107 protein-coding genes, 3 pseudogenes and 2 riboswitches (2 of these 112 running past the window's edge) are annotated in these 113,107 nt (G+C 67.7%); of the genes and pseudogenes, 55 read left to right on the plus strand and 55 right to left on the minus strand.

The window, feature by feature from the left end; translation table 11 throughout:
* The 5 genes from PA01_10520 to PA01_10540 form a co-directional block, all read left to right on the plus strand.
* Positions 1-565, plus strand: the 3' end of a protein-coding gene (locus PA01_10520; GenBank protein KON81967.1) for a pyridoxal phosphate-dependent aminotransferase. Its footprint begins 593 nt before the window's first position; the window shows 565 of its 1,158 coding nt (coding positions 594-1,158); the start codon falls outside the window, past its left edge; it ends in the stop codon at positions 563-565.
* Positions 566-615: 50 nt separating this feature from the next.
* Entirely contained in the window at positions 616-861 is a 246-nt protein-coding gene (locus tag PA01_10525; protein KON81968.1) for a PP0621 family protein, read from the plus strand.
* 15 nt (positions 862-876) lie between these two features.
* Positions 877-2,439, plus strand: a complete 1,563-nt coding sequence (locus PA01_10530) for a PAS domain-containing sensor histidine kinase (GenBank protein KON81969.1) — start codon at positions 877-879, stop codon at positions 2,437-2,439.
* Positions 2,436-3,803: a sigma-54 dependent transcriptional regulator gene (locus tag PA01_10535; protein KON81970.1), complete on the plus strand. Its 1,368-nt coding sequence runs from the start codon at positions 2,436-2,438 to the stop codon at positions 3,801-3,803. Before PA01_10530 ends, PA01_10535 begins: the two co-directional genes overlap by 4 nt.
* 78 nt (positions 3,804-3,881) lie before the next feature.
* Positions 3,882-4,691, plus strand: a complete 810-nt coding sequence (locus PA01_10540) for a DUF3014 domain-containing protein (GenBank protein ID KON81971.1) — start codon at positions 3,882-3,884, stop codon at positions 4,689-4,691.
* A 29-nt stretch (positions 4,692-4,720) separates the two neighbouring features.
* On the opposite strand, the gene PA01_10545 is transcribed toward PA01_10540, so the two are convergent.
* Entirely contained in the window at positions 4,721-5,107 is a 387-nt protein-coding gene (locus PA01_10545) for a type II toxin-antitoxin system VapC family toxin (GenBank protein ID KON81972.1), read from the minus strand.
* Positions 5,104-5,337, minus strand: coding sequence for a type II toxin-antitoxin system prevent-host-death family antitoxin (locus tag PA01_10550; GenBank protein ID KON81973.1), 234 nt, complete (start codon positions 5,335-5,337; stop codon positions 5,104-5,106). The genes PA01_10545 and PA01_10550 overlap by 4 nt, the downstream gene beginning before the upstream one ends.
* Before the next feature lie 131 nt (positions 5,338-5,468).
* On the opposite strand from PA01_10550, the pseudogene PA01_18815 reads away from it, so the two are divergent.
* Positions 5,469-5,639 (plus strand): annotated as a pseudogene (locus tag PA01_18815) (DUF3014 domain-containing protein).
* Positions 5,640-5,772: 133 nt separating this feature from the next.
* Here PA01_18815 and PA01_10555 read toward each other — a convergent pair.
* Positions 5,773-6,144: pseudogene (locus PA01_10555) on the minus strand (pilin).
* Positions 6,124-6,261: pseudogene (locus PA01_18820) on the minus strand (prepilin-type N-terminal cleavage/methylation domain-containing protein). Before PA01_18820 ends, PA01_10555 begins: the two co-directional pseudogenes overlap by 21 nt.
* 418 nt (positions 6,262-6,679) lie before the next feature.
* Here PA01_18820 and PA01_10560 point away from each other — a divergent pair.
* On the plus strand, positions 6,680-6,964 hold the full coding sequence (locus PA01_10560) for a nucleotidyltransferase family protein (GenBank protein ID KON81975.1): 285 nt from the start codon (positions 6,680-6,682) through the stop codon (positions 6,962-6,964).
* Positions 6,965-6,973: 9 nt separating this feature from the next.
* A complete protein-coding gene (locus PA01_10565; protein ID KON81976.2) occupies positions 6,974-7,318 on the plus strand; it encodes a DUF86 domain-containing protein in 345 nt (114 codons plus the stop codon).
* 10 nt (positions 7,319-7,328) lie between these two features.
* Here PA01_10565 and PA01_10570 read toward each other — a convergent pair whose 3' ends face one another.
* From PA01_10570 to PA01_10580, 3 genes are all read right to left on the minus strand, one after another.
* Positions 7,329-8,540, minus strand: coding sequence for an MFS transporter (locus PA01_10570; GenBank protein KON81977.1), 1,212 nt, complete (start codon positions 8,538-8,540; stop codon positions 7,329-7,331).
* A 16-nt stretch (positions 8,541-8,556) separates the two neighbouring features.
* Positions 8,557-8,964, minus strand: coding sequence for a MarR family transcriptional regulator (locus tag PA01_10575; GenBank protein ID KON81978.1), 408 nt, complete (start codon positions 8,962-8,964; stop codon positions 8,557-8,559).
* Positions 8,965-9,346: 382 nt separating this feature from the next.
* The gene (locus PA01_10580; protein KON81979.1) at positions 9,347-9,928 is read right to left on the minus strand and encodes a CHRD domain-containing protein; all 582 of its coding nucleotides are present in this window, start codon (positions 9,926-9,928) and stop codon (positions 9,347-9,349) included.
* A 297-nt stretch (positions 9,929-10,225) separates the two neighbouring features.
* Here PA01_10580 and ampD point away from each other — a divergent pair, with 297 nt between their 5' ends.
* Positions 10,226-10,822, plus strand: coding sequence for a 1,6-anhydro-N-acetylmuramyl-L-alanine amidase AmpD (gene ampD, locus PA01_10585; GenBank protein KON82445.1), 597 nt, complete (start codon positions 10,226-10,228; stop codon positions 10,820-10,822).
* A gap of 4 nt (positions 10,823-10,826) precedes the next feature.
* On the opposite strand, the gene PA01_10590 is transcribed toward ampD, so the two are convergent.
* The 4 genes from PA01_10590 to PA01_10605 all read right to left on the minus strand — a co-directional run bounded on the left by PA01_10590 (position 10,827) and on the right by PA01_10605 (position 14,155).
* A complete protein-coding gene (locus PA01_10590; GenBank protein KON81980.1) occupies positions 10,827-11,183 on the minus strand; it encodes a hypothetical protein in 357 nt (118 codons plus the stop codon).
* A gap of 124 nt (positions 11,184-11,307) precedes the next feature.
* Positions 11,308-11,964: an LUD domain-containing protein gene (locus tag PA01_10595; GenBank protein ID KON81981.1), complete on the minus strand. Its 657-nt coding sequence runs from the start codon at positions 11,962-11,964 to the stop codon at positions 11,308-11,310.
* Positions 11,961-13,367: a LutB/LldF family L-lactate oxidation iron-sulfur protein gene (locus tag PA01_10600; protein ID KON81982.1), complete on the minus strand. Its 1,407-nt coding sequence runs from the start codon at positions 13,365-13,367 to the stop codon at positions 11,961-11,963. Before PA01_10600 ends, PA01_10595 begins: the two co-directional genes overlap by 4 nt.
* Positions 13,367-14,155, minus strand: coding sequence for a (Fe-S)-binding protein (locus PA01_10605; GenBank protein ID KON81983.1), 789 nt, complete (start codon positions 14,153-14,155; stop codon positions 13,367-13,369). Before PA01_10605 ends, PA01_10600 begins: the two co-directional genes overlap by 1 nt.
* Before the next feature lie 282 nt (positions 14,156-14,437).
* Here PA01_10605 and PA01_10610 point away from each other — a divergent pair, with 282 nt between their 5' ends.
* The 6 genes from PA01_10610 to PA01_10635 all read left to right on the plus strand — a co-directional run bounded on the left by PA01_10610 (position 14,438) and on the right by PA01_10635 (position 22,262).
* Positions 14,438-15,466: an efflux RND transporter periplasmic adaptor subunit gene (locus PA01_10610; protein KON81984.1), complete on the plus strand. Its 1,029-nt coding sequence runs from the start codon at positions 14,438-14,440 to the stop codon at positions 15,464-15,466.
* Positions 15,463-18,615, plus strand: coding sequence for an efflux RND transporter permease subunit (locus PA01_10615; protein KON81985.1), 3,153 nt, complete (start codon positions 15,463-15,465; stop codon positions 18,613-18,615). The genes PA01_10610 and PA01_10615 overlap by 4 nt, the downstream gene beginning before the upstream one ends.
* Positions 18,616-18,646: 31 nt before the next feature.
* Positions 18,647-19,057, plus strand: a complete 411-nt coding sequence (locus tag PA01_10620; protein ID KON81986.1) for a DUF2784 domain-containing protein — start codon at positions 18,647-18,649, stop codon at positions 19,055-19,057.
* A 118-nt stretch (positions 19,058-19,175) separates the two neighbouring features.
* On the plus strand, positions 19,176-21,296 hold the full coding sequence (locus PA01_10625; GenBank protein KON81987.1) for a YgiQ family radical SAM protein: 2,121 nt from the start codon (positions 19,176-19,178) through the stop codon (positions 21,294-21,296).
* 149 nt (positions 21,297-21,445) lie between these two features.
* Positions 21,446-21,901, plus strand: coding sequence for a DUF411 domain-containing protein (locus tag PA01_10630; GenBank protein KON81988.1), 456 nt, complete (start codon positions 21,446-21,448; stop codon positions 21,899-21,901).
* A gap of 34 nt (positions 21,902-21,935) precedes the next feature.
* The gene (locus PA01_10635; protein KON82446.2) at positions 21,936-22,262 is read left to right on the plus strand and encodes a hypothetical protein; all 327 of its coding nucleotides are present in this window, start codon (positions 21,936-21,938) and stop codon (positions 22,260-22,262) included.
* Positions 22,263-22,289: 27 nt separating this feature from the next.
* On the opposite strand, the gene PA01_10640 is transcribed toward PA01_10635, so the two are convergent.
* The 5 genes from PA01_10640 to metK form a co-directional block, all read right to left on the minus strand.
* Positions 22,290-23,201 carry a hypothetical protein gene (locus PA01_10640; GenBank protein ID KON81989.1) on the minus strand — a complete coding sequence of 304 codons (912 nt, stop codon included), beginning with the start codon at positions 23,199-23,201 and terminating at the stop codon, positions 22,290-22,292.
* Between the two features lie 100 nt (positions 23,202-23,301).
* The gene (locus PA01_10645; GenBank protein ID KON81990.1) at positions 23,302-23,943 is read right to left on the minus strand and encodes a PepSY-associated TM helix domain-containing protein; all 642 of its coding nucleotides are present in this window, start codon (positions 23,941-23,943) and stop codon (positions 23,302-23,304) included.
* 37 nt (positions 23,944-23,980) lie between these two features.
* Positions 23,981-26,080: a TonB-dependent siderophore receptor gene (locus PA01_10650; GenBank protein ID KON81991.1), complete on the minus strand. Its 2,100-nt coding sequence runs from the start codon at positions 26,078-26,080 to the stop codon at positions 23,981-23,983.
* A 103-nt stretch (positions 26,081-26,183) separates the two neighbouring features.
* A complete protein-coding gene (locus PA01_10655) occupies positions 26,184-28,319 on the minus strand; it encodes a TonB-dependent siderophore receptor (protein KON81992.1) in 2,136 nt (711 codons plus the stop codon).
* A gap of 297 nt (positions 28,320-28,616) precedes the next feature.
* Complete coding sequence (gene metK / locus PA01_10660) at positions 28,617-29,783, minus strand: methionine adenosyltransferase (GenBank protein KON81993.1); 1,167 nt, start codon at positions 29,781-29,783, stop codon at positions 28,617-28,619.
* 289 nt (positions 29,784-30,072) lie between these two features.
* Here metK and PA01_10665 point away from each other — a divergent pair, with 289 nt between their 5' ends.
* From PA01_10665 to PA01_10690, 6 genes are all read left to right on the plus strand, one after another.
* Positions 30,073-30,945, plus strand: a complete 873-nt coding sequence (locus PA01_10665) for a lysophospholipid acyltransferase family protein (protein KON81994.1) — start codon at positions 30,073-30,075, stop codon at positions 30,943-30,945.
* Positions 30,939-31,826 (plus strand): lipid A biosynthesis acyltransferase, encoded by an 888-nt coding sequence (locus PA01_10670; protein KON81995.1) that lies wholly within the window; start codon positions 30,939-30,941, stop codon positions 31,824-31,826. The genes PA01_10665 and PA01_10670 overlap by 7 nt, the downstream gene beginning before the upstream one ends.
* Positions 31,827-31,925: 99 nt before the next feature.
* Positions 31,926-32,759, plus strand: coding sequence for a diaminopimelate epimerase (dapF, locus tag PA01_10675; protein ID KON81996.1), 834 nt, complete (start codon positions 31,926-31,928; stop codon positions 32,757-32,759).
* 79 nt (positions 32,760-32,838) lie between these two features.
* The gene (locus PA01_10680) at positions 32,839-33,489 is read left to right on the plus strand and encodes a DUF484 family protein (GenBank protein ID KON81997.1); all 651 of its coding nucleotides are present in this window, start codon (positions 32,839-32,841) and stop codon (positions 33,487-33,489) included.
* Positions 33,490-33,827: 338 nt separating this feature from the next.
* Positions 33,828-34,376 (plus strand): hypothetical protein, encoded by a 549-nt coding sequence (locus PA01_10685; protein KON82447.2) that lies wholly within the window; start codon positions 33,828-33,830, stop codon positions 34,374-34,376.
* 94 nt (positions 34,377-34,470) lie between these two features.
* Positions 34,471-35,661: a class I SAM-dependent methyltransferase gene (locus tag PA01_10690; protein KON81998.1), complete on the plus strand. Its 1,191-nt coding sequence runs from the start codon at positions 34,471-34,473 to the stop codon at positions 35,659-35,661.
* On the opposite strand, the gene PA01_10695 is transcribed toward PA01_10690, so the two are convergent.
* The 14 genes from PA01_10695 to PA01_10760 all read right to left on the minus strand — a co-directional run bounded on the left by PA01_10695 (position 35,649) and on the right by PA01_10760 (position 46,325).
* Complete coding sequence (locus PA01_10695; GenBank protein KON81999.1) at positions 35,649-36,005, minus strand: hypothetical protein; 357 nt, start codon at positions 36,003-36,005, stop codon at positions 35,649-35,651. The two genes, PA01_10690 and PA01_10695, sit on opposite strands and share 13 nt — an antisense overlap.
* A gap of 9 nt (positions 36,006-36,014) precedes the next feature.
* Positions 36,015-37,076, minus strand: a complete 1,062-nt coding sequence (gene ruvB, locus PA01_10700; protein ID KON82000.1) for a Holliday junction branch migration DNA helicase RuvB — start codon at positions 37,074-37,076, stop codon at positions 36,015-36,017.
* Between the two features lie 55 nt (positions 37,077-37,131).
* Positions 37,132-37,731: a Holliday junction branch migration protein RuvA gene (gene ruvA, locus PA01_10705; GenBank protein ID KON82001.1), complete on the minus strand. Its 600-nt coding sequence runs from the start codon at positions 37,729-37,731 to the stop codon at positions 37,132-37,134.
* Between the two features lie 35 nt (positions 37,732-37,766).
* Positions 37,767-38,726, minus strand: coding sequence for a prenyltransferase (locus PA01_10710; GenBank protein KON82002.1), 960 nt, complete (start codon positions 38,724-38,726; stop codon positions 37,767-37,769).
* A complete protein-coding gene (gene rng / locus PA01_10715; GenBank protein KON82003.1) occupies positions 38,723-40,177 on the minus strand; it encodes a ribonuclease G in 1,455 nt (484 codons plus the stop codon). The genes PA01_10710 and rng overlap by 4 nt, the downstream gene beginning before the upstream one ends.
* A gap of 92 nt (positions 40,178-40,269) precedes the next feature.
* Complete coding sequence (locus tag PA01_10720) at positions 40,270-40,890, minus strand: Maf family nucleotide pyrophosphatase (protein ID KON82004.1); 621 nt, start codon at positions 40,888-40,890, stop codon at positions 40,270-40,272.
* Positions 40,891-40,976: 86 nt separating this feature from the next.
* Positions 40,977-41,447 (minus strand): 23S rRNA (pseudouridine(1915)-N(3))-methyltransferase RlmH, encoded by a 471-nt coding sequence (gene rlmH, locus PA01_10725; protein KON82005.1) that lies wholly within the window; start codon positions 41,445-41,447, stop codon positions 40,977-40,979.
* A gap of 43 nt (positions 41,448-41,490) precedes the next feature.
* Positions 41,491-41,862, minus strand: coding sequence for a ribosome silencing factor (gene rsfS / locus PA01_10730; protein ID KON82006.1), 372 nt, complete (start codon positions 41,860-41,862; stop codon positions 41,491-41,493).
* Complete coding sequence (gene nadD / locus PA01_10735) at positions 41,862-42,545, minus strand: nicotinate-nucleotide adenylyltransferase (protein ID KON82007.1); 684 nt, start codon at positions 42,543-42,545, stop codon at positions 41,862-41,864. Before nadD ends, rsfS begins: the two co-directional genes overlap by 1 nt.
* Entirely contained in the window at positions 42,526-43,302 is a 777-nt protein-coding gene (locus PA01_10740; protein KON82008.1) for a hypothetical protein, read from the minus strand. Before PA01_10740 ends, nadD begins: the two co-directional genes overlap by 20 nt.
* Before the next feature lie 5 nt (positions 43,303-43,307).
* Positions 43,308-44,132, minus strand: a complete 825-nt coding sequence (locus tag PA01_10745; protein ID KON82448.1) for a hypothetical protein — start codon at positions 44,130-44,132, stop codon at positions 43,308-43,310.
* A gap of 3 nt (positions 44,133-44,135) precedes the next feature.
* Positions 44,136-45,077: a homoserine kinase gene (locus PA01_10750; protein KON82009.1), complete on the minus strand. Its 942-nt coding sequence runs from the start codon at positions 45,075-45,077 to the stop codon at positions 44,136-44,138.
* A 33-nt stretch (positions 45,078-45,110) separates the two neighbouring features.
* Positions 45,111-45,437 carry a DUF2782 domain-containing protein gene (locus PA01_10755; protein ID KON82010.1) on the minus strand — a complete coding sequence of 109 codons (327 nt, stop codon included), beginning with the start codon at positions 45,435-45,437 and terminating at the stop codon, positions 45,111-45,113.
* Between the two features lie 162 nt (positions 45,438-45,599).
* Positions 45,600-46,325: a TIGR00730 family Rossman fold protein gene (locus tag PA01_10760; GenBank protein ID KON82011.1), complete on the minus strand. Its 726-nt coding sequence runs from the start codon at positions 46,323-46,325 to the stop codon at positions 45,600-45,602.
* Between the two features lie 90 nt (positions 46,326-46,415).
* On the opposite strand from PA01_10760, the gene polA reads away from it, so the two are divergent.
* Complete coding sequence (gene polA / locus PA01_10765) at positions 46,416-49,139, plus strand: DNA polymerase I (protein KON82012.1); 2,724 nt, start codon at positions 46,416-46,418, stop codon at positions 49,137-49,139.
* A 30-nt stretch (positions 49,140-49,169) separates the two neighbouring features.
* Here polA and PA01_10770 read toward each other — a convergent pair whose 3' ends face one another.
* On the minus strand, positions 49,170-50,597 hold the full coding sequence (locus PA01_10770) for an alanine:cation symporter family protein (GenBank protein ID KON82013.1): 1,428 nt from the start codon (positions 50,595-50,597) through the stop codon (positions 49,170-49,172).
* 203 nt (positions 50,598-50,800) lie between these two features.
* Between PA01_10770 and PA01_10775 the strand changes: the two genes are divergently transcribed.
* Genes PA01_10775 through msbA form a run of 5 tightly spaced genes read left to right on the plus strand, consistent with a single transcriptional unit; the run spans position 50,801 to position 57,861 of the window.
* Entirely contained in the window at positions 50,801-52,558 is a 1,758-nt protein-coding gene (locus PA01_10775) for a carbamoyltransferase (GenBank protein ID KON82014.1), read from the plus strand.
* Positions 52,555-53,475 (plus strand): glycosyltransferase family 2 protein, encoded by a 921-nt coding sequence (locus PA01_10780; protein ID KON82015.1) that lies wholly within the window; start codon positions 52,555-52,557, stop codon positions 53,473-53,475. The genes PA01_10775 and PA01_10780 overlap by 4 nt, the downstream gene beginning before the upstream one ends.
* A 23-nt stretch (positions 53,476-53,498) precedes the next feature.
* Positions 53,499-54,722: a hypothetical protein gene (locus tag PA01_10785; protein KON82449.1), complete on the plus strand. Its 1,224-nt coding sequence runs from the start codon at positions 53,499-53,501 to the stop codon at positions 54,720-54,722.
* 56 nt (positions 54,723-54,778) lie between these two features.
* Complete coding sequence (locus PA01_10790) at positions 54,779-55,996, plus strand: O-antigen ligase family protein (protein ID KON82016.1); 1,218 nt, start codon at positions 54,779-54,781, stop codon at positions 55,994-55,996.
* A gap of 59 nt (positions 55,997-56,055) precedes the next feature.
* Positions 56,056-57,861, plus strand: a complete 1,806-nt coding sequence (gene msbA, locus PA01_10795; GenBank protein KON82017.1) for a lipid A export permease/ATP-binding protein MsbA — start codon at positions 56,056-56,058, stop codon at positions 57,859-57,861.
* Positions 57,862-57,907: 46 nt separating this feature from the next.
* Here msbA and PA01_10800 read toward each other — a convergent pair whose 3' ends face one another.
* The 12 genes from PA01_10800 to cobU form a co-directional block, all read right to left on the minus strand.
* Complete coding sequence (locus PA01_10800) at positions 57,908-59,377, minus strand: phosphotransferase (protein KON82018.1); 1,470 nt, start codon at positions 59,375-59,377, stop codon at positions 57,908-57,910.
* A gap of 16 nt (positions 59,378-59,393) precedes the next feature.
* Positions 59,394-60,221 (minus strand): lipopolysaccharide core heptose(I) kinase RfaP, encoded by an 828-nt coding sequence (gene rfaP / locus PA01_10805; protein ID KON82019.1) that lies wholly within the window; start codon positions 60,219-60,221, stop codon positions 59,394-59,396.
* Entirely contained in the window at positions 60,218-61,072 is an 855-nt protein-coding gene (locus tag PA01_10810; GenBank protein KON82020.2) for a glycosyltransferase family 4 protein, read from the minus strand. Before PA01_10810 ends, rfaP begins: the two co-directional genes overlap by 4 nt.
* Positions 60,957-62,507: a lipopolysaccharide heptosyltransferase I gene (gene waaC, locus PA01_10815; GenBank protein ID KAI5913099.1), complete on the minus strand. Its 1,551-nt coding sequence runs from the start codon at positions 62,505-62,507 to the stop codon at positions 60,957-60,959. The genes PA01_10810 and waaC overlap by 116 nt, the downstream gene beginning before the upstream one ends.
* Entirely contained in the window at positions 62,507-63,559 is a 1,053-nt protein-coding gene (waaF, locus tag PA01_10820; GenBank protein ID KON82021.2) for a lipopolysaccharide heptosyltransferase II, read from the minus strand. Before waaF ends, waaC begins: the two co-directional genes overlap by 1 nt.
* Positions 63,559-64,518 (minus strand): ADP-glyceromanno-heptose 6-epimerase, encoded by a 960-nt coding sequence (rfaD, locus tag PA01_10825; protein KON82022.1) that lies wholly within the window; start codon positions 64,516-64,518, stop codon positions 63,559-63,561. Before rfaD ends, waaF begins: the two co-directional genes overlap by 1 nt.
* 22 nt (positions 64,519-64,540) lie before the next feature.
* Positions 64,541-65,521 (minus strand): D-glycero-beta-D-manno-heptose-7-phosphate kinase, encoded by a 981-nt coding sequence (gene rfaE1 / locus PA01_10830; GenBank protein ID KAI5913100.1) that lies wholly within the window; start codon positions 65,519-65,521, stop codon positions 64,541-64,543.
* Positions 65,522-65,704: 183 nt separating this feature from the next.
* The gene (locus tag PA01_10835) at positions 65,705-66,256 is read right to left on the minus strand and encodes an alpha-ribazole phosphatase family protein (protein ID KON82023.1); all 552 of its coding nucleotides are present in this window, start codon (positions 66,254-66,256) and stop codon (positions 65,705-65,707) included.
* Positions 66,241-67,011 carry an adenosylcobinamide-GDP ribazoletransferase gene (locus PA01_10840; protein KON82024.1) on the minus strand — a complete coding sequence of 257 codons (771 nt, stop codon included), beginning with the start codon at positions 67,009-67,011 and terminating at the stop codon, positions 66,241-66,243. Before PA01_10840 ends, PA01_10835 begins: the two co-directional genes overlap by 16 nt.
* A gap of 15 nt (positions 67,012-67,026) precedes the next feature.
* Complete coding sequence (cobT, locus tag PA01_10845; GenBank protein KON82025.1) at positions 67,027-68,070, minus strand: nicotinate-nucleotide--dimethylbenzimidazole phosphoribosyltransferase; 1,044 nt, start codon at positions 68,068-68,070, stop codon at positions 67,027-67,029.
* 76 nt (positions 68,071-68,146) lie between these two features.
* Positions 68,147-68,980 (minus strand): GGDEF domain-containing protein, encoded by an 834-nt coding sequence (locus tag PA01_10850; protein ID KON82450.2) that lies wholly within the window; start codon positions 68,978-68,980, stop codon positions 68,147-68,149.
* Between the two features lie 246 nt (positions 68,981-69,226).
* On the minus strand, positions 69,227-69,772 hold the full coding sequence (gene cobU / locus PA01_10855; protein KON82026.1) for a bifunctional adenosylcobinamide kinase/adenosylcobinamide-phosphate guanylyltransferase: 546 nt from the start codon (positions 69,770-69,772) through the stop codon (positions 69,227-69,229).
* A gap of 70 nt (positions 69,773-69,842) precedes the next feature.
* A riboswitch (cobalamin riboswitch) is annotated at positions 69,843-70,089 on the plus strand.
* 127 nt (positions 70,090-70,216) lie between these two features.
* On the opposite strand from cobU, the gene btuB reads away from it, so the two are divergent.
* The 9 genes from btuB to PA01_10900 all read left to right on the plus strand — a co-directional run bounded on the left by btuB (position 70,217) and on the right by PA01_10900 (position 79,799).
* Positions 70,217-72,064, plus strand: coding sequence for a TonB-dependent vitamin B12 receptor (gene btuB / locus PA01_10860; GenBank protein KON82027.1), 1,848 nt, complete (start codon positions 70,217-70,219; stop codon positions 72,062-72,064).
* Positions 72,065-72,130: 66 nt separating this feature from the next.
* Positions 72,131-73,111 (plus strand): iron ABC transporter permease, encoded by a 981-nt coding sequence (locus PA01_10865; GenBank protein ID KON82028.1) that lies wholly within the window; start codon positions 72,131-72,133, stop codon positions 73,109-73,111.
* On the plus strand, positions 73,108-73,887 hold the full coding sequence (locus tag PA01_10870; GenBank protein KON82029.1) for an ABC transporter ATP-binding protein: 780 nt from the start codon (positions 73,108-73,110) through the stop codon (positions 73,885-73,887). The genes PA01_10865 and PA01_10870 overlap by 4 nt, the downstream gene beginning before the upstream one ends.
* Positions 73,888-73,890: 3 nt before the next feature.
* Positions 73,891-74,499 carry a cob(I)yrinic acid a,c-diamide adenosyltransferase gene (gene cobO, locus PA01_10875; GenBank protein ID KON82030.1) on the plus strand — a complete coding sequence of 203 codons (609 nt, stop codon included), beginning with the start codon at positions 73,891-73,893 and terminating at the stop codon, positions 74,497-74,499.
* A gap of 251 nt (positions 74,500-74,750) precedes the next feature.
* On the plus strand, positions 74,751-75,605 hold the full coding sequence (gene cobA / locus PA01_10880) for a uroporphyrinogen-III C-methyltransferase (GenBank protein ID KON82031.1): 855 nt from the start codon (positions 74,751-74,753) through the stop codon (positions 75,603-75,605).
* Positions 75,606-75,705: 100 nt separating this feature from the next.
* The gene (locus PA01_10885) at positions 75,706-77,037 is read left to right on the plus strand and encodes a cobyrinate a,c-diamide synthase (GenBank protein KON82032.1); all 1,332 of its coding nucleotides are present in this window, start codon (positions 75,706-75,708) and stop codon (positions 77,035-77,037) included.
* A gap of 25 nt (positions 77,038-77,062) precedes the next feature.
* A riboswitch (cobalamin riboswitch) is annotated at positions 77,063-77,252 on the plus strand.
* Between the two features lie 44 nt (positions 77,253-77,296).
* Positions 77,297-78,049 (plus strand): 5,6-dimethylbenzimidazole synthase, encoded by a 753-nt coding sequence (gene bluB / locus PA01_10890; GenBank protein ID KON82033.1) that lies wholly within the window; start codon positions 77,297-77,299, stop codon positions 78,047-78,049.
* A gap of 274 nt (positions 78,050-78,323) precedes the next feature.
* Positions 78,324-79,202: a LysR substrate-binding domain-containing protein gene (locus PA01_10895; protein KON82034.1), complete on the plus strand. Its 879-nt coding sequence runs from the start codon at positions 78,324-78,326 to the stop codon at positions 79,200-79,202.
* 12 nt (positions 79,203-79,214) lie between these two features.
* Positions 79,215-79,799, plus strand: coding sequence for an ACP phosphodiesterase (locus PA01_10900; GenBank protein KON82035.1), 585 nt, complete (start codon positions 79,215-79,217; stop codon positions 79,797-79,799).
* Positions 79,800-79,866: 67 nt separating this feature from the next.
* On the opposite strand, the gene PA01_10905 is transcribed toward PA01_10900, so the two are convergent.
* Together PA01_10905 and PA01_18825 are read right to left on the minus strand one after the other, a co-directional pair.
* Positions 79,867-81,027: a mechanosensitive ion channel family protein gene (locus PA01_10905; protein KON82036.1), complete on the minus strand. Its 1,161-nt coding sequence runs from the start codon at positions 81,025-81,027 to the stop codon at positions 79,867-79,869.
* The gene (locus tag PA01_18825; protein KAI5913101.1) at positions 81,012-81,410 is read right to left on the minus strand and encodes a hypothetical protein; all 399 of its coding nucleotides are present in this window, start codon (positions 81,408-81,410) and stop codon (positions 81,012-81,014) included. The genes PA01_10905 and PA01_18825 overlap by 16 nt, the downstream gene beginning before the upstream one ends.
* Before the next feature lie 586 nt (positions 81,411-81,996).
* Here PA01_18825 and PA01_10910 point away from each other — a divergent pair.
* Positions 81,997-82,719: a transglycosylase SLT domain-containing protein gene (locus PA01_10910; protein ID KON82037.1), complete on the plus strand. Its 723-nt coding sequence runs from the start codon at positions 81,997-81,999 to the stop codon at positions 82,717-82,719.
* A 139-nt stretch (positions 82,720-82,858) separates the two neighbouring features.
* Here PA01_10910 and PA01_10915 read toward each other — a convergent pair whose 3' ends face one another.
* Positions 82,859-84,703 (minus strand): phosphoenolpyruvate carboxykinase (GTP), encoded by a 1,845-nt coding sequence (locus PA01_10915; protein KON82038.1) that lies wholly within the window; start codon positions 84,701-84,703, stop codon positions 82,859-82,861.
* A gap of 324 nt (positions 84,704-85,027) precedes the next feature.
* Here PA01_10915 and PA01_10920 point away from each other — a divergent pair, with 324 nt between their 5' ends.
* The 3 genes from PA01_10920 (at position 85,028) to PA01_10930 (ending at position 89,792) form a co-directional block, all read left to right on the plus strand.
* Complete coding sequence (locus PA01_10920; protein ID KON82039.1) at positions 85,028-87,304, plus strand: NADP-dependent malic enzyme; 2,277 nt, start codon at positions 85,028-85,030, stop codon at positions 87,302-87,304.
* Positions 87,305-87,414: 110 nt separating this feature from the next.
* On the plus strand, positions 87,415-88,545 hold the full coding sequence (locus PA01_10925) for a patatin-like phospholipase family protein (protein ID KON82040.1): 1,131 nt from the start codon (positions 87,415-87,417) through the stop codon (positions 88,543-88,545).
* Positions 88,546-88,703: 158 nt separating this feature from the next.
* Positions 88,704-89,792 carry a serine hydrolase gene (locus PA01_10930; protein KON82041.1) on the plus strand — a complete coding sequence of 363 codons (1,089 nt, stop codon included), beginning with the start codon at positions 88,704-88,706 and terminating at the stop codon, positions 89,790-89,792.
* 17 nt (positions 89,793-89,809) lie between these two features.
* On the opposite strand, the gene PA01_10935 is transcribed toward PA01_10930, so the two are convergent.
* Entirely contained in the window at positions 89,810-90,544 is a 735-nt protein-coding gene (locus PA01_10935) for an IclR family transcriptional regulator (protein KON82042.2), read from the minus strand.
* A gap of 134 nt (positions 90,545-90,678) precedes the next feature.
* Here PA01_10935 and PA01_10940 point away from each other — a divergent pair, with 134 nt between their 5' ends.
* The 12 genes from PA01_10940 to PA01_18835 all read left to right on the plus strand — a co-directional run bounded on the left by PA01_10940 (position 90,679) and on the right by PA01_18835 (position 102,224).
* Positions 90,679-91,419, plus strand: a complete 741-nt coding sequence (locus tag PA01_10940) for a (Fe-S)-binding protein (protein ID KON82451.2) — start codon at positions 90,679-90,681, stop codon at positions 91,417-91,419.
* Entirely contained in the window at positions 91,419-92,861 is a 1,443-nt protein-coding gene (locus PA01_10945; GenBank protein ID KON82043.1) for a LutB/LldF family L-lactate oxidation iron-sulfur protein, read from the plus strand. Before PA01_10940 ends, PA01_10945 begins: the two co-directional genes overlap by 1 nt.
* Before the next feature lie 88 nt (positions 92,862-92,949).
* Complete coding sequence (locus PA01_10950) at positions 92,950-93,603, plus strand: lactate utilization protein C (GenBank protein KON82044.1); 654 nt, start codon at positions 92,950-92,952, stop codon at positions 93,601-93,603.
* A 78-nt stretch (positions 93,604-93,681) separates the two neighbouring features.
* Positions 93,682-94,938: a putative Na+/H+ antiporter gene (locus PA01_10955; GenBank protein ID KON82045.1), complete on the plus strand. Its 1,257-nt coding sequence runs from the start codon at positions 93,682-93,684 to the stop codon at positions 94,936-94,938.
* A gap of 145 nt (positions 94,939-95,083) precedes the next feature.
* Entirely contained in the window at positions 95,084-96,967 is a 1,884-nt protein-coding gene (locus tag PA01_10960; GenBank protein ID KAI5913102.1) for a hypothetical protein, read from the plus strand.
* Positions 96,928-97,923, plus strand: coding sequence for a DUF4040 domain-containing protein (locus PA01_18830; protein KAI5913103.1), 996 nt, complete (start codon positions 96,928-96,930; stop codon positions 97,921-97,923). The genes PA01_10960 and PA01_18830 overlap by 40 nt, the downstream gene beginning before the upstream one ends.
* A gap of 1 nt (position 97,924) precedes the next feature.
* A complete protein-coding gene (locus PA01_10965; GenBank protein KON82046.1) occupies positions 97,925-98,272 on the plus strand; it encodes a Na+/H+ antiporter subunit C in 348 nt (115 codons plus the stop codon).
* On the plus strand, positions 98,269-99,795 hold the full coding sequence (locus PA01_10970) for a monovalent cation/H+ antiporter subunit D (GenBank protein ID KON82452.2): 1,527 nt from the start codon (positions 98,269-98,271) through the stop codon (positions 99,793-99,795). Before PA01_10965 ends, PA01_10970 begins: the two co-directional genes overlap by 4 nt.
* Entirely contained in the window at positions 99,792-100,307 is a 516-nt protein-coding gene (locus tag PA01_10975) for a Na+/H+ antiporter subunit E (GenBank protein KON82047.1), read from the plus strand. Before PA01_10970 ends, PA01_10975 begins: the two co-directional genes overlap by 4 nt.
* Positions 100,304-100,573, plus strand: coding sequence for a K+/H+ antiporter subunit F (locus PA01_10980; protein KON82048.1), 270 nt, complete (start codon positions 100,304-100,306; stop codon positions 100,571-100,573). Before PA01_10975 ends, PA01_10980 begins: the two co-directional genes overlap by 4 nt.
* Positions 100,570-100,977, plus strand: a complete 408-nt coding sequence (locus PA01_10985) for a Na+/H+ antiporter subunit G (GenBank protein ID KON82049.1) — start codon at positions 100,570-100,572, stop codon at positions 100,975-100,977. The genes PA01_10980 and PA01_10985 overlap by 4 nt, the downstream gene beginning before the upstream one ends.
* Positions 100,978-101,024: 47 nt before the next feature.
* Positions 101,025-102,224: an rRNA pseudouridine synthase gene (locus PA01_18835; protein KON82453.2), complete on the plus strand. Its 1,200-nt coding sequence runs from the start codon at positions 101,025-101,027 to the stop codon at positions 102,222-102,224.
* Here PA01_18835 and PA01_10995 read toward each other — a convergent pair.
* The 6 genes from PA01_10995 to PA01_11020 form a co-directional block, all read right to left on the minus strand.
* Positions 102,201-102,470 carry a hypothetical protein gene (locus tag PA01_10995; protein ID KON82050.1) on the minus strand — a complete coding sequence of 90 codons (270 nt, stop codon included), beginning with the start codon at positions 102,468-102,470 and terminating at the stop codon, positions 102,201-102,203. The two genes, PA01_18835 and PA01_10995, sit on opposite strands and share 24 nt — an antisense overlap.
* A gap of 164 nt (positions 102,471-102,634) precedes the next feature.
* Entirely contained in the window at positions 102,635-103,834 is a 1,200-nt protein-coding gene (locus PA01_11000) for an ABC transporter permease (GenBank protein ID KON82051.1), read from the minus strand.
* Positions 103,831-105,039 (minus strand): ABC transporter permease, encoded by a 1,209-nt coding sequence (locus tag PA01_11005; GenBank protein ID KON82052.1) that lies wholly within the window; start codon positions 105,037-105,039, stop codon positions 103,831-103,833. Before PA01_11005 ends, PA01_11000 begins: the two co-directional genes overlap by 4 nt.
* Entirely contained in the window at positions 105,040-105,738 is a 699-nt protein-coding gene (locus PA01_11010; GenBank protein ID KON82053.1) for an ABC transporter ATP-binding protein, read from the minus strand. It lies immediately after the preceding gene.
* Positions 105,739-105,745: 7 nt separating this feature from the next.
* Entirely contained in the window at positions 105,746-106,918 is a 1,173-nt protein-coding gene (locus PA01_11015) for an efflux RND transporter periplasmic adaptor subunit (GenBank protein ID KON82054.1), read from the minus strand.
* Between the two features lie 121 nt (positions 106,919-107,039).
* Positions 107,040-108,773 (minus strand): glutamine--tRNA ligase/YqeY domain fusion protein, encoded by a 1,734-nt coding sequence (locus tag PA01_11020; protein KON82055.1) that lies wholly within the window; start codon positions 108,771-108,773, stop codon positions 107,040-107,042.
* 237 nt (positions 108,774-109,010) lie between these two features.
* On the opposite strand from PA01_11020, the gene crcB reads away from it, so the two are divergent.
* Entirely contained in the window at positions 109,011-109,406 is a 396-nt protein-coding gene (crcB, locus tag PA01_11025; protein ID KON82454.2) for a fluoride efflux transporter CrcB, read from the plus strand.
* Positions 109,407-109,428: 22 nt separating this feature from the next.
* Here the strand turns inward: crcB and PA01_11030 are convergent, their stop codons facing one another.
* Both PA01_11030 and PA01_11035 read right to left on the minus strand, forming a co-directional pair.
* Complete coding sequence (locus PA01_11030; protein ID KON82056.1) at positions 109,429-110,727, minus strand: TIGR03862 family flavoprotein; 1,299 nt, start codon at positions 110,725-110,727, stop codon at positions 109,429-109,431.
* Positions 110,724-111,224 (minus strand): DNA-deoxyinosine glycosylase, encoded by a 501-nt coding sequence (locus tag PA01_11035; protein ID KON82057.1) that lies wholly within the window; start codon positions 111,222-111,224, stop codon positions 110,724-110,726. The genes PA01_11030 and PA01_11035 overlap by 4 nt, the downstream gene beginning before the upstream one ends.
* A gap of 254 nt (positions 111,225-111,478) precedes the next feature.
* On the opposite strand from PA01_11035, the gene PA01_11040 reads away from it, so the two are divergent.
* Positions 111,479-112,078, plus strand: a complete 600-nt coding sequence (locus PA01_11040; GenBank protein KON82058.1) for a YIP1 family protein — start codon at positions 111,479-111,481, stop codon at positions 112,076-112,078.
* A gap of 187 nt (positions 112,079-112,265) precedes the next feature.
* On the plus strand, positions 112,266-113,107 hold the start of the coding sequence (gene hrpA / locus PA01_11045; protein ID KON82455.2) for an ATP-dependent RNA helicase HrpA. Its footprint extends 3,283 nt past the window's final position; the window shows 842 of its 4,125 coding nt (coding positions 1-842); the start codon lies at positions 112,266-112,268; its stop codon lies off the right edge, out of view.

Consider the following 113,107-nt stretch of genomic DNA (forward strand, 5'->3'; position numbering starts at 1 on the left):
CGTCGTCTCCGACGAAGTCTATGAGCACATCGTCTTCGACGGCAGGCGACACGAGAGCTGCGCGCGCGACGCCGAACTCGCCGCGCGCAGCGTCATCGTGTCGAGCTTCGGCAAGACGTATCACATCACCGGCTGGAAAGTCGGCTACGTCGTCGCGCCGCGCGAGCTGATGGCCGAGTTCCGCAAGGTGCACCAGTTCAACGTGTTCACCGTCAACACGCCGGTGCAGCTCGCGCTCGCCGACTACATGGCGGACGCGTCGCGACATGAAGGGCTCGCGGCGTTCTACCAGGCCAAGCGCGATTTCTTCCGCGCCGCGCTCGGCGGCTCGCGCTTCGAACTGCTGCCATCGGCAGGCACGTATTTCCAGCTCGCCCGTTATCGCGCGATCTGCGACGAGCCCGACACCGCTTTCGTCGAACGCCTGACGCGCGATACCGGCGTCGCCGCGATTCCGGTTTCCGCGTTCTTCGCCGACGGTCGCGACGAGCGCGTGATCCGCTTCTGCTTCGCCAAGAACGAGGCGACGCTCGCCGCGGCCTGCGAGCGGCTGTGCCGGGTGTAGCGCGGGCTGCGTGCTAAACTCGCGGCGCTTCGTTTCTGATAGATCCGCTCGTGCGAAACCTGCTCATCTTCATTCTCGTCCTCGTCGTCATCTGGTGGGTGCGCCGCGCGTTGAGCAAGCCCCGCGACGGCGATCCGCGCGCGGGCGGGAGCCGGCGGGGCGGGCCGAAGAACCCGCCGGAGCCGATGCTCGCGTGCGACCAGTGCGGCGTGCATGTGCCGGAGAGCGAAGGCGTGCACGACGACGACGGGTTTTTCTGCTGCGAGGAACACCGGCGCCTCGGCGTGCGGCACTGAGGGCGCGTGCGCCCGATGGCTGCGGCGGCATTCCCCGATCCGGACCTGGACCCGTCGCGCTGGGTTCCGCTGCGCTACCTGAACTTTTTCCGGCTCGTCATCGCCGGGCTGTTCCTCGTCGCCGGCAGCGAGCTGCAGCTCGGCCATGAAGCGCCGAACGTCCTCGTCGCGGTCGCGTTCGCCTATATCGCCGCAGTCCTGACGCTGGGGTTCCCGGACGCCGCGCGGCGCGTCGGCCTCGATCGGCTGATCATGCTGCAGGTCGTCATCGACATCGCCGTGCTCGCGACGATCATGTGGGCGAGCGGCGGCTACCGCAGCGGCATCCCGGTGCTGATGATGGTGATTCTTGCCGGCGCGGGGTTGGTCGCGCAGGGGCGGGCGGTGCTGTTCTTCGCGTCGCTCGCGACCGTCGTCGTGCTCGCCGAGAACAGCTGGCGGTTCTTCAGCGGGCGCTCCCCGGCGGACTTCCTGCAGGTCGGCTTCGTCTGCATCGGTTTTTTCGGCATCGCGATCGTCGCGCGCCTGCTCGCGCTGCGCGCGAAAGCCAACGAGTCGCTCGCGACGCTGCGCGGCGTAGCGCTGGCGAAGCAGCAGGCCGTCAATGAACGCATCATCCGCGACATGCAGGACGGCGTACTGGTGCTCGGCGCCGACGGCCGCGTGCGCCAGGCCAACCCGAGCGCCGCGCTGCTGCTCGGCGTCGAGTCGCTCGAAGGCAGGCTGCTCGCCGAGCTCGACGAGAGTTTTTCCGCCGATTTCCGCGTCCGCTGCGCGAGCGCAGACGGCGCGCTGCAGCGGATGCGCGCGTCCGGCAAGTTGCTGCGCTGCCGCGCGGTCGGCGCCGGCGAGAATGGCGGAGGCAATGGCGACACGCTCGTCTACCTGACCGATTTCGAAGAGATCCTGCAGCGCATGCAGCAGATGAAGCTTGCCGCGCTGGGGCGCCTGACAGCGAGCATGGCGCATGAAATCCGCAACCCGCTGTCCGCGGTGATGCAGGCGGCGGAACTCCTGACCGAGGAAAAGCGCGCCGACGTCCAGGTCCGGCTGGTGCGCATCATCAACGACAACGCGCGGCGCATCGAGCGCATGGTGCGCGACGTGCTGGCGCTCGGCCGGCGCGAAGAAGCGCTGCCCGAGGCGCTCATCCTCGCGCCTTTCGTCGACACGGTGATCGAGGAATCGACGCTCGGCGGCGGCGCGGAGCGCGACGTGTTCCGCGTCGACATATCGGCGCGGACGACGCTCGGCATCGACCGCGCGCATCTGCACCAGATCCTCGACAACCTCATCGCGAACGCGCGGCGCTATTGCTCGGGCCAGCCTGGCGCGGTGCGTGTGTTCGCCGTCGACGCGGGCGGGCGCGCCGAGCTCCACGTGCTCGACGACGGGCCGGGCATCGACGCGAGCGAGCGGCTGCGCGTCTTCGAACCTTTTTTCACGACCCATCCGAAAGGCACCGGCCTCGGGCTGTATATCGCGCGCGAACTCGCCGAAGCCAACGGCGCGACGCTCGAGCTGATGGACAACGCGCCCGGCGCCCACTTCGTGCTCACTGGACGTACCCAGCCATGAACCACCCCGAACGACGCCAACGCCCCCGCATCGACGTCCTCGTCGTCGACGACGAGGAAGACATCCGCGAAGTGCTCGAACTGTCGCTGATGCGCATGGGGCTCGGGTGCGACACCGCCGGCACGATCGCCGATGCGCGCCGCTTGCTCGGCGACCGGGCTTATCGCCTGTGCCTCACCGACATGCGCCTGCCCGACGGCGACGGAATCGAACTCGTCGCCCACATCCAGGCCCAGCAGCCGGGCCTGCCGGTCGCGGTCGTCACCGCTTACGGCAGCATCGAAACCGCGATCCGCGCGCTCAAGACCGGCGCTTTCGATTTCGTCACGAAGCCTGTCGAACTGAAGGCGCTGCGCGAACTCGTCAGTCACGCCCTCCGGCTTGCGCTGCCGCCCAGCGGCGCGCCCGCCGTCGCGAACAGCCGCAGCCTGATCGGGTGCTCCGCGGCGCTCGCGCATTTGCGCGTGCAGGTCGAAAAGCTCGCGCGCAACCAGGCGCCGGTGTTCATCCACGGCGAATCCGGCACCGGCAAGGAAGTCACCGCGCGCCTGATCCACGAGCTCGGCCCGCGTGTCGCCGGACCGTTCGTGCCGGTCAACTGCGGCGCGATCTCGCCGGAGCTGATGGAAAGCGAGTTCTTCGGCCACCGCAAAGGCAGCTTCACCGGCGCGGTGTCGGACAAGGACGGGCTGTTCCAGGCGGCGCGCGGCGGCACACTGTTTCTCGACGAAGTCGCCGACCTGCCGCTGGCGATGCAGGTGAAGCTGCTGCGCGCGATCCAGGAACGCGCGGTGCGCCCGGTCGGCGCGCACACCGAAGAGTCGGTCGACGTGCGCATCCTGTCGGCGTCGCACCGCGACCTCGCGCAGCTCGTCGCCGAGGGCAAGTTCCGCCAGGACCTGTACTTCCGCATCAACGTCATCACGCTGCGCGTGCCGCCCCTGCGCGAACGTCCCGAGGACATCCCGGAGCTTGCCGCGCACATCCTCGCCCGGCTCGCCGAGCGCGAAGGCGGCCCTCCCCGTCGCCTGAGCGCCGGCGCCGCTGCCGAACTCCGGCAGCACCCGTTCCCCGGCAACGTGCGGGAGCTCGAAAATCTTCTCGAACGCGCGTGCGCGCTGTGCGACGGCGACGAGATCGGCATCGGCGACGTCAAGCTGTACCCGACCGAAGGCATCGGTCAGCCGCTGCGCTTCGATTTCGGCGACCACCCGGACGACGAGTGCGCCAGCGACGACGACGAGCAGCTGCGCGTGCTGCGCATGCTCGACGACACGCGCTGGAACCGCTCCGAAGCGGCGCGCCGGCTCGGCATGACGCTGCGCCAACTGCGTTACCGGCTGCAGAAATGGGGGATGGAGTAACTGAAAACGGCAGCACGGAACGGATTCGTCCGCGCCGGATCACACCCCACGTCCGGGCAACGACGACAGGGGGATTCCATGAACGCATCGAAAAGCTGGGGACTTGCCGCGGTGGTCACGCTGGCCGCCGTGGCCGCGTATTTCGCGCTGCGGGGAGCAGGCCCGCAGTCCGATCCGCTGGTCGGCGTCGAAGCGCCGTCCACGCCTGCGCCGATCACCGCCGAACCGTCGGTCCGCCACCCGATCGAGGCCGTCATCGACCCGGCTGCCGAAGTGCCCGACTCCGGGCCGCTGCCGGCGCTGGACGAAAGCGACGCCGCCGTCAGCGCCTCGCTCGACGCGCTGCTCGCCGCAGGTGCCCGGCCGGACCTGCTGCTGCTCCAGGACGTCATCCGCCGCGTCGTCGTCACCGTCGACAACCTGCCTCGCGAGCGCTTCGCGCGACGCCTGTCGCCGGTCAAATCGGTCGAAGGCAGGCTGCTCGTGAGCGGCGACGGCGACGAGCTGGTGATCAGCGACGACAACCGGGCGCGCTACGCACCGTATGTCACGCTCGTCGAAGCCGTCGACATCCGCTATCTCACGGCGCTCTACGCGCGCTTCTATCCGCTTTTCCAGCAGGCGTACCAGGAACTCGGCTATCCGCAGGGGTATTTCAACGACCGCCTCGTCGCGGTCCTCGACCACCTGCTCGCGACGCCCGAACCGGCAGGACCGCTGCGCGTCGTCCAGCCGAAAGTCCTCTACCAGTTCGCCGACCCCGAGCTCGAACGGCTGTCGGCCGGGCAGAAGATCCTCGTGCGCATGGGGCCGGACAATGCCGCACGGGTCAAGGCGCGGTTGCGGGAATTGCGGCGGCGGGTGGCGGGGGGAGTGAGCGCGCCGTGAAAACGGGCTGACTCGAATGTGCTCGTTTGTTACCAGAGGGTCGCAGTGCCGAATGATGCGAAAGCCCGATCGCAGCTTATCAGCGGTACGGACTCGACCTCGCTCTGTGCCGCGAGCATCCGGTCGAAGGGGTCGCGATGTTCGGCCGGGTAGCTGCCCGCCTTGACAGCGTGAAAATGACACACCGGTAGATGCTGGAATCCGTCGGCCGCAACCAGTTCGTCGAAGCGGCGGACCGCGTCGCTCGCTTCGTTCAACTTGCCAAGGCGATGTTTCGTGGCGATTTCCCAGGCGCTCGCTGCGCTGACGAGGATCGCATTCGCGTCGTCCGCGATCGCGTCGCGTGCGAGCGGCGACAGTCGCGGGTCGTCGGTGAACCACCAAAGCAGAGCGTGGGTATCGAGCAGGTATCTCATCGCCCCTCCCATGCGTCGAGTTCGCTGTCGGGCAGCGGCTCGAAGAATTCGTCTCCGATGCGCCCCGCGAGGCGTCCCGGCCGGCGGGCAGAAGTCGCCGGAGCCAGGGGCATCAGTCGCGCATACGGCTTTCCCGCCTTGGCCAGAATGATTTCCTGCCCCGCATGGGCCTGTTCGAGCAATCGGGAAAAGTGCGTCTTGGCTTCATGGACGTTGACGACAACCGGCATCGGGCACTCCGTTTAATGGTTGAGCTACTGGACTAAGTCTAGACCCGAAAACGGAGTCAGACCACTTTTTCTCAACGGCCGTCTCGTCGCGATCTTGGACCACCTGTTCGCGACGCCTCGAACCCGTAGGGCCGCTGCGCGTCGCCCAGCCGAAAGTGCTTTACCACTTCGCCGATTCCGAGCCCGAACGGCTGTCGGTCGGGCAGAAGATCCTGCTCCGGATGGGGCCGGACAACGCCGCGCGGGTCAAGGCGCGGCTGCGGGAATTGCGGCGGATCGCGGGAGAAGTGGGCGCGCCGTGAAAATCTTCTCGCCTGGGCGGCCTATTCGACGATTTGCAAAAGGAAAAAGACCGCCGGAGCGGTCTTTTTCGATGAAGCTGAGGTTAGGAGAAAACGTGGCCTGTCCCTGGTCTGTTCCCGTTTTTCTTCTTCATTATCCCTTGCATGAGCCAGGAGCATACTTCTTAGCATCACCATTAGCCGTACAGCGCCACTCGGTGATTTGGCTACCTTGGTCGCCGGCGGCGGCGCTGACACTGATCGCCTCTGCGTCCTCACCAGTACCAACGTAAGGCGTCAGTACGAGTGTATCTGTGTTAGCTAAGGCAACTCCTAAATTCGATGCGTGCGGAGTCACCGTAATCACGCCGTTGGCGGTCGTGGCAATGCTCGCCACCATTTTGGTTGGATTAGTCGCCTCGCAGCCCCAGCCATTCTCGGTGCCAAGTGCAGTAGAAGGCATGGTCTGAATTGCTTCACTAATAGTTGTTCTGCACTGGGATGCAGCTAAAACAACTTCCGAAAACCGCGCTTTAACCGTGTAATCCTGATACGCCGGCAGCGCCACGGCCGCCAAAATCCCGATGATCGCCACAACGATCATCAGTTCGATCAGCGTAAAACCCTGTTGAACCTTTTTCATGATGTTCCCCTTTGAACAGCGGAAAACCCGCTTGGCAGGGATAACGCAACGGCCATGCCAGAACCCCGGAGGGCCGGAATAACAGGGGCATACCCCCGAAAATCCGCTCTGGAGCGTCAAGGTGTGACGGGAGGGGATGACCGGTTGTCAAAAAAGGACAAAACGACAATCGCGACGAAACCCGGCAGGACGACCCACAATCCGGAGGCGATCCGTGTCCGTCCGGCCCCTGCTCCTTGCCCCGCGCGACGGAACCGGCACCTATAATTCCCACCATGCGACTCACCGACACTCAAGCGACGACGATTCGGCAATTGACTGCGGAACTGGCAGGCCCGGGTGCCAGCGTCCGCCTTTTCGGCTCGCGGCTTGACGACGCGGCGCGCTGCTCCCATAAACCAAGCGATACGAGTTGATCATGCATCCTGTTATCGAAACCCACCGTGAGGAACTTCGCGCGCTCGCACGACGCTACGGCGTACGCTCGATCAAGGTTTTCGGCTCGATGGTCCGTGATGAGGCGGATGCGGAAAGCGATGTTGATCTGCTGGTAGAGACGACGCCGGATACCTCGGGATTCACGCTCGGAGCGCTCCTCATGGATGCGCAGGACCTTCTCGGGAGGCGGGTCGATATCGTGACTCCGGCGTCACTTCATCCGGCAATACGCGCTCGCGTATTGCGCGAGGCACGGGCGATCTGAGGCGGCATCTTGAAGCCCGGCCCCGATACCGATCGAGTTTATCTGACGCATATGCTCGAATGCATCACTCGGATCGACGAGTATGTCGGGGGCGACGAGGGCAGGTTCCGGTCTTCCCGCCTCATCCAGGATGCCGTCCTCCGTAACCTTCAGACGCTTGCGGAATCGAGTCAGCGACTCAGCGCGGCCATAAAGGCCGCTGAACCCCAAGTGCCGTGGCGTGCAATCTCGGGGTTCCGGAACATCCTCGTGCATGACTACCTTGGCGTCGATGTCGATAGCGTCTGGCAGGTCGTGAAGCGGGAATTGCCGCCATTGAAGGCTGCGCTTGCCCGGATGCGCGGCGAGGAATAGCGGACGACAGTCACTCCGACTTTGGCAACGAGGCAGCCAGCGCGTCGCGGGCACGCAACCGGGCGACGTGCCGGCCGTGCAGCACATAAAACAACGGCATGCCCAGGACGGCGAGCGCTGCCATGCTGCCGTACAGGCTGCGGTAGCCTATTTCCGAGATCGCCAGGCCAAGGAGGTACGGGCCGAAGCCCAGGCTCGCGTCCATCGAAATATAGAAAGTCGATGTCGCGAGTCCCATGCGCTGAGGCGCCACCACTTTGACGGCGACGGCATAGAGCGCCGACTGCAGATTGCCGAACCCGATGCCGATCAATACCGCCGCCACCAGCAAGCCCATGCCGCTCTCGACATTGGCGAGCACGACCAGGCCGACAGCGAGGAACACGCAGGACGGGAAGACCACCATGTTGGAACCTTTCCGGTCCAGCAGCCGACCCGTCAGTGGGCGCGACAAAAGCACCACTGCCGAATACACGATGAAAAAGAAGCTCGCGGCGGTGACAAGATCGAGTTCGACGGCGTAACCGTTGATGAAGGCGAGCACGCTCGCATAGCACAGGCCGTACAGGAAAGTGACCACGGAGATCGGAATCGCGCGGGCCTCGACCAGATTGGCCGCCGAGAATTGGAACCCCCGGAGGCCTGCATGCGATGCCCCTTCCGGCACCTCGGCCGACATCGCGGCAAGGAGCCCGACGATCGCGACGGCGACGCAAGCCGCGAATATCCAGTTGAAGTTGGTGTGTTGCAGCAGCCACAGTCCGAGGAACGGTCCGATTGCCGCAGCGAGCGTCGTGCTGAGACTGTAGTAGCTGATGCCCTCCGCCCTGCGGTCGCGGGGGATGATGTGGGCCACGGCAGTGCCGGCGGCCGTGCTGCCGACGCCGAGCGCCAGGCCGTGGACGAAACGCACCGCAACCAGCGTGGGGATCGAATTGCTCAGGAAATACAGGCCGCTGGCGACCGTGAAGGCAGTCATGCCGATGACCATCGTTTTCTTCCGCCCCAAGGCGTCGACGAACTGACCGATGATCAGCCGCCCCAGCAAAGTGCCGATGACGAAAATGCCGGCGACCAGTCCTGCCTGGCTCAGCGACGAACCGTATTCCTCCATCGCATGCGCGCCGATCACGACGATCAGCATGTAAAACACCAGGGCCAGGAAGAAATTGACGCCCGCAACGATGACGAAGTCGCGGGTCCAGAGAGTTGTCGATTGCATGAGGACCTGGGGAGCGCTATTTGATGTTGCCGAGCAACTGCCCGAAGACCGTCACGGTCTGTTCGAGCTGCTCGGGTGCGATACCGGCGGTGGCGCGTCGCTCCAGCGCCGTGATCTGCTCGCGGCACTCCGCGTAGACGCGATGCCCCTCCGCAGTCAGGGCAATCGATTTCTCGCGCCGGTCGTTGCCGGGCGCACTCTTCAAGTACCCCAACTCCTCGAGGCGCTGCACGCGACGGGTGATGCCGGGTTTTTCGATACCGTAGTAAGCGGAAATTTCCACCAGCGAAGCCTGCTCGTGCTCGTGCAGATAGAACATCACCTGCCACAGCGAATGGGACAACTCGTACGGATGGAGCAGCTGGTTCAGCGCCTGGATCACGGGCCGGTACAGCGACAGGTAGTATCTGAAAAAGCCGTGCATCGCGCAGATGGTTGCCTTGAGTAATAGTAAACTAAGGCAACTGTATTGGCTGGCAATTCTGCTGTCAATCGCCTGGCGCGTCGAACCTCGCTCGTTTGCCGATCCATCAACTCGCCTCGAAAACGGGGGAGAGCTTATGACGATCGACCCGGGAGGTTTGCTTCGATTGCGGTTCCCGGCCGCGTGGTGCTCCCGCGAATGTGCCGTCTACGCCGCACTGCGCACGGCAAGTCGCTACCGATTCGTGATGCAGCAGCGCGTTCGGCAGTACCGAGGTTTGTTATACCGCGGTTGGGGCGGAAATAGCTGGAGGCCTGGACGCGCTGACGATCCGGCCCCCGACTTTGATTGCCGAGTCGCGCGTCCTTTGTTTGCCGGTGCCTCAGCCTCGCCGCTTGCGCCCCTGGAGACCCAAGGCGAGCAGCGACAGCGCAGCCAGTGCCAGGCTTGACGGTTCGGGCACCGCAAGGAAGCCGCGGATTTCGCCAGCGGGAAACGCGCTGCTGTGGATATTGAAGTAGGCGCGGTCCGCATCGATGCCCGCGATCAGCGCGTCATCGGCGTTGGTCGGGTCCCCGCCCGCGAAGCTCGTGATAAAGGCGGCGGTGAAGTTCGCATCGTCGTCGAGATCGATCAGCGGCGACGTATAGCTTCCCGCCGACACGCCCTCCGGGAACCCGGGCAGCGTGACCGGGGTCACCGCGACCCCGGCCGTGCCGGTGCCGGGCACCTCCGTGCAGCAGTGGATGTGGGCGACCGTCGTGAGGCCGGACAGGCCGGTCCAGTCGGCGTGGATCAGCAGGGTGTTGCCGGCCGTGTCGAAGTCGACGGTGACGAACCCCGAGCCGGTTGCGCCGACGGCCTCGGGCTCCAGGGCGGCGGAATATCGTACGATATCGGCCTGTGCCGATGGCGCGGCAAGCAACGCCAGTGTCGCGGCGCTGGCTGCAAGCAGGTGTTTCATCGTCGGTCTCCTCAATGCTGAACGGCGTTCGATAGGGGCGGCAGAGTGCCGAATCAGCGAAGCACGTTTCATGCTGTCGACGATTTACTCCGATGAATCAACAACTTGTCGTGAAGACGGTCGAATCCTTTGAGCGGATGTAAACGTTCCCGACAGGCGGCAGAGCTCGGGACCTGTCTCAACGCTCGGCCGAGCACCCTTCACGGCACGGGGCGTCGGCGAGAACCCGGCGACTGACCGAAACGTTCGAGGATGTGGAATGTGGATGAGGTGCTGACTTACGAGGCGAGCGACTCGATGCCGGTTTTCGCCGACGGCTGGCTCCCCGGTGCCGAGCGCTGCGCGTCGCCGAACGTGGACGCGCGGCCCGCAGGCTGTGACGTGCGGCTCGTCGTCGTGCATGCGATCAGCCTGCCGCCGGACGAGTTCGGCGGGCCGGGCGTTTCACAGCTGTTCACGAATGCGCTCGACCCGGCTGCGCATCCGTATTACGCGACGATCCGCGACCTGCGCGTGTCGGCGCATTTTTTCATCGCGCGCGACGGGCGGCTGATGCAGTTCGTGTCGGCGGACAGGCGCGCGTGGCATGCCGGGGCGTCGAGCTGGCGCGGGCGCGAGCGGTGCAACGATTTTTCGGTCGGCATCGAGCTCGAAGGCTGCGACACGCTGCCGTTCGAGGCGCCGCAATACGAGCGGCTCGCGGCGCTGGTGCGCACGCTCTGTGCGCATTATCCGATCGAGGACGTCGTCGGGCATTCGGACATCGCGCCGGGGCGCAAGACCGATCCGGGGCCGTTTTTCGATTGGCAGCGATTGGGCGCACTGCTCGCCGGGGCGGTTGCCGTCCGCGGGACGCAACCGCCGCGGACGGCGACAGGCGCAGCGGCTGGCTGAGCGCTCAGCGGATCGGGATGACGATCGGCGGGATGCTGACGCCGATGACGACTGCGGGGTCGCGCGAATACACCGGGGCCGGCGGCACGTAGTACGACGGGCGCTCGCGCTCGTAGTAGCGGTATTCGCGCACGACCGGGCGGCGCTCGATGATGCGTTCGCGGATCACGACGCGCTCGTGGTCGTGCTTCCAGTGCTTCTTGTAGTGACCGTGGCGGTGGCCGCGATCGTGGTCGCGCCATTCGCGGTCATGGCCACGCCATTCGCGGTGGTCGCCGCGGTCGGCGTGGGCCGGTAATGCGGTAAGCATGGCGCCGCCGGCGACGAGTGCGGCGAGCAGTTTGAGCGTGTGCGATTTCATGGCTGTCTCCTTGTTGGGCCGGATACGAGCAGCCGGCGCGTGTCGCACCGGGATCCTCTTGCCGATTAAACGCGAGCCGGAGACGAAAGGTTGGCATGGAGTTGTAAGTGAATATGGGTACGGCTCAGCCCACGAGGAGCACATGCACGCGGCGCGGGCCGTGCGCGCCGAGCTGGATCGTCTGCTCGACGTCGGCGGTGCGCGACGGGCCGGAGATGATGTTCGTCGCGCGCGGCATGCCTTGCGGGCGCGCGCGCAGCAGGTCCCACGCGTCCTCGAAGTGGTTGACGATGCGGGCGGCTTCGAGCACGACGACGTGGTCGTCGGGGACGAAGTTGTGCGTCGTCGGGCTGTCCGGCCCCGACGCGAGCATCAGGCTGCCGGTCTCGGCGATGCCGCACAGCGCCGGCGACACCGCGAGCGCTTCGGTGATGCCGGCCGCTTCATGATGGATCAGCCAGCCTTCGGGCCACGCGAGATCCTTCAGCGCGGCGCCGACCGCGGCGCGTTGCGGCAGACGGTGCGCGAGCCGATAGGCTTCGATCGCGGCGGGAACCGCGTCGTGCGAGGCGACGCGCTCGATCGTGCCGGCGCGGCTTTCGAACTTGCGCATGAAGCGCGTGACGAGGTCTTCGTCGCGCGCCGGGCGGGTATGCCGCGGCACGCGCGCGTCGAGCGCGGCGACCTGCGCCGCGTCGAGCGGCTCGCGCCGCAGCGCGTCGCGGACCGACTTCAGGATCGCGTCGCGGGCGTTGCCGCTGGTGTTCGCTCGTGCGTTCATTGCTGGCCTCGCTTGCCCTGCCACAGTTCGAGAAAAGTGCGTCCGGTCGGCGCCGGCAGGTCGCGCGAATCGGTCCAGCCGCCCGCGAGCGGGAGGCGCCGGATGCGACCGCGCCGCGCGATGCCCGACAGCGCGCGGGCGGCGAGCTGCTCGAGCGCGTGGTAGAGCTTCGGCCGCGTCGCGACCCAGCGCCACACGCCGAGCGCGCGCTTCTGCATCAGCGGCGTGATGTTCTGCTGGTGCTGCAGGTGGCGCAGCTCGCGCAGCAGTTCCGGCAGCGGGATCTTGACCGGGCACACCGACTGGCAGCGGCCGTTCAGCGTGCACGCGTTCGGCAGGTCGTACGCGGCGTCGAGCCCCTTGATCAGCGGCGTCAGCACCGAGCCCATCGGGCCGGGATAGACCCAGCCGTACGCGTGGCCGCCGACCGCGCCATACACCGGGCAGTGGTTCATGCACGCGCCGCAGCGGATGCAGCGCAGCATGTCGCGAAAGCGCCCGGCGAGCATCTTCGAGCGGCCGTTGTCGACGAGCACGACGTGGTATTCCTCCGGGCCGTCGAGGTCGTCGGCGCGGCGCGGGCCGGTCGAGATCGTCGTGTAGGTCTCGGTCTCCTGGCCGGTCGCGCTGCGCGCCAAGAGGCGCAGGAACAGCGTCGCGTCGTCGAGCGTCGGCACGACGCGCTCGATGCCGGACGTGACGATATGCACTTTCGCGAGCGTCTGCGTCAAGTCGCCGTTGCCTTCGTTCGTGACGATGATCGACGAGCCGGTCTCGGCGACGAGGAAATTGCCGCCGGTGATGCCGACGTCGGCGCGGAAGTACTTGTCGCGCAGCACGCGGCGCGCCTCGTTGACGAGCTCGGGCACTTCGGTCTTGCGCGGGCCGCCGTGCGCCGCCTCGAAGAGGTCCGACACCTGGTCCTTCGTCTTGTGCACCGCCGGCGCGATGATGTGCGACGGCGGTTCGTGCGCAAGCTGGATGATGTATTCGCCGAGGTCCGTCTCGACGACTTCCATGCCATGCTCGATCAGCGCCTCGTTGAGGTCGATTTCCTCGGACACCATCGACTTGCCTTTCGTGACGGTCTTCGCCTCGACGCGCTTGCAGATGCCGAGGATGATCTCGCGCGCCTCGGCCGCGTCGCGCGCCCAGTGCACGCGCCCGCCGGCTTTTGTCACCGCCTGCTCGTAGCGTGCGAGGTAGTGGTCGAGGTTGTCGAGGACGTGGTTCTTGAGCTTCTTCGCCTCCTCGCGCAACTGCTCGAATTCCGGCAGGTCGGCGACCTGCTGCGCGCGCTTGCCGACGAAGCCGTAGCGTGCGCGCCCGAGCGCGGTCTGCAGGTTCGCGTCGTGGATCGCGAAGACCGCGCGTTCCTTGAATTCGTCCGAGCGGATCTGCATCAGCGCGACTCCTCCGGGGCATCGGCCAGACCGGCCCCGTCGGCGAAGCCGGCGAGCACTTCGGCGGTGTGGAACACTTTGACCGGGGCGTGGATGCGCTTCAGCCGGCCGGCGATGTTCATCAGGCAGCCCAGATCGCCACCGAGCAGCGTGTCGGCGCCGGTCGCGAGGATGTTGCGCACTTTGTCATCGACCATTTTCTCGGAAATTTCCGGGTATTTGACGCAGAACGTGCCGCCGAAGCCGCAGCACACTTCGGCGTCTTCCATCTCTCTGACCTTGAGTCCGTCGACTTCGCCGAGCAACGCACGCGGCTGGCCTTTGATGCCGAGCCCGCGCAGCCCCGAGCACGAGTCGTGGTAGGTCGCGGTGCCCGCGTAGCGCGCGTCGACCGTCGTCGCCGCGCCGCGCACGTCGGCGAGGAACGACAGCAGCTCGAAGCTTTTTCCCGACAGCGCTTCGGCGCGCGGCAGCCACTGCGGATCGTCGGCGAACAGCGCCGGGTAGTCGTGACGGATCGTCGCCATGCATGAGCCGGACGGCCCGACGACGTAGTCGAAATGCTCGAACGCCTCGATGACCTGCCGCGCCAGCGCGCGCGCCGCGTCATAGTCGCCGCTGTTGTAGCCGGGCTGGCCGCAGCACGTCTGGATCGCCGGCACCTCGACGCTGCATCCCGCGTCTTCGAGCAGCTTCACCGCGGAAAACCCGACGTTCGGCCGGAACAGGTTCATCAGGCAGGTCGCGAACAATCCGACGCGGGGCCCGGCGGTGGGCGATGAGGTCATGAGGCGGTCTCCGGTTTTTGTTCGGGGCAGGGTGAGCGATCAGGGCACAGCGATCGTAGCAAGCGCCGCCGCGATGGCGGGCGAGGGATTTTCAGGCCGGCGATGAGCGCGTTTCATGCCAGCGGCAGCATAGCAGAGGCCTGCGGCAGTGTCGGCGGGCCGCACCGGCATGCTCGCCGCGCGCGCACTGGGCGAGCGTGGCACACTGCGCGATTTGTGTCGCTGCGACGCGCATCGTTGGCGGCTGCGGTGGCGTGCTTTTACTGAACGGGAATATTCCGCATGATGCGTTTCGTGTGCCTTGCCGTGATGCTCTCCGCGCTGTGGCCCGGCGTTGCGACGGCTGCCGAATGGTCGACCCGGCCGTTGTCCGAAATCGCCGTGTATCCCGAATACCGCGCGTCGGCGCACGTCGTGGCGGTCGACGAGGCGCGCATCGCGGCGGAAGTTTCCGGCCGCATCGAGAGCCTGCCGACGCGCGTCGGGCAGGCGGTCGCGAAAGGCGTCGAGCTCGCGCGCATCGACGCTGCCGCGTACCGCATCGAAGTGGAGCGCGCCGCGGCGCAGAGCCGCCTGGTCGGCGATCGCGTCAAGCTCGCCGAGGCGCAGCTCGACCAGGCACGCGCCCTCGCTGCGAAAGGATTCATCAGCGCGGATGCGCTCAGGATCAGGGAAACCGAACTCGCGGTGCTGAAAAGCGAACTCGCCGCGACGCGCCAGGGCGTCGCCGCGGCACGCCTGCAGCTCGCGCGCACGACGATCCGCGCGCCGTTCGCCGGCGTCGTGCGCGAGCGCCTCGCGAGCGTCGGCGACCTCGCCGTGCCGGGCACGCCGCTGCTGGTGCTGTCGGCGAGCGCGGACAGCGAAGTGCGTGCGCGGGTGCCGACGGCGCAGATCGAATCGCTGCGCGCCGCCGGAAAGTGGCAGTTCGTCGCCGGCGACACGACGAGCCGGCTCACGCTGCTGCGCGTGTCGGCGGTCGTCGAGGCGGCGGGGCAGGCGCGCAACGCGGTGTTCTCGTCGACGAGGCCGCTGCCGCCGGGGCTTGCCGGTGAAGTCAGATGGACCGGGGCGACGCCGCATCTTCCGGCCGGCTACGTGCAGCAACGCGACGGGGCGCTCGGGGCCTACGTCGAGCGCGGCGGACGTGCGGTCTTCATCGAGCTGCCGGACGCGCAGGTCGGACGGCCGGTCGCGGTGAACTGGACGCCGGACACGCGAATCGTCGACGACGGCCGGTTTTCGATCGGTCTCGGCGGCGCTCCACAGGACGAGCGCGCGCCTGCAACCGGCGGGGGCGAGGGGGCATGACGGGCTGGTACCGCCGCCTGATCGGCAACCACCCGCTCGCGAACATCGCGTTCGCGCTGGTGCTGCTCGGCGGCATCGTGACGTACCTGACGATGCCGCGCGCGCAGGACCCGGAAGTCAATTTCAACTGGGTCAGCATCATCACCGCGCTGCCGGGCGCCTCCGCGGAGGACATCGAGCGCGAGCTGACCGGGCCGCTCGAAGACGCGATCGAGCAGGTCAAGGACATCAAGTTCGTGTCGTCGTCGAGCCGCGAAGGCGTCTCGTCGATCCTCGTGCGCTTCGAGGAAATCAGCGGGCGCCAGTTCGACCGGCGCATCAACGACCTGCGCCGCGAAGTGCAGAACAAGGCCGACGCCGAGCTGCCGCCGGAGGCGACCGAGCCCGAGATCATCGAGATCACGTCGTCGAACGGCTTTCCGACCGCGATCCTCGTGCTGTATGGCGCGGGCGGCGGCGAGCGCCTGCGTAGCGCGGCGTTCGGCATTCGGAAGGATCTGGAACGCTTCGCCGACATCGACCAGGTGATCGCCGCCGGCTTCGACGAACCGGAACTGCACGTCGATTTCGATCCGGAACGGGTCGCCGCCGTCGGGTTGTCGCCGCTCGACCTGTCGGACAGCGTGGCGGCGTGGTTTCGCAACACGCTCGGCGGGCGCATCCGGGTGCAGGACCGCGAATGGCTCGTGCGCCTCGAAGGCAAGACGCCCGATCCGGACGTGCTCGCCCAGGCGGCCGTCATCACCTCTGCCGGGCGCGTCGCGCTCGGCGAAGTCGCGGCCGTCGCGCGCGGGCACGAGCGCACCGGCCAGCTTGTCAGCTACAACGGCCAGCCGGCGGTGATGCTGTCGATCACGAAGGAGGCCGGCAGCAACACGCTGGAGCTCGTCGACCGCCTTAACCGCTTCGTCGCCGAGCGCAATCCACTGCTGTTCGGGCAGGGCGTGCAGCTCGTGATGATCGACGACCAGACGCATGCGACGCGCGCCGCGATCGGCGTCATGGAGTCGAACGCGCTGCTCGGCCTGGTGCTGGTGCTCGGCCTGTGCTGGGTGTTCCTCGGCTCGCGGCTCGCGCTGCTGGTCGGACTCGGTGTGCCGTTCGCCCTCGCCGGCACGTTCCTGCTCGTCGACCTGATCGGTTCGACTCTGAACCTGACGGTGCTGCTCGGCGTCGTCATTGCGCTCGGTATGCTCGTCGACGACGCAGTGGTGATCGTCGAGGCGATCTATTACCGGCTGCAGCGCGGCGAGCCGGTGCACCACGCGGTGACCGAAGGCGTCGCCGAAGTCGCGTTGCCGGTGATCTCGTCGGTGCTGACGACGATCGCGGCGTTCCTGCCGCTGATGCTGTTGCCGGGCATCCTCGGCTCGTTCATGTTCCTCGTGCCGTTCGTCGTCACCTGCGCGCTGCTCGTCAGCCTCGCCGAAGCGTTCTGGATGATGCCGGCGCACATCCTGCTGCTGCGCCCCGATTTCGGCCGCCGGCGCAGCCGCATGCAGGCGCGGCGCGAGCGCTTCACGCACTGGCTGCGGGTGAAGTACTCGCGCGCGCTGGTCGCGGTGATGCGGCGGCCGAAGACCGCGCTCGCGGTGCTGCTGCTCGTCATGGCCGGCGCGGCCGGCGCGCTCGCCGGCGGGCTCGTGAAGATCCAGTTCTTCGCGTTCGATCCGATCCGACTGTTCTACGTCAGCGCCGACATGCCCGCCGGCGTCCCGCTCGAGCGCACGCTCGAGGAGGCGGAGCGCGCCGCCGCGGTGCTGCGCAGGACGCTCGATCCGGCGGAAGTCCGCTCGATCACTGCCTATGCCGGGATCAAGTTCACCGAGACCGAGCCGCTGTATGGCGACCAGTACGGGCAGGTGATCGTGTCGCTGCAGCCGCGCCGCGGCGAGTTGCGCGATACCGCCGAAGTGATCGCAGCGGTGCACGATCCGGTCCGGGCTTTGCAGGGCGAGGCGAAGTTCTCGTTCCTCGAACTCAAAGGCGGGCCGCCGACCGCGCGCCCGATCAGCGTCAAGGTCAAGGCCGACGATTACGGCGAGCTGCGCGCGGCGACCGACGCGCTGCTCGGCGAAGTCGCGAAGATCCCCGGTGTGCGCGACATCACCGATGACGACGTGCCGGGACGCCCGGAGCTGCGGCTGACGCTGAACCGCGAGAAGCTCGCGCGCGCCGGGGTCGCACCGGGAGAGGTCGCGCGGCTGCTGCGCTTGTATGGCGAAGGCGAAGTCGTCGCGACGACTCGCGACGAGGGCGAGAAAGTCGAAGTGATCGTGCGCGCGCAGCCGGAATCGCTGACCGACGTCACCGAACTGCTGCAGCGCCCGGTGCCGCTCACGGCCGATGCGGAAGACGGCAGCGGCGCGCGACGCAGCGTCCAGCTTGGCTCGCTCGTCGACGCCGAGCCGCGGATCGCGAAAGGCTACATCCGCCATTACCAGCTCACGCGCGCGATCACCGTCGAAGCCGGCCTCGACCAGGAGAAGATCGACACGCTGACGGCGAACAACCGCCTGAAGGCAGCTTGGGCCGAGCTGCAGCCGCGCTTCCCCAATGTCGAGCTCGATTTCTCGGGCGAACTCGACGACATTCAGGAAAGCCTAGATTCGATGGCAGCGCTGTTCTCGCTGGGCGTCGGCCTGATCTACCTGATCCTCGCGACGCAGTTCCGCAGCTACTGGCAACCGTTCATGATCCTCGTGACCGTGCCGCTTGCCTTCACCGGCGTCGTGCTCGGCCTGCTCGTGTCGGGCAACCCGTTGTCGCTGTATACGATGTACGGCGTCATCGCGCTTGCTGGCATCGCGGTCAATTCGGCGATCGTGCTGATCGACGCGGCGAACGAGCGCCGCGCCGCCGGCATGAGCGTCGAGCACGCGGCGATCTACGCCGGGCGACGGCGCGTCGTGCCGGTGCTGATCACGTCGTCGACGACGATCGGCGGGCTGGTCTCCCTCGCGATCGGCCTCGGCGGCAAGTCGCTGATGTGGGGGCCGGTCGCGGCGAGCATCGTGTGGGGGCTCGGGTTCTCGACTTTGCTGACCCTGTTCGCGATCCCGCTGATCTACCGTCTCGCGATGGGACGGTCGCGGCCGGACCGCGGCGTTCCCGTCGCCCGCGTCGCGCCGCTCCGCTCGGCGCACTGAGCGAGCGGAGCGGCACTTGCCGGAGAAGCCGATGCTCGCGAGTTTCGCTGCCGATTTCGTCGTCCTGGTCCATTTCGCGTTCATCGTGTTCGTCGTCGCCGGCGGTGCGCTGGTGCTGCGCTGGCCGCGCCTCGCGTGGCTGCACCTGCCGGTGGTCGCGTGGGGGGCGGGAATCGAGCTGATCGGCGGCGTGTGCCCGCTGACGCCGCTCGAGAACGCGTTGCGCCGCGCCGCGGGCGAAGCGGGCTACGCGGGCGGTTTCATCGAGCATTACCTGTTGCCGCTGATCTATCCCGCGGGGCTGACGCCGGCGATCGGCACGATGCTCGGCGTCTTCGTGCTGGCCGTCAATGCGGTGTTCTACGCGATGCTATGGCGTCGGTGCAGGCAGCGACGGGCGGCGCGAAACGCAGCGGATGCCAGGCCGGGCACCGGCGATTGAACCGAAGCACGGCTCGGGGCGTCCCAGTACAATGCCCGCCACCATGCCTGCTCCCGTCCCCAGCATTTTCGCCCGCGCCCGCGCCCGCCCCGCGGCGAGCCCCGCTCCGTTCCTGCCGATGTCGCGTGCCGAGATGCGCGCGCTCGGCTGGGACGAGTGCGATGTCGTCCTCGTCACCGGCGACGCGTACCTCGACCACCCGAGCTTCGGCATGGCACTCGTCGGGCGGCTGCTCGAAGCGCAAGGCTTTCGCGTCGGCATCATCAGCCAGCCGGACTGGAAAAGCGCCGAGCCGTTCCGCGCGCTGGGACGCCCGCGGCTGTTCTTCGGCATCACCGCGGGCAACATGGATTCGCTGATCAACCGCTACACCGCCGAGCGCAAGATCCGCTCGGAAGACGCCTATACGCCCGGCGCCGAAGCCGGTCGCCGGCCCGACCGCGCGGTGACGGTCTACGCGCAGCGCGCGCGCGAAGCTTTCCCCGGTGTGAATGTCGTCATCGGCAGCATCGAAGCGTCGCTGCGCCGCATCGCACATTACGACTACTGGTCGGACAAGGTGCGTCGTTCGGTGCTCGCGGACTCGAAAGCCGACCTGCTGCTGTTCGGCAACGCGGAGCGCGCGCTGGTCGCGCTCGCGCACCGCCTCGCCGACGGGGAGCCGATCGAGGCGATCCGCGACCTGCGCGGCACCGCGTTCCTCGTCCGGCTGGGCTGGTTGCCGGAGGCCGACTGGACCGAGCAGGACTCGACCGCGCTCGACCGCCCGGGCCGTGTCGAACCGCATCCCGACCCGTACGCGATCGAGCCCGAAAAGCCTGCGGCGGCCCGCGAAACCGGCGCGCAGCCGGTGCGCATCGTCCCCGCCGCGGAACGCGCCGCGGCGCGGCGGCAGGCACGCGGTCGGACCGTCGTGCGCCTGCCGTCGTACGAGACGGTCGCCGCCGACCCGGTGATGTACGCGCACGCCTCGCGCGTGTTCCACCTCGAATCGAACCCGGGCAACGCGCGCGCGCTCGTGCAGGCGCACGGCGACGGGCCGGGGCGGCGCGACGTGTGGCTCAACCCGCCGCCGCTGCCGCTCACGACGCCCGAGATGGACTTCGTCTTCGGCCTGCCGTACGCGCGCCGGCCGCATCCGGCGTACGGCGACGCGCGCATCCCGGCGTGGGACATGATCAAGTTCTCGATCAACATCATGCGCGGCTGCTTCGGCGGCTGCACGTTCTGCTCGATCACCGAGCACGAAGGCCGCATCATCCAGAGCCGCTCGGAAGCATCGATCCTGCATGAGATCGAGGAGATCCGCGACCGGACGCCGGACTTCAAGGGGCACATCACCGACCTCGGGGGGCCGACCGCGAACATGTACCGCATGGCGTGCCGCGATCCTGCGACCGAGTCTTCGTGCCGGCGGCTGTCGTGCGTCTATCCGGGGATCTGCGAGAACCTCAAGACCGACCACGCGCCGCTGATCTCGCTGTACCGCAAGGCGCGTGCGATTCCGGGCGTCAAGCGCGTGACGATCGGCTCGGGGCTTCGCTACGACCTCGCGGTGCGCTCGCCCGAGTACGTCAGGGAACTCGTGACGCACCACGTCAGCGGCCTGCTGAAAATCGCGCCCGAGCATACCGAGGAAGGGCCGCTGTCGAAGATGATGAAGCCCGGCATCGGCACGTACGAGAAGTTCGCCGCGATGTTCGAGAAATACTCGCGCGAAGCCGGCAAGAAGCAGCACCTCGTGCCGTACTTCATCGCCGCGCATCCGGGCACGACCGACGAGGACATGCTGAACCTCGCGCTGTGGCTGAAGAAGAACGGCTTCAGGCCCGACCAGGTGCAGACGTTCATGCCGACGCCGATGGCGATGGCGACGACGATGTACCACAGCCGCAGGAATCCGCTGCGCAAGGTATCGGCGGACTCGGAAGTCGTCGAAACCGCGCGCGCCGGCAAGCTCAGGAAGCTGCACAAGGCGCTGCTGCGCTGGCACGACCCGGAGAACTGGCCGCTGATCCGCGAAGCGCTCCTGGCGATGGGCCGCGCCGAACTGATCGGCAGCGGGCCGAATTGCCTCGTGCCGCGGCATCAGCCGGGCGTGCCGCTCGCCGTCGAGCGCTCGGGAGGTCGTACTGCGGCGCGTGCCGGTCGCGGCGAGTGCCGCAAGGCGCCGGCCCGCAACGGCAGCGGTGGGGGGGCGGCTGCAGCATCGGCGAACCGGCGCAAAGCCCGCGCCTGACATCGCCAGGTCCGTCGCATTTGTTGCCGCTCAAGGCAGACCGAAGTACCGCTGCAGACAATGGCCCGGCAACGGCGCGGTGGTCGTGAAACCTTTACGGCAATGGTCGCGGCGCCCGAAATGGTTCATTTTTTGCAACAGGAGTCGATATGAACACCCGTCCCGCTTTCCTCCGTCTTGTTTCCGCCCTCGGGCTGGTCGCTGCATTCGCGGGCGGCCCCGTCTTTGCAGCGGGCGAGGAAGTCGTCATGTACAAGGATCCGAATTGCGGCTGCTGCGGCAAGTGGGCCGAGCACATGCGCGCGAGCGGATTCGCCGTGAAGGAGGTGCGCAGCACCGCGATGAGCGCCGTCAAGCGCGAAGCGGGCGTGCCGCAGGCGCTCGCTTCGTGCCACACCGCGAAAGTCGGCGGCTACGTCGTCGAAGGGCACGTGCCTGCGGCCGACGTGCGGCGCCTGCTCACTGAAAAGCCGAAAGTGGCCGGCATCGCGGCGCCGGGAATGCCGGCCGGCTCGCCGGGCATGGAAGGACCGTATCCTGCCGAACGCTACGACGTCGTCAGCTTCGATGCGGACGGCAAGCACCGGACATTCGCGTCACACTGACGCCGGCAGTCGGAGTCCATCAGGGAGCCCAATCATGAAAAAACTGTTTATCGCGAGCGTGGCGGCGGGCGTTCTTTCGTGGTCGCCAACACCGGCGTTCGCCGAGGCCGATGACGCCGTGCTGGGCGACCGCGGGAGCGGCATGATCGTCGACCTCGTCCTCGTGCGACCGCTGACTTTCGTCGGTTCGGTGGTCGGGATCGCCGCTTTCATCGTTTCGTTGCCGTTTACCGCGCCGACCGGCTCGGCTTCCGACGCGGCACGCGAGCTCGTCGGCAAGCCGCTCGAGTACACCTTCAACCGGCCGCTCGGCGATTTCCACCGCTGCGGCGCGGACCGGCACCCCTGCGGCGGGCGGTGACCGGGGCGCGGGCGCAGCGCTTGCGCGTTACGCGAGCAGGAAGTTCTCGTCGGGGACAGGCAGCGGCGGCGGCTCTTCGCCGAGCATCTCGCGCAGGCTCGCATTGACGCCGGCGACGAGCGCGTCGAGCGCGAGATCGTTCGCCATCGTGCCGAAAGGCTCTTCGATCTCGTCGCTGAGCGCTTCGAGCGCGAAGAACGTGTAGGACACGAAGCTCACGACCAGCGGCGTCATGAGGCCGATCGAATCGACCAGCCCGAACGGCAGCAACGCGCAATAAACATACGCGCTGCGGTGCAGGATCACCGTATAGGTGAAGGGCAACGGGGTATTGGCGATGCGCTCGCAGCCGCCGAGCGACGACGACAGCCCGTTCAGCGACTGCTCCATCTGCTGCGCGAGCATGATGTCGAGTTGCCCCGCTTCGCGGCGCTCGCGCAGCCATTGGCCGAGCCACAGCAACACCAGCGCCGGCGCCGAGCGCGCGCTGCGTGCGCGCTCGATGACGACTGCGGGAAGCAGACCGAGCAGGTCGGCGTCGCGCGGCTGATGGCGCAGCTGGTTGCGCATCGCCGCGGCGAAGCCGATGAGGCCGAGCACGAACGGACGGCTCTCGACGTTGCGGGCCGTCAGCGTCAGGGCCTGCCGCGCGAGGTTGCGCGTCTCGACGAGCACGTCGCCCCACAGCTTGCGCGCTTCCCAGTAGCGGTCATAGCTCGCGTTGATGCGAAAGCCGAGAAAGATCGCGAGCGCGACCCCCATCAGCGAGAACGGGTTCGCGTTGAGCGTCACCTTGAAGTGGAAAAGCTGGCCGTGCATCAGCACGACGCCGCACGACAGCGCGAAGATGAACAGCTGCTGCGGCAGGATGCGGGAAACGAGCGACCCGCGGCGAACGAAAAGCAAACGCATCCAGTGCGGACGGGGGCGGACGATCACGGCTGGGAAGGGCGGTCGGGCGGCGGCGGGGGTGCGATTCTCTCAGGTTTTGGCGCGATGCGGGCGGCGATTTGCTGCAATGCAAGAAAAAAATCCGGCCCTACCCGGCAAGCCAGGCGAGCGTGCCGGCGAGCGCGAGCCCGCCGCTCGCGAGCAGCGTGAGACGCCGGCGCGAGCCGTGCAGCCGTCCCCATAACCAGAAGCCGGACAGGCCGAGGAACGCGAGGCCGAGCGCGGCCGCGTCGGACAGCAGGATCCACGCCGGTCCGGTGCCGATCGACATGTGTAGGCGGGCCAGATACAGCCACAGGTTCGGCTTCGTGCGCTTCACTTCGGCTTGGCCGCTGCCGAGCCAGTATTCGACCTGCACCGTCTCGGAAGGAGTGTCGGCGCGCAGCGTCCAGCGCTCGGGCTGGCGCAGTTCGCCGTCCCCCCAGCTGACGGCGCGAGGGGGCTCGATGCGCGGCTTCAGCGCCCCGGCTTCGATGCCGAGCGCCGGCGCGAGCGCCGCGGCGAGCGCGTGCGGATCGGCGGGTCCGGCTTCGAGCGGCAATATCTGCGTCACCTCCTGGCGGTCGAGCGCCGGAATCTTCATCACGGCGCGGTGGTTCAGCAGGAAGCCGGTCACCGCGAACAGCAGTAGCATCGCCGCGATCGCGAGGCCGAACCACGCGTGGACACGGCGCAGCCACTTTTGCACGTTGCCGCGCTGCGTCGCCGGGCGGGGATGAAGGTGGATCACGAAAGCCTCTCTGGCAACAGGGACCGGTCAGAAGGGATCAGAACGAGAGTTTCGCGGACAGCCGCAGCGTGCGCGGCATGCCGACCGCAAGGAGCGCGCTGTTCGAGTTTACCTTGCTGTCGCCGGCAGCCGCCCAGTAGCGCTTGTCGGTCACGTTCTCGACGGTCGCCACGAGGTCGAGCTGGTTGCTGGCGACTTTGGTACGGTAGCGGGCGCCGACGTCGTAACGGGTGTAGGCATCGACTTCGGCCTGGTTCTGCGGATTCACTTCGCGCTCGCCGGTGTAGTAAGCCCCCGCGGACAGCGCGAGGCCCGGGACCGCCGCGAGGCGATGCTCGACGAAGAGGCTCGCCGTGACTTCGGGCGTGTTGGCCGGGCGGTTGCCGACGATGCTCTGGTCGTTCTCGGCCTTGGTGAACTCCGCGTCGATCCATTGCATCGACGAGAAAATGCCCCAGCGCGGCGAGATCTGGCCGCCGGCCGACAGTTCGACGCCGCGCAGGCGGGCCTCGCCGAGGCGCTGGTAGATGTTGTTGATCTCGCCGTTCATCGGCCGCTCGATCCGGAACACTGCTGCGTTGGTCTGCACGCCGCCCCAATCGGTCTTGATGCCGCCTTCCCATTGGCGCGTCACCAGCGGTTCGAGCGATGTGCCGGCGTTGAGGGCGGCAGGACGCGCGATGCCGCCGTCCTCCATGCCTTCGAGGTAGCCGGCATAGAGGTTCGTTGCGGGCGTGAGCTTCCAAACCGCAGCGACGGTCGGGCTGACCTCGCGCTTGGTGTAGTCCTGGCGGTTGTCCGTGGCATGCTCGAACTCGAACTCGCTGCCGCGCGCGCCGGCGATCAGCAGCCAGTCGCCGAGCGCCGCGCGGTCGAAGACGTACCAGCCGCGGTCATGGGTCTCGGAGTGGCGCGCGTTCGGGCCATGGGTCACTGCGGTTTCGGGGATGTCGCGCGGATTGTAGAGATTCTGTGCGACGTTGACCGTGACGGTGTTGCCGAGCGACGTGCTGAGGATGTTGCGGGAATAACCGATGGTGAAGTCGTGTCTCACCGTCCCGGTCTCGAACCGGCCGGCGAGCTCGGTGCGCGCGTTGCGGTTGATGAACTCCTGATCCTGGCCGCGGAAGATCTGCAGCGTGCCTTCGCCGGTCGCCACGTCGTAGTTGATCATCTGCGAGAAGTTGCGGTCGCGCTCGAGCCGGGAACGTCCGGTTTCCACCGTCCAGATCCAGTTGTCGTTGAGCGCGAAGTCGCTGCGCAGTTGAACGTTCTGCTCTTCGGCGTCGTAGTTCGCCCAGTCGGGCGCGATGAGCTTCTCGGGGTTCGGGATGCGCGGCAGCGGGATCTTGCCGTTGACGGGCCGCAGCGCGAGGATGCTCGACTGCTCGACGACGTCCTTGGCGATGTCCTCGACGTCGAGCTTGAGCAGCCAGCGATCGGTCACGCTCCAGTCGAACGCACCGGCGACTAGGCGCCGGTCGCCGTCGGCATCTTCGACCGCGCTTTCGAGTTCGCCGCCGACGATGTTCACGCGTGCGCCGAACTGGCCGTCCGAGCCGAAGCGCCGGCCGACGTCGAGGCCGACCACCGCACTGCCGTTGTCATCGGTCGACAGCTGGACTGCGCTGACCGGCGTGCTGCCGGCACGCTTCGTGACCAGGTTGATGATTCCGGAAGGCGGCACGAAGCCGTAGTACAGGCCGCCGACGCCCTTGAGCACTTCGACGCGCTCCTTGTTCTCGAGCGGCAGGTCGATCAGGTTCACGATCGGCAGGCCGCCGTTGAGGCGATAGCTGGAGCGGTTGTCGACCAGCAGCCCGCGGATCGACAGGTTGTCGTAGGCAGTGGCCCCGAGCTGCGCGCGGGTGACGCCCGCAGTGTTCTTCATCGCCTCGTACAGGCTGTTGGCCTGCTGCGCATCGAGAAGGTCGCGATCGACGATGTTCACCGTCATCGGCACCTCTTTCGCCGGGGTGTCGCGGAAAGTACCCACGCCGATGCTGCCGGCGCGCCAGGCGGAATCGCTCGCGAAGACTTCGACCGCTTCGAGCTGCTGGTCGGCGGCGAGGAGGGGGCCATGCGCGGCGAGCAGCGCGGCGGCGGGGATCAGGCGGGCAAGGGTTTTGAGGCGCATTGCGGAAACCTCGAGAGGAGTGGAAGGGAAAGTCGCAAAGCGGCCGACAGCGCCGCGCCGGCCGGAAACCCGGGCCGGCGGGTCGGCGCAGGAGAGCCGGAAGTCAGAAACGGTAGGTCGCGGTCGCCTGCAGCGTGCGTGGCGCGCCCGGCTGGTTCAGCCCGTTGACGCTGCCGTGTGCGGACGCCCAGTACTCGCGGTCGAACACGTTCTTGAGGTTGAACGCGAGGTCGTAGGCGCGGCTGCGGTACAGCAGCGCAGCGTCGACCACCGCGAAGCCGGGCAGGCGCACGAGGTTGTCGGGCGACGCGTATTGCGACGACTGCGCACGGACGCCGCCGCCGAGGCGCCAGCCCAGGCCCAGTTCGCGCATCACCCACAGCGATGCGCTGTGGCGCGGCGTCAGCGGCGCATCCTTGCCTTCGAACGGCGCGGTGATCCGCGTCGTGCCGAAGTTCGCGCCGCCGCTCGCCGTCGATTTGACGATCTCGGTATCGAGGAACGCATAGCCTGCGTGGATTTGCCACCCCTGGGCCGGCCGCCCGGAAAGCGACAGCTCGAGGCCGTTCGTGCGCTGTTCGCCGGCATTGATCGTCGTGCGCGACACCGGCTCGGTGATCTTCATGTCGGTACGCACGAGCTGGAACACCGACGCGCCCGCAGACAGCGCGCCGCCGAGGAGGTCCCATTTCGCGCCGATCTCGTAGTTCGTCGAGATTTCCGGCTCGCTGTCGACGTTCGACGCGTTGAGCTGGAACTGTTCGCCCGACGGCTGGAACGAGCGCGACACCGACGCGTAGTACGACTGCATCGCGTCCGGCTGCCACACGAGCCCGGCGCGCGGGCTCCATTCGCGATCGGTGCGCTCGAAGTCGGGCTTGCCGGGCTCGGTGGTTTCCTGCCGGTAGTCGTCGTAGCGCACGCCGAGCAGCGCTTTCCAGTGCTCGCCGAACGCGATCTGGTCCTGCACGTACACGGCGGCGCTGTCCTGCGTCGTGACGTTATCGATCGTGCGCGAGTTCGGTGCGACGCTCCTGTACGGCGGGATCGCGCCGCCCGGATTGAACAGCGGAACGGTGTCGATGCCGATCCAGTTGTCGATGTCGAGGCGCTTTTCCTGGCTGCCGAGCTCGAGACCGTACAGCAGCGTGTGCTGCACGCCGCCGAGCGCGAGTTTCTGGGTCAGTTCGAACTGGTTGAACCAGCCGTCCTCGTTGCGGACGACGTGGCCGTGCGTGCGCTGCATGAAGAGCTCGCCGTTGACCAGCGTGTAGGGGCTGTTCGAGCGGTACAGGGTGTTGTCGCGGTCGAGCTCGAAGTCGTAATAGCGCAGCACGTTGCGCAGCGACCAGTCGGCGTTGATGCGGTGCGCGAGCGTCGCCGTCGCGGTGTCCATCGTCGCAGCGGTGGTGTCGTCGCGCTCGGCGTCGCCCGAGCCGTAATACGTGTCGTGATCGACGTCGAGCGGGCGGCCGTTGTTGTCGGGAATGCCGAAGTCGGTCGGGCGCCGGTCGCGGTTATGCGCGACCTGCAGCAGCAGGCTCGTGTTCTCGCCGAGGTGGAGCGAGAGCGACGGCGCGATCGCTTCGCGCTTCAGGAAGGACTCGTCGCGAAAACCGGTCGAGTCCTCGAACGCCCCGGTCAGCCGGAAGCTGTGGCCGGCGTCGCCGAGTCCGCCGCCGAGGTCGAAGCTCGCGCGCTTTTCGCCTTCGCTGTCGAACTGGACGGTGATGTCGCGGATCGCCTGTTTCGTCGGCAGCTTGCTGACGCGGTTGATGATGCCGCCGGACGAACCGCGCCCATATAGCACCGCCGCCGGGCCCTTGATGACTTCGATGCGTTCGGTGTTCGACAGGTCGCGGTAATACAGCGCATCGTCGCGCACGCCGTCGAGGAAATTGTCGCCGATCGCGGTGAAGCCGCGGATCGCGACCTGGTCGCGCTGGCCGTCGCCCATATTCAGCGTCACCCCGGGAACGTTCTGCAGCGCTTCGGTCAGCGAGCGCACCCCCTGGTCGGCGATCAGCTCGGGGCCGACGACGTTGACGGTCTGCGGGATGTCACGCAGCGGCGCGGTACCTTTCGTCGCGGACGACGACACCAGCGGGTTGTACGACAAAGTGGCACCGACCTGGTCGGTGACGGTGACGGTCGGCAGCGTGGTCTGGGGGGTGTGCTGGGCCGTCGCGAGCGCGGGCAGGGCGGCGGCGATCGCCGCGCCGAGGGTGCGAAGATGCATCGGAACTCCGGTCGGAAGCGTTGTTGGCTGGCGATCCGGCCGGAAAAGGCGGAATGGCTGGCTGCGAAGAGGGAGAATTGTATTTCTATATGTTAATGCGAATCAATATTATTGTTGTACGGGTTCGTGCAGGATTTCCGCGCAAGGGCGCCCGGTAGAGCGGGAAAGGGGGAAAGGGGGAAAGGGGGAAAGCGGGAAAGCGGGAAAGCGGGAAAGCGGGAAAGCGGGAGAGCGGGAGAGCGGGAGCGCAGCATCGCGCCCCCGCAGCGACTGTCAACCGCGTTGCAGCGAAGCGGCTTAAAGGCCTGCGTCGGCGCGCAGCGCCGCGGCCTTGTCGGTCGCTTCCCACGTGAATTCGGGCTCGTCGCGGCCGAAGTGGCCGTACGCGGCGGTCTTGCCGTAGATCGGGCGCAGCAGGTTGAGCTCCTGGATGATCGCTTTCGGGCGCAGGTCGAAGTGCGCGCCGATCAGCTCGACGATGCGCTCGTCGCTGACTTTGCCGGTGCCGAAAGTCTCGACCATCAGCGACACCGGCCTGGCGACGCCGATCGCATAGGCGACCTGCACTTCGCAGCGCTCGGCGAGGCCCGCGGCGACGATGTTCTTCGCGACCCAGCGCCCGGCGTACGCGGCCGAGCGGTCGACTTTCGACGGGTCCTTGCCGGAGAACGCGCCGCCGCCGTGGTGCGCTGCGCCGCCGTAGGTGTCGACGATGATCTTGCGCCCGGTCAGGCCGCAGTCGCCGTGCGGGCCGCCGATGACGAAGCGCCCGGTCGGGTTGATCAGGTAGCGCACTTCGCCCTGCATCAGCTCTTTCGGCAGCACCGGCTTGATGATCTCCTCGACGACGAGTTCGGTGATCTGCGCGTGCGAGACTTCGGGGCTGTGCTGCGTCGACACGACCACGGTGTCGATCGCGACCGGCTTGCCGTCGACATATTTCACCGTCAGCTGGCTCTTCGCGTCCGGACGCAGCCACGCGAGCCGGCCGTCCTTCCTCAGCTCGGACTGGCGCTGCATGATGCGGTGCGCATAGTAGATCGGCAGCGGCATCAGCGACGGCGTCTCGTTGCACGCATAGCCGAACATCAGGCCCTGGTCGCCCGCGCCCTGGTCGAGGTCGAGGCCTTCGCCTTCGTTGACGCCCTGTGCGATGTCGGACGACTGGCGGTTGATCGCGGTGAGGATCGCGCACGACTTGTAGTCGAAGCCGATCGCCGAGTCGTCGTAGCCGATGCGACGGATGACGTCCTGCGCGATCTCCTTGTAGTTCGGGTGCGCGCTCGTCGTGATCTCGCCCGAGATGACGACGAGGCCCGTCGATACCAGGGTTTCGCATGCGACGCGCGCATGCGGGTCGTCGGCGAGGATCGCGTCGAGGATGCCGTCGGAAACCTGGTCGGCGACCTTGTCGGGATGGCCTTCGGACACCGATTCCGAGGTGAAAAGGTATTCCCTGCTCATGCACTGCTCCTGAAAACGAAAAATCCCCAAAGCTGTCCGGCGTGGCCGGCTCCGGGGATTTCGTCGAGCAGGCGACGCTTTAGCAGTACTTGTGTGCCGTGACCGGTTAGGTGCGTTCGCGGCGCCGCCCTGCAAGTTGTCGTATTAACTCGGCGGCTGGGCGATAATTATATGCTTTGTGATCCGGCGGTCAAATTCGCGGGTCCGGCGCGGGCGTCCGGGCCCGTATCCGTCCGGGCCTGGGCCGATTTGACCGGCGCCGATGCTCTCCTCGATGTGACCTCTTCGCGTGACCTTCCTCGTCAATCTGTCATTCCGCATTCTCGCCGGCCTGCCGCTGTCATGGCTGCATCGGCTCGGCGGCTGGGCCGGCTGGGCCATCTGGCGCTGTTCGCCGTCATACCGGCGCCGCCTCGAGGACAATCTCGCCCAGGCGACCGGCCGTCGCGACGTCGCGCTGCGTGAGGCGGCGGTCGCCGAAGCCGGGCGGCAGGCGCTCGAGCTGCCGTTCGTGTGGCTGCGGCCGCAGGACGAAGTGCTGTCCTGCATCGTGCGGGTCGAAGGGCAGGAACTGATCGCCCGCGCGCAGGCCGAGGGCGCCAGCGTGCTGCTGCTGACGGCGCATCTGGGCTGCTTCGAGATGTGCGCGCAGTATTGTTCGACGCACGGACCGATCACGGTGCTGTTCCGCCCGCCGCGCAAGGCGGCGCTGCGCCCGCTGATGGAAGCGGGGCGCGCGCGCGGGGCGATCCGCGTCGCCCCGGCCGATGTGTCCGGCGTGCGCCGGCTCGTGAAGGCGCTGCGCAGCGGCGAGATGGTCGGCATGCTGCCGGACCAGGCGCCGGCCGAAGGCGAAGGCGTATGGGCGCCGTTCTTCGGCCGTCCGGCATGGACGATGACGCTCGCGGCGCGCCTGTCCGAAGTGAAAGGCGTCAAGGTGGTGATGGTGTGGACCGAGCGGCTGCCGCACGGGGCAGGCTATGTGCTGCGGCTTTCCGAACCCGTGGAGCCGATCACCGGTTCGCTCGACGAGCGCTGCGCGGCAATCAACCGCGAGATCGAGCGCCTCGTGCTGGCGTGTCCGGCGCAGTACCTGTGGGGCTACAACCGCTACAAGCGTCCGTCGGGCGTGCCGCTTCCGCCCGGGGATGCGCGATGCTGAGCCGCGTTGCGAGTCACGCCGCGGTCGCGGGGTTCTGGCTGCTGCACTGGCTGCCGCTGCCGGTGCTGGCGTTCCTCGGGCAGGCCGTCGGCGAGACGCTGTACCGGCTGGCGCGCTCGCGGCGGCATATCGTCGCCGTCAACCTCCGTTTGTGCTTCCCCGAACTCGACGACGCGGCGAGGCGCCGGCTTGCGCGGGCGCATTTTCGCGCGCTCGGGCGCAGCCTGCTCGAACGCGGGCTGCTGTGGTGGGGGAGCCAGCGGCGGCTGATGAACCTGGTCCGGCTCGACGGCGCCGAGCGGGTCCGGGCGCTGCTCGACGAGGGGCGGCCGGTGATCCTGCTCGCGCCGCACTTCGTCGGCCTCGACACCGGCGGCTCGCGCGTGGCGATGGATTTCGATTCGGTCAGCATCTACGCGCAGCAGAACAACCCGGTGTTCGACCGCTGGCTGTTCCACGGCCGCAGCCGCTTCGGCGACCAGCGCCTGCTGTCGCGCCAGGACGGCGTGCGCGGCACGGTCAAGGCGATGAAGGCCGGCCGCCCTTTCTACTATCTGCCCGACATGGACTACGGCCGCAAGGACGCGGTTTTCGTGCCGTTCTTCGGCGTGCCGGCGGCGACGATCACCGGGCTGTCGCGGCTCGCGCGGCTCGCCGGCGCGGCGGTCGTGCCATGCGTGACGCGGATGCTGCCCGGCGGGCGGGGCTATGTCGTCGAGTTCGGCGAGCCGTGGCAGGATTTCCCGACGACGGACGCCGAAGCGGATACCGCACTGATGAACCGCTGGATCGAAGCCGCGGTGCGGACGATGCCCGAGCAGTATTACTGGGTGCACCGGCGCTTCAAGACGCGCCCGCCGGGCGAGGCGCGGCCATACTGAATGCGCGCCGCGTGCTGTCGCTGGACGTCCTGCGGCGGCTGGGCCAGAATTCGCCGAGCCACCGCTCCCCCTGCATCCACCCGAGCTGCGATTTCCCCCATGCTTCTGCGCTTTACGAAAATGCACGGCCTCGGCAACGATTTCATCGTCATCGACGCCATCCGCCAAGCCGTCCACCTGACCCCGGAGCAGGTCCGCCATCTTGCCGACCGCCATTTCGGCGTCGGCTGCGACCAGCTGCTGGTGGTCGAAAAAGCGACCCGCCCGGACGTGGATTTCCGCTACCGGATCTTCAACGCCGATGGCGGCGAAGTCGAGCAGTGCGGCAACGGCGCGCGCTGTTTCGTGCGGTTCGTGCATGAGCAGGGGCTCACCGAGAAGCGTCGCATCCGCGTCGAGACGCGCTCCGGCATCATCGCGCCGCAGCTCGAAGACGATGGTCTCGTGACCGTCGACATGGGCGTGCCGGTGCTCGAGCCCGCGCGCGTGCCGTTCGTGTCGGATTCGGACGCCGTCGTCCAGCCGTTGCAGGTCGGCGACGCGCGCGTCGCGATCACCGCGGTGTCGATGGGCAACCCGCACGCGGTGCAGGTCGTCGCGGATATCGACGCCGCACCCGTCGCCGCGCACGGAGCGCTGATCGAACGCCATCCGCGCTTTCCCGCACGCGTCAATGCCGGCTTCGTGCAGGTCGTCGACCCTCACCGCATCCGCTTGCGGGTGTTCGAGCGCGGTGCGGGAGAAACCCTTGCTTGCGGCACCGGCGCGTGCGCGGCGGTCGTCACCGTGATCCTGCGCGAACTTGCGCAGTCGCCCGTGCGCGTCGAGACGCGGGGCGGAGAGCTCGACATCACGTGGGGCGGCCCGGGGCAGCCGGTGCTGATGACCGGCCCGGCCGTGACTGTTTTCGCGGGTGAAATCGACGTCGGCTGAGCGAGCTGGGCCGGGCGGTTTCGCCGATTGCAACGAACACGAGGAGGCGCGCCTGCGCCTCACGGGGAGCAGCTTTTCCATGAATGCCGCCGATGTCGCACGCTATCTGAAGGAACATCCCGACTTTCTCGCCGACCATGGCGAGCTGTTCACGCAACTGACCGTTCCGCATCCGCATGGCGGGCAGGCGATCTCGCTGGCGGAGCGGCAGCTTCATGCGCTGCGCGACAAGATCCGGCAGCTCGAAAGCAAGCTCGCCGAACTGATTCGCTACGGCGAGGAAAACGACGAGATCGGCGAAAAAGTCCATCGTCTGGCGCTGGCGCTGGTCGAAGCCGAAGACTACGACACGCTGCGGTTTGCGCTACTCGAAAACGTGCGGGACAACTTCTCGGTGCCGAACGTCGCGCTGCGCATTTGGGCCGCTGCGCAGTCGCGCGAAGGCGAGGACTTTTCTTCGGTGACTGAAGAGCTGCGCTTTTTCGCTGCCGACCTGAGCCACCCGTATTGCGGCGCGCCGGCGAATCTCGAAGTGATCGACTGGTTCGGCCCCGCCGCCAGTCATATCCGTTCGGTGGCGCTGGTGCCGCTGCGCCGTGACGACCAGGTGCTCGGCCTGCTCGCGCTCGGCAGCGAAGAGGCCGAACGCTTCTACCCCGGGATGGGAACGCTGTATCTCGCCCGCATCGGCGACCTGGTCGCGGCAGCGCTGCGACGGCAGCTGGCCTGAAAGTGTGCGCCGCGGGCCGCGAGGCCGCGGCGCAGGAACAGCCCGTCGTGCGAGCCTTTGCAGCTCGCCATCCTCCCTACACACCCTTCTGCATCGGGTCAAGGTTCACAACGCGGCGTTCGCCGCGCAAGGAACCGATGAGCCTCGCGGCGCCGGCGCGAACGCCACGCGCTGCCCTGCCGCGACCGACCTTTCTGCTCGCGCCTCCTGCCAGACAATCGTTGCCCAAATCGGGTAACAAAGTTCGAGCCCGCGCGCGGCTATTCAGCTATTCTGAAACATCTCTTAACAAATCTTCCCTCGGGCCCGACGCTGCAGGCTATGGGAGCAAGGCAGCAATGCCAGATATTGATCCTGAAACTCCTCGCGCCGATGCGCCCGACAGCCCCGACCAGGAGCCGGCGCAGAGCCGCGTCTCGCTGCTGCGCAATGCGGCGATCCTGCTTGCCCGCTACCAGGTTCACAGCCTCAGGCGCCTGTTCGAGGAGTTCGAGCGGGATATCCTGCTGCCGATCCTGCTCGGCGAGATCGCGCTGCACAATATCGGCGCGCTCGAACACGACGATGAAAGCGATCGCCTCACGGCCGACGAAGTCGAGGGCGAATCCGACGAAGTGCATATGTCGCGGCTGCGGCCGTGCAACGCCTATTCGATCGCGGCCGCGACCGGCCTGCCGCGCGAGACGGTCCGGCGCAAGATCGGGCGCCTCGTCGAACTGGGCTGGATCCGCAAGCAGCAGAACGGGCATCTGTATCTCACGCCGCGCGCGCTGAAGCATTTCGGCAACCTCCTGTGCTCGCGCGATCTGCCGGAGTTCCTCGAAACCGCGGATCGCGTGCGCAAACTGCGGCACCCTCGGGGCCGGACAAATCGCGGCAAAGCCTGAAGCTGCGGCGGCGCTGGTGAGGGGACGCTGGTGAGGCGGCGCCGCTCGCCTTACACTCTCGCGCCTGACTCATCTCCCTGCGGTCCCCCTCCCGATGTCCAAGCTCGTCCTCAATCCCGGCAAGGAGCGTTCGCTCCTGCGCCGTCATCCCTGGGTTTTTGCCGGCTCGGTGGCTCGCCTCGAAGGGCGCGCGCGACCGGGCGACACCGTCGACGTCGTCGCCGCTGACGGCCGCTTCCTCGGTCGCGCGGCATGGTCGCCGGAATCGCAGATCCGCGCGCGGATGTGGTCGTTCGCTGCCGACATCACGATCGATCATGCCTTCTTCAAGCGTCGCGTCGCCGAATCGGTCGCCCGCCGGGCGACGCATCCGCTGCTCGCCGGCGAGAGCGGGGTGCGGCTGATCCACGGCGAATCGGACGGTCTGCCCGGCATCATCGCGGACCGCTTCGGCGACGTCGTCGTCATGCAGCTGACGAGCGCCGGCGCCGAGAAATGGCGCGACGCGGTCATCGCCGGGCTGGTGCAGGCGACCGGCTGCACGGCAGTGTACGAGCGCTCCGATTCCGACGTGCGCGGCCTCGAAGGGCTCGGGCCCCGGACCGGCTGCGTGCATGGCGAGCTGCCGGAGGGCGTGCTGACGATCGTCGAGAACGGCGTGCGCATGGAAGTCGATGTCATCGGTGGTCACAAGACGGGCTTCTATCTCGATCAGCGCGACAATCGCCGCCTGACGGGTGTGCTCGCGGCCGGGCGCAGCGTGCTGAACTGCTTCTGCTACACCGGCGGGTTCTCGCTGCAGGCGCTGGCCGGCGGCGCGACGTCGGTGCTGTCGATCGACTCGTCCGCGCCGGCGCTCGACGCGGGGCGGCGCAATCTGGCGATGAATCCGCAGCTCGACGCGGCGCGCGCCGAATGGCTGCAGGCAGACGTGTTCGAGGCGCTGCGTGCGCTGAAAGGCGAAGGGCGGCGTTTCGACCTGATCGTGCTCGATCCGCCGAAGTTCGCCCCGTCGGCGGCGCACGCCGATCGCGCGGCGCGCGCGTACAAGGACATCAACCTGTTCGGCTTTCGCCTGCTCAATCCTGGCGGCATCCTGATGACCTATTCCTGCTCCGGCGGCATCGGCCTCGAACTGTTCCAGAAGATCGTCGCCGGCGCGGCGAGCGACGCCGCGGTCGATGCGCGCATCCTGCATCGCCTGTCCGCGTCCGCCGATCACCCGGTCGGCCTTGCGGTGCCTGAAGGCGAATACCTCAAGGGACTTGCGCTTCAGGTCGGCTGAGCGCGTTCGCCCGAGGGCGCGCGCCAGTCCGGATTCGGTCCGCGCTCGCCGGCCGTGAAGGCGGCGCTGGCCAGACCCAGCGCGAGCACGATCAGCAGGAAATAGTGCAGCTGCCAGCGGCGCGGCGCAGCGCGGCCGTCGCCGCGTCCCGCCTGCCGGCTCGCCATCAGGCCGAGCGCAGCGACGACGACGAGACCGGCACCGAGCAGCTGCGACGACAGGCCGCCGAGCAGCACGCCGCGCGACGGATCGAAGCGATCGGGCCAGAAGAACGTCGGCCCCTGCAGCAGATGGATTGCGCCGAACACGCACAGCACGATCGCCAGGGCCTGGAACGTGCGCATCGCGACCGCTCAGGGCGTGGAGAACAGCTCCGCGCTTTCGTCGCCGGCGCGCCGGGGAAAGGCGAGGCCGAAATGCTGCCAGATCGACACGCTCGCGATGCGCCCGCGCGGCGTGCGCTGCAGATAGCCCTGCTGGATCAGGTACGGTTCGAGCACGTCCTCGATCGTGTCGGACGATTCGCCGATTGCAGCGGCGAGGTTGTCGAGCCCGACCGGGCCGCCGCCGAACTTCTCGAGCATTGCGCCGAGCAGCTTGCGGTCCATCAGGTCGAGCCCGAGGTGGTCGACGTCGAGCATCAACAGCGCGGCATCGGCGACGGTGGCAGTGATGTCGCCGTCGGCTTTGACCTGCGCATAATCGCGGACGCGGCGCAGCAGCCGGTTCGCGATCCGCGGCGTGCCGCGTGCGCGCCGCGCGATCTCGACCGCTCCGGCGTCGTCGATCGCGACGTCGAGCAGGCCGGCGGAGCGCCCGACGATGTACGCGAGCTCCTGCGGCGTGTAGAACTCGAGCCGCGCCGCGATGCCGAAACGGTCGCGCAGCGGGTTCGTCAGCATTCCCGCGCGCGTCGTCGCGCCGACCAGCGTGAAAGGCGGCAGGTCGAGCTTGACCGAGCGCGCCGCCGGGCCTTCGCCGATCATGATGTCGATCTGGAAGTCCTCGAGCGCCGGATAGAGAATCTCCTCGACGACCGGCGACAGGCGGTGGATCTCGTCGATGAACAGCACGTCGTGCGGTTCGAGGTTCGTCAACAGCGCGGCCAGATCTCCGGCGCGCTCGAGCACCGGCCCCGAAGTCTGGCGCAGGTTCACGCCCATCTCGGCAGCGACGATGTGCGCGAGCGTCGTCTTGCCCAGTCCCGGCGGGCCGAACAGCAGCACGTGGTCGAGCGCCTCGCCGCGGGTTTTCGCCGCCTGGATGAAGATCTCGAGCTGTTCGCGGATCTTTGCCTGCCCGACGTATTCGGCGAGCCGCTTCGGCCGCAGCGCGCGCTCGACGACGTCTTCGTGGCGGTCGGCGGCCTGCGCCGAAATCACGCGCGGGGCCTGCAGTTTGTCGGTTTCGATCATCGCGAGAGTTTAGCCTGAGCCGCCCGTGCCGCGAAACTCGCGTGCCCTCGTGGCGTCAGGCTTTCGACAGCAGCCGCAGCGCCTGGCGGATGCCGTCGGAGACGTCTGTCTCGGGCGGGATCGCTTTCAGCGCCGATTGCGCTTCCTTGTCGTTGTAGCCGAGCGCGAGCAGCGCGTTGAGGATGTCGCTGCGGCTGTCCGCAGGGTGCGTTGCGGCGCCTGGAACGGTGCTCGCGCCGAGCCCGGGCAGCGCCCGGCCGAGCTTGTCGCGCAGTTCGAGCAGCAGCCGCTCGGCGGTTTTCTTGCCGATGCCGGGAATCTTCACGAGGCGGCCGGTTTCCTGCAGCGCGACCGCCTGCGCGAGATCGCCGACCGATAGCCCCGAGAGCACCGACAGCGCGGTGCGCGCGCCGATGCCGGACACTTTCAGCAGCTGGCGGAATGCGGCGCGTTCGTCGGCGCTCGCGAAGCCGTACAGGAAATGGCCGTCCTCGCGGATCGCCAGATGCGTGAACAGCGACAGCGACTCGCCGGTCGCCGGCAGGCCGTAGAACGTGCTCATCGGCACGTCGATTTCGTAGCCGACGCCGTGCGTGTCGACGACGATCTGCGGCGGGTTCTTTTCCAGCAGGATGCCGGTGATGCGTCCGATCATGAGTGGTGGTCCGGAGGTCTGGGAGTTGTGCCCGATCAGCCGCGCGAGCCGAACGCGAGCGTTGCGGCGAGCACCAGGCCATGCAGGTTCGTCGCGGCGATCGTCAGCCTGATCGCCGGCGCGAGTTCCGCCGGTTCGCCGGCGTGCTCGCGCAGCTGCCGCGCGGCATGAAATGAGAGGACCAGCGTCAGCGCCGCGGCGGCGCACGCCTGGGGCAGGTTGTCGCGTCCGATCTGCAGCACGAGCCAGCCGTAGGCGACCAGCGCGATGCCGAAATAGCCCCATTTCGCGGTGTCGGCGCCGAGGCGCACGACGAGGGTGCGCTTGCCGGCCGCGGCGTCCGCGGCGCGGTCCGGGAACTGGTTGATGTAGAGGAGGTTCGCGACGAGCAGCGCGAACGACACGCCCGCCGCGACCGGCGTCCACGCGAACGCGCCGCGCTGGACGAAATCGGCGCCGACCACGACGAGCAGCCAGCACGCCGCGACAGCGAATTCGCCCGCTCCGCGGCTCGCGAGCTGCAGCGGCGGCGCCGAATACGCCCAGCCGAGCACGAGGCCGGCGAACCCGAGCGCGACGAGGCCGCCTCCGGCGCCGAGCGCGAGCCACAGCCCGGCCGGGATCACCAGCGCGAACAGCGCGTAGCCGAACGCCGCCGTCTCGCGCCGCGTTAGCACGCCGTTCTGGATGAAGCGGCTGCCGCCGGTGAACGGATAGATGCGCTCCGAGTTCGCGGCGTCGGTGCCGCTGACCGCGTCGTGGTAATCGTTGAGCACGTTCGCGCCGGCGTGGGCGAGCAGCGCGAACAGCACCGTGAGCCCTGCGCGCAGCCCGTCCAGCGCAACGCTGTCGGCATGGGCCGCAGCGAGCCCGATCAGGCAGCCGGCGAGCGTGACGCTGAGGAAAGCCGGGCGCGTCGCCGCGAAGTAACGCCGCGGCGCGTTCGCATAGCGTGGCGGTGTCGGCTCGGCGGCCGGAGGCGCTGCGCGACTCACAGCAGCACGATGTCGAACTGTTCCTGCGAATAGCTCGCTTCCGGATGCAGCGAGATCTTCTTGCCGATGAAGTCCGACAGCATCGCGAGCGACTGGGATTCCTCGTCGAGGAAGAGGTCGATGACGTTCGGCGCGGCGAGCACGCGGAACTCGCGCGCGTTGAACTGGCGTGCCTCGCGCAGCAGCTCGCGCAGGATTTCGTAGCACACCGTGCGCGCGGTCTTGACTTCGCCGCGGCCGTCGCACGTCGGGCAGGGTTCGCACAACAGATGGGCGAGCGATTCGCGCGTGCGCTTCCTCGTCATTTCGACGAGGCCGAGCGCGGTGAAGCCGTTGACCGTCATCTTGGTATGGTCGCGCGCGAGCGCCTTCTTGAACTCGTCGAGCACCATGTCGCGATGCTCGACGTTTTCCATGTCGATGAAATCGATGATGATGATGCCGCCGAGGTTGCGCAGGCGCAGCTGGCGGGCGATCGTCTGCGCCGCCTCGAGGTTGGTCTTGAAGATCGTGTCGTCGAAGTTGCGCGCGCCGACGAAGCCGCCGGTGTTGACGTCGACGGTCGTCATCGCTTCGGTCTGGTCGATGATCAGGTAGCCGCCGGACTTGAGGCTGACGCGCCGCGCGAGCGCTTTCTGGATCTCGTCCTCGACGTTGTGCAGGTCGAACAGCGGCCGCTCGCCGCCGTAGTGCTCGAGCAGCGGCAGCACTTTGGGGGTGTACTCGGCGGCGAAGGCGGCGAGCTTCTGGTGGTTCTCGCGCGAATCGACGAGGATGCGCGAAGTGTCGTCGTCGACGAGGTCGCGCAGCACGCGCTGGCCAAGGCCCAGGTCTTCGTACAGCAGGCTCGGCGGAAAGCGCCCGGTCGCGCTGTTGCGGATCTCGCTCCACAGTTTGCGCAGGTACGCGATGTCGGCGCCGAGTTCGTCGTCGGACGCCGATTCGGCCATCGTGCGGACGATGAAGCCGCCCGCTTCGTCCGCCGGCACCAGCCGCGTCAGGCGCTCGCGCAGCGCTTCGCGCTCGGATTCGTCCTCGATGCGCTGCGAGATGCCGATGTGCTTTTCCTGGGGCAGGTACACGAGCAGCCGCCCGGCGATGCTGATCTGCGTCGACAGGCGCGCGCCTTTGGTGCCGATCGGGTCCTTCAGCACCTGCACCGTGAGGTTCTGGCCTTCGGCGAGGATGCGTTCGATCGGCCGCCCGCCGTCGCCGTTGTGCCGATCGCTCCAGATGTCGGCGACATGGAGGAAGGCGGTGCGCTCGAGGCCGATGTCGATGAACGCGGACTGCATGCCGGGCAGCACCCGCACGACGCGGCCGAGATAGATGTTGCCGACGATGCCGCGGCTCGCGGTGCGCTCGACGTGCAGTTCCTGTACCACGCCCTGTTCGACGATCGCGACGCGCGTCTCCTGCGGCGTGAAGTTGATGAGAAATTCGATGCTCATTGCGGAAACCGGTAATGGGGAATGCGCAATCGATGATGCGGACATCATCGATTGCGCATTGCCCATCGCGCCCCGCCGGTGAGCTGCCGCGGTTACAAAGGATAGCCGAAGCTTTCGAGCAGCTGGGCGGTTTCGAACAGCGGCAGGCCCATGATTCCGGTATAGCTGCCGCAAATCTCCTCGATGAACAGCGCCGCTCGCCCCTGGATGCCATATGCACCCGCTTTGTCCATCGGTTCGCCGGTGGCGATGTAGTGGCGGATCTCGGCGTCGTCGAGGGGACGAAAACGCACTTCGCTGATGCTCGTCCGGCTGCGCGTGCGACTGCCGTCGCTGAGCGCGACTGCGGTCAGTACGCGGTGCGTGCGTCCCGACAGCTGGTGCAGGATTGCCGCGGCGTCGGCGGCATCGGCCGGCTTGCCGATGATCCTGTCATCGAGTTCGAGCGTCGTGTCGGCGCCCAGCACCGCGTGATGCGGCAGTGAACGCCACTGCAGGCGCCGACACCCGGCTTCGGCTTTCGTCAGCGCGAGGCGTTCGACGTAACGTTCGACCGGCTCGCCGGGGTGCGGGGTTTCATCGACATCCGCGTCCTTGCCGCGCTCGCCGCCGCGGAACACGAGCAGCTCGAATTGAACACCGATCTGGCGCAGCAGCTCGCGCCGGCGCGGGCTGCGCGATGCCAGATAGATGCGGGGCTGAATGGGCTTCATGGGTATCGGGGCGCCGGGGAGGTCGAGTCGGGCTGAAATTCTACCGCGTGCAGTGCCGCTGCCGGCGCGGCAATCGTTTGCGCAGGCTATTCGCGGTGATAGGGATGGTTTTTCAGCACGCTCCAGGCGCGATACAAGGCTTCGGCGAGCAGCGGGCGGACCAGCGCATGCGGAAGCGTCAGGCTCGACAGGCGCACGCGTTCGTGTGCCGTCGCCTTCAGCGGCGGCGACAGTCCGTCCGGCCCGCCGATGATCAGCGCGACGTCCTCGCCGCCGGCCTGCCAGGCTTCGACGCGGCGCGCGAGCGCCATCGTCGTCAGGTCGGCGCCGTGCTCGTCGAGGATCACGCGCCGGCAACGCGCCGGCAGCGCCGCTTCGATGCGCGCCGCTTCGGCGGCCATCATCGCCTCGACGGTCTTGCCGGTCGTGCGCGGCTCGGCCTTCACTTCGACGAGCTGCAGCGGCAATTCGCGCGGCATGCGTCGTGCGAATTCGCCGAAGCCGGCCTCGACCCACGCCGGCATGCGCGTGCCGACGGCGACGATCAGCAGCTTCATCGCCGACGGGGCCGGCGCGCGGCGTCACGCCGCATGCCGCGGTTCATTCGGCCGTCAAGTGAGCCGTTCCGGCAGCGACGCGCGAGCGCTTCGGCGTCGTCGCCCACAGTTCCTCGAGGTTGTAGAAGTCGCGGGTGGCCGGCTGCATGATATGCACGACGATGTCGCCGAGATCGACCAGCACCCATTCGCCGGTCTCCTCGCCTTCGACGCTGACGACATGGCCGCCGGCTTCCCTGACTTTGTCCTGCACGTTGCGCGACAGCGCTCGTGTCTGCCGGTTCGAGTCACCGCTGGCGACGACGATGCGGTCGAACAGCGACGTGAGCTTGGTGGTGTTGATGACCTCGATGTCCTTGGCCTTGATGTCTTCGAGGGCGTCGACGACGGTTTTCTGCAGTTTGCGTATGTCCATCAGTTTCCGTGATAAAGGTGGTGTCGCGCGATATAGTCGAGGACCGGATCGGGCAACAGATAGCGGGCACTGCGTCCCGCGTGGATCAGGGCGCGCACTTGCGATGCGGAGATCGCGAGCGGCGTCATGTCGAAGGGAACGATCCGGCCGGCGGGTGACTCGCGCACGGCTCCCGGGTCGTTGCTCATGTGATCGCTGCACACGGCGTCGAGTTCCGGCGACAGGGCGCCCGATCGGCGATCGTGATGCGGCGCATAGCCCGGGCGGTTCGCTACGGCGACATGCGCGAGTTGCAGGAGGTCGCGCCAGCGGTGCCACGTCGGCAGGCCCTGGAACGCATCGGCGCCGAGGATCAGCACCAGCGGGCGCTGCGGGCCGAGCGCCGCGCGCAGGCGCTCGAGCGTCAGCGCGGTGTAGCTCTTGCCTTGCGCAAACACTTCGCTGTCATCGACGGTGAACGCCCCATTGCCGGCGGTCGCTAGCCGCACCATCGCGAGCCGGTCGGCGGCGCGCGAACGTGGCGCGCCGCGGTGCGGCGGCTGGCCGGCCGGAACGAAGCTGACCTGGCTGAGCCGCAGCGCTTCGTGCGCCTCCTGCGCGAGGCGCAGGTGACCGATATGGATCGGGTCGAAGGTGCCGCCGAAAATGCCGAGCGGCCGCGGCTCAGGACTCACGGCGCTCATCGAGGGCGTCGCGGAAAACGTCGCGGGCGTTGGCATAGAAGCTCGCGAACACGATCGGGATCAGCAAGACCGGCAGCGGCACCGAGAACAGCGTCGCGAGCGTCGGCGAGATCAGGCCCAGCATGCCGATGACGAGGCCCGGCAGGAGCACGCAGAAGATCATCAGCGCGACCGAATAAGCCAGGAACGGACGCCAGTTGCGCAGGCACGCGATGAAGCTGAAGAACATCGCCTTGTGCGGCGGAATGTTCCACCAGCCGGCGAGGATCGGCGCGAACCAGTAGGCCATCATCACCGGCGTCGACAGCGCGATCGCGATCAGCAGCGCGGACGTGAAGCCGGGCGCGACGGCCGCCGCTTCGGGATCGACTTTCTCGCCGCCGGTCATGATCTGCAGCAGCGTGCCGCCATCGGCGATCGAAGTCAGGAACAGCACCAGCAGGCTGCCGGCGAGGTACAGCGCGCCGATCGTGACGAGCCCGCGCAGGTTCTGCTGGAAGCCGGAGAACAGCACGTCGGGCCCGGCCTTGCGGCCTTCGTCGATCTCGCGGCAGGTGTTGAGCACGCCGAGCGAGAACACCGGCATCAGCAGCGATGCGAGCGGCTGGCCGATCAGCGGCACGACGCTGAGCAGCACCAGCATCAGCAGGTAGCCGAGTGAGGCGAAAGTCAGCAGCGCCGGGTTGCGGCGCCAGATCACGAGGCCTTCGCCGAGCCAGGCGAAGCCGCGGGCGAGCGGGAGTTGTCGGACTTGCATGCGGTCTATGACTCGTGGTCGGTGTCCGGCGCCGGGCTGTGGTCCGGCGCGGAGGTGGGGGCGGGCAGCGGCAGCGCGGGGCGCCCGGCGAACGTGTCCTGCCAGGCGGCGTAGAGCGCGCCGGCGAGCACCGGGACGAGGACCAGCATGCCCAGCCCGGCCGGAAGCATCGCGACCCACGTCAGGATGTACAGGATGACGCCGAGGATGACGAAAGTCAGCAGGTTCGACAGGCACGCCTGCGCCGACAGCTTCATCGCGTCGAGCGGCGAGACGTCCTGCAGCATCACCAGCGCCGGCGCGAACCACAGCGCCATCACGAGCAGCACCCACAGCACGGTGAACACGACGACCGCCAGCATCATGCCGCCCGCAGCCAGTCCCATGCCGGCGAATGCGCCGACGAGCATGCCGGTGAGGGCCGCGCTGCCGCCGACCGCCGCCGCGATCAGCGCCGCGAGCAGCGCGCCGAACAGGTGGAATGCGCCGATCATCAGCAGGTTGCCGGCGTGGCGGCGCAGCCCGTCGAAGAGATGGTCGATGCGCAGCGCCTGGCCGCGGTCCAGCGCCTGCGCCCCGGCGAGCATGCCGGCGACCAGCACCGGGAAGGCCAGCGGCGCCACCGCCCAGCCGAGGAACGGCACGAAGCCGAGCGCGCTGAGGACGACGATCAGGATCACGGTCTGGATCATCCAGACGCCGGGCCGCGCGGTGAACATGCGCCAGCCGGCGGCGAGCCACTGTAGCGTCTGCGCGGGTGCGACGTGACCCGGTTGGGGTAGCGGATGGCGTCGCGGCGAAGCGCCGGCGCCGGGATGCGGATCGGTCATCATTCAGACAGGGAGGCAGTGGGGTGCGGCAATGTGCCGGCGCAGGATGTCGCGGTATTCGGCCGGCGGCTTGACGAGCACCATCTCGCCCGCTTTGGGCAGATGGAAGTCTTCGGCGCGCGACAGCCAGAACCGCAGCGCCGCGCCGCGCAGCATCGCCGGCCACGCGTCGCGCTCCGCGGCTTCGAACGGGCGCTCGGCGTGGTAGGCGGCGAGCAGCGCTTCGGCGCGGGACGGGTCGAGTTCGCCGCCTGGCGTTGTGCACCAGTCATTGACGGTGACTGCGACATCGAACAGCAGCGCGTCATGGCCGGCGAAATAGAAATCGATGACGCCGCCGATCCGGTCGTCGTCCCACAGCACGTTGTCGCGGAACAGGTCCGCGTGGATCACGCCACGCGGCAGCCGGTCGTACGCGACCCCCGCCTGGACGGCGAGCTCGGCGTCGAGCAGCGCCTGCTCGTCGTCCGGCAGGAACGGACGCACGCGTGCCGCCGCGGCATCGCGCCAGGCTGCGCCGCGCGGGTTGTCCTGCCTGCGGCCGTACGACAGGCCGGCCAGGTGCAACCCGGCGAGCATCGCGCCGACACGCGCGCAGTGGCCGGTGCCGGGCGTCATCTCGGAATGTCCGGAGAGTCTCCTGACGAGCGCGGCGGGCCGGCCGCTGAGCGTGCCGAGGTATTCGTTGTCGCGGTTGGCGATCGGCGCCGGCACCGGCAGGCCGTGACGCGCGAGGTGCGCCATCAGGTGCAGGTAGAACGGCAGCTCGGCGCGCGGGATCGCCTCGAACAGCGTCAGCACGTAGCGGCCGAGCGTCGTCGTGACGAAGAAGTTGCTGTTCTGCACGCCCGCCGAGATGCCCTGCAGCTCGACCAGCCGGCCGACCGCGTAGCGGCCGAGCCACGCGGACAGCTCCTCGGTCGAGACGGGCGTGAAGACGGACATGGGCGGGTCGCCGGCCGGTTCAGCGGACGTGCGTCACCAGGACTTGATGACCCACATCGGCACCGACAGCGTCGGCATGACGTCCTGGCGCGCCATGACGCCGTTGCCTTCGTGGTCGACGAGGTAGTAGGGCACGCCGTGCGGCGGCGTCACCTTGATCATGTAGAGGCGGCCGCGGATGCGGTATTCCTGCACCGTGTCTTCGCCGCTTTTCTTGATCGTCACTTCCGGTTCGAGCGATTCGTCGCTCATGCCCGGAGGAATCGGTGGCGGTTCGGGAATCGGTTCGAGTTGCGGCGGCCGCTGGGCGGCGACCGGCGCGGCGATGGCCATCAGCAGGACGATCAGGGTGCGGCGCATGGGGCTCTCCTTGGATGAGGCCGATTCTAGCAGAGGCGCGCCGAAACGCCCGTCGCGCAAGGCGCCCGCGTCGCGCAGGGTTCGCACGGCATGCCGGGGGCAAGGGCCGGGGCCGGCACGGGATTCCTTCGTCACCGGTTCGCCCGGGCGGTGGACGGACGGTCACAGGTTCAGCATCAGCTCGTGCTCGTCGGGCAGTGGCAGGAAGCCGCGCGTTTCGTAATGCTTGAAGATCGCCTCGACGACGTCTTCGGGCTTGTCGATCAGCTGGATGAGGTCGAGGTCCGCCGGGTTGACCATGCGTTCGGCAATGAGGCGGTCGCGGAACCAGTCGAGCAGCCCTCGCCAGAACGGTTCATGAACGAGGATGATCGGGATGTTGCGGCTTTTTCCCGTCTGGATCAGCGTCATCGCTTCCATCAGCTCGTCGAGCGTGCCGAAGCCGCCCGGCATCACGACGTAGGCCGACGCGAACTTCACGAACATGAACTTGCGCGCGAAGAAGTGCTGGAAGGTCTGCGAGATGTCCTGGTACGGATTCGCCGCCTGTTCCAGCGGCAGCTGGATGTTGAGGCCGATCGACGGGCTCTTGCCGAAATACGCGCCCTTGTTCGCCGCTTCCATGATGCCCGGGCCGCCGCCCGAGATCACCGCGAAGCCGGCGTCCGACAGCAGCCGGCTGATGCGCTCGGTGAGCATGTAGTACATGTGGTCGGGCGGCGTGCGCGCGCTACCGAAGATCGACACTGCCGGGCGGATCGCGTTGAGGCGTTCGGTCGCTTCGACGAACTCTGCCATAATTCCGAAGATTCGCCACGACTCGCGCGCGTTGAAGCGCGGGGCCGTGCTGCTCGGCGCGCTGGGTGGGATTTTTTCTTTCGCCGTCATGTTGTTCTCGATTCTCGTCTCACGGGATCTGCCCGGGTCTCGGTTTGATTCCCGTTGCATCGACCCCGTTCTCCGAAGGATGTTTTTCCAATGCCCGTGCTGCTGCTCGTCGATGGTTCCAGCTATCTCTACCGCGCATTCCATGCGTTGCCGGACCTGCGGACGTCGAAAGGGGAGCCGACGGGGGCGATTCGGGGTGTGCTGTCGATGCTACGTCGCCTCGAAAGCGACTACAAGGCGGAATTCCGCGCCTGCGTGTTCGACGCGAAAGGCAAGACTTTCCGCGACGACTGGTATCCGCAATACAAGGCGCACCGCCCGTCGATGCCGGACGACCTGCGCGCCCAGGTCGAACCGCTGCACGAGGCGGTCAAGGCCGAAGGCTGGCCGCTGCTGTGCGTCGATGGCGTCGAGGCGGACGACGTCATCGGCACGCTGACGCGCCGCGCGCTCGAGCGCGGCTGGGAAGTCGTGATCTCGACCGGCGACAAGGACCTCACGCAGCTCGTGCGCCCCGGCGTGCGGTGGGTCAACACGATGAGCGACGAAGTGCTCGACGACGCCGGCGTTACCGCCAAGTTCGGCGTGCCGCCGGCGCTCATCGTCGACTACCTCGCGCTCGTCGGCGACACCGTCGACAACGTCCCCGGCGTCGAGAAATGCGGCCCGAAGACGGCGGTGAAATGGCTCACCGAATACGGCACGCTCGACAACCTCGTCGCGAACGCGGACAAGGTCGGCGGCAAAGTCGGCGAGAACCTCAGGAAGCATCTCGAATTCCTGCCGCTCGGCAAGCGCCTCGTGACCGTCGCGACCGACCTCGCGCTGCCGATCCAGCTCGAGGACCTGCCGGCGCGCGACGATGACAAGGTCGCACTGCGCGCGCTGTACGAGCGCTTCGAATTCCGCGGCTGGCTGCAGGCGATCGACGACGACAAATTGGGGTCGGACTCGATTTCGCAAACCGCGAAAATCGAGTCCGACCCCAATTTCGAACCCGGTGCCCACCGCGCCGGCTACGAGAGCATCCTCGACTGGCCGACGTTCGAGCGCTGGCTGGCGAAGCTCGAAGCCGCCGAGCTCGTCGCGTTCGACACCGAGACGACGAGCCTCGACCAGATGGGCGCGAAGCTCGTCGGCATGTCGTTCGCGATCGTCGAAGGCGAGGCCGCGTACCTGCCGCTCGCGCACATCTACCCGGCGGCGCCGGCGCAGCTGCCGCTCGCCGAAGTGCTCGCGAAGCTCCGGCCGTGGCTCGAGTCCGACGCGCACGCGAAGCTCGGCCAGAACCTCAAGTACGACGCCCACGTGCTGGCGAACCACGGCGTGCGGCTCGGCGGCATCGCGCACGACACGCTGCTCGAGTCGTACGTGCTCGAGAGCGACCGGCCGCACGACATGGATTCGCTCGCGAAGCGCCACCTCGGCCTCGACACGATCCCCTACACCGCGGTGTGCGGCAAAGGCGTCGGCCAGATCTGCTTCGACCAGGTCGCGATCGAGCGTGCGACCGAATATGCCGCCGAGGACGCCGACATCACGCTGCGGCTGCACCGCACGCTGTGGCCGCAGCTCGAGGCGACGCCTGCGCTCGCCGCGCTGTACCGCGACATCGAAATGCCGGCGATGGCGGTGCTGTTCGACATGGAGCGCACGGGGGTGCTGATCGATGCGTTCCTGCTCACGCAGCAGAGCGAGGAGCTCGGCCGCCGGCTGATGATGCTCGAGCGCGAGGCGCACGAGCTCGCCGGCCAGCCGTTCAACCTCGGCTCGCCGAAACAGCTCGGAGAGATTTTATTCGGCAAGCTCGGGCTGCCGGTCGTCAAGAAGACTTCGACCGGCCAGCCGTCGACCGACGAGGAAGTGCTGCAGCAGCTCGCCGACGACTACCCGCTGCCGAAGCTGCTGCTCGAGCACCGCGGGCTGTCGAAGCTGAAGAGCACTTACACCGACAAGCTGCCGCGCATGGTGAATGCGAAGACCGGGCGCGTACACACGAGCTTCGCGCAGGCCGTCGCCGTCACCGGCCGGCTCGCGAGCTCGGAACCGAACCTGCAGAACATCCCGATCCGCACTGCCGAAGGACGCCGCATCCGCGCCGCGTTCATCGCGCCGCGCGACCACGTCATCGTGTCGGCGGACTATTCGCAGATCGAGCTGCGCATCATGGCGCACCTGTCGAACGACGCACGGCTGTTGCAGTCGTTCGCCGAAGGGGAGGACGTGCACCGTGCGACCGCCGCGGAGATTTTCGGCATGCCGCCGGGCGAAGTCACGAGCGAGCAGCGCCGCTACGCCAAAGTCATCAACTTCGGCCTGATCTACGGCATGAGCGCGCACGGACTGGCGAAGAACCTGGGTCTCGAACGCGCCGCGGCCGCGGCCTACATCGACCGCTACTTCGCGCGCTACCCGGGGGTCGCCGCATACATGGAACGCACGCGCAGCGAGGCGCGGGCGCGCGGCTACGTCGAGACTGTGTACGGCCGCCGCCTCTATCTGCCGGAGATCCGCGCGAGCCAGGCCGGGCGCCGCCAGGCTGCCGAGCGCGCTGCGATCAATGCGCCGATGCAGGGCACGGCCGCCGACCTGATCAAGAAGGCGATGATCGCGACCCGGCGCTGGCTGGCCGACGCGCAGCTGCGTTCCCGGCTCGTGCTGCAGGTGCATGACGAACTGGTGCTCGAAGTGCCGCGCGACGAACTCGAAACGGTCAGGGCGACGCTGCCGGGCGTGATGACCGGTGTCGCCGACCTGTCGGTGCCGCTGCTCGTCGAAGTCGGCCACGGCGAGAACTGGGACGAGGCGCACTGAAATCGGCCTGTCCCTGCGGCTTTTGCCGCGTCACTTCTTCCAGTGGTCGGCGTTGCGGATGCCGAGTTTTTCGGGGTCGAACGTCGGGTCGAGGCCTTCCTTCTTCTGCCGCTCGTAGTCGCGCAGCGCGACGAGCGCGGGTTTTTGCAGGATCAGGATCGCGATGATGTTGAGCCACGCCATGACGCCGACGCCGATGTCGCCGAGGTCCCAGGCCGCGCTCGCGGTCCTGACCGCGCCGTAAGTGACCGCGCACAGCATCAGCAGCCGCAGCGCGAAGACCAGCCCGGGACGATGCACCTTGCGATTGATGTAGGTGAGGTTGGTCTCGGCGATGTAGTAGTACCCGACGATCGTCGTGAAGGCGAACAGCGTCAGCGCGAGCGCGACGAAAATGCTGCCGAAGCCGGGCATCACCGCTTCGACTGCCGCCTGCGTGTAGCCCGGGCCCGCTTCGACGCCCGGCAGCGCCTCGACGAGCATCGAACCGTCCGGATGCCTGACGTTGTACATCCCCGTTGCGAGCAGCATGAACGCCGTCGCCGAGCATACCAGCCACGTGTCGATATACACCGAGAACGCCTGCACGTAGCCCTGCTTCGCCGGGTGCGAGACTTCCGCCGCGGCCGCCGCGTGCGCACCCGAACCCTGGCCGGCTTCGTTCGAATAGACGCCGCGCTTGACGCCCCATTGCACCGCGAGGCCGAGCACCGCGCCGAAACCTGCTTCGAGTCCGAATGCGCTCGCGAAGATCAGCCGGAACATCTCCGGCACGCGCTCGACGTTGAGCAGCACGATCACGAGCGCGACCAGGACGTACGCCAGCGCCATGAACGGCACGACGAATTCGGCGAAATGCGCGATCCGCTTGACCCCGCCGAAGATGATGAAGCCGAGCGTGATGACGATCAGCGCCGCTGTCACCGCCGGCTCGATTCCCCACGCCATGGTCAGGCCGGAGGCGATGCTGTTCGCCTGCACGCCGGGCAGCAGCACGCCCATCGCGATCACGGTCGCGACGGCGAAGATCCACGCATACCAGCGCTGGCCCATCGCCTTCTCGATGTAGTACGCTGGGCCGCCGCGGTACTGGCCGTTGTCGTCCTTTTCCTTGTAGATCTGTGCGAGCGTCGATTCGACATACGCGGTCGACGCGCCGAGGAACGCGACCATCCACATCCAGAATACTGCGCCGGGCCCGCCGAACGTGATCGCGGTCGCGACGCCGGCGATGTTGCCGGTGCCGACCCGTCCCGACAGCGCGATCGTCAGCGCCTGGAATGACGACACGCCGGCGTCCGAACTCTTGCCGCTGAACATCAGCCGCACCATCTCGCCGATGCCGCGCACCTGCATGAAGCGCGTGCGGATCGAGAAATACAGGCCGACGCCGAGGCACAGATACACGAGCGCCGGGCTCCAGACGTAGCTGTTGATCGTGGATATCAGGCCGTCCATGGTTTTTCCTTGTCGTTCGCTGTGCTGCCGGTGGAAGCGATTATCACGGCAACGGCGGCGCAAGCCAATTTGCCACGCAGCGAACATCGCCGAACCGCCGCTTTCGGCGAGCGGCGCCGGGAAGGTATACTCGCCCGCTTTATGCGGCTGCGCACCGCCCGTTCCGCTGCGACCGGGCGTTTGCGAACGATGAGACCCCACCCTTGGCTCTGACCCTACTCGGATTGTCCGGCGCGCTGACCCACGACCCGTCAGCGGCGCTCTATATCGGCGGCCAGCTCGTGGCCGCAGCCGAAGAAGAGCGCTTCGTGCGCGACAAGCACGCAAAGAACCGGATGCCGTACGAAGCGGCGAAGTTCTGCCTCGAGTTCGCCGGCATCGGGCCGGACGACGTCGACGCGGTCGCGATCCCGTTCGCACCGATCAGCATCATGGAGCCGGCGCGCTGGCACTACGCGAAGCGCTACTGGTACGCGCCCGACCGCGGGCTCGATGCGATCCTGACCGGCAACCGCCGCTTCCACCGCTATAAAAAGCGCATCGAATGGTGCCTGCAGCAGCTCGGCTTCGATCCGAAGAAGACGAAGATCGTGCCGGTCGAGCACCACCTCGCGCACGCCTCGAGCGCGTACCACTGCTCCGGCTTCACGGAAAAAACCGCGATCCTCGGCATCGACGGCAAAGGCGAATACGCGACGACGTTCTTCGGTTACGGCGAGAACGGCCGCATCCACAAGATCAAGGAATTCTACGACCCCGATTCGCTCGGCGGTCTGTACGGCGCGATCACCGAGTACCTCGGCTTCGAGATGCTCGATGGCGAATACAAGGTCATGGGCATGGCGCCCTACGGCGACCCGCACAAGTACGACTTCTCGCGCCTCGCGAAATTCGACAACGGCGAGCTCGTCGTCGACACCGACTACGCGAACGTGATCGGTTTCCGGCGCTACAAGGAACACGGCAAAGGCTATTACTTCTCGCCGAAGCTCGTCGACTGGCTCGGCCCGAAGCGCGCCGGCGACATCGCCGACGAGCCGTACATCCATTACGCCGCGAGCATGCAGAAGCTGTTCGAGGACCTCGCGCTGCAGATGATCGACTATTACCTCGGCGACATCCTGCGCGACACCGGGCGGCTCGCGTTCGCCGGCGGCGGCGCACTCAACGTCAAGCTCAACCAGAAGATCATCGCGCGCCCCGACGTGCGCGAGCTGTTCGTGCAGCCGGCGTCCGGCGATTCGGGCACCGCGATCGGCGCCGCTTCGTATGTGTCGGTCGCGCGCGGCGTGCCGATCGAGAAGATGGAGCACGTCTATCTCGGCCCGCGCTACACGGACGAGGAAGTCATCGCCGCGTGCGCGAAGCACCCGTCGCAGCCGCAGTGGCAGCAGATCGCCAACGGCGACGTCGAAGTGCCGGCCCGCATCGCGGAGCTCCTCGCCGACGGCCACCCGGTCGCGTGGTTTCAGGGGCGCATGGAATTCGGCCCGCGCGCGCTCGGCGGGCGCTCGATCCTCGGCTGCCCGAGCGCGGCCGGGGTCGCCGACCGCATCAACGAGCAGATCAAGTTCCGCGAGCGCTGGCGCCCGTTCTGTCCGAGCATGCTCGACACCGTCGGCCCGCAGATGCTGCAGACCGACCACCCTGCGCCGTTCATGACTTTCACGTTCGAAGTCGCCGACGAATGGAAGACGCGCGTGCCCGAAGTCGTGCATGAGGACGGCACGTCGCGCGCCCAGGTCCTGAAGCGCGAATACAATCCGCGCTACTACGACCTGATGAAGGAACTCGAAAAGCTCACCGGCAACGGCGTCGTGCTCAACACGTCGCTGAACCGCCGCGGCGAACCGATGATCTGCTCCCCGACCGACGCGCTGAACATGTTCTTCGGCTCGGATTTGCAGTATCTGGTGATGGAGGATGTGCTGGTCGTGAAGGGAGTGGATGGGCCGACATGACGGCGTCGGCCGAATTGACCCTCAGTGTCGTCATCCCTGCGTACAACTATGCGGCGACGCTGCCCCGTGCAGTCGAATCCGTCGTGAACCAGCTGGGCCCGACGCATGAGCTGATCGTCATCGACGACGGTTCGACCGATGCCACGCCCGAAGTCCTCGCGGAACTCGCCCGCCGCCATCCGCATGCTTTTCGTGCCGTGTACAAGGAAAACGGCGGTCTTTCGTCAGTGCGCAACCGGGGCATACTGGAAGCGCGAGGGAGTTTTCTGATATTTCTCGACGCCGACGACGAGCTGCTGCCCGGCGCGCTGGCGGCGCTGGACGAGCACATCGACGCGCATCCGGACACGCGCATGGTGATCGGCGGGCACGTCAGCGCCTGGCCCGACGGAAAGCGTCGCGAAGACATCCCTGCGGACCTGCCCGGCGAGCCGCTCGACCGCCTGCGCGCCTACCTGCTCGACAAGCGGCTCGCACTTTCGAACGGCGCCTGCGCGATGCATCGTGACGTGTTTTCGCGGGGCGGTTACCCGGAGCAGTTCCGCAGTGCCGAAGACATTCCGGTGTTCGCACAGGTGCTGGGGAACTATCCGTGCACCCTGCTCAAGAAGCCGCTCGCATGCATCCACAAGCATGACGACAGTCTGCGGCATCAATTCACCCACGCGAAGGCGGGCGGACTGGCGCTGGTGGACGAAATATTCTCGCCAAGGCGACTGGGGAGCGAATTCCAGGACCTGAAGGGGCGCGTGTACGTGCAGCGCTGTCTGTCGCTGTTTCGCAGCGCCTATATTGCGGGGGACGCCGCTGCGGCCAAAGGATATTTTCGCGCCGCGCTGAAACAGGACCGGCGCGTCATTTTCGCCGGGGCGTATGTTCGCAAAGCGCTGCGCCTGTGGGTCTGCGGCAGCCGCTGATGCAAGGATGCAGCCGCACGACGATGGATCCCGACGCCCGACTCCTCGCGCTTCAGGATTTCGTCATCGGCAAATCCCGGAACCGCAAGCACGGAGCGGCAGGGAGGCTGAAACTCCGAGCCAGGCTGTTTCTGAAAGCGCTTTTGTCCATGGTGTTCCAGAGGCGGCGGGCTGTCGAGTCCGTCGAGTGCGATGTCCTGCTGGTTCATCCGTCGAGGAAATCGTTCCGCCTCGGCAGAAAACAGGCTTTGCTGGCCGCGCTGCGGGGCCGGGGGCTGATCGTCGAGGAGTTCGTCGAAGAAGGCGATCTCGATCTCGTCAGGAACAGGCAGTTCGGTGCGCCCCCGTCGCGAGTGCCCGCTTTGCTGCGCTGGGAAGCGGCGCATGCTGCGTATCTGCTGTCACGGTACCAGGCAAAAGTCATCGTCACGGAAAGGAACGGCTGGATAGTTCCCAGTCTCATCAAACTGCAGCGAACGACGGGCGCGAGGATCGTTCACCTCGCCCACTCGATACCTTCCGACGAGTCCAGTCGCTACGATTATTTCGATTACGATTACTACCTGCTGTTCGGAAAAAGCTCGCTCGAATATCTCTCGGCTCTCCGGGATACGTTCGGCGAGTGCATCGTGAAATTTGCCGGCCCCTATTTTTTCGCGGATCGCGAAGATCCATTGCCTGTGAAGGCGCGAAAAGAGGGCAAAGGCGTCAAATGCCTGTTTCTCGGATCGGGCCCTGATTACGAGGTCTCCGAGCCTTACCGTGAATACTGCAGCTGGATTGCGGCATGGTTGAGCTCGCGGCCGGAGGCGGAGCTATGGGTGAAAGTGCACCCGCGAGGTTCGGGCGAGCCGTGGCGCTCGCAGGCGGCGAGCAATTCCGGAATAAGAATGCTGCCTCCGGACAGCGCACTCGACGCGTGCGTCGCAGACGTCGATTTCGTGCTTTCCGGGTATACGAACGCGGTCCTGGACGTTTCGCGTTTCGGCACGCCCTTCATTCTGCTCGGAGAGGGAGCGGATTATTTCTCCACTGAACGTTTCGGCATTCCGCGCGCGCGATCGGGCATGGAACTCGCAAACTGTATTGACGCGCTGCTCGCCGATGTCCGGAAGGCCAGTGAGGCGGCGTCGGAATTTTTCGATTTTCATGTGCAGGAGAAATACCTGCCGCTGACTTCCATCGCGGATGTCATCGAGGAGCTGGCAGCAGGGAATGAAGTGAAGGGTCTGCCACTATCACCATAGGTCGCTGAATTTCTATGCGATTCATGGGCTCCGATTGAGTCCTTACTGGAACAGGCGTGATTATCGGGAAAAAGCATTTCTTGCTGGTTGAAAATGCCGCACGCGATTTTATTGTCATGGGGCTTTTCCTGTATCTCGGGGCGCTTTATTTCGTCGATACGAGCCGGCAGAACACCATCTTCTATTTGTCGGTCGCGCTGCCGGGACTGCTCCTGGTGCGCACGCTGAAGGACGTGCTGTCAGTCGGATGCCGGGAGGTCCTGTTCGTCTTTGTGTTCCTGATCTACCTGATCGCAAGCTCGCTGTGGTCAGATATGGGCATCGCGAAGTTTTTTGAGGCGTTGAAGTACGGTTTTTATCTCGCCTGCCTGATGCTGAGTATCCATCTGTTCGTGTCCCGTACGTCCGTCGGCGAACAGGCGATGACCCGATTTTTTGTCCTGATCGGATTTTTCGCCTCCCTGGTTTATCTGTTTTTTGCGTTTCGATCGGCTTTTGGGGGGGTAAATCCGCTGGCGGGAAGGTACTCGCTGAATGACCTCAGCGGCTGGGGAGAAAACAATCCGATAACCTCCGCCGTGTTTTTCGGCCTGCCCGTGTTGGCAGCGTGGTGGCGTTATCCGGACGAGAAGCAGGCGTCGAGGATCGGCCTTTTGTTCCTCATGGTCGCCGGCATGGGAGTGATGTTCCTGACCAAGAGCCGCGGGCCTTTTCTGGCGCTGGCGATAACGCTGCTGTTCGTCACGGTCTACCGGCGAAACCGGAGCGATATCGTGCTGTGGGCCCTCTATGGCACGGTCGGACTGGGGGCCGTGCTGGTTCTCGATCTTCATTCGGTCATCGCGAATCGAGTGGCCTCTCCGGACTACCGGATGGAAATCTGGTCGCATGCCGTGGCGCTGGTCTCCGAACGGCCGGTATGGGGGTATGGCTACGGTTCCGCGGCGACGCTTTCGTATGGGGCCGGCGAAATTGCCACTCACTCTCATTCGTCCCTCCTGGAGGTGCTCAGAGTGGGAGGTATCGCAGGTGCGGCGCTTTTTCTGGCGATGGTGTTTGTCGCAGTGCGCAAGTGTCTTTCGGGAAATGCCGGCGCCAGATTTTTCCTGTTCTGGCTGGTTTACGGTGTCATGTGTCTCTCGACCAACGGCCGCATGCTGCTGAGCAGACCGTCCGTCGAGTGGTTCGCGTTCTGGATTCCGCTGTTTTTCATGCTGGTCGCCTCGGGCAACGGCCGCGAGCCGGGCCGGAAGGATGCCGCGTTCGGTACGTAGGGTCCGGGCGTTCCGGTAGCTCGTGGTAACATCCGGCGTCTTATTGCCGCCCCCGCGCCATGCAACGTTCCGATGCGGCTCCTGCATCCAGCATCAGGATCTACTTCCGTCTGTTGAGCTACGTCCGGCCCTATGTCGGATTGTTCGCAGTCAGCATCCTGGGCTACGTCATCTTCGCTTCCTCGCAGCCGATGCTCGCCGGCGTGCTGAAGTATTTCGTCGACGGCCTGACTCATCCCGACGCGGCGCTGATCACCGGCGTGCCGTTGCTCGACGGCATGGAGCTGATGCACGGGGTGCCGCTGATGATCGTGCTGATCGCGGCGTGGCAGGGGCTGGGCGGCTACCTCGGCAATTATTTCCTCGCGAGAGTTTCGCTCGGCCTCGTGCAGGACCTGCGCCAGGCGCTGTTCGACAGCCTGCTGCGCCTGCCGAACAGCTATTTCGACCAGCACAGCTCCGGGCACCTGATCTCGCGCATCACGTTCAACGTGACGATGGTGACCGGCGCGGCGACCGAGGCGATCAAGATCGTGATCCGCGAGGGGCTCACCGTAGTGTTCCTCTTCGCGTATCTGCTGTGGATGAACTGGCGCCTCACGCTGGTGATGGTCGCGATCCTGCCGCTGATCAGCCTGATGGTCCGGAACGCGAGCGGCAAATTCCGCAAGCAGAGCAGGAAGATCCAGGTCGCGATGGGGGACGTGACCCATGTCGCGTCCGAAACCATCCACGGTTATCGCGTCGTGCGCAGCTTCGGCGGCGAGCATTACGAACGGGAGCGTTTTCGCGCGGCGAGCGAGGACAACACGCGCAAGCAGCTGAAAATGGTCAAGACTTCGGCGGTCTATACGCCGACGTTGCAGCTCGTCACGTACAGCGCGATGGCCGTGGTGTTGTTTCTCGTGCTGCGGCTGCGCGGCGAGGCGTCGGTCGGCGATCTCGTCGCCTACATCACTGCCGCCGGGCTGCTGCCCAAACCGATCCGCCAGCTCTCCGAAGTCAGTTCGACGATCCAGCGCGGGGTCGCGGGCGCGGAGAGCATTTTCGAACAGCTCGACGACAAGCCGGAAGTGGACCACGGGCGCATCGAACGCGAGCGTGTCAGCGGTCGCATCGAGGTGCGCGACCTGTCGTTCCGCTATCCCGGCTCCGACCGTGAAGTGCTCGACAACGTCAGCTTCACGGTCGAACCGGGGCAGATGGTCGCACTCGTTGGCCGTTCCGGTAGCGGGAAGTCGACGCTCGCGAACCTGATTCCGCGTTTCTATCATCACGACCGCGGCCAGATCCTCATCGACGGCGTCGATGTCGAGGACTACACGCTGAAAAACTTGCGCCGGCATATCGCGCTCGTGACGCAACAGGTGACCCTGTTCAACGACACCGTGGCGAACAACATCGCCTACGGTGACCTGGCCGGCCTCCCTCGCCCGGCGGTCGAGGCCGCGGCGGAAGCGGGCTATGCGAAGGAGTTCATCGACCGGCTCCCCCAAGGCTTTGACACGCTGATCGGGGAAAACGGCGTGACACTGTCGGGCGGCCAGCGCCAGCGCCTCGCGATCGCCCGCGCGCTGCTCAAAGATGCGCCGATCCTGATCCTCGACGAGGCGACGAGCGCGCTCGACACCGAATCCGAACGACATATCCAGGCGGCGCTCCACCGGGTGATGCAGGCACGCACGACGCTCGTCATCGCGCACCGGCTATCCACCATCGAACAGGCCGACGTCATCATGGTGATGGATCACGGGCGCATCGTCGAACGCGGCAGCCATGCCGAACTCCTCGCCGTTGGCGGTCATTACGCACGCCTGCACGCGCTGCAGTTTCGCGAGGAGCCGGAGGTCGCAGCGAGCCGCTAGCTGCGCCGGATCGGGCGCCGGGCGATTCGGCCGCAGCCGTGTGCAATCAGATCGAAGAAGAGCGCTGCTGCGACCCCTCGCTCGCCGGCGGAACATTTGCTTCGAACCACCCGCGCAGCGCACAGCCTTCGGGCCAGTTGCGCAGCAGCCGCGCCCGGTCCTTGCGCCACGCCCTGGCGTGCGCGGCGGTGCTGGCGTGCTGGCGCATCGCGTCGAGGTCGATCAGTTTCACCGTTCCCTGGTCCCACAGCAGGTTCGTCGCCTTGAGGTCGCCATGGCTGATGCGCTCGCGATGCAGCGCGGCGAAAAGCTCGCGCAGCGCTCGCGCCTCGGCGGGCGGCGGTTCGCGCCCGGCGTCGAGGTGCTGCAACAGGTGAGGTCCCGCGCACGATTCGGCGACGAGCCAGGCCCGGCCGCGCAACGGCCCGAAGCGGCGCTCGATCAGCGCCAGCGGTTGCGGTGTCGCGATGCCGAGAAAAGCGAGCCGGTGCCCCTCGATCCACGAATGCCAGGCGCGGCTTGGCCGCCACAAGCGCGACAGCGCGTGCGCCGCGTCCTTGATGTTGTAGCGCTTGATGACGAGCTGGCGGCCGCCGAGGTCGATCCGGGCGACGGTGCTGCTGCCGCCGTCTTTCAGCAGGCCTCCGGCGGCGAGGAAGCGGTCGGGATCGGCGACGACGGGCGCGAGGCGCTCGGCTTCATGGCGGAGGACCGAAACGAAGCGGTCGCGGCGCTGCTCGACGTGGAACAGGCTGCAGTCGCGCAGCGTCTTCGCGAGATAGTCGCGCAGCCGCCAGCTCCGCACGCGGGCGATTTCCCGGCGGAGCGATGCGGGATCGAACGACAGGTCCGGATTTCCGGCATGGTAGTCGGCAAGCAGGTCCGGCAGCCGGGTATCGGCGGCGGGCGGCAGTTGCGCGAGCAGGATCGCGAGATTGCGCAGCGCGTCGGCGGCGCCGAGAGGCACACCGGGGCGACGCGCATGGATCGCATCGCCGTCGATCGCATACAGCACGCCGCGCCGGCGCAGGAAGTTGCCCAGATGCAGGTCGGACTGCGCGAGCCCGCGCGCGTGCATGCGGCCGAGCGTCTCGAGCGCGGGAGCGAGCACGCCGAGCGCGGCGCCGATGTCGTCCGGATGCTGCGTGAGCGCCGCCTGCCAGCAGTCGGCAAGATCCTCGGCCTCGTCGAGGAACTCGGTCAGCAGATAATGCCCGCCGTCGAGCGTGCCGGCACCGAGCAGCTGCGGCGTCGCGATCGCCTGCGCGGCAAGCGCCTCGAGCCCGTCCCGCTCTTGCTCGAAGTGGCGCGCGCAGCTCCGGCGGGCGATGAAAAACTTCGCCAGCACTGCCTGCCCGCCGACTTCCGCTTCGCCCACCAGGCGCTTGCCCGGCAACACGCGCAGCAGGCGCTTGACGGTGGCGACGCGTCCGTTGTCGAGCGCGATGCGAAACGGCACGACGGGGTGTCGGCCGGCGTGGCGCAGCGTCGCGGCAGTCTCGAGCGGCAGGTTCATTGGTCCAACCGGATGCTCAACGCGCGACCTGCGGAGCGTATTTGCGCAGATAGCGGGCGTGCAGGCGTCCGGCTTGCGCTTCGAGACGCGCAAGCAGGGCCGCTTCATCGCGCAGCACGTCGCGCAGCGGGCGATCGAAATATCGCCGCACGAAGCGCAGCTTGTCGCGCCGGCCGAGACCGATGTCGAGCGCCGAAAAATACAGCGCCGCGAGGTCCTTGTCGCGCCAGCGCCGGGGCGTGCGGGCGCGGATCTGCGAGCGGTGCAGGTCGATCAGCGACAGGCGCAGCGCGGCCGCGGTCGGCGCCGGTTCGAGGTGCAGCAGGAAATGGCAGATGTAGAGGTCGCGATGGTTCATGCCGCCTTCGTGCATCCGCCGCACCATGTCGGCGACTCGGTCGATCAGCGCCCGCTTGAGCGCGCTGGGCGGCGGGCACCGCGGCCAGTCGCGGCAGAAATCCTCGAGGCTCACCGTCGGGGCGAGCTCCTCGGTGACGATGAACGAATGCTGCCTGGCCGGGTTGCGTCCGCGCTCGCCGTAGGCGACCGCTTTCATCGTCGCGACGCCGAGCTCGTCGAGCCGCCGTATCGCCTGCCACTCGTTGCGCGCGCCGAGCACCGGCAGGCGTGCCGACAGCAGGTTCTTGAAGATTTCGCGCCAGCCGACGCCGCGGTGGATCTTGACGAAATAGCCGCGCCCGGCGGTTTCGACGCGCAGCGTGCGGCGTCCCTCGAGTTCGCGGAACACTTCGCCCTGCAGCGCTTCGACCATGCCGAACGGATCCCGTCCGGCCCACAGCGAACGGAACGGTTCATCGACGAAGACCGTCGCCGACGCGCTCATCCGCGCCTCTGCAGGATCACGTCAGCGGCGCGCTCGGGCAGGCTGTAGAGGTCGGCGTGCTGCGCGAACGCGAGCCCGTTCGCGCTCCAGCGGGCGCGGCTTTCGTGGTCGGCGAGCATCGCGGCGAGCAGGCGGTCGAGCGCGGCCTGCTCGAACGGTGCCGGGACGACTTTTCCCGCGTCGGCGTCGGTGATGTAGTGCGCGTAGCCGCAGGCGGCGCTCGCGAGCACCGGCAGGCCGGCGACGATCGCTTCGAGCAGCACCGTGCCGGTGTTCTCGTTGTAGGCGGGATGAATCAGCAGGTCGGCGCCGAGCAGAAAGCGCGGGATGTCGTCGCGTCCCTGCAGGATGCTGACGCGATTCCCGAGGCCGAGCGTGTGCAGCTGCACGAGGAACGGCTTCGGGTCGTCCTGTCCGATCGCGATCAGGCGCGAGCGCTCTTTCAGCGTTTCGGGCAGCGCGGCCAGCGCCCGCAGGCTGCGGTCGAGGCCTTTGGTCTTGAAGCCGGAGCCGATCTGCACGACCAGCAGGTCGTCCTCGCCGAGGCCGAACTCGCGCCGGAATGCGGCACGGATCTGCGCGGCATCGGGCGGAGCGCGCCGGTCGGGAGCGATGCCGGGCGGCAGCAGGTGGAATCGGCGCGCCGGGGTGCCGTAGTGCGTCATGAAGAGCGGCTGCTGCGCGGCCGAGATCAGCAGGATCTCGGTGTGGACTTCAGGCGCGAACACCGCCCGCTCATACGCCGAAAAGTGCCGGTAGCGTCCGCTGATGCGGTACAGCGGGTTGCGCAGCGTGCGCGCCTTGTCCTCGAAACACGGGTCGGCAGCGTAATAGACGTCGAGCCCGGGCATCTTGTTGAAACCGACGACCCGGTCGGCCGGGCGGCGCGCCAAGTCCTGCTGCACCCAGGCGGCGAACTTCTCGTTGCGCCGCGGGTTCGTGATCGCCCGCACCGGGACGCGCAGCACTTCGAAGCCCGCGGGGATTTCGCCGTGCCAGTCGAGCGTGTAGACGCGGATCGCGTGGCCGCGCGCCTGGCACGCCAGCGCGATGCGCAGGAAGTCGCGCTGCAGGCCGCCGAACGGGAAGTACTTGTACAGGCAGAACGCGAGCTGCATCAGCCGGAGGCCTTGCGGTCGAACATCGTGTGGGCGAGTGGCCCGGGCGACGGATCGAAGCCGCCGAGCGCGCCGTCGGCGGCGAGCGGGGGACGGCCGGTGCAGCGTTCGCGGACGTTTCGTCGTCGAGGATGCGCTGCAGTGCGCTCCACACCTCTTCCGGGCCGATGCGTGTGAAGCACAGTGGCTGTTCGGCGACGAGATCGAACTGCGCGCGCTCGTCGGCGGTCGGCACGTGCGTGCAGCGCCGCTGCAGGCACGGAGCGCACGCCATGTTCGACGCGAGGTGGAACTGGTTCGGGCCCCACGCGCCGGTGAAGCCGGGATTGGTCGGGCCGAACAGCGACAGCGTCGGCACGCCGAACGCGGCGGCGAGGTGGCCCAGCCCGGTGTCGACGGCGACGCACGCGCGCGCGCCGGCTATTTCGGCGGCGATGCCGGCGAGTTTGAGCTGCGGCAGCACCGTGACCCCCGGCTGGCCGGCGGCGAGCCGCTGCGCGCGGGCCCCTTCGTCCGCGTTCCCCCACGGCAGTCGGATCGCCCAGCCCGCTGCGGTCGCGAGCGCGATCAGCCGCCGCCAGTAGAGCTCGGGCCAGTGCTTGGTCGCCCAGGTCGTGCCATGCAGCAGCAGCAGATACGGGTCGGGGGTGTCCGCGCCGGCGAGCCGCGACCGATCGAGTCCGTACGTGACCGGCCCTTGCGGCACCGGATAACCGAGCGCCCGGGCGAACAGTTCGCGCACGCGCTCGACTGCATGGCGGCCGACCGGCACCGCGTGCGCGTGCGTGTAGAAGCGGCTCGCGATCGGCTCGCGGGCGGAGTCCTGGTCCAGCCCATGCACCGGCTTGCTGCCGTAGCGCGTCAGTAGCGCGCTCTTCAGCAGGCCCTGTGCGTCGATCGTCGCATCGTGGCGGGTCGCCGCGACTGCGCGCCTGAAGCGGCGCCACTCGCCGCTGACCAGCGCCTTCATCGGCGCCTTGCGCCAGCGCCGCACCGCGACCGGAATCACGCGGTCGACGGCCGGGTGCCAGGACGGGATTTCGGCGAAAGCTTCTTCGACGACCCAGTCGAAGCGGATCCCGGGGATCGCGCGCGCGGCGTCGGTCAGCGCGGGAAGCGTGTGGATGACGTCGCCGAGCGAGGACGTCTTGACGATCAGCACGCGCATCAGGCGGTTCCGGCGGACCGGGGGAAGCGGATCGGCGTGCCCTCGGCGAGGCTGTCGAGCGCGTCCAGAACGCTCTCGGGCGTGATCTCGGTCAGGCAGCGCGTGTGGCCGAGCGGGCAGACGCGCGCGAAGCACGGCGAACACTCGAGGCGCAGGTAACGCACCACGACGCGGTCGGCGAGCGGCGGCGTGTGGTCCGGCGTCGATGAGCCATACACCGCGACGAGCGGCCGGTCGAGCGCCGCGGCGACGTGCATCAGGCCCGAATCGTTGCTGACTGCGGCTTCGCTCATCGCAAGGAGATCGACCGCGTCGGCGAGCTGCGTGCGTCCGCACAGATTGACGACGCCGTCGCCGGCCGCCGCGACGATCTCGTCGCCGGCCGGGGCGTCCTTCGCCGAGCCGAGCACCCACACCTGCTGGCCGCGGGCGACGAGCGCGCGCGCCAGCGCGGCGAAATGCGGCAGCGGCCATTGCTTGGCCGGGCCGTATTCGGCGCCCGGCATGAAACTGATCGCCGGCCGCTCGGCCGCGAGCCCGTGGGCGGCGCGCAGCCGCACTTGGTTCGCCGCATCGGCCACAAGGCGCGGACGCGGCAGCGGCCGGGGCAAGGCGGCGCCCGCCGGCAGGCCGAGCGCGACGAAGCGCTGCACCGTCATCGGCAGCGCGACCTTGTCGAGCGCGCGCAGGTCGTTGACCAGGCCGTAACGCATCTCGCCGCGGAACGCGGTGCGGCGCGGGATGCCGGCGAACAACGGCACGAGCGCGGACTTGAGCGAGCCGGGGAGGACGATCGCCTGGTCGTAGCGGGCCTGCGCGAGTTCGCGGCCGAGGCGCCAGCGCATGCCGAGGCCGAACTGGCCGTGGCCGAGCGGCATCGCGATGCCGCGCCGCACTTCGGGCATCCGTTCGAGGATCGGCAGCGACCAGCCCGGCGCGAGCACGTCGATCGCGCACGCGCTTTCGGCGTGCAGCGTCATGAAGAGGCTCTGCGCCATCACCATGTCCCCGACCCAGGACGGCCCGACGACGAGAATCCGGCGACTCGGCATCAGTCGCGCAGCGCGAGCCATTCCAGGTAGCGCGGCACGCCGATTTCGACCGGCATGAACTCGCCCTCGTAGCCGGCCTCGCGCAGCGCCGTGATGTCGGCTTGCGTGTAGCTCTGGTAGCGGCCTCTCAGATGTTCCGGGAACGCGATGTAGTCGATGCCGCCGCCGCCCGCGCTGCCCTTGTGCCAGCTCAGCGCGGCATGGGCGACTTCGTTGAAGCTCTGCGCGCGGCCGGTGCCGACGTTGAAGATGCCGCGCACGCCCGGGTTGTCGAGCAGCCACAGGTTCACCGCGACGACGTCATCGACGTGGATGAAGTCGCGCTGCTGCTCGCCGGGCCCGTAGCCGTCGGCGCCTTCGAACAGGCGCAGGCGGCCGCTGTCGTTCAACTGGTTGTGGAAGTGGTACGCGACGCTCGCCATGCTGCCTTTGTGCTGCTCGCGCGGGCCGTAGACGTTGAAGTAGCGCAAGCCGACCACCTGGCTGTCGATGCCCGACGCGAACCTGCGCAGGTGGCAGTCGAACAGGAACTTCGAGTACGCGTACATGTTCAGCGGACGCTCGAACTCGCGCGATTCGCGGAACGTCGGACCCATGCCGTAGACCGACGCCGAGGACGCGTACAGCAGCGGCACTTTGCGCGCCACCGCCCAGCCGAGCAGCGATTTCGTGTAGTCGTAGTTCACTGCCATCACGAGACGGCCGTCCCACTCGGTCGTCGACGAGCACGCGCCTTCGTGGAAGATCGCCTCGACCGGTCCGAAGTCCTCGTCGGCGCGGATGCGCTGCAGGAATTCGTCCTTGTCCATGTAGTCCCGGATGTCGGCGTCGGCGAGGTTCAGGCACTTGTGCCCGTCGCTGAGGTCGTCGACGACCAGGATGTCCGTGACGCCGCGGGCGTTGAGGCCCTGCACGATGTTGCTGCCGATGAAGCCTGCGCCGCCTGTGACGATGATCATGTTTTCTCCTGAATGCGCCCGCTCAGCGTTGCGCCGCGGCGGGGCGCTCGGCTGCGATCGCCGCGCGCAGCGCGAGGTCGAGTTCGGTGGTGCTGACCGTCGCCGTGCCGAGCTTGCCGACGACGACGCCGGCGGCGAGGTTCGCGAACGCGGTCGCGTCCGCCAGCGACAGGCCGCACGCGAGCCCGGCGCCGAGCACCGCGACGACGGTGTCGCCCGCGCCGGTCACGTCGAAGACGTCGCGCGCCTGCGTCGGCAGGTTCAGCGGCGCCGTGTCTTTCTGCAGCAGCGTCATGCCGCGTTCGCTGCGCGTGATCAGCAACGCGTCAAGCCCGAGGCGGTCGCGCAGCGCCTCGCCGCGCGACACCAGCGTCGCCTCGTCGGCGCACGGTCCGACCACCGCCTCGAACTCGCTGAGGTTCGGCGTGATGACCGTTGCGCCGGCGTAACGGCCGAAATCCGTGCCTTTCGGGTCGACCACGATCGCGAGCGCATGTTCGCGCGCGACGCGGATCAGCTCGCCGACTTGGGCGAGCGTGCCTTTGCCGTAGTCCGACAGCACGACCGCGGCGCTCGCATCGAGCGCGTCCTCGAACGCCTGCTCGATGCCGGCGCTCTCGAGCACCGCGAAGTTGTCCTCGAAATCGAGCCGGATCAGCTGCTGGTGGCGGCTGATGACGCGCAGTTTCGTGATCGTCGGGTGCTGCGGCGCGTCGAGCAGGCGGCACACGACGCCGCCGCCGGCCAGCCGTTCGCGCAACAGCCGCGCGGCCTCGTCGCAGCCGACCAGTCCGACGAGCTCGGCCCGCGCGCCGAGCGACGCAGCGTTCAACGCCACGTTGCCGGCACCGCCGGCGCGGAACTCGTCCCCTTCGACCTTGACGATCGGCACCGGTGCTTCCGGCGAAATGCGCGTCGTCGAGCCGTGCCAGTAGCGGTCGAGCATCACGTCGCCGGCGACGAGGACGCGGCCTTGGGAGAAGTCCGGCAGGGTGGGCGGCATGAGGCGGTAGGCGTCGCTGGCGTGTCGAAAAGACCGCAATTATCCCACGAACGGCAGCGTCCAGCGTACGCACGGGGCCGGCAGCGTCGTCGGGCACGGCGCGAGGCCGGGCGGGAGATGCCACCCCGAGCGTCGCGCCGGCATGGCCGAACCGGGTTCCGTTGCGTGGGTCGCGGCCCGGTTTCAGCGGTTGAACCACTTAAGCACGACGCCCCAGTCCTCGATATCGAGCCGTGTCGCGTGGCCGCACGCGAAGTCGAGCGAGAGCCAGCGCTGCGGCGGCAGGCCGAGCAGGTGGCCGGCGATCGCGCGCAGCGGCCCGCCGTGCGCGACGACGACGACCGGATCGGCGGCGCCGGGCGCGACGACTTCGTCGAGCCATTGCAGCACGCGTGCGGCCATGTCGCGCGCCGACTCGCCGCCGGGGGCGCAGAAGCCGAGCGGGTCCGTCACCCACACGTCCACCGCGTCGCCGAGCTCGGCGTACGGCCGCAGTTCCCACGCGCCGAAGTGCATTTCCCGGAGCCGGTCGTCGAATACCGGCGTGCCCAGTTCGAGCGCGAGGAGGCGGGCGCGCGCGAGCGGGCTCGCATGCAGTGCGTAGCGCGGCGGCAGCAGCGGCCGCAGGCGGGCGGCGACCGTCGCGGCGCATTCGGCGAGGCCGACGTCGGACTGGCCGTAGCAGATTCCTGCCGCGACGTCCGGCCGCGGGTGGCGGATCAGATGAAGTTCCATGCGGCGAGGATCCCGAGATAGCACGCGAGTTCGCTGCCCTGCTGCGCGGCGCCGAGGCAGTCGCCGGTGTAGCCGCCGAGGCGGCGGGCGAACACGCGTGCCGCCCACAGGGTCGTCGCGACCACCGCGATGAGCGCGGCGAGCACTTCGGCCGGGGCGAGCAGCGCCAGCGGGGCGAGGCCGAACACCGCCGCGACCGCGAGCTCGGGCGCGGTCAGCCGGCGCGCGAGGGGCTTCGATTTCGCGCTGTCGTCCTCGCGCACGTACTGCAGTGTGTGGATCAGGCTCGTCGAAGCCAGCCGCGACAGCGGGTGCGCGGCGATCAGCGCCAATGCGACATGCATGTCGCCGCGGGCGGCCAGTTCGGCGAGCGCCGCGGCTTTCGCGAGCAGCATCAGCACGAGGCCGACCGTGCCGTAGCTGCCGATGCGCGAGTCCTTCATGATCGTCAGCACCTGCAGCCGGTCCCACCCGCCGCCGAGCCCGTCGCACGCGTCGGCCCAGCCGTCCTCGTGGAACGCTCCGGTCGCGCGGATCGTCACCGCCATCGACAGCAGCACCGCGAGCATCGGCGGCAGCAGCTGCACGAACGCGACATAGCTCGCCGCGCCGATCGCGCCGACGACCCAGCCGACGAGCGGGAAAAAGCGTGCGGCGTGATTGAGCCGCTCCGGCGACCACGGCACCCACGCCGGCACCGGCAGGCGGGTGAAGAAGCCGAGCGCGGTGAAGAACAGTTCGAGCTGGTAGCGCACCGGCGTGTGCGCGCTTCAGGCCGACTGCAGCTGGTCGTCGACGCCGGCCGAATCGAAGCTCGCCATGTCGTTGAGGAAGTTCGCCGCCGCCTGCACGAGCGGGAACGCGAGCGCGGCGCCGGTGCCTTCGCCGAGGCGCAGGTCGAGCTCCATCAGCGGTTCGACGCGCAGATGGGCGAGCTGGGCAGTGTGTCCCGGCTCCTTCGAGCGGTGCGCGAACACGCAGTACGGCAGGATCGCCGGCGCGACCGCCTGCGCGACGAGCAGTGCGGCGGTCACGATGAAGCCGTCGATCAGCAGCGTCATGCGTTTTTCGGCCGCGCCGAGCATCGCTCCGGCCATCATCGCGATCTCGAAGCCGCCGTATTCGGCGAGCGCGCCCAGCGCGTCGTCAGGACGGCCGCCGCGCGCGAGCGCCTGCGCGAGCAGGCGGTGCTTGCGCGCGAGGCCGGCGTCGTCGAGGCCCGTGCCGCGGCCGGTCACGGTGGCGAGGTCGATGCCGGTGACGCAGTGCGTCAATAGCGACGCGGAGGCGGTGTTGCCGATGCCCATCTCGCCGAAGCCCACCAGGTTGCAGCCGTTCGCAGCGAGCGCGTGCGCGAGTTCGCGGCCGCGCGCGAGCGCCGCGTCGCGCTGCTGCGCGCTCATTGCGGACGTCTCGAGGTAGTTCGCGGTGCCGGCGGCGATTTTCGCGTCGACCAGTCCGTCGCGGCGGCCGAAGTCATGGTTCACGCCGCTGTCGATGACCGTCAATGCCAGCTCGGTCTGTCGGCAGAACACGTTGACCGCGGCGCCGCCGGCGAGAAAATTCTCGACCATCTGCCACGTCACCTCTTGCGGAAACGCGGAGATGCCGGCGCGCGCGGCGCCGTGGTCGCCGGCGAACACCAGGATGTGCGGCTGGCGGAGCTGCGGCGCCGCGGTCTGCTGGATCAGGCCCAGTTGCAGCGCGAGCGCCTCGATTCGGCCGAGCGCGCCGAGCGGCTTGGTCTTGCGGTCGATGCGGTGCTGGATCGCCGCAGTGAGGCCCGGGTCGGGCAGCGAAATCGCGAAGTCCATGATGATCGTGACAATGTCCTGAGGGAGCGGATCTTAGCACGCGGCCGGGGCGAGCCCGGCGGCCTGCCGCGGCCCGTCAGGCCGCCGAAACAGCGTGGCCTGCCTGCGGAGGAGGCAGGCCCTTGCCACGCTTGGCGTGGCGCATCAGCCGGCCGGCGTGGCGCAGCAGCCCGTCGGCGTCGGTCCCGCCGTCGGGATAGATCGCGCAGCCGACCGAAGCGCTGAGGGTGACCGCGTGGCCGCGCGCCTCGAATTCCTGCGCGAGCGCGGTGGCAGCCGCGCTCGCGACACGCTGCACGTCCTGCGCGTCGAACACCTCTTCGAGCACGATGACGAACTCGTCTGCGCCGGGGCGCGCGACCGTGTCCTGCTCGCGCACGAGGCTGCGCAGCCGTGCCCCGACGGCCTGCAGCAGTGCGTCGCCGACCGCTTCGCCGAACGCCGTGTTCACGCTCTTGAAGTCGTCGATGTTGACCAGCACGACGGCAGTGCGGCAGTTGTGCCGTTTCGAGCGCGTGATGCCTTGCGCGATGCGCTCGCCGAGCAGCAGGCGGTTCGCGAGCCCGGTCAGCGGATCGTTGTGTGCGGTGTATTGCAGGCGATGCTCGGTTTCCTGCAGCTGGCGGGTCGCTGCTTCGAGTTCCTGGCTGCGCTGGGCGAGGCTGCGGGTCAGCGCCTGCTCGGATGCCTGCAACGTGCGGATCAGCTGGTCACGGCTCGCGAGGGCTTCGGCCTGGACGCGCGCCTGTTCGCGAGCGAGCGACCGCCTGCGTGCGATGAGCGCGATCGACAGCAACAGCACCGCGAGCGCGCCGGAATAGAACGCGAGGCCGAGGTGAGTCGCTTCGAGGCACTCGGCAAGCCGCGCTGCGGGCTCCGCGGCGCGCGCAACGGACGGGGACGCGAGCACGATGACCGCCGTGACCGCGGCGCCGCTTCGCCCCGGCCAACGGGGCGTCCGGAGGTCGGAATTGCTCTTCAGTCGCGCCGCACGATCCCGCATCATCCCTCCCGACAAACAAGTTGTTACATGACCTTATTGTATGAGGTGTTGCCCGCGGTGCCGTGCGAAAAGGCGCGGCTCGGGCAACAAACCGATGCGGGCACGGCACGCCCGGCGCGACGCGTCGCAGGACGCAGCGGCGCGGGCAGCGGTTCAGCCTTTCAACGTAAGCGGCAGGCCGGCGGCCACGAAAGTCACGCGCCCGCACCGCGCGGCGACGGACTGGTTGAGTCGTCCGGCCTCGTCGCGAAAAAGCCGCCCGAGCGGTGTTTCGGGCACCAGCCCGAGGCCGAGCTCGTTGGCGACGAGCAGCACGTCGCCGGGCAGGCCGGGCAGGCAGTCGAGCAGGGCGGCGCGTTCGGCGAGCAGTCGCGGCAGGGCGTCGGCATCGAGCGGAGCAGGCAGCGTGTCGGCGTCCGCCATCAGGTTCATCAGCCACAGCGTCAGGCAGTCGACGATGACGCAGCGCCCGGGCTGCGCTTCGCGGCGCAGCGCGTCGGCGAGCGCCAGCGGCGTCTCGACGGTACGCCACGCGCTCGGACGGTCCTGCTGGTGGCGGCGGATACGCGATGCCATTTCCGCATCGAGCGCTTCGGCGGTGACGATCACGGTGACCGGCAGCCCGGTCGCGAGCGCGAGGGTTTCGGCGTAACGGCTCTTGCCGGAGCGCGCGCCGCCAAGGATCAGATGTGCGGGCATGATGCGGATTGCGCGGCCTTCGCTGCGGGAAGTTGCAGAACGCGCTATTATCCGCTCCGCATCCGGTTTGCGGGTGCAACGTGTTTCAGGTGCCCGAAAGCGAGTCTCGCTGACGGGTTAAACGGGAAACAGGTGCGCGAGAGCCTTCGACCGCCTCGCAATGCCTGTGCTGCCCCCGCAACGGTAAGTGGACGCAAGGCGCATCCAACCGCCACTGGACGGTCAGTCCGGGAAGGCGATGCGACCGGTCCGGCATTCCATCGCGAACGCCGGCCAGCCCACGAGCCCGGATACCGGCCCGAACGCGAATTGGCTGAAGTGCCGCGGGGTGGCGGCGACGGGTGCGGTCTTCTGCGGCTCTCGACGTATTCCCTGTAGCGGCGCTTCCTCGTGAAACATGCCACGGTGAGCGGGGACGCTACCGTTGGCGCAGGGAGAATCCCGATGAACATCCGCTTGTCGACCGCCGCTGTCGCGGTCGCTGCCGCATTTCCGTTTGTTGTTTCCACTCCTGCATGGGCTGACGCCGAAGGCGAAACTGTCGTCGTGACGGCGACGCGTACGGCGCGAACGGTGTCCGACACGCTCGCGTCGGTAAGCGTCGTGACGCGCGAGGACATCGAGGCGATGCAGGCGCGCTCCTCGCTCGACCTGCTGCGCGGGCTGCCCGGCATGTCGCTCGGCAACAACGGCGGCCTCGGCAAGAACACCTCGATCTTCCTCCGCGGCACCGAGTCGGACCACGTGCTCGTGCTCATCGACGGCGTCAAGGTCGGCTCGGCGACGTCCGGTGCGACCGCGATCCAGGACATTCCGGTCGAGCAGATCGAACGCATCGAAGTGGTGCGCGGGCCGCGCTCGGGCCTGTATGGTTCGGAGGCGATCGGCGGCGTGATCCAGATCTTCACGCGCCGCGGCGGCGGTGCGCTCGCTCCGAGCTTCAGCGCCGGCTTCGGCAGCGACAGGACGTGGCGCCTCGCGGCCGGGCTGTCCGGCGGCGGCGAGCAGACGTGGTTCAACGTCAGCGCCTCCGGGCTCGAGACCGACGGCTTCAACGCGTGCTCCGGCAAGCCTTTCCCCGGCGGTGCAGGCTGTTTCACGACCGAACCGGACCGCGACGGCTATCGCAACGTCAGCGGCAGCGCACGGGCCGGGCTGCGGCTGCCGGGCGGCGGCGAGCTCGACTTCAACTGGCTGCGCGCCGACAGCGACAACGAGTTCGACGGCACGACGCAGAACGAAGGTGAATCCAGACAGGAGGTTTTCGGCGGCCGGCTGAAAGTGTCGCCGCTCGCCGCGTGGGACGTGAGCCTGTCGGCAGGACTGAGCCGCGACCATTCGGACAATTTCAAGGACGGCGTGTTTGCGAGCCGCTTCGAGACCGACCGCGAAACGCTGTCGCTGCAGAACGACTTCCAGCTCGCTGCCGATCACGGCGTGACGCTCGGCTACGACTGGCAGAACGACAAGGTGTCGAGCACGACGTCGTTCCCGGTGCGTTCGCGGGACAACGAAGGTCTGTTCGTCCAATACCTCGGCGAAGTCGGCGCGCAGACGTGGCAGATCTCCGGCCGCGCCGACGACAACGAGCAGTTCGGCGTGCACCGCACCGGCAGCGTCGCGTGGGGTTATGAATTCGACCGCGCGCTGCATGTCTTCGCGTCGTACGGCACGGCATTCAAGGCGCCGACGTTCAACGAGCTCTACTTCCCGTTCTTCGGTAACCCGGACCTCGAGCCGGAGACCGCGCGCAACGTCGAAGTCGGGCTGAGCGGCGAGACCGGGTGGGGCCGGTGGTCGACGAGCGTTTATCGGATGCGCGTCGAAGACCTGATTGCGTACGATGCGGCGCTCGGCCTGCCGAACAACATCGATTCGGCACTGATCACCGGACTCGAGGGTACGCTCGGCACGCAGCTGCTCGGCTGGGACGTCAATGCGAGCGTCACCCTGCTCGATCCGGAGAACCGCGCGAGCGGCGCGAACCGCGGCAACGTGCTGCCGCGCCGCGCCGAGCAGAGTGCGCGAATCGACGTCGATCGCGGCTTCGGATCGCTGCGTCTGGGCGCGAGCCTGCTCGCGGCGGGGCGGCGCTATGATGACGTCGCCAACACGCGCAGGCTCGCCGGCTACGGCACGCTCGACCTGCGCGCCGAATACGCATTCCATCGCGACTGGCGTGTTCAGGCGCGCGTCGAGAACGTTTTCGACAAGGATTACGAGACCGCGTCGTTCTTCAACCAGCAGGGCCGCGGCGCGTTCGTCACGGTCCGATACGAGCCGAAGCGTTAAGCTCCGGGAATCCCCGGCGGGGCAGCGAGGCCGCGCTCGCGCCGGGGCCTGGAGTTCGGCAAGCACATGACTTCGCAGAGGAACATCCTCGTCACGCTCGGATCGTTGGCGCTCTGCGGCGCACTCGCGCTCGCGTGGGCGCTGTCCGCCGGCGACCTCGCGATCCCGTTTTCCGACATCGTCGCGGCGCTCTTCGCCGGCGCCGAAGGGATGTCGGCGACGGTCGTGCGCGAACTGCGCCTGCCGCGCGCGGTCGCGGTGTTCGCGTGCGGCGGACTGCTCGCGATCGCCGGCGCGCTGATGCAGGTGCTGCTGAGGAACCCGCTCGCCGACCCCTATGTGCTCGGCATCTCCGGCGGGGCGGCGGTCGGCGCGCTCGGGGCGATGCTGCTCGGCCTCGCGCCGTGGCTCGTCGATGCGGCGGCGTTCGCAGGTGCCCTCGGCGCGATGCTGCTGGTGTTCGGGCTCGCGCACGGCGATGGCTCGTGGACGCAGACGCGGCTGTTGCTGACCGGTGTCATCGTCGCGGCCGGTTGCGGCGCGGCCGTGACGCTGATGCTGTCGCTCGCGACCGATACGCGGCTGCAGTCGATGCTGTTCTGGCTGATGGGCGACGCGTCGGGCGCGTCGCGGCCGTGGCCGGCGCTGGTGCTGATGGCCGTCGGGCTGGTCGCGGTGCTGCCGTTCGCGCGCGACCTGAACGTGCTCGCGCGCGGCGAGCTGTCGGCGCGCGCGCTCGGCGTGCGCGTCGAGCGGCTGCGCTACCTGCTGTACGTGCTCGCGTCGCTGCTGACCGCGGCGGCAGTGACGCTGATCGGTTCAGTCGGTTTCGTCGGGCTGATCGTCCCGCACCTGGTGCGCTTCGTCCTCGGCAACGACCAGCGCGTGCTGCTGCCCGCCGCGATGCTCGCCGGCGGCGCGCTGCTGACGGTCGCCGATACGGCAGCGCGCACGGTGATCGCACCGATACAGCTGCCGGTCGGCGTGCTGACGGCGCTGATCGGCGTGCCGGTGTTCCTGTTCCTGCTGTCGCGCCACCCGCGATGAACGCCGCTGCCGAAATCCTCCTCGAAGCGGACCGCCTCGCGCTGAAAGTTGCAGAGCGCTGGCTGTGCTGCGAGTTCAGCCTGCGCCTGGCGGCCGGCGAGTGCCTCGTGCTGCTCGGGCCGAACGGCGCCGGCAAGACGACACTGCTGCATACTCTGGCGGGCCTGCGCGAGCCGTCGGTCGGCAGCGTGCGGCTCGGCCGGCGGCAATACGCCGACTGGGATCCGCTTGCCGCGGCGCGCTTTCGCGGGCTGTTGCCGCAGCAGCAGCCGGATCATTTCTCCGCGACGGTGCTGCAGACCGCGCTCGTCGGCCGCCATCCGCATCTCGGCCGCTGGGGCTGGGAAAGCGACGAGGACGTCGCGATCGCGCGCGCAGCGCTCGCCGAAGTCGGACTCGCCGAGCTCGCCGGGCGCGACATCCTCAGTCTGTCCGGCGGCGAGCGCCAGCGCGTGTCGATCGCCGCGCTGCTCGCACAGGCGCCGCGCCTGTTCCTGCTCGACGAACCGACGAACCATCTCGACCTGCATTACCAGGTCGCAGTGCTCGAGCTGTTCGCGCAGCTGGCGCGAGACGGACGCGGCGTCGTGATGGTGCTGCACGACATCAACCTTGCGGCGCGCTTCGCCGATCATGTGATCCTGCTCGACGGGCGCGGCGGCGTGACGGCCGGCGCGCGCGACGCAGTGCTGCAGGCGGACCGCCTGAGCCACGCGTACAACCACCCGATCTGCCGCGTCGCGGTCGACGGACGAACCGTTTTTCTTCCGGACTGAGCCATGAACGAATCGATCGAAAAAGATGCCCGCCACGCCGCACGCATGCAGCGCAAGAAGGCGGTCATCGACGAAAAAATCGCCGCCGCGCAGATCGAACGCGGCGTGCTGGTGGTCAATACCGGCAACGGCAAGGGGAAATCGAGCGCGGCGTTCGGTGTCGTCGCGCGCGCACTCGGCCACGGCATGAAAGTCGGCGTCGTGCAGTTCGTCAAGGGACGCTCGGACACCGGAGAGGAGGCGTTCTTCGGCCGCCAGCCCGGGGTGGTCTGGCACGTGATGGGCGAAGGCTTCACGTGGGATACGCAGGACCGGGCGCGCGACGTCGCGACCGCGGAAGCGGCGTGGGCGCAGACGCAGACGCTGCTGCGTGATCCGGCGATCGGCCTCGTCGTGCTCGACGAACTGAACATCGCGTTGAAATATCGCTACCTCGATGTCGCGCGCGTCATCGCCGACCTCGTCGCGCGCCCGGCCGACCAGCACGTCGTCGTCACCGGGCGCGCCGCGCCGCCGGAGCTGGTCGCCGTCGCCGACACCGTCACCGACATGGGGCCGGTGAAGCACGCGTTTTCGGCCGGCGTGAAAGCGATGCCGGGCGTCGAGTTCTGACTGCGAGAACAGGGAGGGCGGCGAACGGACTGGCGGAAGACCTCGAAATGAATGCCTACGCGATTGCGGTTTCTTCCGCCTCAACCGCCAATCCAATAACAACCGTTCGCCGTGAGCCGTTCGACGTCGCTCAGGACAGGCTTGTCGAAGGGCGCTGCCCGGGCTTCGACAAATCGGTCCGGAGCGAACCGGATTTAGCTGCCCGGCTGACAACGGGTTGATCGATACCGCAATGGAGCCGAGAGAAAACGATGTCCCTGCCTGATATTCCCTCGCCGCGACCCGGTCCGGTTGCCGGCCACGTCTATCTCGTCGGCGCCGGCCCCGGCGACCCCGAGCTGCTGACCTTGCGCGGCGCGCGCCTGATCGCCGGCGCCGACGCCGTCGTCTTCGACAACCTCGTCAGCCCGGTGATCGTCGATCTCGCGCCGCCCGCGGCCGAGCGCCATTACGTCGGCAAGAAGGCGTCGGACCACACGCTGCCGCAGGGCGAGATCAACCGCCTGCTCGTGCGGCTCGCGCAGGCGGGCAAGCGCGTCGTGCGGCTCAAGGGCGGCGATCCTTTCATTTTCGGCCGCGGCGGCGAGGAGATGGAGGTGCTCGTCGGCGCGGGCATCACCGTTGAAGTCGTCCCCGGCGTCACTGCTGCCGCGGGGGTCGCCGCGTACGCCGGCATTCCGCTGACGCATCGAGATCATGCGCGCTCGGTCGTCTTCACGACCGGCTTTCTCAAGGACGGCGCGCTCGACCTCGACTGGCCGATGCTCGCGCGCCCCGGCCAGACGCTCGTCGTCTACATGGGCATTTCGCGGCTCGCCGAAATCTGCCGGCAGCTGATTGCGCATGGCCTTCCGGCGGCGACCCCCGCCGGCGTCGTCGAGCGGGGCACGACGCGCGCGCAGCGCGTCGCGGTCGGCACCCTCGCGACGCTTGCCGATGTCGTTCGCGATGCCGACATCCGTCCGCCGGCGCTGACGATCGTCGGCGACGTCGTCGGCCTGTACCCGCGACTCGCGTGGTTTTCGACGGACGAGGGCGAACAGGTGCCGCATGCGCCGCATGTCGGCTGCACCGTCGTGCACCCGAAGCCCGAGCCGAAGCCATGACGCTTCCATACGAAGTGGAGCTCGATCGAGACGGGGGCCGCGCAGCGGCGATGCTGCCGCCAGGGCTCGACTCCGCGATTGCGGCGGGACGGGAGCGGCGATGAGCCTCGCGATCGAAGCCGCCCCGACTTCCTGCCCGGCCCTGTTCGTCGCGGCGCCGGCGTCCGGCCAAGGCAAGACCACTGTGACCGCGGCGCTCGCCCGCCTGCATGCGCGCCAGGGGCGGCGGGTGCGCGTGTTCAAGTGCGGCCCCGATTTCCTCGATCCGCAGATCCATGCCGTCGCAAGCGGCGCGCCGGTGTACAACCTCGACCTCGGCATGTGCGGCGAGGTTGACGCCGCGTGGCGGCTGCATCGCGTCGCGGCCGACGCGGACCTGATCCTCGTCGAAGGCGTCATGGGGCTTTTCGACGGGGCGCCATCGGGCGCCGACATCGCGCGCCGCTTCGGTTTGCCGGTCCTCGCCGTGATCGATGCGCGCGCGATGGCGCAGACGTTCGGCGCGATCGCCTACGGGCTCGCGCATTACGAGCCGGATCTGCCGTTTTCCGGCGTGCTCGCGAACCACGTCGGCGGCGCACGCCATGCCGAAATGCTGCGTGCCGCGCTGCCGGAAGGGATGCGCTGGTATGGCGCGGTCGCGCGCGAGCCGCAAGCCGCGCTGCCGGAGCGCCATCTCGGCGTGCTTCAGGCTGCCGAGATCGGCGACCTCGTCGAGCGCCTCGACCGGCTCGCCGACGCGCTCGCGGCGACCGGCGCGGCCGAGCTGCCGCCGCCGGTGTCGTTTCCCGCGGCGCGCATGCCGGAGATCCGGCCGCTGCTCGCCGGCACGACGATCGCGATCGCGCGCGACGCCGCGTACGGCTTCATCTATCCGGCGAACCTCGACACGCTCTCCGCGCTCGGCGCTCGGCTGGCGTTCTTCTCGCCGCTCGCCGGCGATGCGCTGCCCGATTGCGACGCGGTGTGGCTGCCCGGCGGCTATCCCGAGCTGCATGCGGCGACGATCGCGGCCAACCGCGGCTTCCGCGACGCGCTGCACGCACACGCCGCGGCCGGCCGCGCGCTGCTCGCCGAATGCGGCGGCATGATGAGCCTGTTCGACGAGATCGTCGACACGGCCGGGCAGCCGCACCCGCTCGTCGGCCTGCTGCCCGGACGCGCGGTGATGCAGCCGCGGCTCGCGGCGCTCGGGATGCAGGTCGCCGAGCTCCCGGAAGGGCGGCTCGCCGGCCACACGTTCCACTATTCGAAGTCGGACACGTCGCTGTCGCCGCTGCTGCGCGCGCGCACGCCCGACGGGCGCGAAGGCGAAGCGATCTATCGCCGCGGGCGGGTGACAGCGTCTTATGTGCATTTCTATTTCCCGTCGAACCCGGCTGCGGTCGCGGGCCTGTTCGGCCGAGCGCCTCGACGCGTTGCACCGCAATGAAGGAAATCGAACGAAGCGAACAACGTTTTTTGAACCGTCTCGAGGTGCCCGCGCCCGCGCGGGAGAATCGGGAACGCGGTGCGATTCCGCGACGTGCCCAGCGCCGTGATGAGGATCGTCCGGGCAGGAAGTATCCAGCCACTGGCGAAAGCCGGGAAGGCGCCCGGACGAGTCGAGCCTCAGTCGGAAGACCGGCCTCGAGACCATTTGGCAGCCGCCTGGACCGCGGCGCCCCACTGCTCCCACAAGGGGAATATCCATGAGCAGTTCGATGCAGGCAAAGCAGGACCAACCTTCGTTCAGCGACGACGAGCGCGCCGCCGTCTACCGCGCGATCTACACGCGGCGCGACGTGCGCGGCCAGTTCACGCCCGAACCCATCCCGGATGCGGTGCTCGCGCGCGTGCTCAACGCCGCGCACCACGCGCCGTCCGTGGGCTTCATGCAGCCGTGGGACTTCGTCGTCGTGCGTTCGCCCGAGGTCAAGCAGCGGGTGCATGACGCGTTCCGCACTGCCCACGCCGAAGCGGCGCTGATGTTCGAAGGCGACAAGCGCGACACCTATCGCAGCCTCAAGCTCGAAGGCATCCTCGAAGCGCCGGTCAACCTGTGCATCACGTGCGATCGCAGCCGCAACGGCCCGGTCGTCGTCGGCCGCACGCATATCAAGACGATGGACGTCTACAGTTCGGTGTGCGCAGTGCAGAACCTGTGGCTCGCGGCGCGCGCCGAAGGCCTCGGCGTCGGCTGGGTCAGCATTTTCCACCAGAAGGCGCTGCGCGAGGCGCTCGGCATTCCGTCCGGCATCGTCCCGGTCGCGTATCTGTGCATCGGCCACGTGAGCCATTTCTACCAGAAGCCGGAACTGGAATCGGCCGGTTGGCTCGCGCGCCAGCCGCTCGACGCGCTGCTGCATTTCGACCGTTGGCAGGGGCCGGCGGACGACTCGGACGCGGCGCTCATCGAGTCCGTTCGCGAAGCGCAGGCCGCTGCGGGTGCTACAAGCCGCTGATGCGGCTGCAGTGAAGGTCTCCCGGGGGCGGGCGCGTGGCCGCCCGGGATGCCCAAACCGCAGGGATTGAACGGTACAATCGATTTCCGCTGCCCCGTCGGCGGCGCCGGTTCCGGCGTCTGCTGTTCCGGGCGCACGTCCCCGTCGATGATCCACAAGGGCTTTGCTCGAAACTGGTGCCATTGGTGTCCGCCCCCGACTCCGATCTCGATGACCATCCGGTCGACCGTTTTCGCCATGAGGCGGTCCCGCGGCTCGCCGCGGATGGCGGACGATGAGCAGCGTCGTGCGTCGCGTCCCGCCGATGCATGCGCTGGCGGCGTTCGAAGCCGCGGCGCGGCTCGGCGGTTTCGCGCAGGCGGCCGACGAGCTGTGCGTGACGCCGAGCGCTGTCAGCCACCGCATCCGCCAGCTCGAAGCGATGCTCGGCACGCCGTTGTTCGAACGCACGCCGGCAGGGGTGCGCCCGACCACGGTGGGGCGCCTGTACCTCGAGAGCGTGCGCGAGGCGTTCGGCAAGCTCGCGCAGGCGGGCGCGCTGCTGCAGCCCGAGCGCGAGCGGCTGCGCGTGTCGCTGCCGCCGACGTTCGCGCGGCAGTTGCTGATGGCGCGCCTGCCCGAATACTTGCGCGCGCACCCGGAAGTCGAAGTCGAGATGCATCTGTCGATCCCGCTGCAGGACGTCACGGCCGAAACCGCCGACGTCGAGGTGCGCTGGGGACGGGGCGATTATCCGGAGCGCACCGTATGCAAGCTGTTCGACGACGTCGTCATGCCGCTCGCGGCACCGTCGTGGATCGCGGCGCGCGCGCTGCGCGGCGTCGCCGATCTCGCTCGCGCCGAACTGCTGCGCTCGCCGCTGCTGCCATGGCGGCCGTGTTTCGCCGCCGCCGGGCTCGACTGGCCGGAGCCGGAGCGCGGCGCCGTGTTCAACGATCTCGGCATGCTGTTCGAAGTTGCCGCAGCGGGGCTCGGGGCCGCCGTCGGCACCCGCCGGCTGTCGGCCGCGTGGGTCGACACCGGCCGGCTGGTGCCGCTGTTCGGCGTGACTGCTCCGGCGCCCTTCACGTATTACGCCGTTGCGACGCCAGCGCAGCACAAGCGGGCAGTGGTGCGGGATTTCATCGCCTGGCTCGCCGGCGTCTTCGCCTGAGGCGGTACGGCGATGAACTTTCTTGCGCACGCCTATCTGGCCGGTGAGTCGCCGGCGGACCGGCTCGGCGGGTTGATCGGCGACTTCGTCAAAGGGCCGCTGCCGGCCGGCTTGCCACCGGAAGTCGCGGCCGGAGTGCGGCTGCATCGGCAGATCGACGTTTTCGCCGACACCCATCCGGCTTTCGTCCGCAGCCGCTCAAGGGTGTCGACCGCGCGCCGGCGCGTATCGGGCGTGATGGTCGACATGTTCTACGATCACTTTCTCGCCCTGCATTGGAGCCGATTCGGCGACGAGCCGCTCGAGGTCTTCACGACGCGGCTGTACGCGCTGCTGCAGGCGAACGGGCCGATGCTGCCGCCCCCGCTGGCAGACATTCTCCCGCGCATCGTCGGCGCGGACTGGTTCGGTTCGTACCGGTCGGCTGATGCGACGTCGCACGCGCTCGACCGCATCGCGCTGCGGCTGCGGCGCGCCAATCCGCTGGCCGGAAGCGGTGCCGAACTGCAGTCGGACTATGCCGGCTTCGAGTCGGATTTCTTCGCGTTCATCGCGGACGCGCAGCGCTACGCCGAACGCTGCCGCGCGCAGCGGTGACGGTTCCTCGCCGTTTTTCCCGCCGGCCGCCCGAAAAACGCTTCGCCCCGGGCAGCGCGGAAGAACCCTATCGTGTTCCTGCTTTCGCCCACGATTGCAGCGCTTCCGGCGCCGGCGACAGCCGCCGCTCCTCGGGTTTCTCCGCGCCGGGTTCGGCCGCCCGCAACGCGCGTTCGACCTGCAGGCGACCGTCGACGTGCAGCGTCTGCGTCGGGAACGCAAACTCAATATCGCGCTCGGCGAAAGCGCGCACGAGGTGCAGGTTGATGCCCTGCTGGACGTCCATATAGACGAGGAAGTCGGCTTTCAGCACGTAGTAGACCGCTTCGAAGTCGAGCGACGACGCGCCGAAGCCCTTGAAGTGCGCGCGGTCGAAGCGCACCTCCGGCTGGGCTTCGATTGCCTGACGGATCAGCTCCGGGATGACTTCGAGGCGGTCGGCCGGCGTGTCGTAGGTGACGCCGACGGGGAACGCGATGCGCCGCTCCTGCATGCGCTTGTAGTTGCGGATGCGGCTTTTCAGCAGGTCGTTGTTCGAGAAGATGATCTGCTCGCCGCTGAGGCTGCGCACGCGCGTCGTCTTGAGGCCGACATGCTCGACGGTGCCCATCAGGTCGTCGACGATGATGAAGTCGCCGATCACGAAAGGCTGATCGACCGCGATCGACAGCGACGCGAAGAGGTCGCCGAGGATGTTCTGCACCGCGAGCGCGACCGCAATGCCGCCGATGCCGAGGCTCGCGATCAGGGCGGTGACGTCGAGCCCGAGATTGTCGAGGATCAGCAGCAGCACCAGCGCCCACAGCACGACCCGGCCGATGAACGTGAGCAGCGAGCGCGTCATCGCGCGCGCGCCGGGGTCGCCCGGCGCGGTAACGCTGAAACGGCGCCGCAGCCAGAAATCGAAGCCGCGGTTCGCCCAGAAGCCCGCCTGCAGCAGCAGCAGGCTGACGAAGAGGCGGTTGACGACGGTCGTGAGCGCTTCGGGCAGCGTCAGGAAGCGCGTCGCGACGTAGAGCCCGATCGCGGCGCCGAGCAGGATTCGCGTCACCGAAAGGAGTTCGACGAGGAAGTCGTCGACGCCGTTGTCGGTCGTCGGCGCGACCGCGGTCAGGCGCGCGAGCAGCAGCCGGCGAACGGTATGTAGGATGAGCATGCTGCCGACGACGGCGAGCAGCGCGTAGCTCCAGTCCTGGAGCGCGTTGTTGTGGATCAGTTCGCGAAACATGCTTGCTCGTCGGGAAAAGGGCGGGAAAGTGTTCGTGCCGGTCGGGTCCGGGCATGGGTCCGGGCATTTCGCCGGGCGGAAAATCGCTCGTCGCGACTGATGATGTTCAGGCGCCGGTGAGCGAAAGCGAAAGTGAAAGCGACACGGCCCGACTGGAAGGCTCCGTTTGGGAAGCGCTGATTTATTCCGTTCGCCTTGAGCTTGTCGAAGGGCATTCCCTGCAACAACAAGGGCTTTGACAGGCTCAGCCCGAACGGTTTTGATTTAATCAGCGCTTCCTTTGCGGCGCGCCGGCGGCGGCGCAATGTGTCGTCGATGCTATCGCCCGCTGAAGCGGGGACTTCCTCGCTGGCGAAACGGATTTCTGCGGCGATTCCACCCATCGATTCGTCTCCTCTGGCTGTTCGAGGGACGAAAGAGTGTACGGTGAAAAGTAGTTTGGACCAAACGCATTAGCCGCTGCGCGAAGCCAGCGAACTCAACCGGATTTCGCTCGGGGTCAAAAGACCTCCGGTCAAGCGGCAAGGCGCATTTTGGCGCAGAAACTACATTTCTTCACAATTGCGAATCCCCCTGCGCTGTCGCGCTTTGCGCCCCGAAGTCGGGGGAAGCGGGCCCCGATCTTGCGTCGCGCGCGTTGACAGAAAACCTTTCTGTAAATACATTGCAACCGTTGTTGCATCGCAGCAGCTGACAGCAACATTCTGATTCGATTGATTTGGTTAGGTGCGGCGCCGGAATTTCACTTCCCGTACGGCGCAGACAAGCATGGCCGCGCGCACCGCGGGGGCACGTCGTCAAGTTGCGGCGGCTTGCCTGAACGACCACTGAAGACCGAGTACTTCGATAGCCGGTCACGCCATTCCGTTCGCGACCGGTTCCCCGCCCGATGCAGTACCCGGGCTCCGTTGCGCCCGTTTTCGGCCGACGGCGGGACATCGATGCGCCTGGTCGCAGCACGGAGGAACCATGGTCCACGCAACTCATGGCGACGGGGGCAAGCGCACTACCCCCAACGTCGTTGTTCGTTTTGCCCAGGCTTCATTGGTGGTGGGGATGCTGGCAGCAGGATGGCTCGGCAGCGCCTATCTGAAGCATGAGCCCGTCAAGTTCGTCGACCTGGGCATGTTCCCGGCCAGCGAGGCTGCCGTCGAAGTCGCACCGGTGGTGCTGTCGACGCCCGCGATGCTGCCGGTGCAGCGCAAGGTGAGCGCCGAGGAGGGGCTCTCGTCCGAGATGAGGCGGGTGCGGGACTACGTCGCGAGGCGCTACAAAGTGCCGACGACGATGCTCGAGCCGGTGCTTGCGGCCGCGGAGCATCACGGGCGGACCTCCGGCATCGATCCGCTGCTGATCGTCGCGATGATGGCGATCGAGTCGAGCTTCAATCCGCTTGCGGTGAGCAGCATGGGCGCGCAGGGCCTGATGCAGGTGATCCCGCGCTTTCACATGGACAAGATCGGCGACGTCGACCGGAAAAATCCGCTTTTCGATCCGCAACTGAACGTGCGTGTCGGAACGCAGGTGCTCGCCGAAGGCTTGCGCCGTTTCGGCAGCCTGCAGGCGGCGCTGCAGTACTACGGCGGCGCGCGCAGCGATCCGCAGGCGCGATACGCGAACAAGGTGCTCGCGATGAAGAAGCGGCTGATCAGCGCAGCGGGCCGCGACCTGCAGGCCGGCACCGGCGCCTGAATTTTCACCGCGGCATCCGGTTGCCGGGATTTTCCTTGCGTAGTTGATCGCCGCACTGCGGACCCGGACACGAAAAAGCGCCGACGGATCGGCGCTTTTTGTTGTTCACCGGCTGCCGCAGCGCACCCGGCAGCCGGGGTCAGACCGCGAGCGTCAGCTCGAACAGTTCCCGCTTCAACACCAGTTCGCGCGGCAGGCGGTCCTGCAGCTTGTCGAACCACTCCTTGTGCAGCGCGAGTTCCTTTTTCCACGCGTCGGCGTCGACGGTCGTCAGCGCCTCGAACTGCTCGCGCGTGACATCGGCGCCGGTCCAGTCGATGTCTTCGAACTTCGGCATCCAGCCGAGGCCCGTTTCCTTGCCGGCGACGCGGCCGCGCACGCGGTCGACGATCCACTTCAGCACGCGCATGTTCTCGCCGAAGCCCGGCCACATGAATTCGCCGCGCTCGTTGATGCGGAACCAGTTCACGCAGAAGATCTTCGGCGTGTCTTCGACCACGTGGCCCATGCGCAGCCAGTGGTTGAAGTAGTCGCCCATGTGGTAGCCGCAGAACGGCAGCATCGCGAACGGGTCGCGGCGCACGACGCCCTGCGCGCCGAACGCCGCGGCAGTGGTTTCGGAGCCGAGCGTCGCGGCCATATAGACGCCGAAGTTCCAGTTGAACGCTTCATACACCAGCGGCACCGTCGTCGCGCGGCGGCCGCCGAAAATGAACGCCGAGATCGGCACGCCCTGCGGGTCTTCCCACATGGGATCGACCGACGGACATTGCGCTGCCGGCGCGGTGAAGCGCGAATTCGGGTGCGCGGCCTTGCGGCCGGTCTGCTTCGCGATCTCGGGTGTCCAGTCGTTGCCCTGCCAGTCGATTAGGTGGGCGGGCGCTTCCTTGCTCATGCCTTCCCACCACACGTCGCCGTCGTCGGTCAGCGCGACGTTCGTGAAGATGATGTTTTCCTTCAGCGTCGCCATCGCGTTGAAGTTCGTCTTCTCGGACGTGCCCGGCGCGACGCCGAAGAAGCCGGCTTCCGGGTTGATCGCATAGAACTTGCCGTCCTTGCCCGGCTTGATCCACGCGATGTCGTCGCCGATCGTCGTGATCTTCCAGCCGTCGAAGCTCTTCGGCGGAATCAGCATCGCGAAGTTGGTCTTGCCGCAGGCCGACGGGAACGCGGCGGCAACGTAGGTTTTCTCGCCTTCCGGGGATTCCACGCCGAGGATCAGCATGTGCTCGGCCAGCCAGCCTTCGTCACGCGCCATCGTCGAGGCGATGCGCAGCGCGAAGCATTTCTTGCCGAGCAGCGCGTTGCCGCCGTAGCCCGAGCCGTACGACCAGATCTCGCGCGTCTCGGGGTAATGGACGATGTATTTGGTGTCGGGGTTGCACGGCCAGCGGCTGTCCTGCTCGCCGTCGGCGAGCGGCGCACCGACCGAATGCACGCACGGGACGAATTCGCCATCGCTGCCGAGCACGTCGAACACTGCGCGGCCCATGCGCGTCATCGTGCGCATGTTCGTCGCGACGTACGGGCTGTCGGAGATCTCGATGCCGATGTGTGCGATCGGCGAGCCGAGCGGGCCCATCGAGAACGGGATCACGTACATCGTGCGCCCGTGCATGCAGCCGGCGAACAGGCCGTCGAGCGTCTCGCGCATCCGCGCCGGGTCTTCCCAGTTGTTCGTCGGGCCGGCGTCGGCCTTGTCCTTCGAGCAGATGTAGGTGCGGTCCTCGACGCGCGCGACGTCGGACGGGTCCGACCATGCCAGGTAGGAATTCTTGCGCTTTTCCGGATTCAGCTTGATCAGCATGCCTGAGGCGACCATTTCGGCGCACAGGCGGTCGTATTCTTCCTCCGAACCATCGCACCACACGACCCGCTCGGGCTCGGTCAGGGCCGCGATGCCGGCGACCCATTTCTTCAGGCCTTCGTGACGGACATAGGTGGGAGTGGCGGCCAGGGCGGCCTCGGAAAAGCGGTGATTCATGGCGACGAGCTCTCCAGATTACAGAAGCGGAACCGGTCCCGTCGGTCGAGCCTGTAGCCTTGCGGCCGGCGGGGACGAGGGGTCGTGGTGACCGCCCCGTTTCCCGAACTGTGGAAACTACTAGGGTTAACCACAGTCGGCGAAAGCCTAATATTATGCCACGGGCCGGCGGGTGCCCGAAACGGCATTGAAAGCTTTTCTTTCGCTAACGACGGGCGCGAAACCCTCGCCCGAGTCGCCCGAAGAAGCTGCCTCGCATGGGCCGCGTACAACAAATGTGTCCGGTGGCGATGCGCCACGATACGAACAACCGAAGGGATCGTCATGGATGAACTGATTCGCAGCGCCGCTCTCGACTATCACCGCTACCCGCAACCCGGCAAGATTTCGGTCACCCCGACCAAAGTCCTGTCGAACCAGCGCGACCTGTCGCTGGCGTATTCCCCCGGTGTCGCCGCAGCGTGCGATGCGATCGTCGAGGATCCGGGCGAAGCGGCGAACCTGACGGCGCGCAGTAACCTCATCGGCGTCGTCACCAATGGCACTGCAGTGCTCGGTCTCGGCAACATCGGTCCGCTCGCCGCGAAGCCGGTCATGGAAGGCAAGGGCGTGCTGTTCAAGAAGTTCGCAGGCATCGACGTGTTCGACCTCGAGATCGCCGAGAACGACCCGGACAAGCTGATCGACATGATCGCCGCGCTCGAGCCGACTTTCGGCGGCATCAACCTCGAGGACATCAAGGCGCCGGAGTGCTTCTACATCGAGTCGAAGCTGCGCGAGCGCATGAAGATCCCGGTGTTCCACGACGACCAGCACGGCACCGCGATCGTCGTCGGCGCCGCGGTGCTCAACGGCCTGCATCTGCTCGGCAAGGACCTGAAGAAGGTCAAGCTCGTGACCTCGGGTGCCGGCGCGGCGGCGCTCGCGTGCCTGCGACTGCTCGAGAAGCTCGGCATCCCGGTCGAGAACATATGGGTCACCGACATCGAAGGCGTGGTCTACGAGGGTCGCACGACGCTGATGGACCCGATCAAGGCGCGCTACGCGAAGCCGACGTCGGCGCGCACGCTGTCCGAAGTCATCGAAGGCGCCGACGTGCTGCTCGGGCTGTCGGCGGGCGGCGTCGTCAAGCGCGAGATGGTCGCGAAAATGGCCGCGAAACCGCTGATTCTCGCACTCGCGAACCCGACGCCGGAGATCCTCCCCGAAGAAGTGAAGGCGGTGCGCGACGACGCGATCATCGCGACCGGCCGTTCGGACTATCCGAACCAGGTCAACAACGTGCTGTGCTTTCCGTTCATTTTCCGCGGCGCGCTCGACGTCGGCGCGACGACGATCACCGACGAGATGCAGCTCGCCGCGGTCCACGCGATCGCCGAGCTCGCGCGCGCCGAGCAGAGCGACATCGTCGCGGCGGCGTATGGCGAGAAAGTGTCCGGCTTCGGGCCGGAGTACATCATCCCGCGGCCGTTCGACCCGCGCCTGATCGTCAAGATCGCTCCGGCCGTCGCGATCGCCGGCATGGCGTCGGGCGTCGCGACGCGACCGATCGGCGACTGGGACGCGTACCGCAGCCAGCTCAACAACTTCGTCTGGCACTCCGGCATGATCATGAAGCCGGTGTTCGCCGCTGCACGCGGCACGGCCCAGCGCATCATCTTCGCCGAAGGCGAATCCGAGCGCGTGCTGCGCGCCGTGCAGACGGTCGTCGACGAAGGCCTCGCGAGCCCGATCCTCATCGGCCGTCCGGACGTCGTGACGACGAACATCGAGCGCTTCGGGCTGCGCATCCGCGCGGAGCAGGACTTCGAGCTGGTGAACCCCGATTCCGATCCGCGCTTCAAGGAGCTGTGGACCGATTTCCACCAGATTATGGAACGGCGCGGCGTGTCGGTCGATTACGCGAAGAAGGAAGTGCGCCGGCGCACGACGCTGATCGGCTCGCTGCTGCTCAAGCACGGCTACGGCGACGGCCTGATCTGCGGCACGTACGGGATGCATGCGCTGCACCTGAAGTTCATCGAGAGCGTCATCGGCCGCAAGCCGGGCGTGAAAAACTGCTACGCGCTGAACGTCGTCAACGTGCCCGGGCGCACCGTGTTCCTCGCCGATACCTATGTCAATTACGACCCGTCGCCGGAACAGATCGTCGAGATGACGCTGCTCGCCGCCGAGGAGATGTCGCGCTTCGGCCTGACGCCGAAAGTCGCGCTGCTGTCGCATTCGTCGTTCGGCTCGGCCGATTCGCCGACCGCCGAGAAAATGCGCACGGCGCTGCGCCTCATGCACGAGCGCCATCCGGACATCGAGGTCGAAGGCGAAATGCATGGCGACGCGGCGCTCGACGCCGAACTGCGGCTGCGCATCTTCCCGAATTCGCGCATGCGCGAGCCGGCCAACCTCTTGATCTTCCCCACGCTCGATGCCGCCAACATCGCGTTCAACCTGCTCAAGACGGCCGCGGGCGAAGGCATGACGATCGGGCCGATCCTGCTCGGCGCGGCCAAGCCCGTGCATATCCTGACGCCGTCGGCGACGGTGCGCCGCATCGTCAACATGACCGCCCTGACGGCAGTCGAGGCGGCGCAGGGCCAGTCCTGAACCTGCCGGCAGCGTGATCGCATGCGTGCGTGCGTGCGTGCGTCGTGGCCGCAGCCGCCCGCACGCCGTGGCATCATTTCCCCGCCAGGTTCGATCGACGCGGGAGGCGCATGACGGAAGGGAAGGCGGCGCTGGTATTGACGGGGGGCGGCGCGCGCGCAGCCTACCAGGTCGGCGTGCTCGCCGCGATCCGCAAGATCCGGGGACGGCAGCCGGGAAACCCGTTCCCGATCCTGTGCGGCACGTCGGCCGGCGGCATCAACGCCGCGGCGCTCGCGGTGTTTTCGTCCGACTTCAATGCCGGCGTGCGCAAGCTGACGTGGATCTGGCGCAATTTTCACGTCGACCAGGTGTATCGGGCTGACGCCGCAGCGCTGATGGGCACCGGCTTGCGCTGGGGCGGCGCGCTGATGTTCGGCTGGGCGGTACGCCAGACGCCGCGCTCGCTGCTCGACAACAGCCCGTTGCGCGCGCTGCTCGAGCGCGTGCTCGACTTCTCGGCGATCCGCCGCGCGATCGACGCAGGCCACCTTCATGCCGTCAGCGTCGCCGCATCGGGTTATTCGTCCGGCGAGAACCTCGCATTTTTCGAAGCGGCCCCGGAAGTGCTGCCATGGCGCCGCGCCCAGCGCGTCGGCATGCCGACGCACCTCGGCATCGAGCACCTGCTCGCGTCGAGCGCGATTCCGTTCGTGTTTCCGGCAGTCAAGATCAATCGCGAATATTTCGGTGACGGCTCGATGCGCCAGCTCGCGCCGATCAGCCCGGCGATCCACATGGGAGCCGAGCGCATTCTCGTGATCGGTTCGGGCCGGCTCGCCGAAGAGGGGCGTCAGCGCACCGAAGACTATCCGCCGCTCGCGCAGATCGCCGGCCACGCGCTGTCGAGCATTTTCCTCGACGGGCTCGCCGTCGACCTCGAGCGCATGGAGCGCATCAACGCGACGCTCAACGCCTTCACCGCTGCCGAGCGCGACGCGGCAGGTCTCGCGTTGCGGCCGATCGAAACCTTGGTGATTTCGCCGTCGAAACGGCTCGACGCGATCGCCGGCCGTCATCGCGGCACGCTGCCGCTGGCACTGCGAACGCTGCTGCGCGGCGTCGGCGCGATGCGTCGCGAAGGTTCGACGCTGCTGTCCTACCTGCTGTTCGAGCCCGCTTTCACGCGCGCGCTGATGGATATGGGGTTCCAGGACACTCTCGCGCGGCGGGACGAGGTCGCCGCTTTTCTGCGGCTGTGAACTTTTTTTCGGGCAGTTGTGTAAGCGCCAACCCATCCCGTCGTGTTGATGTAACAATGTATCTGAGGTTTTTTGAATCCACTTCAAAAAAACTTGATATCTGCTTAATTTGATTAAAAATAAAAGTGCCATCCCGCGCACTTCCCGGCTCGCCTACCATGACTTTTCGCCACCTTGTCGTTGCCCTGCTGAGTCTTGCCCTGCTGCAGACCGGAGGGATAGAACCCGCTGCCGCCGCGACCGGACAGGAGCGGGCCCGGACGGCCAAATCGACCGCGACCAAAAAGGCGCCGGTCCGCTACACGATACGCAAAAAAACTGCCAAGGCGACGATGGTGCGCAAGGGCACGGTGCGCAAGGCCACGGTGCGCAAACCGGTGCTGCGCAAAGTGTCTGCTCGTCGCTCGCTGGCGGCCCCGATCGCGCCGATGGCTCCGGTCGAGGTCCGGCCCGAAGTCGACCGGCTGGGTAACCCACAGCTGCGCTCCGCGGCTTTCGTCGTCGTCAACCAGACGACCGGCGAAGTGATCCTCGAGAAGAAGAGCGACTCGGTGCTGCCGATCGCATCGATCACGAAGCTGATGACCGCGATGGTGGTTCTCGACGGCGGGCAGAGCCTGTCCGAAGAGATCGTCATCACCGCGGACGACCTCGACACGATCAAGGGGACGGGGTCGCGGCTCGCGCTCGGCACCCGGCTCACGCGCGAGCAGCTGCTGCACCTGGCGCTGATGTCGTCGGAAAATCGCGCCGCTTCGGCGCTCGGCCGCAGTTACCCCGGCGGCATCGCTGCGTTCGTCCAGGCGATGAACGTCAAGGCCCGCCTGGTCGGGCTCGGCGACACGCATTTCAGCGACAGCACCGGCCTCGATCCGGCGAATGTCTCGAGTCCGCGCGATCTCGTCCGCATGGTCGCCGCGGCGTCCACGTATCCGCTGATCCGCCGCTTTTCGACAAGCAGCGAAGACCATGTCGAGATCCGCGGGCGGATGCATCGCTTCGGCAACACCAACTCGCTCGTCCGCAGTCCCGAATGGGATATCGACGTGTCGAAGACCGGCTACATCCGCGAGGCGGGGCGCTGCCTCGTGATGCAGGCCCGGCTGCTCGACCAGCCGGTGATCATCGTGCTGATGGATTCGGACGGGCGCTACACGCGCACCGCTGATGCCGTGCGGATCAAGAAGTGGCTCGAGGCGGTGGGTGCCCAGCGCGTCGCAAGCATCGTCCCGGGCGGTAACGGCTAGGCGCTGCTCGGCCTTCGTCAGTGGGCGGGGCGATTCGGGACGTAACCGAGCGCCCGGGAGATTTCGTCGGCGGCTTCGCGCACGAGGGGCGCGCGGTCGGGATTGAAGCGTTCCGATGGAGTCGACAGCGACAGGCCGGCGATCAGTTCGCCGGAATCGTCGCGAATCCCGGCAGCGATGCAGCGCACGCCGTTTTCGACTTCGTCGAGGTCGAACGCGATGCCGTGCCGGCGCACCTTGTCGAGTTCCTTTTCCAGCGTGGCGGCGTCGGTGATGGAGCCAGGGGTCGAGGCCGGCAGGCCGGTGCGGCGCGCATATTCGCGCACGCGCTCCAGGCCGTCCTCGACGAGGAAGAGCTTGCCGGTGGCGGTGGTGTGCAGCGGAGCGCGCGCGCCGACGATATGCACGACGCGCACGGCCGAGCGGCCGCTCGACGTGCGGTCGACATAGACGATCTCGTCGCCATCGCGAATGCCCAGGTTGATGCTCTCGCCGGTCGCCGCGTGGAGCTTGAGCATCGCCGGCATCGCCGTCTCGCGCAGCGAAATGCGCGACTTCACGAGGCTCCCCAGTTCCAGCAGGCGGATGCCGAGCCGGTAGGTGCCGCCTTCGCCGCGCTCGACGAAACCGCTTTGCGACATCGCGCCGAGGATGCGGTGCGCGGTCGAGGGATGAAGGCCCGTCTCCTGCGCGATCTGCTTCAGCGGCGCGGGATCGGGGTGATGGGCAAGGACGTCGAGCAGCTTCATCATGCGCTCGACGACCTGGATCGGATTCTTGGTTTCGGGGGGAGATGTCACGCGGGTCACTGCGGGTTTTCCTTAACTTGTACAGTTTACTCGGGCGTCGTAATTTCGCCTAGTGAAATGAAATGGCGGTTGTCGGAATGACGAAAGAGAAAATGCGCGTCGGCCTGTTCGTCACATGCCTGGTGGATCTGATGCGTCCGCGCATCGGTTTCGCCGCGCTGCGGCTGCTCGAAGCGGCAGGCTGCGACGTCGTCGTGCCCGCCGCCCAGACGTGCTGCGGACAACCCGCCTTCAACTCCGGCGACACCCGCGTCGCGCGCGCGCTGGCGCTGAAGCTGATCGTCGAATTCGAAGGCCTAGACTACGTGGTCGTGCCGTCGGGGTCGTGCGCCGGCATGATCCGCGTGCATTACCCGCAGCTGTTCGACGACGATCCGGCCGCCGCGGCGCGCGCCCGGGCGCTGGCGGCGCGCACCTTCGAACTGACGGATTTCCTCGTCTCCGTGCTCGGTGTCGCCGAAGTGCCGGGCGACTTCGAAGGCACGGTGACTTACCACGACAGTTGCTCGGGGCTGCGCGAACTGGGCGTGAAGGCGCAGCCGCGCGCGCTGCTCGCGCACATGCCCGGCGTCGAGCTGAAGGAGATGGCCGCGAGCGAGGAGTGCTGCGGCTTCGGCGGCATGTTCTCGGTGAAGTTCGGCGACATTTCGACGCGCATCGTCGATCGCAAGTGCGACAACATCCGGGCGACGGGAGCGGACGCGGTCGTGCTCGGGGATCTGGGCTGCATGCTGAACATCGAAGGCCGGCTGCGTCGCCGCGGCGACGAGCGCACGCGCGTGCTGCATGTCGCCGAGGTGCTGGCCGGGGAAGACTGATGCGCTCGCAGGCGATGTTCTTCAAGGCGCGGGCTGGCGACAAGCTCGCGGACCGCCAGCTGCAGGCGAACCTCGGCAAGGCCAAGAGCCGCTTCGTCGAGGGGCGGGCGCAGGCCGTGGCCGACTACGATGCCGCTCCCGGCGCCGACTTCGAGGCGCTGCGGGATGCCGCCAGCGCGATCCGCGACCGCGTGCTGGCCAACCTCGACGTCTGGCTCGAGACGTTCGAGGACAAGGCACGCGCCCGCGGCGCGGAAGTGTTGTATGCGCGGGACGGGGCGGAGATCTGCCGGCTCGTCGTGGACATCGCGCGCCGCCACGGCGTGACGAAAGCCGCGAAGTCGAAATCGATGCTGTCGGAAGAGGCCGGTCTCAACGCGGCGCTCGCTGCCGCCGGGATCGAGCCGGTCGAGACCGACCTCGGTGAATACATCCTGCAGATCAACGACAACGAGCCGCCTTCGCACATCATTGCGCCGGTCTTCCACAAGTCGAAGGAGGAAGTCGCTGAGCTTTTCGCCCGCACCCACCACACGCCGAAAAAGGACGACATCGCCGGCATGGCGCGCGAGGCGCGCGAAGTCCTGCGCGAGCATTTCCTCAGCGCCGAAATGGGCATCAGCGGCGCGAACTTCCTCATCGCCGAGACCGGTTCGGCCGCGCTCGTGACGAACGAGGGCAATGGCCGCATGGTCACGACGCTGCCGAAAGTGCATGTCGTGGTGACCGGGATCGAGAAGCTCGTCCCGACGCTCGAGGACTTCTCGACGCTGATGCGGCTGTTGCCGCGCTCGGCGACCGGCCAGCGCATCTCGAACTACGTGTCGGTGCTGACCGGAGTGAAAGGCGAGGACGATCTCGACGGCCCCGAGCACCTCTACGTCATTCTCGTCGACAACGGCCGCGCGAGCCTCGTCGGCACTGAATTCGAGCCGATGCTGCGCTGCATCCGCTGTGGCGCGTGCATGAACCACTGCCCGGTGTATCAGAGCGTCGGCGGGCACGCGTACGGCTGGGTCTATCCGGGACCGATGGGCTCGGTGCTGACGCCGCTCTATACCGGCATCGACAACGCGCTCGACCTGCCGCACGCCTCGACGCTGTGCAACCAGTGCGGCGTCGTCTGCCCGGTGAAGATTCCGCTGCCGGAACTGCTGCGCAAGCTGCGCGAGAAGCAGGTCGAGCTGAAGCTGCGCCCGTGGCGCGAACGGCTCGCGCTGCGGCTGTGGGGCTGGATCGCGAGCCGCCCGGCGCTGTACGGATTCGCGGCGCGCATCGCGGTGCGCTACCTGAACCGGCGCGCCGGCGGCACGGACCGCATCGGCGCGCTGCGCGCCGCGCCGGACTGGACGGCAGGGCGCGATCTGGCCGCGCCGGAAGGGCGGACGTTCCGCGAACTGTATGCCGAGCGGATCCGACACGAGGCGAGGAGGAAGCGATGAAGCGCAGCGCGCTGCTCGAACCTGGCGCGGCCGGCGTGCACTTGCGCCGCCTGCGGTCTTTTGCGGATGCCACCGGCGCAGGCGAAGAATGAACGCGCGTGACGACATCCTCGGGCGCATCCGTGCCGCGCTGGGTCGCAGCGAGCCCAACCGGGAAGCGGCGCGGGCCGAAGTCGAAGCGGCCCTGGAGCTGCGGACTGCCGGGCCGCGTCCGTTGTTCGACGCCGATCTCGCCGCCCGCTTCCGTCGCGAGGCGGAGCGCATGTCGAGCACGATCGACGAGGTCGCAGCGCTCGCCGACGTGCCGGCTGCGGTTGCCCGGTATCTCGACGCCCGCGCGCTCGGCCGTCGCGGAGTCGTGTGGCCTGCGCTTGCCGGGCTGGACTGGGCGGCAGCGGGCCTGGCGCTGGAGCCGCGCGCCGCCGGCGACGCGGATCTGCTCGGCATCACCGGCTGCTTCTGCGCGATCGCCGAGACCGGCACGCTGATGACCTGTTCCGGCCCGCGTACCCCCGCGACGACGAGCCTGCTGCCCGAGACACATGTCGCGGTGGTGCCGATGTCGCGCATCGTCCCGGCGATGGAAGAGGCGTGGGCGCTCGCGCGCAGCGAAATCGGCGAACTGCCGCGCGCGGTGAATTTCATTTCCGGCCCGTCGCGCACCGGTGACATCGAAATGACGATCGTGCTCGGCGCGCACGGGCCATACCGCGTGCATCTGGTCCTCGTGCACGGCGAGTAGCGGCTATTGCGGCGGAAACACGGCGCCTGACCGCCTATAATCGGGCGCTTCCGATTTTTTGACGATGGCAAGGTCTGAATGAATCCTTCGATGCTCGAAATGGTCGGCACCGGCTTGTTCGCGGTGGCGGTCGCCCACACGTTCCTGACCAAGTACTTCGAGCATCTCGCTCACCTCCAGCCCAATCACGCCGGCATCTGGCACCTGCTCGGCGAAGTGGAAGTCGTGTTCGGCTTCTGGGCGTTCGTGCTGCTCATTTTCATGGCCGTGACCAGCGGTGCGAGCGCCCCGACGACCTATCTCGAAGGGCTCAACTACACCGAACCGGCGTTCGTGTTCATCATCATGGTGGTTGCCGCGAGCCGGCCGATTCTCGAGCTGTGCAAGATCGGCGCGCGTGCGCTGGCCCGCTACATTCCACTCCATGACAGCGTCGCGTTCTACTTCGTGTGCCTGTCTGCGCTGCCGCTGCTCGGCTCGTTCATCACCGAGCCGGCCGCGATGACGCTGGCCGCGCTGATGCTGCGCGACAACTTCTACGCCAAAGGGATCTCGCACCGGCTCAAGTACGTCACGCTCGGCGCGCTGTTCGTGAACGTGTCGATCGGCGGCACGCTGACGCATTTTGCCGCGCCGCCGGTGCTGATGGTGGCCGCGAAGTGGAACTGGGACTTGTGGTACATGCTCGGCCATTTCGGCTGGAAAGCGGCGCTCGCCGTGTTCGTCAACGCCGGCATCGCGACTTTCCTGTTCACACGGGAACTGAAGGCGCTGAAGGTCGACGCGCGGAGCAAGGACCGCACCGTGCCCTGGCCGCTGATCATCGCGCACGTCGCGTTTCTCGCCGGCATCGTCTATTTCGCCCATCACCCGATCGTGTTCGTCGGCCTGTTCCTGCTGTTTCTCGGCGTGGCCGAAGGCTACCGGCACTATCACGACCGCCTGATGCTGCGCGAGGGCTTGCTGGTCGGCTTCTTCCTCGCCGGGCTGGTGACGCTCGGGGCGCTGCAGCAGTGGTGGCTGCAGGACATCCTTGCGGGCATGGACACGACCGCCCTTTATTTCGGCGCCACCGCGCTGACCGCGATCACCGACAACGCCGCGCTGACCTATCTCGGCTCGCTCGTCGAAGGCACCGACGAAGCGTTCCGCTATTCGCTCGTTGCCGGAGCGGTCACCGGAGGCGGCCTGACGGTGATCGCGAACGCACCGAACCCCGCGGGCTTCGCGATCCTGCGCGGCAATTTCGAGGACGAGGCGATCAACCCGCTGGGCCTGCTCGTCACGGCGCTGCCGCCGACTCTGGTGGCGGTGCTGGCATTCCAGCTGCTGTGATGGCGAATGATCCCGGCGTGAAACGTCTCGGCAACCGACAGCCGGGAAGGCGTCCACGCGCTGTCGCGGGGAGCGGGCAGCTGTCTTCGCCTCGCAGCCGCTGCGCCGGCTAGAGGCCCGTCGAAGGTCGGGGAGGATTAGTCGCATGAGCCTTGCCCTGATCGTGATGCTGCCTTTTGTCGGGGCGGTGCTGCCGGCGCTGCTCGGGCGCGCCGGCAGCACCGCCTCCGCGCTCGCGGCGTTCTCGGTGAGTCTGCTCGCTTTCGTGCTGCTGCTGTTGCACGCGCCTGCCGTGTTCGATGGCGGCGTCGTGCAGGCCGGGTGGGTGTGGCTTCCCGGGCTGGGCCTGAACGCGAACCTGTTGCTCGACGGGCTGGGTTTCCTCTTCGCCGTGCTGATCCTCGGCATCGGCCTGCTGATCATCGCCTACACCCGTTTCTATCTGCCGAAACGCGACTCGGGCAGCCGCTTCCATGCCTATCTCCTGCTCTTCCAGGGGGCGATGCTCGGCATCGTGCTGTCGGACAATGTCCTGCTGCTGCTGATCTTCTGGGAACTGACGAGCCTGTCGTCGTTCCTGCTGATCGGTTATTCGAGGCACCTGCCCGAGGCCCGGCAAGGGGCGCGGATGGCGCTTGCGGTGACCGCCGCCGGCGGCCTGGCGATGATCGCCGGCATGCTGATCCTCGGCGACATCGCCGGATCCTTCGATCTGACGGTGATCCTGCAGCAGCGCGACCAGATCCACGCGTCACCGCATTACCTGCCGGCGCTGCTGCTGATCCTCGGCGGCTGCTTCACGAAATCGGCGCAGTTCCCGTTCCATTTCTGGCTGCCGCATGCGATGGCCGCGCCGACGCCGGTATCGGCTTACCTGCATTCGGCGACGATGGTCAAAGCCGGCGTGTTCCTGCTGGCGCGGCTGTGGCCGGTGCTCTCCGGCACCGATATCTGGTTCTACGTGGTCGCGACGACCGGCCTCGCGACGATGCTGATGGGTGCCGTCGTCGCGCTGTTCAAGGACGAACTGAAGGCCTTGCTCGCGTTCTCGACGATCAGCCACCTTGGCCTGGTGGTGATGCTGTTCGGCTTCGGCACGCCGCTCGCGGCGGTCGCCGGCGTGTTCCACATCCTCAATCACGCGACTTTCAAGGCGGCGCTGTTCATGACCGCCGGCATCATCGACCACGAAGTCGGCTCGCGCGACATCCGCCAACTCGGCGGGCTCGCGGCGCTGATGCCGGTGACGGCGACGCTCGCGACGCTCGCTGCGGCGTCGATGGCCGGAGTGCCGCTGCTCAACGGCTTCCTGTCGAAGGAGATGATGCTCGACGCGGCCGCGCGGACGCAATGGGCGGGGCAGGGCTGGGTCGTGCCGCTCGTCGCGACGGTGGCGGCGATGTTTTCGGTCGCGTATTCGTTTCGCTACATCGTGCACGTGTTCTTCGCGCGACGGCAGGAGCGCCATGCCAAAAGCCTGAAAGACCCGTCCGCCGGATTGTGGCTGCCGCCGCTGGTGCTCGTCGCGATCGCCGTGCTGATCGGCCTGTTTCCCGCTGCGCTCGCGGGACCGCTGGTCGCGACGGCGGCAGCGGCAGTCGTCGGCGGCCCGCTGCCCGAGTACGAGCTTGCGCTGTGGCACGGCCCGACGCCTGCGCTCGCGATGTCGGTGGTGGCGCTGGTCGCCGGGCTTTTCCTGCTGTCGCGCCATGTGCGGCTGCGGGAAGCGTGGCAGGCACTGCCGCATCCGCAAGCCAAGCCGATGTTCGATGCGGCGATCGCCGGCAGCGTCGCCTTCTGCAGGCAGGTGACGGTGGACGTGCACAACGGGTCGCTGCGGCGTTACGTCGCGTTCCTCGTCGGCAGCGCGGTGTTCATCGGCAACGTCGGCTTCTTCAGCGGCAGCCACGCGGCGGGCGTGCGCGAGACGCTGGCCGCGCCCCGGTCGCGATCGTCGCGTGGCTGCTGCTCGCCGGCTGTTGCGCCGCCGTGCTCGTGCTCCAGCGCCAGCGGGTGCTCGCGCTGGTGACCGTCGGAGTGATCGGGCTCATCGTCGCTTTCGCCTTCCTCTACCTGTCGGCGCCGGATCTCGCGCTGACGCAGATCGCCGTCGAGGTCGTCACGGTGGTCCTGATGCTTCTTGCGCTGAACGTGCTGCCGAAGACGACTCCGGCCGAGAGCGGCCGCGTGCGCCGGCTGCGCGATGCGACCTTGGCCGGGCTCGCCGGGCTCGGCAGCGGCGGGGCAGCGTGGGCAGTGATGACGCGAGACGTCGAGACGCTGTCCGGCTATTACCTCGAGCGCGCGCTTCCCGACGGCGGCGGCGCGAACGTCGTCAATGTCATCCTCGTCGATTTCCGCGGCTTCGACACGTTCGGGGAAATCATCGTCCTCGGCATCGCCGCGCTGACGGTTTTCGCGTTGCTCGACGGTGCGCAGCGCCGCTTCGTCAGGACGGCCCGCCTGGAGGAAGCGTCCCCGCCCCGCGCGCGGGACCGCCGGCCGCTGATGCTGGCCGTCGTCGCGCGGATCATGCTGCCGCTCGCGCTGGTCGTCGCCGCCTACATTTTCCTGCGCGGTCACCACGCTCCGGGAGGCGGTTTTGTCGCCGGGCTGATCGTCGCGATTGCGCTGATCATGCAGTACATCGCCGGCGGGGCAGCGTGGGCGGAACAGCGGCTCGGGCCGGATCACCATTCTGTCATCGGTGCCGGCGTGCTCGTCGCGGCGGGGACCGGAGTCGCCGCCTGGATCGTCGGCCATCCGTTCCTGACGAGCGCTTTCGGCCATGTTGCAGTGCCGCTGCTCGGCGTCGTCGAATTCTCGAGCGCGATGGCTTTCGATGCCGGCGTGTTCCTGACCGTCGTCGGCGCCGTGATGCTGATACTGGCGACGTTCGGCCGTATCGACCGGCGCGACCAGCCGGCACCCGCTCACGCACTGCCGGCGCCCGGGCTTCCCGACGCGCCCAGGCAGGAGGGCTAGGATGGAGTTCCTCGTCGCAACCGCAATCGGCATGCTCACCGCGACCGGCGTCTATCTGCTGCTGCGCGCGCGCAGCTTCCCGGTCGTGCTCGGGCTCGCGCTGCTGTCCTATGCGGTCAACGTGTTTCTGTTCGCGGCCGGCCGCCTCGCCGTCGACCTGCCGCCGGTGATCCGGGCCGGCCGCGATTACACCGACCCGCTGCCGCAGGCGCTCGTGCTGACCGCGATCGTCATCTCGTTCGGCATGACCGCGGTGGTGGTCGTCATGGCGGCTCGCGCGTATGTCGAAAGCGGCAGCGACCGCGTCGACGACGAAGCGGGCGGCACCGGCGACGGAGGCGGGCGTTGATAACCCACGAAATCGTCCTCCCGATCGTGCTGCCGGCGGTCATCGCGGCGGTGATCGCGCTGACGATGCGTCGCGATATCGCGCTGGCGCGCACCGCTTCGCTCGCCTCGGCGGTCGCGCTGCTGCTGCTCGGCATCGCGCTCGTGAGCTTGGCGAGCGACGGCAGCGTCCGCACCTACGCCCTTGGCGGCTGGCCGGCGCCGTTCGGCATCGTGCTGGTGCTCGACCGCCTGTCGGCACTGATGCTGCTGCTCACTGCGGTGCTCGCCGTCGCGGTGCTGCTGTATGCGGTGAATGGCTGGGATACGCGCGGCAGGCATTTCCACGCACTGCTGCAGTTCCAGCTGATGGGGCTGAACGGCGCTTTTCTGACTGGCGATTTCTTCAACCTCTTCGTGTTCTTCGAAGTGCTGCTGATCGCATCCTACGGCCTGATGGCGCACGGTGGCGGTGCGCGAAGGGTGGCTGCCGGCGTCCGGTACGTGGTCGTCAATCTCGCGGCATCGGCGCTGTTCCTGTTCGCCGTCGGACTGCTGTATGCCGTCACCGGCACGCTGAACATGGCCGATCTCGCCGTCAAAGTCCCTGAGGTCGCAGCGGCCGACCAGGCCCTGCTGCGCAGCGGGGCGCTGCTGCTGCTGCTGGTCTTCGCAGTCAAGGGAGCGCTGGTGCCGCTGCACTTCTGGCTGCCGGATGCCTACGTGAATGCGCCGGCACCGGTCGCGGCGCTGTTTGCGGTCCTGACCAAGGTCGGTGCCTACGCGATCATCCGCCTGTTCACGCTCGCGTTCGGCGAAGGGGCGGGCGACGCGGCGTGGCTCGCCGCGCCGTGGCTGATGCCGGCGGCGATGCTGACGCTGCTGCTCGGGATGTTCGGGGTGCTCGCCGCGCGCCGGCTCGCGGCGATGGTCAGCTTCGCGGTGCTCGGTTCAATGGGTACGCTGCTGATCGCAGTCGCGCTGTTCACGCCGCCCGCGTTGTCGGCGGGACTTTACTATCTGCTGCACTCGACCCTTGCTGCCGGCGCGCTGTTCCTCGTCGCCGATCTCGTCGCGGAGCGCCGCGCCGGCCACGGCGACGCGCTCGTCGCGGCGCCGGTGTTCGCGCAGTCGGGTCTGCTGGGCGCGCTGTTCGTGCTCGGCGCGATCGCGATGGCGGGGCTGCCGCCAATGTCCGGTTTCATCGGCAAGCTGCTGATTCTCGACGCCGCGCGCGACGCCTTCAACCGCAACTGGATCTGGAGCCTGATGCTGTCGACGTCGCTGCTGGCGATCATCGGCTTCGCGCGCGGCGGCAGCTCGCTGTTCTGGAAAAGCGCATCGTTTCCCGGCCGGCTCGACGCGCGTCAGCCGATGCGCGCGGCGCTGACGATCACGGCCGCCGCGCTGCTGCTCGCCGCCAATGCCGCGCTGGTGGTGTTTGCCGGGCCGGTCACGCGTTACCTCGATGCGACTGCGGCACAGCTGTTTGCTCCGAGCGACTACATCGATGCGGTTCTCGGCGCTGAAGGAGGCAACGAATGACTGGCGACCCTTCCCGCCGCCCGCCTGCCGGCTGGCTGCCGCATCCGCGCCTCGCGCTGCTGCTCGCAGTGCTGTGGCTGCTGCTGCAGAACCGCTTCACCGTCGGCGGCCTGCTCGTCGGGCTCGTGCTCGGCGTCGTCATTGCGCACGCGACGCGCAGCTTCTGGCCGCAGCGCCCGCATGTCCGCGCCTGCGGCAAAGTCTTCGCGTATCTGCTGAGGGTGTTCCGCGATATCCTCGTCGCCAACCTCGCCGTTGCGCGATTGATTCTGTTCCGCCCGGCGGCGCGCCTCGAGCCGTGCTGGATCGTCGTGCCGCTCGATCTGGAATGGCCGGAAGCGATCGCGGTTTTTGCCGCCACGATCACGCTGACGCCCGGAACGGTGAGCTGCGACCTCTCCGCCGACCGCCGCACCCTGCTCGTGCATTGCCTCGATGCGCCGGATCCGGAGGCGATAGTGCGAATTCTGAAAGAACGCTACGAGGCGCCGCTGAAGGAGATATTCGAATGATCGGATACGCGCTCGCATTCGGTTTCGCCGCGATCTCGGTCGCGCTGCTGCTGAACCTGTGGCGGCTCGCGACGGGCCCGACAGTGATCGACCGGCTGCTCGCCGCGGACACGATCGTCACGAACCTCATCGCGCTGATCATCCTGTACGGGATCCGCCAGATGACGAGCACTTACTTCGAAGCGGCGTTGCTGTTCGCGATGTTCGGCGTCATCTCGACGATCACATACTGCCGTTTCATGCTGCGCGGGGACGTCCTCGAATGATCGAAACGCTGGGCGAACTGGTCGTCTCGCTGCTGATCGTCGCCGGCAGCGGCTTCACGCTGGTGGGATCGATCGGCCTCGTCAAGCTGCCCGACCTGATGACCCGCCTGCATGCCCCGACCAAGGCGACGACCGCCGGTGTCGGCGGCGTGCTGCTCGCATCGATGATCCATGTCGTCGTGCGCAGCGGCGAAGTGTCGGCGCATGAACTGCTCATCGCGCTGTTCCTTTTTCTGACCGCCCCGATCAGCGCGCATTTCCTTGCGAAAGCCTACCTTCACCTCCACGGTGATCGCGAGCGGAACTTTCCCCGGACGTGCAATGGGCGCGCGTGGACGGTGTTCGACGAAGCTGGCGAAGAATTGCCGCGCGAAGACAGACCGCAACCGCCGCCGCGCGTATGATTCGGCACCGGGCCCGCTCGGCCGACTTTTTCTGATTGCAGGTTGCCATGAAACGCTCCCCCTCCGCCGGAGATCCCGGCCGGCCCGCCGCCGAGACGGACGATACGACCACAACGCCTTCCCGCAGCGTCGCAGGCGACCAAGCCGCCCCCGGCGCCCGCAGGACGCTCGGCGTCAAGCCGGCGGCCGCCGATGCCGCGGCGAGTGACGCCGGCCCCGCCAGGAAAACCGGCCTGCGCACGCGCTTCCTGCCGTCAGCCGATCGCCGCGGCACGGGAAAGCCTCCCGAGCGCCAAGCCCTGGCCCCAGCGAAAGACGCCGAGCGCAAGCCGCGGCCGCCGCGCAAGAATTCCCCTCACCATCCCCCTTCGGTGGGCGGCGATGGTCCTGTTCGCAGGACCGCGAAGGCTCCCGCTGCCGGACGCATTTCGGACCGCCCGCGGTCCCGCCCTCCCGAGGCCGTCGCGCGTCCGCGCCCCGCCGCGCCGTCCGTTGCCGCGCCAGCGCAGACTAATGCGCCGGAAGGCGTGCGGCTGTCGAAAATCATGTCGGAGCGCGGCCTGTGTTCGCGTCGCGAGGCGGACGAGATCATCGAGCGCGGCTGGGTGTTCGTCGACGGGCAGCGGGTCAGCGAGCTGGGCATCCGCATCGACCCGAACGCCGAGATCACGCTCGCCGCGCAGGCGAAGCGCCGCCAGATGGAGCAGGTCACGATTCTGCTGCACAAGCCGGTCGGCTACGTGTCCGGGCAGCCCGAACCGGGCTTCGAGCCGGCGGTGTCGCTGATCGGGCCGGACAACCAGTTCGACCGCGCCGACGCGCAGCGCTTCCATCCTTCGCACCTGAAAGGGATCGCGCCCGCGGGACGGCTCGACATCGACTCGACCGGCCTGCTGGTGCTGACGCAGGACGGACGGATCGCGCGCCAGCTGATCGGCGACGATTCGAAAGTCGAGAAGGAATACCTCGTGAGGGTCGAAGGCAGACTGGACGAACGTGGCCTCGCGCTGCTCAACCACGGTCTCGAACTCGACGGCCGGACACTGCGTCCGACGAAAGTCGAGTGGCTCAACGAGGATCAGCTTCGCTTCGTGCTGCGCGAAGGCCGCAAGCGCCAGATCCGGCGGATGTGCGAACTGGTCGGACTGAAGGTCGTCGGCCTCAAGCGCGTGCGCATCGGGCGCGTCAAACTCGGCGACCTGCCGCTCGGGCAGTGGCGCTTTTTACGAGAAGACGAACGCTTCTGAACGCGGTTGCACGTCGTCGGCGAACCGGGTGCCGCGCGCTTTCGGCCGCCGCGGAGGCGGCACGCGCCGGCAGGGCAGGCTGGCCGGGTCGGTGACGCCGGATTGTTCGGTGAAAATGCCTTTCAGCGGGCAGTCGAAACCGGGCGGGCAGCCGTGCTCGCACGCACATTCCTGCTGGGTTTCGTCCAGCAGCACCAGTTCCCGTACCGCCTCGCAGCGGCCGACCGGCGAGTCGAAGAAACACATGACAACCTCCATGCTGTAGTTGCGCGAAGAGCGAATCCGTCGATTCACTGTAGTCGTCGTGGACGGCGGTCGCCGCAGCCGATCGCGGGAGTTTGATCTGACGCAATGAAACGGCGTCGGGGCAGGACGAAGGCGTCGCCTGCGCTTCACGCGTTCCGCGGTTGCTATTCGGCTCGCAGCGCTTCGACCGGATCGAGCCGCGCCGCCTTGCGCGCCGGCAGCACGCCGGCGAGCAGGCCGATCGCGATCGCGAGCACTTCGGCGACGACGACGAAATGCCATGGCGTGCTCACCGGCAGCGCCGGCACGAGCAGCCCGACGAGCTGCGCGAGCCCGGCGCCGGCGAGGAGGCCAAGCGCGCCGCCGATCGCGGCCAACGCGACCGCTTCGCCGAGGAACAGGCCGAGTATCGTCGCGCGCCGCGCGCCGAGCGCGACGAGCAGGCCGATCTCGTTCGTGCGCTCGCTGACCGCGATCGTCATGATCGTGACGATGCCGACGCCACCGACGGCAAGCGAAATGCCGCCGAGCGCACCGACCGCCGCGGTGAGAATGTCGAGGATGTTCGACAGCCGCGCGAGCATGTCTTCCTGTGTCGTCAGCGTCACGTCGTCCTGGCCGTGGCGCGCGGCCAGCAGCGCGCGGATCGCTTCGGCCACGGCTGCAGCCGGCGTCGTCTCCGCATAAGTGACGTCGATCTCCATCAGCCCTTCGCGGTTGTACAGCGCGAGCGCGCGTGCCGTCGGGATGTAGGCGGTGTCGTCGAGGTCGACGCCGAGAAACTGGCCTTTCTCCGCCATGACGCCGATGACGCGGTAGCGTTCGCCGCCGATGCGCAGCCGTTCGCCGAGCGCGTTCGCATTGCCGAACAGCTCGCGCTTGAGCTTCGCACCGAGCACGACGAACGCGCGGGCGCCGGCCGGGTCGTCCGGCGGCAGGAAGCGGCCGATGCCGACCCGCATCGAGAACAGCCGGTCCATGTCGGCGCCGACGCCGTAGATGCTGGTGCGCCGCACGCGCCCGGCCGCGGAGACCTCCGAGTTGCCGTGCACGATCGGTGTCATGCCGGTGACGAGCGGCAGGCGCGCGATCGCGGCGGCGTCGTCGAGCGTGAGTTCGCGCGTCGTGCTCGGCAGCCCGGGCGGGCCCCCGCGTGCGCCCTGCCGGCCCGGCGTGACCTGGATGATGTTGGTGCCGAACTGCGTGAATTCCTTGAGCACGAACTGGTGCAGGCCTTCGCCGATCGAGGTCAGCAGGATCACCGCGGCGATGCCGACGCCGATACCGAGCAGCGTCAGGAAGCTGCGCAGCCGGTGGGCGACGAGCGAGCGCAGCGCGAGCTGGAGGAAGTCGGCGAGGCTCATCGCTTCGCCAGCGCCTGCACCGCGTCGAGGCGCGCAGCGCGGCGCGCCGGCATGACGCCGAACAGCACGCCGGTCACGATCGCCGTGCCGAGCCCGGCGTACACGGCCCAGTCCGGCGGCCAGGCCGGCAGCACCGGGAATGCGAGCCGCAGCCCCCAGGCGCCGAGGTGCCCGAGCGCGAGGCCGGCGAGCGCGCCCGCGAGCGACAGCAGCGCCGCTTCGGCGAGGAAAGCGAAGCGGATGTTGCGTCCGGTCGCCCCCAGCGCTTTCAACAGGCCGATTTCCGCGGTGCGCTGCGTGACCGCGACGAGCATCACGTTCATCACGAGGATGCCTGCGACCGCCAAGCTGATCGCGGCGATGCCGGCGACCGCGAACGTCAGCGCGCCGAGGATGCGGTCGAAAGTGCCGAGCACCGCGTCCTGCGTGATCACGGTGATGTCGAGTTCGCCGTCGCGACGCGTGCGCATGATGTCTTCGACCTGGCGCTGGGCCGAGGCGAGCGCGTCGCGGCTGCGCGCTTCGACCATCACGCGGAACAGCGTGTTGGTGTTGAACATCGCCTGCGCGGTCGCGACCGGCACGACGACAAGCTCGTCGGTGTTCATGCCCAGGCCCTGGCCGGACTTCTCGAGCACGCCGATGACGCGCAGCCGCCGGTCGCCGACGCGGATCATGCGGCCGACCGCGGACTCTATGCCGAAGAGCTCGTCGCACAGCGTCGCACCGAGCACCGCGACCGACGACGCGCGTTCGAGATCCTCGCGCGGCAGGAAGTGCCCCAGCCCCATGCGGTAGCCGCGGATGTCGAGGTAGTCCGCGCTGGTGCCGAGCACGAGCACTTCGCGCAGCCGTCCGCCGTACGCGATTTCGGAATTGCCGAGCGTCAGCGGCGTGATGCGCTGCACGTCGGGTGCACGCAGCAGCGCCGCGGCGTCGCGCACCGTGAGGTCGCGCGGCGTGCTCGTGAACAGGCTGCCGAGACCGACGCCGCCGGTTTCCGAACGCCCGGGCAACACGATGATGAGGTTGCTGCCGAGCGCGGAGAACTCGTTGACGACGTAACGGCGCGCCCCGTCGCCAAGCGCCGTCAGCACGACGACCGCGGCGACGCCGATCGACATCGCGAGGATCATCAGCGCGGTGCGCAGCGGATAGCCGGTGGCCGCGCGCGTCGCGAAGCGCAGGGTGTCGGCGGGCGTCATTCAGGCGGGCGAAGCGGCGTCCGCACGCAGGTCGGCGACGAGCGCGCCGTCTTCCATCATCAGCCGGCGCCGCGCCCGCCCGCCCATCACGGGATCGTGCGTGACGACGATCAGCGTCACGCCCGACGCGTTCAGGCTCTCGAGCAGCGCGGTGACGTCCTGGCCGGTCGCGCGGTCGAGGTTGCCGGTCGGCTCGTCGGCGAGGATCATCGCCGGGCGCATGATCGTCGCGCGCGCGATGGCGACGCGCTGGCGCTGGCCGCCGGACAGTTCGTCGGGGCGATGATCGGCGCGCGTGTCGAGACCGAAGTTCTGCAGCGCTTCGGCGACGCGCGGGCCGCGCTCGGCGGACGGCACGCCGGCCAGCATCAGCGGCAGCGCGATGTTCTCGGCGGCGGTGAGGCGCGGCACGAGATGGAAGCTCTGGAACACGAAGCCGATGCGGTTGCGCCGGACTTCGGCCTGCTCGTCGGCAGTGAGCGTCGTCACGTCGCGCCCTTCGAGCCGGTAGGTGCCGCCATTCGGCCGGTCGAGCAGGCCGAGCAGGTTCAGCAACGTGGACTTGCCCGAACCCGACGGCCCCATCACCGCGACGTATTCGCCGGCCGCAATCGCGACCGTCACGGCGTGCAGCGCATGGACTTCGCTGTCGCCGAGCTTGAAGACGCGTTCGATGCCGGAGAGTTCGATCTGCGCCATGGCCGTTTCAGCGCGCCGCACGTGCGTCGTTTTCCGGCTCGACGCGCGCGCCGGGCTTGACGCCCTCGCGTTCGAGCGAGCTGACGATGCGATCCCCGGCGACGAGCCCGTCGAGCACTTCGGTGTAGTCCCAGTTCGCCACCCCGGGCTTGATCTCGCGCGCTTCGAGCGTGCCGTCCGATTCGCGATAACGCAGCACCTGGTTACCTTCCTGCAGCGTCGCGGTCGGGATGCGCAGCACGTTCTCGCGCACTTCGAGGACGATTTCTGCGTCGGCGCTGTAGCCGACGAGCAGGCCGCGCGCTTCGAGCGGCCGGACGAACTCGAGATCGACATCGACCGTGCGCGCCTGCTTCTCGACAGCGGTGATGTAAGGTGCGACGCGCTTGACCGTCGCGTCGAACACTTTTCCCGGCAGCGCGTCGAGGGTCACGCGGGCGCGCTGGCCGGGATGGATTTTCGGCGCGTCGATCTCGTCCATCGGCGCCTTGACGTACAGGCAGCTGTCGTCGATCAGGTCGATCGCCGGCGGCGTCGGCACGCCCGGCGGGGACGGCGTCGAATATTCGCCGAGCTCGCCGGTGATCTTCGCGACCGTGCCGGCGAACGGTGCGATCAGCACGGTGCGCTGCCGGTCGGTCGCAGTCGCGTCGATCTGCGCTTCGGCGGTGCGCGTGTCGGCGCGCGCGGTTTCGCAAGCGGCTCGGAGGGCCCGGGCTTCGGTGCGGGCCTGCTCCTCGCGCGACGCCGAGATGAAATTGCGCTGGAAGAGTTCGCTCTGGCGGGCCGCTTCGCGTTCGGCATTGTCGGCCTGCGTGCAGGCTTCCTGCACGCGGCGGCGCGCGGTCTCGAGCTGCGCACGGTTGACGGCGAGCCGGGCGTCCTGGTCGGCGTTCCACAGCCGCATCAGCACCTGCCCGGCTTCGACCCGGTCGCCTTCCTCGACGCCGAGGAAATCGATGCGCCCGCCGATGATCGTCGACAGCTTGGTGCGCTGGCACGCTTCGATTTCGCCGGCGCGCGTGTTCGACAGCGTCGCCTCGACGAGGCCATGCCGGACTTCGACGAGCCGCACCGCGACCGGTTTGGGGCGAGTGAACCACCAGACGACGGTGGCGACGAGCGCGAGGACGACGAGGGTGACGACAACCGCGCGCACGCGGCGAAGGAGGGGAGTCATCGGCTTTCAATCGGCATTTTTCGCCGATGATCCGCCGATGGCCGCAGCGGCGCAACCGCGATTCCGGCTGCCGCGGCCGGACCGGCGCGCGGTCGTGCCGAGCCGCTCGCGGACGGGCCGCTTATCCTTTGGTCTTGCTCCACGAATCCTTCAGCGTCACGGTGCGGTTGAAGACCGGCGCGCCGGCGGTCGAGTCGATCCGGTCGGCGACGAAGTAGCCGTGGCGCTCGAACTGGAAGTGCTCTTCCGGCCGGGCGTTCGCGAGCGCCGGTTCGAGCTGCGCGCGGATCGTCAGCTTCGACGTGTCGTTGAGGTCGTCGATGTAGCTGCGCTCGAAATCCTCCGGATCGCCTTCGCGCCGATTGCCGGGGTAGGGATGGGCGAACAACCGGTCGTAGAGCCGCACTTCGGCTTCGTACGCGTGCGCGACGGACACCCAGTGCAGGTTGCCCTTGACCTTGACGCTGTCGGCGCCCGGCGTGCCGGACTTCGTGTCGGGCAGATACTCGCACAGCACCGCGGTGACGTTGCCGTCGGCATCCTTCTCGCAGCCGGTGCATCTGACGACGTAGCCGTAACGCAGCCGCGCGAGGTTGCCGGGGGAGAGGCGGTGGAAGCCTTTGGCCGGCGTTTCCATGAAGTCCTCGCGCTCGATCCACAGTTCGCCGGAGAACGGCATCGACCGCTTGCCCAGCTCGGCTTTGAGCGGATGGTTTGGCGCTTCGCACTGCTCGCTGTGCCCTTCCGGGTAGTTCGTGATGACGAGCTTCAACGGATCGAGCACGGCGACGCGCCGCTCCGCGGCATCGTTCAGGTCCTCGCGCATGCATTCCTCGAGCACGCTGACGTCGATCCACGTATCCGACTTCGTCACGCCGATGCGCTCGGCGAAAAGACGGAAGCCCGCCGCCGTGAAGCCGCGCCGACGCGCGCCGACGAGCGTCGGCAGGCGCGGATCGTCCCAGCCATCGACATGGTGTTCATCGACGAGCTGGATCAGCTTGCGCTTCGAGAGCACGACGTAAGTCAGGTTGAGCCGCGCGAATTCGATCTGCTGCGGCAGCGGCCGCGGGAAAAAACCGCCCGTCGCGAGCGCGTCGAGCAGCCAGTCGTAGAACGGGCGCTGGTCCTCGAACTCGAGCGTGCACAGCGAATGCGTGATGCCTTCGATCGCGTCCTCGATCGGATGCGCGAACGTGTACATCGGGTAGATGCACCAGGCGTCGCCGGTGCGGTGGTGAGTCGCGCGGCGAATGCGGTAGATCGCCGGGTCGCGCAGGTTGAGGTTCGGCGAAGCCATGTCGACTTTCGCGCGCAGGATGTGCTGCCCGTCGCTGAACTCGCCGGCGCGCATGCGGCGGAAAAGCTCGAGGTTTTCCTCGACGCTGCGGCTGCGGTACGGGCTGTCGCGCCCGGCTTCGGTCAGCGTGCCGCGATACGCGCGCATCTCCTCGGCCGATAACGATTCGACATAGGCCCGGCCCGACGTGATCAAGTATTCGGCGCACGCGTACATGCGTTCGAAATAATCCGACGCGAAGTACAGGTGTTCGCCCCACTCGAAGCCGAGCCAACGCACCGCCTCGATGATCGAGTCGACGTATTCCTGCTCTTCCTTTTCGGGATTGGTGTCGTCGAAGCGCAGATGGCAGGCGCCGCCGTAGCTTTGCGCGAGGCCGAAGTTCAGGCAGATCGACTTCGCGTGGCCGTAGTGCAGGTAGCCGTTCGGTTCGGGCGGAAAGCGGGTTTCGACGCGGCCGCCCCATTTCCCGCTCCGGTTATCCTCGTCGATGAGGTTGCGGATGAAGTTGCTCGCAGGGGGCGCAATGGCGCCGGATTTCGGAGTGTCGGACACGGGGTGAAGCCTCGGAGAATGGGTGCAATGCCCGGAAGCCGGCGATTCTACCGCCGCCCCCGGTTGAAATCGAATCGTCGCGGCAGGGGGCAGAGCGTTGCGCCGGTCGCGTCCGGTAGAATGCCGGCGGTTTTGCATGCACAGGAATGTCATGACAGGTGAGCCGATCGAGCCGTTACCGATCTCCCGGACGTCCGTTCAGACGGGCGAAGACGCGATGCATGGCGGAAGCGCCCGATGACGTCGCCGGTGACGGTGTCGGCGTTTCTCGCGGTCGGCGCCGGCGCGGCGCTCGGTGCGTGGCTGCGCTGGGGGCTCGGACTGCTGCTGAACCCGATCTTCCTGACCATTCCGTTCGGCACGCTCGCGGCGAACCTGCTCGGCGGCTTGCTGATGGGCGCTTCGCTCGCGTGGATCCATGCCGTTCCCGCGATGTCGCCCGTGCTGAAGCTGCTGCTGACGACCGGTTTTCTTGGCGGACTGACGACCTTTTCGACGTTCTCCGCCGAAGGCCTGCATCTCGTCCAGCGCGGCGAATGGGGCTGGCTCGCGTTGCACACCGCGCTTCACGTCGCCGGGTCGCTGCTGATGGCGGGGGTCGGTTACGCGGCGTTCAATGCCTGGCGCGGCTGAACGCGAAACATCTACCGAACACCTACTTTCGCGTCGCGCTCGCCAGCCAGGCGCATGCGCCCAGGCCCGCCGCGCGACCCGTCGCAAAGCAGCCGGTCAGCAGGTAGCCGCCGGTCGGCGCCTCCCAGTCGAGCATCTCGCCGCAGCAGAAGACTCCCGGGAGCTTGCGGATCATCAGGCCTTCGTCGAGCTCCTCGAACACCACGCCGCCCGCGGTGCTGATCGCCTCGTCGAGCGGTCGAGGCGCAACCAGTTTGAGCGGCAGCGCATGGATCGCGGCGGCAAGCCGGGCGGGCGATGCGAACGCGTCCGGAGCCAGACACTCGCGCAGCAGCGCGGCCTTGACGCCGGTAATCCCCACCTTGCTTTGCAGGTGGCTCGACATCGATCGGGTGCCGCGTGGGCGTGAGAGTTCTTCGGTGAGCCGTTCGAGCGTGCGGTCCGGCGCGAGATCGATCGACAGTTCGACGGTGCCGTTCGCCGCGAGTGCGTCGCGCAGCGGCGCCGAAAGCGCGTAGATCAGGCTGCCTTCGAGGCCCGTCGCCGACACCATGCATTCGCCCGCACGCTGATGCGTCTCGCCGCGGGCGTCGGTGAAGGCGAGCGCGACGGATTTCAGCGGCTGGCCGGCGAAACGAGCGCGGAAATGCTCGCTCCAGCCCATGCCGATCGCATCACGACTGGAATGTTGCACGGCGACGTCGAAACCGCAGTTCGCGGCTTTCAGCGCCGCGACCGTGACGTTACGCTCGCAAAGCCACGGCACCCACGCGCCGTCCGAGCCGAGTCTCGCCCAGCTCGCGCCGCCGAGCGCGAGCACGACCGCGTCGGCGCTGACGACGCGCTCACCGGCAGGGGTCGCGAAGCGCAGGCCGCGCGTCGGCAAATCCTCGCCTGAGTGCCAGCCCAGCCAGCGGTGGCGCACGTGAAAGCGCACTCCGGCCTCGCGCAGCCGATGCAGCCATGCGCGCAGCAGCGGCGCCGCTTTCATTCCGACCGGAAACACCCGCCCGGAACTGCCGACGAACGTCTCGATGCCGAGCCCGTGCGCCCAATCGCGCAGCGCGGTCGCGCCGAACGCCGCGAGCAGGCGCTCGAATTCGGGCCGGCGTTCGCGGTAGCGCGAGGCGAAGGCGTCGGGCGCTTCCGAATGGGTGAGATTCAGGCCGCCGATGCCGGCGAGGAGAAACTTGCGCCCGAGCGAAGGCATCGCGTCGAAGACGTCGACGGCGTGACCGCGCGACGAAAGCATTTCGGCAGCCATCAGTCCTGCCGGCCCGCCGCCGATGACGGCGACGCTGCCTTTCCCGCTGCCGCTCATCGCGCGATCTCCCGCCACGCTGCGAGCTTTGCGGCATAGGGGACCGACGCATTCGCCGGGCTCGTCGATGGCAGCCGCCGAAGTTCGAATTCGAAGCGTCCTTCGAGTGCCGGCAGGACCTCGCGGCGGAAGCATTGTTCGGCCGTCGTGCCGTTGCAGAACACCCGGTCGATCGACGGGTGCAGGGCGAAGAAAGTCGCGAAATCATTGACCTCGATCGAGTCGTTCTCGATGTTCGAATCGAGGCTGCCGGACCGGCGGCAGGCGCCGAGCACGTCCCACAGCGCGTAGCCCGCCTTGGCCAGGCGACGCGTGCGCTGCGCATAAGGCAGCGCCGGATCGATGCCGAGCACTTCGCCGAGGATCGGCCAGAAGAGATTGCGGCGATGCGCGTAATACTCGACCGCCGCCAGCGAGGCGGCGCCCGGCATGCTGCCGAGGATCAGAGTGTGGGCGCCGGGAGCGGCGACCGGCGGAAAGCCTTCGAGTCGGGACATGGGGTGTGGGGAATCGGGGAGTCGGGGAGTGGGGGAGGGGGCGGGGCGGCACGCGAGGACATCGCGCAAGCGACGCAAGGTACCGAGCGATTCCGTTGGCGGCAAGCCATGCGGCACCGGCTCGGCAGCGGCAGGAGCGGGCCGGGCCGGATTTTCGCGGTTGTCTACAATGAAAACGTTAAAACGAGGCGGGACTTTTCGCTGCGCCGGAAGGTCCAATTCCGGTCTCGTCACGCGAACCGAGGAGGTCGACGATGAACACGCACAATCTTCCGAAAATGTTCTATTCGTATCGCGAAGGCTGGCAGTATCTGATCGAAACTCACCCCAGCGTGAGAAAGCTTTTCACGACGTTCGTGCTGCCGATGTCGCTGATCCCTCCGGTGATGTTGCTGTATGCGCTGCTGGTCATGCCGGGAGGAGTGTTTCCGGAACTGGTGCCGGCGATCACGGTCGGCGAAGCGCTCGCCGTTGCCGTCGCGTTCTTCCTCGCGGAGCTGGCGATGGTCTTGCTGATGGCGTCGATCATCCAGCAGATGGGTGACGTCGTCGATGCGACGCCGACCTATCAGGACGCGTTCCTGCTCGCGGCCGTCGCGCCGACGCCGCTATGGATTTCCGCGCTCGCGCTGTTCGTGCCGATCACGTGGTTCAACGCACTCGTCGTCGCGGTGGCGTGGGTGGCGTCGGCGGCGCTGATCTACCACGGCGTCTATCCCCTGTTCAGACTCGCGGACAAGAGCAAGGCCCGGGTCATGGGCACTTTCGTGCTGATGGCCGGGATCATCGCGTGGATCGCGTTGCTGGTCGTCCTGGCGCTCGCGATGAGCATGATCATCGGCTTGCGCGGCTGATTCCGCCGCCCATGGCGAAGGGGCGGACGATTCCGCTCCTCGCCGGACGCGCCACACGGCCTCCGGGGGCCCCGCCGCGTTCTGGCATAATCCCGCCTCGCCACCGGAAAGTCCGGCCTCGCCGCCTTGTCCGGAACGATTTTCCTTTTCCGGGGTCGGACGCGCTTCTTTTCCGGCGACACCGATATTGAAAACCATAGACACGCTTTCCGCCCGTGCCGGCGAACGGCAATCCTTTGCCGACTGCCTGAGCACCGATCGCCCGCGACTGCAGCGCCTCGCCCGCGACCTCGGACGCGCCCAGGGCGACCGGCGGGAGCGCGCGCAGGCTGACCTCGAAGCGTTGCTGACGCGCTCGCGCGCGGCTTTCGCCGAACGGAAGTCGGCGCTGCCGCACCCCGACTTTCCGCCCGAACTGCCGGTCACGCAGAAGCGCGCCGAGATCGCTGCGGCGATCGCCGCGCATCAGGTCGTCATCGTCAGCGGCGAAACCGGTTCGGGCAAGACGACCCAGCTGCCGAAGATCTGTCTCGCGCTGGGGCGCGGTGCGGCGGGGCTCATCGGTCACACCCAGCCGCGCCGCCTCGCCGCGCGCGCGACTGCGACGCGCATCGCCCAGGAGCTGAAATCCGAACTCGGCCAGGCGGTCGGTTACAAGATCCGTTTCACCGACCGCATCGGCGCGACGACCCACGTCAAGCTGATGACCGACGGCATCCTGCTCGCCGAGACGCAGGGTGACCCGCTGCTCGCCGCGTACGACACGCTGATCATCGACGAGGCGCACGAACGCAGCCTCAACATCGACTTCCTCCTCGGCTACCTGAAGACACTGCTGCCGCGCCGTCCCGACCTGAAAGTGATCGTGACATCGGCGACGCTCGACGCCGAGCGCTTCGCGCGCCATTTCGGCGCCCCGGCAAAGCCGGTGCCGGTGATCGAGGTGTCGGGGCGCCTGTATCCGATCGAGATGCGTTATCGGCCGGTCGAGGACGACGAGCCGTCGCCCGAAGAACGCGGCGGCGCAGG

This window comes from Azoarcus sp. PA01 (assembly GCA_001274695.2).
Classification (GTDB): Bacteria; Pseudomonadota; Gammaproteobacteria; order Burkholderiales; family Rhodocyclaceae; genus Aromatoleum.

What these genes read in the sequence shown, in the direction of transcription:
- PA01_10690 (KON81998.1), top strand. Translation starts at nt 34,471, where the DNA reads ATGTCCAAGCTCGTCCTCAATCCCGGCAAGGAGCGTTCGCTCCTGCGC.
- PA01_10925 (KON82040.1), top strand. Translation starts at nt 87,415, where the DNA reads ATGACGGAAGGGAAGGCGGCGCTGGTATTGACGGGGGGCGGCGCGCGC.
- PA01_11010 (KON82053.1), bottom strand. Translation starts at nt 105,738, where the DNA reads ATGGCGCAGATCGAACTCTCCGGCATCGAACGCGTCTTCAAGCTCGGC.
- PA01_10810 (KON82020.2), bottom strand. Translation starts at nt 61,072, where the DNA reads ATGCCCGGGCTCGACGTCTATTACGCTGCCGACCCGTGTTTCGAGGAC.
- PA01_10905 (KON82036.1), bottom strand. Translation starts at nt 81,027, where the DNA reads ATGTTTCGCGAACTGATCCACAACAACGCGCTCCAGGACTGGAGCTAC.
- dapF (KON81996.1), top strand. Translation starts at nt 31,926, where the DNA reads ATGCTTCTGCGCTTTACGAAAATGCACGGCCTCGGCAACGATTTCATC.
- nadD (KON82007.1), bottom strand. Translation starts at nt 42,545, where the DNA reads ATGAGCGCCGTGAGTCCTGAGCCGCGGCCGCTCGGCATTTTCGGCGGC.
- PA01_10655 (KON81992.1), bottom strand. Translation starts at nt 28,319, where the DNA reads ATGCATCTTCGCACCCTCGGCGCGGCGATCGCCGCCGCCCTGCCCGCG.
- PA01_10540 (KON81971.1), top strand. Translation starts at nt 3,882, where the DNA reads ATGAACGCATCGAAAAGCTGGGGACTTGCCGCGGTGGTCACGCTGGCC.
- PA01_11040 (KON82058.1), top strand. Translation starts at nt 111,479, where the DNA reads ATGAACACGCACAATCTTCCGAAAATGTTCTATTCGTATCGCGAAGGC.
- PA01_10870 (KON82029.1), top strand. Translation starts at nt 73,108, where the DNA reads ATGAACGCCGCTGCCGAAATCCTCCTCGAAGCGGACCGCCTCGCGCTG.
- PA01_10915 (KON82038.1), bottom strand. Translation starts at nt 84,703, where the DNA reads ATGAATCACCGCTTTTCCGAGGCCGCCCTGGCCGCCACTCCCACCTAT.
- PA01_10955 (KON82045.1), top strand. Translation starts at nt 93,682, where the DNA reads ATGAATCCTTCGATGCTCGAAATGGTCGGCACCGGCTTGTTCGCGGTG.
- PA01_10680 (KON81997.1), top strand. Translation starts at nt 32,839, where the DNA reads ATGAATGCCGCCGATGTCGCACGCTATCTGAAGGAACATCCCGACTTT.
- PA01_10935 (KON82042.2), bottom strand. Translation starts at nt 90,544, where the DNA reads ATGATGAAGCTGCTCGACGTCCTTGCCCATCACCCCGATCCCGCGCCG.
- PA01_10685 (KON82447.2), top strand. Translation starts at nt 33,828, where the DNA reads ATGCCAGATATTGATCCTGAAACTCCTCGCGCCGATGCGCCCGACAGC.
- PA01_10595 (KON81981.1), bottom strand. Translation starts at nt 11,964, where the DNA reads ATGAACGCACGAGCGAACACCAGCGGCAACGCCCGCGACGCGATCCTG.
- PA01_10625 (KON81987.1), top strand. Translation starts at nt 19,176, where the DNA reads ATGTCGCGTGCCGAGATGCGCGCGCTCGGCTGGGACGAGTGCGATGTC.
- rlmH (KON82005.1), bottom strand. Translation starts at nt 41,447, where the DNA reads ATGAAGCTGCTGATCGTCGCCGTCGGCACGCGCATGCCGGCGTGGGTC.
- PA01_11015 (KON82054.1), bottom strand. Translation starts at nt 106,918, where the DNA reads ATGACTCCCCTCCTTCGCCGCGTGCGCGCGGTTGTCGTCACCCTCGTC.
- PA01_10605 (KON81983.1), bottom strand. Translation starts at nt 14,155, where the DNA reads ATGACCTCATCGCCCACCGCCGGGCCCCGCGTCGGATTGTTCGCGACC.
- PA01_10985 (KON82049.1), top strand. Translation starts at nt 100,570, where the DNA reads ATGATCGAAACGCTGGGCGAACTGGTCGTCTCGCTGCTGATCGTCGCC.
- PA01_11030 (KON82056.1), bottom strand. Translation starts at nt 110,727, where the DNA reads ATGAGCGGCAGCGGGAAAGGCAGCGTCGCCGTCATCGGCGGCGGGCCG.
- PA01_10995 (KON82050.1), bottom strand. Translation starts at nt 102,470, where the DNA reads ATGTGTTTCTTCGACTCGCCGGTCGGCCGCTGCGAGGCGGTACGGGAA.
- PA01_10865 (KON82028.1), top strand. Translation starts at nt 72,131, where the DNA reads ATGACTTCGCAGAGGAACATCCTCGTCACGCTCGGATCGTTGGCGCTC.
- PA01_10945 (KON82043.1), top strand. Translation starts at nt 91,419, where the DNA reads ATGCGCTCGCAGGCGATGTTCTTCAAGGCGCGGGCTGGCGACAAGCTC.
- PA01_10785 (KON82449.1), top strand. Translation starts at nt 53,499, where the DNA reads ATGGATCCCGACGCCCGACTCCTCGCGCTTCAGGATTTCGTCATCGGC.
- waaC (KAI5913099.1), bottom strand. Translation starts at nt 62,507, where the DNA reads ATGCGCGTGCTGATCGTCAAGACGTCCTCGCTCGGCGACGTCATCCAC.
- PA01_10965 (KON82046.1), top strand. Translation starts at nt 97,925, where the DNA reads ATGGAGTTCCTCGTCGCAACCGCAATCGGCATGCTCACCGCGACCGGC.
- PA01_10670 (KON81995.1), top strand. Translation starts at nt 30,939, where the DNA reads ATGCTGAGCCGCGTTGCGAGTCACGCCGCGGTCGCGGGGTTCTGGCTG.
- PA01_10570 (KON81977.1), bottom strand. Translation starts at nt 8,540, where the DNA reads ATGCAATCGACAACTCTCTGGACCCGCGACTTCGTCATCGTTGCGGGC.
- PA01_10650 (KON81991.1), bottom strand. Translation starts at nt 26,080, where the DNA reads ATGCGCCTCAAAACCCTTGCCCGCCTGATCCCCGCCGCCGCGCTGCTC.
- PA01_10615 (KON81985.1), top strand. Translation starts at nt 15,463, where the DNA reads ATGACGGGCTGGTACCGCCGCCTGATCGGCAACCACCCGCTCGCGAAC.
- PA01_10780 (KON82015.1), top strand. Translation starts at nt 52,555, where the DNA reads ATGACGGCGTCGGCCGAATTGACCCTCAGTGTCGTCATCCCTGCGTAC.
- PA01_10545 (KON81972.1), bottom strand. Translation starts at nt 5,107, where the DNA reads ATGAGATACCTGCTCGATACCCACGCTCTGCTTTGGTGGTTCACCGAC.
- PA01_10745 (KON82448.1), bottom strand. Translation starts at nt 44,132, where the DNA reads ATGACCGATCCGCATCCCGGCGCCGGCGCTTCGCCGCGACGCCATCCG.
- PA01_10960 (KAI5913102.1), top strand. Translation starts at nt 95,084, where the DNA reads ATGAGCCTTGCCCTGATCGTGATGCTGCCTTTTGTCGGGGCGGTGCTG.
- PA01_10580 (KON81979.1), bottom strand. Translation starts at nt 9,928, where the DNA reads ATGAAACACCTGCTTGCAGCCAGCGCCGCGACACTGGCGTTGCTTGCC.
- msbA (KON82017.1), top strand. Translation starts at nt 56,056, where the DNA reads ATGCAACGTTCCGATGCGGCTCCTGCATCCAGCATCAGGATCTACTTC.
- PA01_10975 (KON82047.1), top strand. Translation starts at nt 99,792, where the DNA reads ATGACTGGCGACCCTTCCCGCCGCCCGCCTGCCGGCTGGCTGCCGCAT.
- PA01_10635 (KON82446.2), top strand. Translation starts at nt 21,936, where the DNA reads ATGAAAAAACTGTTTATCGCGAGCGTGGCGGCGGGCGTTCTTTCGTGG.
- PA01_10900 (KON82035.1), top strand. Translation starts at nt 79,215, where the DNA reads ATGAACTTTCTTGCGCACGCCTATCTGGCCGGTGAGTCGCCGGCGGAC.
- PA01_10920 (KON82039.1), top strand. Translation starts at nt 85,028, where the DNA reads ATGGATGAACTGATTCGCAGCGCCGCTCTCGACTATCACCGCTACCCG.
- PA01_18825 (KAI5913101.1), bottom strand. Translation starts at nt 81,410, where the DNA reads ATGGGTGGAATCGCCGCAGAAATCCGTTTCGCCAGCGAGGAAGTCCCC.
- PA01_10755 (KON82010.1), bottom strand. Translation starts at nt 45,437, where the DNA reads ATGCGCCGCACCCTGATCGTCCTGCTGATGGCCATCGCCGCGCCGGTC.
- bluB (KON82033.1), top strand. Translation starts at nt 77,297, where the DNA reads ATGAGCAGTTCGATGCAGGCAAAGCAGGACCAACCTTCGTTCAGCGAC.
- waaF (KON82021.2), bottom strand. Translation starts at nt 63,559, where the DNA reads ATGCCGAGTCGCCGGATTCTCGTCGTCGGGCCGTCCTGGGTCGGGGAC.
- PA01_11035 (KON82057.1), bottom strand. Translation starts at nt 111,224, where the DNA reads ATGTCCCGACTCGAAGGCTTTCCGCCGGTCGCCGCTCCCGGCGCCCAC.
- PA01_18835 (KON82453.2), top strand. Translation starts at nt 101,025, where the DNA reads ATGAAACGCTCCCCCTCCGCCGGAGATCCCGGCCGGCCCGCCGCCGAG.
- PA01_10720 (KON82004.1), bottom strand. Translation starts at nt 40,890, where the DNA reads ATGAAGCCCATTCAGCCCCGCATCTATCTGGCATCGCGCAGCCCGCGC.
- PA01_10835 (KON82023.1), bottom strand. Translation starts at nt 66,256, where the DNA reads ATGGAACTTCATCTGATCCGCCACCCGCGGCCGGACGTCGCGGCAGGA.
- cobT (KON82025.1), bottom strand. Translation starts at nt 68,070, where the DNA reads ATGGACTTCGCGATTTCGCTGCCCGACCCGGGCCTCACTGCGGCGATC.
- PA01_10550 (KON81973.1), bottom strand. Translation starts at nt 5,337, where the DNA reads ATGCCGGTTGTCGTCAACGTCCATGAAGCCAAGACGCACTTTTCCCGA.
- ruvA (KON82001.1), bottom strand. Translation starts at nt 37,731, where the DNA reads ATGATCGGACGCATCACCGGCATCCTGCTGGAAAAGAACCCGCCGCAG.
- PA01_10770 (KON82013.1), bottom strand. Translation starts at nt 50,597, where the DNA reads ATGGACGGCCTGATATCCACGATCAACAGCTACGTCTGGAGCCCGGCG.
- PA01_10695 (KON81999.1), bottom strand. Translation starts at nt 36,005, where the DNA reads ATGCGCACGTTCCAGGCCCTGGCGATCGTGCTGTGCGTGTTCGGCGCA.
- rsfS (KON82006.1), bottom strand. Translation starts at nt 41,862, where the DNA reads ATGGACATACGCAAACTGCAGAAAACCGTCGTCGACGCCCTCGAAGAC.
- metK (KON81993.1), bottom strand. Translation starts at nt 29,783, where the DNA reads ATGAGCAGGGAATACCTTTTCACCTCGGAATCGGTGTCCGAAGGCCAT.
- PA01_10910 (KON82037.1), top strand. Translation starts at nt 81,997, where the DNA reads ATGGTCCACGCAACTCATGGCGACGGGGGCAAGCGCACTACCCCCAAC.
- cobO (KON82030.1), top strand. Translation starts at nt 73,891, where the DNA reads ATGAACGAATCGATCGAAAAAGATGCCCGCCACGCCGCACGCATGCAG.
- PA01_10885 (KON82032.1), top strand. Translation starts at nt 75,706, where the DNA reads ATGAGCCTCGCGATCGAAGCCGCCCCGACTTCCTGCCCGGCCCTGTTC.
- crcB (KON82454.2), top strand. Translation starts at nt 109,011, where the DNA reads ATGACGTCGCCGGTGACGGTGTCGGCGTTTCTCGCGGTCGGCGCCGGC.
- PA01_10930 (KON82041.1), top strand. Translation starts at nt 88,704, where the DNA reads ATGACTTTTCGCCACCTTGTCGTTGCCCTGCTGAGTCTTGCCCTGCTG.
- PA01_11005 (KON82052.1), bottom strand. Translation starts at nt 105,039, where the DNA reads ATGACGCCCGCCGACACCCTGCGCTTCGCGACGCGCGCGGCCACCGGC.
- PA01_11000 (KON82051.1), bottom strand. Translation starts at nt 103,834, where the DNA reads ATGAGCCTCGCCGACTTCCTCCAGCTCGCGCTGCGCTCGCTCGTCGCC.
- rfaE1 (KAI5913100.1), bottom strand. Translation starts at nt 65,521, where the DNA reads ATGCCGCCCACCCTGCCGGACTTCTCCCAAGGCCGCGTCCTCGTCGCC.
- ampD (KON82445.1), top strand. Translation starts at nt 10,226, where the DNA reads ATGCCGGTTTTCGCCGACGGCTGGCTCCCCGGTGCCGAGCGCTGCGCG.
- PA01_10600 (KON81982.1), bottom strand. Translation starts at nt 13,367, where the DNA reads ATGCAGATCCGCTCGGACGAATTCAAGGAACGCGCGGTCTTCGCGATC.
- PA01_10750 (KON82009.1), bottom strand. Translation starts at nt 45,077, where the DNA reads ATGTCCGTCTTCACGCCCGTCTCGACCGAGGAGCTGTCCGCGTGGCTC.
- rng (KON82003.1), bottom strand. Translation starts at nt 40,177, where the DNA reads ATGAGCATCGAATTTCTCATCAACTTCACGCCGCAGGAGACGCGCGTC.
- polA (KON82012.1), top strand. Translation starts at nt 46,416, where the DNA reads ATGCCCGTGCTGCTGCTCGTCGATGGTTCCAGCTATCTCTACCGCGCA.
- PA01_10610 (KON81984.1), top strand. Translation starts at nt 14,438, where the DNA reads ATGATGCGTTTCGTGTGCCTTGCCGTGATGCTCTCCGCGCTGTGGCCC.
- cobA (KON82031.1), top strand. Translation starts at nt 74,751, where the DNA reads ATGTCCCTGCCTGATATTCCCTCGCCGCGACCCGGTCCGGTTGCCGGC.
- cobU (KON82026.1), bottom strand. Translation starts at nt 69,772, where the DNA reads ATGCCCGCACATCTGATCCTTGGCGGCGCGCGCTCCGGCAAGAGCCGT.
- PA01_10740 (KON82008.1), bottom strand. Translation starts at nt 43,302, where the DNA reads ATGCAAGTCCGACAACTCCCGCTCGCCCGCGGCTTCGCCTGGCTCGGC.
- ruvB (KON82000.1), bottom strand. Translation starts at nt 37,076, where the DNA reads ATGATCGAAACCGACAAACTGCAGGCCCCGCGCGTGATTTCGGCGCAG.
- PA01_10950 (KON82044.1), top strand. Translation starts at nt 92,950, where the DNA reads ATGAACGCGCGTGACGACATCCTCGGGCGCATCCGTGCCGCGCTGGGT.
- btuB (KON82027.1), top strand. Translation starts at nt 70,217, where the DNA reads ATGAACATCCGCTTGTCGACCGCCGCTGTCGCGGTCGCTGCCGCATTT.
- PA01_10620 (KON81986.1), top strand. Translation starts at nt 18,647, where the DNA reads ATGCTCGCGAGTTTCGCTGCCGATTTCGTCGTCCTGGTCCATTTCGCG.
- PA01_10530 (KON81969.1), top strand. Translation starts at nt 877, where the DNA reads ATGGCTGCGGCGGCATTCCCCGATCCGGACCTGGACCCGTCGCGCTGG.
- PA01_10560 (KON81975.1), top strand. Translation starts at nt 6,680, where the DNA reads ATGCATCCTGTTATCGAAACCCACCGTGAGGAACTTCGCGCGCTCGCA.
- PA01_10760 (KON82011.1), bottom strand. Translation starts at nt 46,325, where the DNA reads ATGACGGCGAAAGAAAAAATCCCACCCAGCGCGCCGAGCAGCACGGCC.
- PA01_10590 (KON81980.1), bottom strand. Translation starts at nt 11,183, where the DNA reads ATGAAATCGCACACGCTCAAACTGCTCGCCGCACTCGTCGCCGGCGGC.
- PA01_10980 (KON82048.1), top strand. Translation starts at nt 100,304, where the DNA reads ATGATCGGATACGCGCTCGCATTCGGTTTCGCCGCGATCTCGGTCGCG.
- rfaP (KON82019.1), bottom strand. Translation starts at nt 60,221, where the DNA reads ATGAGCGCGTCGGCGACGGTCTTCGTCGATGAACCGTTCCGTTCGCTG.
- PA01_10630 (KON81988.1), top strand. Translation starts at nt 21,446, where the DNA reads ATGAACACCCGTCCCGCTTTCCTCCGTCTTGTTTCCGCCCTCGGGCTG.
- rfaD (KON82022.1), bottom strand. Translation starts at nt 64,518, where the DNA reads ATGATCATCGTCACAGGCGGCGCAGGCTTCATCGGCAGCAACATCGTG.
- PA01_10895 (KON82034.1), top strand. Translation starts at nt 78,324, where the DNA reads ATGAGCAGCGTCGTGCGTCGCGTCCCGCCGATGCATGCGCTGGCGGCG.
- PA01_10940 (KON82451.2), top strand. Translation starts at nt 90,679, where the DNA reads ATGACGAAAGAGAAAATGCGCGTCGGCCTGTTCGTCACATGCCTGGTG.
- PA01_10800 (KON82018.1), bottom strand. Translation starts at nt 59,377, where the DNA reads ATGAACCTGCCGCTCGAGACTGCCGCGACGCTGCGCCACGCCGGCCGA.
- PA01_10535 (KON81970.1), top strand. Translation starts at nt 2,436, where the DNA reads ATGAACCACCCCGAACGACGCCAACGCCCCCGCATCGACGTCCTCGTC.
- PA01_10575 (KON81978.1), bottom strand. Translation starts at nt 8,964, where the DNA reads ATGCACGGCTTTTTCAGATACTACCTGTCGCTGTACCGGCCCGTGATC.